General features: G+C 47.9%; 115 protein-coding genes and 1 riboswitch (1 of these 116 only partly in view). Of the genes, 74 read left to right on the forward strand and 41 right to left on the reverse strand.

Annotated features, from left to right (window positions below):
- Positions 1–301 carry the beginning of a DNA mismatch repair protein MutS gene (mutS, locus tag ACJJIZ_RS09110; protein ID WP_444915927.1) on the reverse strand. The gene continues 2,351 nt to the left of window position 1, outside the view, so 301 of the gene's 2,652 nt are visible here — the first part of the coding sequence; the start codon lies at positions 299–301; its stop codon lies beyond the left edge, outside the window.
- A 1,037-nt stretch (positions 302–1,338) separates the two neighbouring features.
- Between mutS and ACJJIZ_RS09115 the strand changes: the two genes are divergently transcribed.
- From ACJJIZ_RS09115 to ACJJIZ_RS09250, 28 genes are all read left to right on the forward strand, one after another.
- Entirely contained in the window at positions 1,339–1,602 is a 264-nt protein-coding gene (locus ACJJIZ_RS09115) for a hypothetical protein (protein WP_444915418.1), read from the forward strand.
- A 142-nt stretch (positions 1,603–1,744) separates the two neighbouring features.
- Complete coding sequence (locus ACJJIZ_RS09120) at positions 1,745–2,260, forward strand: hypothetical protein (RefSeq protein WP_444915928.1); 516 nt, start codon at positions 1,745–1,747, stop codon at positions 2,258–2,260.
- Between the two features lie 611 nt (positions 2,261–2,871).
- The gene (gene ltrA / locus ACJJIZ_RS09125) at positions 2,872–4,164 is read left to right on the forward strand and encodes a group II intron reverse transcriptase/maturase (RefSeq protein ID WP_444916197.1); all 1,293 of its coding nucleotides are present in this window, start codon (positions 2,872–2,874) and stop codon (positions 4,162–4,164) included.
- A gap of 37 nt (positions 4,165–4,201) precedes the next feature.
- Entirely contained in the window at positions 4,202–4,606 is a 405-nt protein-coding gene (locus ACJJIZ_RS09130) for an SMI1/KNR4 family protein (protein WP_444915929.1), read from the forward strand.
- A gap of 101 nt (positions 4,607–4,707) precedes the next feature.
- Entirely contained in the window at positions 4,708–5,007 is a 300-nt protein-coding gene (locus ACJJIZ_RS09135; RefSeq protein ID WP_444915930.1) for a hypothetical protein, read from the forward strand.
- A gap of 186 nt (positions 5,008–5,193) precedes the next feature.
- Complete coding sequence (locus ACJJIZ_RS09140; protein WP_444915931.1) at positions 5,194–5,376, forward strand: hypothetical protein; 183 nt, start codon at positions 5,194–5,196, stop codon at positions 5,374–5,376.
- A 154-nt stretch (positions 5,377–5,530) separates the two neighbouring features.
- Complete coding sequence (locus ACJJIZ_RS09145) at positions 5,531–7,087, forward strand: IS1182 family transposase (protein WP_444915932.1); 1,557 nt, start codon at positions 5,531–5,533, stop codon at positions 7,085–7,087.
- 159 nt (positions 7,088–7,246) lie between these two features.
- Entirely contained in the window at positions 7,247–7,531 is a 285-nt protein-coding gene (locus ACJJIZ_RS09150) for a hypothetical protein (RefSeq protein WP_444915933.1), read from the forward strand.
- A gap of 99 nt (positions 7,532–7,630) precedes the next feature.
- The gene (locus tag ACJJIZ_RS09155; RefSeq protein WP_444915934.1) at positions 7,631–8,113 is read left to right on the forward strand and encodes a lysozyme inhibitor LprI family protein; all 483 of its coding nucleotides are present in this window, start codon (positions 7,631–7,633) and stop codon (positions 8,111–8,113) included.
- Positions 8,114–8,217: 104 nt separating this feature from the next.
- Positions 8,218–8,967, forward strand: coding sequence for a hypothetical protein (locus ACJJIZ_RS09160; RefSeq protein WP_444915935.1), 750 nt, complete (start codon positions 8,218–8,220; stop codon positions 8,965–8,967).
- Between the two features lie 132 nt (positions 8,968–9,099).
- Positions 9,100–9,462, forward strand: coding sequence for a hypothetical protein (locus tag ACJJIZ_RS09165; protein ID WP_444913291.1), 363 nt, complete (start codon positions 9,100–9,102; stop codon positions 9,460–9,462).
- A gap of 104 nt (positions 9,463–9,566) precedes the next feature.
- A complete protein-coding gene (locus ACJJIZ_RS09170; RefSeq protein ID WP_444915936.1) occupies positions 9,567–10,151 on the forward strand; it encodes a hypothetical protein in 585 nt (194 codons plus the stop codon).
- 662 nt (positions 10,152–10,813) lie between these two features.
- Positions 10,814–12,103, forward strand: coding sequence for a group II intron reverse transcriptase/maturase (ltrA, locus tag ACJJIZ_RS09175; protein ID WP_444914012.1), 1,290 nt, complete (start codon positions 10,814–10,816; stop codon positions 12,101–12,103).
- Between the two features lie 136 nt (positions 12,104–12,239).
- Positions 12,240–12,461 carry a hypothetical protein gene (locus tag ACJJIZ_RS09180; protein ID WP_444915937.1) on the forward strand — a complete coding sequence of 74 codons (222 nt, stop codon included), beginning with the start codon at positions 12,240–12,242 and terminating at the stop codon, positions 12,459–12,461.
- 204 nt (positions 12,462–12,665) lie between these two features.
- Complete coding sequence (locus ACJJIZ_RS09185; protein WP_444915938.1) at positions 12,666–14,222, forward strand: IS1182 family transposase; 1,557 nt, start codon at positions 12,666–12,668, stop codon at positions 14,220–14,222.
- A gap of 168 nt (positions 14,223–14,390) precedes the next feature.
- On the forward strand, positions 14,391–14,918 hold the full coding sequence (locus ACJJIZ_RS09190; protein ID WP_444915939.1) for a hypothetical protein: 528 nt from the start codon (positions 14,391–14,393) through the stop codon (positions 14,916–14,918).
- 112 nt (positions 14,919–15,030) lie between these two features.
- Positions 15,031–15,387 carry a hypothetical protein gene (locus ACJJIZ_RS09195; protein WP_444915940.1) on the forward strand — a complete coding sequence of 119 codons (357 nt, stop codon included), beginning with the start codon at positions 15,031–15,033 and terminating at the stop codon, positions 15,385–15,387.
- 69 nt (positions 15,388–15,456) lie between these two features.
- Positions 15,457–15,939: a hypothetical protein gene (locus ACJJIZ_RS09200; protein ID WP_444915941.1), complete on the forward strand. Its 483-nt coding sequence runs from the start codon at positions 15,457–15,459 to the stop codon at positions 15,937–15,939.
- 237 nt (positions 15,940–16,176) lie between these two features.
- Positions 16,177–16,488 carry a DUF8479 domain-containing protein gene (locus ACJJIZ_RS09205; protein WP_444915942.1) on the forward strand — a complete coding sequence of 104 codons (312 nt, stop codon included), beginning with the start codon at positions 16,177–16,179 and terminating at the stop codon, positions 16,486–16,488.
- 97 nt (positions 16,489–16,585) lie between these two features.
- Positions 16,586–16,972, forward strand: coding sequence for an Imm50 family immunity protein (locus tag ACJJIZ_RS09210; RefSeq protein ID WP_444915943.1), 387 nt, complete (start codon positions 16,586–16,588; stop codon positions 16,970–16,972).
- A 106-nt stretch (positions 16,973–17,078) separates the two neighbouring features.
- Positions 17,079–17,345: a hypothetical protein gene (locus tag ACJJIZ_RS09215; RefSeq protein WP_444915944.1), complete on the forward strand. Its 267-nt coding sequence runs from the start codon at positions 17,079–17,081 to the stop codon at positions 17,343–17,345.
- Between the two features lie 99 nt (positions 17,346–17,444).
- Positions 17,445–17,837 (forward strand): hypothetical protein, encoded by a 393-nt coding sequence (locus ACJJIZ_RS09220; protein WP_444915945.1) that lies wholly within the window; start codon positions 17,445–17,447, stop codon positions 17,835–17,837.
- Between the two features lie 95 nt (positions 17,838–17,932).
- The gene (locus ACJJIZ_RS09225; protein WP_444915946.1) at positions 17,933–18,355 is read left to right on the forward strand and encodes a hypothetical protein; all 423 of its coding nucleotides are present in this window, start codon (positions 17,933–17,935) and stop codon (positions 18,353–18,355) included.
- A gap of 264 nt (positions 18,356–18,619) precedes the next feature.
- Positions 18,620–18,970, forward strand: coding sequence for a hypothetical protein (locus tag ACJJIZ_RS09230; RefSeq protein WP_444915947.1), 351 nt, complete (start codon positions 18,620–18,622; stop codon positions 18,968–18,970).
- A gap of 525 nt (positions 18,971–19,495) precedes the next feature.
- The gene (locus tag ACJJIZ_RS09235) at positions 19,496–19,834 is read left to right on the forward strand and encodes an energy transducer TonB (protein WP_444915948.1); all 339 of its coding nucleotides are present in this window, start codon (positions 19,496–19,498) and stop codon (positions 19,832–19,834) included.
- A 252-nt stretch (positions 19,835–20,086) separates the two neighbouring features.
- A complete protein-coding gene (locus tag ACJJIZ_RS09240; RefSeq protein ID WP_444915949.1) occupies positions 20,087–20,251 on the forward strand; it encodes a hypothetical protein in 165 nt (54 codons plus the stop codon).
- Positions 20,252–20,271: 20 nt separating this feature from the next.
- Positions 20,272–20,787, forward strand: a complete 516-nt coding sequence (locus ACJJIZ_RS09245; RefSeq protein ID WP_444916198.1) for a ClbS/DfsB family four-helix bundle protein — start codon at positions 20,272–20,274, stop codon at positions 20,785–20,787.
- A gap of 1,500 nt (positions 20,788–22,287) precedes the next feature.
- Positions 22,288–22,782 (forward strand): DoxX family protein, encoded by a 495-nt coding sequence (locus tag ACJJIZ_RS09250; protein WP_444915950.1) that lies wholly within the window; start codon positions 22,288–22,290, stop codon positions 22,780–22,782.
- Between the two features lie 995 nt (positions 22,783–23,777).
- Here the strand turns inward: ACJJIZ_RS09250 and ACJJIZ_RS09255 are convergent.
- A complete protein-coding gene (locus ACJJIZ_RS09255; protein ID WP_444913485.1) occupies positions 23,778–24,719 on the reverse strand; it encodes an IS1595 family transposase in 942 nt (313 codons plus the stop codon).
- A gap of 85 nt (positions 24,720–24,804) precedes the next feature.
- On the opposite strand from ACJJIZ_RS09255, the gene ACJJIZ_RS09260 reads away from it, so the two are divergent.
- Positions 24,805–25,149: a hypothetical protein gene (locus ACJJIZ_RS09260; protein WP_444915951.1), complete on the forward strand. Its 345-nt coding sequence runs from the start codon at positions 24,805–24,807 to the stop codon at positions 25,147–25,149.
- 390 nt (positions 25,150–25,539) lie between these two features.
- Here ACJJIZ_RS09260 and ACJJIZ_RS09265 read toward each other — a convergent pair whose 3' ends face one another.
- Both ACJJIZ_RS09265 and ACJJIZ_RS09270 read right to left on the reverse strand, forming a co-directional pair.
- Complete coding sequence (locus ACJJIZ_RS09265) at positions 25,540–26,475, reverse strand: TauD/TfdA family dioxygenase (RefSeq protein ID WP_444915952.1); 936 nt, start codon at positions 26,473–26,475, stop codon at positions 25,540–25,542.
- On the reverse strand, positions 26,468–27,238 hold the full coding sequence (locus ACJJIZ_RS09270; protein WP_444915953.1) for a class I SAM-dependent methyltransferase: 771 nt from the start codon (positions 27,236–27,238) through the stop codon (positions 26,468–26,470). Before ACJJIZ_RS09270 ends, ACJJIZ_RS09265 begins: the two co-directional genes overlap by 8 nt.
- A 671-nt stretch (positions 27,239–27,909) precedes the next feature.
- On the opposite strand from ACJJIZ_RS09270, the gene pcaB reads away from it, so the two are divergent.
- Both pcaB and ACJJIZ_RS09280 read left to right on the forward strand, forming a co-directional pair.
- Positions 27,910–29,259, forward strand: coding sequence for a 3-carboxy-cis,cis-muconate cycloisomerase (pcaB, locus tag ACJJIZ_RS09275; protein WP_444915954.1), 1,350 nt, complete (start codon positions 27,910–27,912; stop codon positions 29,257–29,259).
- A 322-nt stretch (positions 29,260–29,581) separates the two neighbouring features.
- Positions 29,582–30,322, forward strand: a complete 741-nt coding sequence (locus ACJJIZ_RS09280; protein WP_444915955.1) for a carbon-nitrogen hydrolase family protein — start codon at positions 29,582–29,584, stop codon at positions 30,320–30,322.
- A gap of 39 nt (positions 30,323–30,361) precedes the next feature.
- Here ACJJIZ_RS09280 and ACJJIZ_RS09285 read toward each other — a convergent pair whose 3' ends face one another.
- From ACJJIZ_RS09285 to ACJJIZ_RS09295, 3 genes are all read right to left on the reverse strand, one after another.
- On the reverse strand, positions 30,362–31,414 hold the full coding sequence (locus tag ACJJIZ_RS09285; protein WP_444912509.1) for an NAD(P)H-dependent flavin oxidoreductase: 1,053 nt from the start codon (positions 31,412–31,414) through the stop codon (positions 30,362–30,364).
- Positions 31,415–31,543: 129 nt separating this feature from the next.
- The gene (locus ACJJIZ_RS09290; protein ID WP_444905933.1) at positions 31,544–32,281 is read right to left on the reverse strand and encodes a TIGR04219 family outer membrane beta-barrel protein; all 738 of its coding nucleotides are present in this window, start codon (positions 32,279–32,281) and stop codon (positions 31,544–31,546) included.
- Between the two features lie 161 nt (positions 32,282–32,442).
- Positions 32,443–33,315 (reverse strand): LysR family transcriptional regulator, encoded by an 873-nt coding sequence (locus ACJJIZ_RS09295; protein WP_282931865.1) that lies wholly within the window; start codon positions 33,313–33,315, stop codon positions 32,443–32,445.
- Between the two features lie 197 nt (positions 33,316–33,512).
- On the opposite strand from ACJJIZ_RS09295, the gene leuC reads away from it, so the two are divergent.
- From leuC to ACJJIZ_RS09400, 21 genes are all read left to right on the forward strand, one after another.
- Positions 33,513–34,961 (forward strand): 3-isopropylmalate dehydratase large subunit, encoded by a 1,449-nt coding sequence (gene leuC / locus ACJJIZ_RS09300; RefSeq protein WP_444915956.1) that lies wholly within the window; start codon positions 33,513–33,515, stop codon positions 34,959–34,961.
- Positions 34,961–35,608: a 3-isopropylmalate dehydratase small subunit gene (gene leuD / locus ACJJIZ_RS09305; protein ID WP_108732431.1), complete on the forward strand. Its 648-nt coding sequence runs from the start codon at positions 34,961–34,963 to the stop codon at positions 35,606–35,608. The genes leuC and leuD overlap by 1 nt, the downstream gene beginning before the upstream one ends.
- Before the next feature lie 30 nt (positions 35,609–35,638).
- A complete protein-coding gene (gene leuB / locus ACJJIZ_RS09310; protein WP_369974284.1) occupies positions 35,639–36,697 on the forward strand; it encodes a 3-isopropylmalate dehydrogenase in 1,059 nt (352 codons plus the stop codon).
- A gap of 84 nt (positions 36,698–36,781) precedes the next feature.
- Positions 36,782–37,897, forward strand: coding sequence for an aspartate-semialdehyde dehydrogenase (gene asd, locus ACJJIZ_RS09315; RefSeq protein ID WP_444915957.1), 1,116 nt, complete (start codon positions 36,782–36,784; stop codon positions 37,895–37,897).
- Between the two features lie 190 nt (positions 37,898–38,087).
- Complete coding sequence (locus tag ACJJIZ_RS09320) at positions 38,088–39,083, forward strand: Asd/ArgC dimerization domain-containing protein (protein ID WP_444915958.1); 996 nt, start codon at positions 38,088–38,090, stop codon at positions 39,081–39,083.
- Between the two features lie 197 nt (positions 39,084–39,280).
- Positions 39,281–42,664 carry a motility hub landmark protein FimV gene (locus tag ACJJIZ_RS09325; protein ID WP_444915959.1) on the forward strand — a complete coding sequence of 1,128 codons (3,384 nt, stop codon included), beginning with the start codon at positions 39,281–39,283 and terminating at the stop codon, positions 42,662–42,664.
- Between the two features lie 132 nt (positions 42,665–42,796).
- Positions 42,797–43,690, forward strand: coding sequence for a tRNA pseudouridine(38-40) synthase TruA (truA, locus tag ACJJIZ_RS09330; RefSeq protein ID WP_444915960.1), 894 nt, complete (start codon positions 42,797–42,799; stop codon positions 43,688–43,690).
- 125 nt (positions 43,691–43,815) lie between these two features.
- Positions 43,816–44,424 carry a phosphoribosylanthranilate isomerase gene (locus tag ACJJIZ_RS09335; RefSeq protein ID WP_108732437.1) on the forward strand — a complete coding sequence of 203 codons (609 nt, stop codon included), beginning with the start codon at positions 43,816–43,818 and terminating at the stop codon, positions 44,422–44,424.
- Between the two features lie 576 nt (positions 44,425–45,000).
- A complete protein-coding gene (trpB, locus tag ACJJIZ_RS09340; protein WP_444915961.1) occupies positions 45,001–46,224 on the forward strand; it encodes a tryptophan synthase subunit beta in 1,224 nt (407 codons plus the stop codon).
- 92 nt (positions 46,225–46,316) lie between these two features.
- Positions 46,317–47,126: a tryptophan synthase subunit alpha gene (trpA, locus tag ACJJIZ_RS09345; RefSeq protein ID WP_413664953.1), complete on the forward strand. Its 810-nt coding sequence runs from the start codon at positions 46,317–46,319 to the stop codon at positions 47,124–47,126.
- 160 nt (positions 47,127–47,286) lie between these two features.
- Complete coding sequence (gene accD, locus ACJJIZ_RS09350; protein ID WP_282931874.1) at positions 47,287–48,141, forward strand: acetyl-CoA carboxylase, carboxyltransferase subunit beta; 855 nt, start codon at positions 47,287–47,289, stop codon at positions 48,139–48,141.
- A gap of 77 nt (positions 48,142–48,218) precedes the next feature.
- On the forward strand, positions 48,219–49,493 hold the full coding sequence (folC, locus tag ACJJIZ_RS09355) for a bifunctional tetrahydrofolate synthase/dihydrofolate synthase (RefSeq protein WP_444915962.1): 1,275 nt from the start codon (positions 48,219–48,221) through the stop codon (positions 49,491–49,493).
- Complete coding sequence (locus tag ACJJIZ_RS09360) at positions 49,474–50,118, forward strand: SPOR domain-containing protein (protein ID WP_444915963.1); 645 nt, start codon at positions 49,474–49,476, stop codon at positions 50,116–50,118. The genes folC and ACJJIZ_RS09360 overlap by 20 nt, the downstream gene beginning before the upstream one ends.
- Before the next feature lie 241 nt (positions 50,119–50,359).
- The gene (locus ACJJIZ_RS09365; protein WP_282931877.1) at positions 50,360–50,854 is read left to right on the forward strand and encodes a CvpA family protein; all 495 of its coding nucleotides are present in this window, start codon (positions 50,360–50,362) and stop codon (positions 50,852–50,854) included.
- Between the two features lie 45 nt (positions 50,855–50,899).
- Positions 50,900–52,387 carry an amidophosphoribosyltransferase gene (gene purF / locus ACJJIZ_RS09370; protein ID WP_282931878.1) on the forward strand — a complete coding sequence of 496 codons (1,488 nt, stop codon included), beginning with the start codon at positions 50,900–50,902 and terminating at the stop codon, positions 52,385–52,387.
- Between the two features lie 182 nt (positions 52,388–52,569).
- Positions 52,570–53,751 (forward strand): O-succinylhomoserine sulfhydrylase, encoded by a 1,182-nt coding sequence (locus ACJJIZ_RS09375; RefSeq protein ID WP_282931879.1) that lies wholly within the window; start codon positions 52,570–52,572, stop codon positions 53,749–53,751.
- Between the two features lie 138 nt (positions 53,752–53,889).
- Positions 53,890–54,801 carry an AAA family ATPase gene (locus tag ACJJIZ_RS09380; protein ID WP_413664957.1) on the forward strand — a complete coding sequence of 304 codons (912 nt, stop codon included), beginning with the start codon at positions 53,890–53,892 and terminating at the stop codon, positions 54,799–54,801.
- A gap of 4 nt (positions 54,802–54,805) precedes the next feature.
- The gene (locus ACJJIZ_RS09385) at positions 54,806–55,816 is read left to right on the forward strand and encodes a DUF58 domain-containing protein (RefSeq protein WP_444915964.1); all 1,011 of its coding nucleotides are present in this window, start codon (positions 54,806–54,808) and stop codon (positions 55,814–55,816) included.
- A complete protein-coding gene (locus ACJJIZ_RS09390) occupies positions 55,816–57,846 on the forward strand; it encodes a transglutaminase TgpA family protein (RefSeq protein ID WP_444916199.1) in 2,031 nt (676 codons plus the stop codon). The genes ACJJIZ_RS09385 and ACJJIZ_RS09390 overlap by 1 nt, the downstream gene beginning before the upstream one ends.
- 24 nt (positions 57,847–57,870) lie before the next feature.
- Positions 57,871–59,091, forward strand: coding sequence for an MFS transporter (locus ACJJIZ_RS09395; RefSeq protein WP_444915965.1), 1,221 nt, complete (start codon positions 57,871–57,873; stop codon positions 59,089–59,091).
- A 339-nt stretch (positions 59,092–59,430) separates the two neighbouring features.
- Entirely contained in the window at positions 59,431–59,724 is a 294-nt protein-coding gene (locus ACJJIZ_RS09400) for a DUF3175 domain-containing protein (RefSeq protein ID WP_444915966.1), read from the forward strand.
- Between the two features lie 30 nt (positions 59,725–59,754).
- Here the strand turns inward: ACJJIZ_RS09400 and sppA are convergent, their stop codons facing one another.
- The 4 genes from sppA to arsC all read right to left on the reverse strand — a co-directional run bounded on the left by sppA (position 59,755) and on the right by arsC (position 63,029).
- On the reverse strand, positions 59,755–61,620 hold the full coding sequence (sppA, locus tag ACJJIZ_RS09405) for a signal peptide peptidase SppA (RefSeq protein ID WP_444915967.1): 1,866 nt from the start codon (positions 61,618–61,620) through the stop codon (positions 59,755–59,757).
- Positions 61,621–61,706: 86 nt separating this feature from the next.
- Positions 61,707–62,054, reverse strand: a complete 348-nt coding sequence (locus tag ACJJIZ_RS09410) for a DUF2069 domain-containing protein (RefSeq protein WP_444898065.1) — start codon at positions 62,052–62,054, stop codon at positions 61,707–61,709.
- Between the two features lie 10 nt (positions 62,055–62,064).
- On the reverse strand, positions 62,065–62,685 hold the full coding sequence (gene wrbA / locus ACJJIZ_RS09415; RefSeq protein ID WP_444915968.1) for an NAD(P)H:quinone oxidoreductase: 621 nt from the start codon (positions 62,683–62,685) through the stop codon (positions 62,065–62,067).
- Entirely contained in the window at positions 62,685–63,029 is a 345-nt protein-coding gene (gene arsC, locus ACJJIZ_RS09420) for an arsenate reductase (glutaredoxin) (RefSeq protein ID WP_444905922.1), read from the reverse strand. The genes wrbA and arsC overlap by 1 nt, the downstream gene beginning before the upstream one ends.
- 172 nt (positions 63,030–63,201) lie before the next feature.
- On the opposite strand from arsC, the gene ACJJIZ_RS09425 reads away from it, so the two are divergent.
- The 12 genes from ACJJIZ_RS09425 (at position 63,202) to ACJJIZ_RS09480 (ending at position 72,424) form a co-directional block, all read left to right on the forward strand.
- Positions 63,202–64,605, forward strand: coding sequence for a YihY family inner membrane protein (locus tag ACJJIZ_RS09425; RefSeq protein ID WP_444915969.1), 1,404 nt, complete (start codon positions 63,202–63,204; stop codon positions 64,603–64,605).
- The gene (locus ACJJIZ_RS09430; RefSeq protein ID WP_413664965.1) at positions 64,544–64,984 is read left to right on the forward strand and encodes a TlpA family protein disulfide reductase; all 441 of its coding nucleotides are present in this window, start codon (positions 64,544–64,546) and stop codon (positions 64,982–64,984) included. The genes ACJJIZ_RS09425 and ACJJIZ_RS09430 overlap by 62 nt, the downstream gene beginning before the upstream one ends.
- Positions 64,985–65,146: 162 nt before the next feature.
- Positions 65,147–66,511 (forward strand): L-cystine transporter, encoded by a 1,365-nt coding sequence (locus ACJJIZ_RS09435; RefSeq protein WP_444915970.1) that lies wholly within the window; start codon positions 65,147–65,149, stop codon positions 66,509–66,511.
- A gap of 149 nt (positions 66,512–66,660) precedes the next feature.
- On the forward strand, positions 66,661–67,074 hold the full coding sequence (locus tag ACJJIZ_RS09440) for a hypothetical protein (RefSeq protein ID WP_444915971.1): 414 nt from the start codon (positions 66,661–66,663) through the stop codon (positions 67,072–67,074).
- A 362-nt stretch (positions 67,075–67,436) separates the two neighbouring features.
- Positions 67,437–67,961, forward strand: coding sequence for an RNA polymerase sigma factor (locus ACJJIZ_RS09445; RefSeq protein WP_444912518.1), 525 nt, complete (start codon positions 67,437–67,439; stop codon positions 67,959–67,961).
- On the forward strand, positions 67,958–68,344 hold the full coding sequence (locus tag ACJJIZ_RS09450) for a hypothetical protein (RefSeq protein ID WP_444915972.1): 387 nt from the start codon (positions 67,958–67,960) through the stop codon (positions 68,342–68,344). Before ACJJIZ_RS09445 ends, ACJJIZ_RS09450 begins: the two co-directional genes overlap by 4 nt.
- Positions 68,328–68,567, forward strand: coding sequence for a hypothetical protein (locus tag ACJJIZ_RS09455; protein ID WP_444898060.1), 240 nt, complete (start codon positions 68,328–68,330; stop codon positions 68,565–68,567). Before ACJJIZ_RS09450 ends, ACJJIZ_RS09455 begins: the two co-directional genes overlap by 17 nt.
- Positions 68,560–69,261, forward strand: a complete 702-nt coding sequence (locus ACJJIZ_RS09460) for a DUF3106 domain-containing protein (protein ID WP_444915973.1) — start codon at positions 68,560–68,562, stop codon at positions 69,259–69,261. Before ACJJIZ_RS09455 ends, ACJJIZ_RS09460 begins: the two co-directional genes overlap by 8 nt.
- A gap of 143 nt (positions 69,262–69,404) precedes the next feature.
- Positions 69,405–69,968, forward strand: coding sequence for a glycine zipper 2TM domain-containing protein (locus ACJJIZ_RS09465; protein WP_413664972.1), 564 nt, complete (start codon positions 69,405–69,407; stop codon positions 69,966–69,968).
- Between the two features lie 65 nt (positions 69,969–70,033).
- Complete coding sequence (locus tag ACJJIZ_RS09470) at positions 70,034–70,351, forward strand: PepSY domain-containing protein (protein ID WP_282931896.1); 318 nt, start codon at positions 70,034–70,036, stop codon at positions 70,349–70,351.
- A gap of 34 nt (positions 70,352–70,385) precedes the next feature.
- Complete coding sequence (locus tag ACJJIZ_RS09475; protein WP_282931897.1) at positions 70,386–71,060, forward strand: response regulator transcription factor; 675 nt, start codon at positions 70,386–70,388, stop codon at positions 71,058–71,060.
- Entirely contained in the window at positions 71,057–72,424 is a 1,368-nt protein-coding gene (locus tag ACJJIZ_RS09480; RefSeq protein ID WP_444915974.1) for an ATP-binding protein, read from the forward strand. The genes ACJJIZ_RS09475 and ACJJIZ_RS09480 overlap by 4 nt, the downstream gene beginning before the upstream one ends.
- A gap of 28 nt (positions 72,425–72,452) precedes the next feature.
- On the opposite strand, the gene ACJJIZ_RS09485 is transcribed toward ACJJIZ_RS09480, so the two are convergent.
- From ACJJIZ_RS09485 to ACJJIZ_RS09505, 5 genes are all read right to left on the reverse strand, one after another.
- Positions 72,453–74,255 (reverse strand): acyl-CoA dehydrogenase, encoded by a 1,803-nt coding sequence (locus ACJJIZ_RS09485; protein WP_444915975.1) that lies wholly within the window; start codon positions 74,253–74,255, stop codon positions 72,453–72,455.
- 170 nt (positions 74,256–74,425) lie between these two features.
- Entirely contained in the window at positions 74,426–75,499 is a 1,074-nt protein-coding gene (locus ACJJIZ_RS09490) for an MJ1255/VC2487 family glycosyltransferase (RefSeq protein WP_444915976.1), read from the reverse strand.
- On the reverse strand, positions 75,496–76,002 hold the full coding sequence (locus ACJJIZ_RS09495; protein ID WP_444898054.1) for a phosphatase PAP2 family protein: 507 nt from the start codon (positions 76,000–76,002) through the stop codon (positions 75,496–75,498). The genes ACJJIZ_RS09490 and ACJJIZ_RS09495 overlap by 4 nt, the downstream gene beginning before the upstream one ends.
- Positions 76,003–76,387: 385 nt before the next feature.
- The gene (locus ACJJIZ_RS09500) at positions 76,388–76,573 is read right to left on the reverse strand and encodes a DUF1653 domain-containing protein (protein WP_444916200.1); all 186 of its coding nucleotides are present in this window, start codon (positions 76,571–76,573) and stop codon (positions 76,388–76,390) included.
- A gap of 42 nt (positions 76,574–76,615) precedes the next feature.
- Positions 76,616–76,936, reverse strand: coding sequence for a DUF3301 domain-containing protein (locus ACJJIZ_RS09505; RefSeq protein WP_444915977.1), 321 nt, complete (start codon positions 76,934–76,936; stop codon positions 76,616–76,618).
- A gap of 55 nt (positions 76,937–76,991) precedes the next feature.
- On the opposite strand from ACJJIZ_RS09505, the gene ACJJIZ_RS09510 reads away from it, so the two are divergent.
- The 3 genes from ACJJIZ_RS09510 to tmpT all read left to right on the forward strand — a co-directional run bounded on the left by ACJJIZ_RS09510 (position 76,992) and on the right by tmpT (position 79,436).
- Positions 76,992–77,687, forward strand: coding sequence for an SDR family oxidoreductase (locus ACJJIZ_RS09510; RefSeq protein WP_444915978.1), 696 nt, complete (start codon positions 76,992–76,994; stop codon positions 77,685–77,687).
- A 360-nt stretch (positions 77,688–78,047) separates the two neighbouring features.
- Positions 78,048–78,557: a DUF1097 family protein gene (locus ACJJIZ_RS09515; RefSeq protein ID WP_444915979.1), complete on the forward strand. Its 510-nt coding sequence runs from the start codon at positions 78,048–78,050 to the stop codon at positions 78,555–78,557.
- Positions 78,558–78,797: 240 nt separating this feature from the next.
- Positions 78,798–79,436: a thiopurine S-methyltransferase gene (gene tmpT / locus ACJJIZ_RS09520; RefSeq protein WP_444915980.1), complete on the forward strand. Its 639-nt coding sequence runs from the start codon at positions 78,798–78,800 to the stop codon at positions 79,434–79,436.
- 19 nt (positions 79,437–79,455) lie between these two features.
- On the opposite strand, the gene ACJJIZ_RS09525 is transcribed toward tmpT, so the two are convergent.
- The 3 genes from ACJJIZ_RS09525 to ACJJIZ_RS09535 all read right to left on the reverse strand — a co-directional run bounded on the left by ACJJIZ_RS09525 (position 79,456) and on the right by ACJJIZ_RS09535 (position 81,731).
- Complete coding sequence (locus ACJJIZ_RS09525) at positions 79,456–79,788, reverse strand: GIY-YIG nuclease family protein (RefSeq protein ID WP_444912527.1); 333 nt, start codon at positions 79,786–79,788, stop codon at positions 79,456–79,458.
- Positions 79,763–80,854: a PA0069 family radical SAM protein gene (locus ACJJIZ_RS09530; protein ID WP_444915981.1), complete on the reverse strand. Its 1,092-nt coding sequence runs from the start codon at positions 80,852–80,854 to the stop codon at positions 79,763–79,765. Before ACJJIZ_RS09530 ends, ACJJIZ_RS09525 begins: the two co-directional genes overlap by 26 nt.
- A 421-nt stretch (positions 80,855–81,275) precedes the next feature.
- Positions 81,276–81,731: a Cif family virulence factor gene (locus ACJJIZ_RS09535; protein WP_444905907.1), complete on the reverse strand. Its 456-nt coding sequence runs from the start codon at positions 81,729–81,731 to the stop codon at positions 81,276–81,278.
- 345 nt (positions 81,732–82,076) lie between these two features.
- Between ACJJIZ_RS09535 and ACJJIZ_RS09540 the strand changes: the two genes are divergently transcribed.
- The 3 genes from ACJJIZ_RS09540 to ACJJIZ_RS09550 all read left to right on the forward strand — a co-directional run bounded on the left by ACJJIZ_RS09540 (position 82,077) and on the right by ACJJIZ_RS09550 (position 86,082).
- A complete protein-coding gene (locus ACJJIZ_RS09540) occupies positions 82,077–83,333 on the forward strand; it encodes a hypothetical protein (RefSeq protein WP_444915982.1) in 1,257 nt (418 codons plus the stop codon).
- Between the two features lie 479 nt (positions 83,334–83,812).
- Complete coding sequence (locus ACJJIZ_RS09545; protein ID WP_444915983.1) at positions 83,813–84,787, forward strand: hypothetical protein; 975 nt, start codon at positions 83,813–83,815, stop codon at positions 84,785–84,787.
- Between the two features lie 50 nt (positions 84,788–84,837).
- Positions 84,838–86,082 carry a cation:proton antiporter gene (locus ACJJIZ_RS09550; protein WP_444905904.1) on the forward strand — a complete coding sequence of 415 codons (1,245 nt, stop codon included), beginning with the start codon at positions 84,838–84,840 and terminating at the stop codon, positions 86,080–86,082.
- 14 nt (positions 86,083–86,096) lie between these two features.
- Here the strand turns inward: ACJJIZ_RS09550 and ACJJIZ_RS09555 are convergent, their stop codons facing one another.
- The 7 genes from ACJJIZ_RS09555 to ACJJIZ_RS09585 all read right to left on the reverse strand — a co-directional run bounded on the left by ACJJIZ_RS09555 (position 86,097) and on the right by ACJJIZ_RS09585 (position 90,911).
- On the reverse strand, positions 86,097–86,726 hold the full coding sequence (locus tag ACJJIZ_RS09555; RefSeq protein WP_444915984.1) for a LysE family translocator: 630 nt from the start codon (positions 86,724–86,726) through the stop codon (positions 86,097–86,099).
- Positions 86,727–86,817: 91 nt separating this feature from the next.
- Positions 86,818–87,675 (reverse strand): AraC family ligand binding domain-containing protein, encoded by an 858-nt coding sequence (locus ACJJIZ_RS09560; protein WP_444915985.1) that lies wholly within the window; start codon positions 87,673–87,675, stop codon positions 86,818–86,820.
- A 144-nt stretch (positions 87,676–87,819) separates the two neighbouring features.
- Complete coding sequence (locus tag ACJJIZ_RS09565) at positions 87,820–88,047, reverse strand: hypothetical protein (protein ID WP_444915986.1); 228 nt, start codon at positions 88,045–88,047, stop codon at positions 87,820–87,822.
- Between the two features lie 555 nt (positions 88,048–88,602).
- Positions 88,603–88,914, reverse strand: a complete 312-nt coding sequence (locus tag ACJJIZ_RS09570; RefSeq protein WP_444915987.1) for a hypothetical protein — start codon at positions 88,912–88,914, stop codon at positions 88,603–88,605.
- Between the two features lie 93 nt (positions 88,915–89,007).
- Positions 89,008–89,607, reverse strand: a complete 600-nt coding sequence (locus ACJJIZ_RS09575; protein WP_444915988.1) for a thiamine biosynthesis protein ThiC — start codon at positions 89,605–89,607, stop codon at positions 89,008–89,010.
- Between the two features lie 172 nt (positions 89,608–89,779).
- Positions 89,780–90,277 (reverse strand): hypothetical protein, encoded by a 498-nt coding sequence (locus ACJJIZ_RS09580; RefSeq protein ID WP_444912530.1) that lies wholly within the window; start codon positions 90,275–90,277, stop codon positions 89,780–89,782.
- A 247-nt stretch (positions 90,278–90,524) separates the two neighbouring features.
- A complete protein-coding gene (locus tag ACJJIZ_RS09585) occupies positions 90,525–90,911 on the reverse strand; it encodes a tautomerase family protein (RefSeq protein ID WP_444912531.1) in 387 nt (128 codons plus the stop codon).
- A gap of 777 nt (positions 90,912–91,688) precedes the next feature.
- On the opposite strand from ACJJIZ_RS09585, the gene ACJJIZ_RS09590 reads away from it, so the two are divergent.
- Positions 91,689–91,979 carry a hypothetical protein gene (locus ACJJIZ_RS09590; protein ID WP_282932898.1) on the forward strand — a complete coding sequence of 97 codons (291 nt, stop codon included), beginning with the start codon at positions 91,689–91,691 and terminating at the stop codon, positions 91,977–91,979.
- A gap of 751 nt (positions 91,980–92,730) precedes the next feature.
- On the opposite strand, the gene ACJJIZ_RS09595 is transcribed toward ACJJIZ_RS09590, so the two are convergent.
- From ACJJIZ_RS09595 to ACJJIZ_RS09660, 14 genes are all read right to left on the reverse strand, one after another.
- On the reverse strand, positions 92,731–93,717 hold the full coding sequence (locus ACJJIZ_RS09595) for a transposase (protein ID WP_444915989.1): 987 nt from the start codon (positions 93,715–93,717) through the stop codon (positions 92,731–92,733).
- A gap of 871 nt (positions 93,718–94,588) precedes the next feature.
- Positions 94,589–95,302 (reverse strand): hypothetical protein, encoded by a 714-nt coding sequence (locus ACJJIZ_RS09600; RefSeq protein ID WP_444915990.1) that lies wholly within the window; start codon positions 95,300–95,302, stop codon positions 94,589–94,591.
- Positions 95,299–96,060 carry a S49 family peptidase gene (locus tag ACJJIZ_RS09605; RefSeq protein ID WP_444915991.1) on the reverse strand — a complete coding sequence of 254 codons (762 nt, stop codon included), beginning with the start codon at positions 96,058–96,060 and terminating at the stop codon, positions 95,299–95,301. Before ACJJIZ_RS09605 ends, ACJJIZ_RS09600 begins: the two co-directional genes overlap by 4 nt.
- 9 nt (positions 96,061–96,069) lie before the next feature.
- Positions 96,070–96,876: a CPBP family intramembrane glutamic endopeptidase gene (locus ACJJIZ_RS09610; protein WP_444915992.1), complete on the reverse strand. Its 807-nt coding sequence runs from the start codon at positions 96,874–96,876 to the stop codon at positions 96,070–96,072.
- Between the two features lie 21 nt (positions 96,877–96,897).
- Positions 96,898–98,691, reverse strand: a complete 1,794-nt coding sequence (locus ACJJIZ_RS09615) for an ABC transporter ATP-binding protein (protein ID WP_444915993.1) — start codon at positions 98,689–98,691, stop codon at positions 96,898–96,900.
- The gene (locus tag ACJJIZ_RS09620; RefSeq protein ID WP_444915994.1) at positions 98,691–99,662 is read right to left on the reverse strand and encodes an LpxL/LpxP family acyltransferase; all 972 of its coding nucleotides are present in this window, start codon (positions 99,660–99,662) and stop codon (positions 98,691–98,693) included. Before ACJJIZ_RS09620 ends, ACJJIZ_RS09615 begins: the two co-directional genes overlap by 1 nt.
- A gap of 89 nt (positions 99,663–99,751) precedes the next feature.
- Positions 99,752–99,994, reverse strand: a complete 243-nt coding sequence (locus tag ACJJIZ_RS09625) for a hypothetical protein (protein WP_444915995.1) — start codon at positions 99,992–99,994, stop codon at positions 99,752–99,754.
- A gap of 1,351 nt (positions 99,995–101,345) precedes the next feature.
- On the reverse strand, positions 101,346–102,380 hold the full coding sequence (locus tag ACJJIZ_RS09630; protein WP_444913809.1) for an IS481 family transposase: 1,035 nt from the start codon (positions 102,378–102,380) through the stop codon (positions 101,346–101,348).
- A gap of 184 nt (positions 102,381–102,564) precedes the next feature.
- Positions 102,565–103,703 (reverse strand): IS3 family transposase gene (locus ACJJIZ_RS09635; protein WP_444915996.1). Its coding sequence is split into 2 segments (ribosomal slippage): positions 102,565–103,439 and positions 103,439–103,703, totalling 1,140 coding nucleotides; the frame shifts between segments, so codons are not numbered across the junction.
- 278 nt (positions 103,704–103,981) lie between these two features.
- Positions 103,982–105,007, reverse strand: a complete 1,026-nt coding sequence (tdh, locus tag ACJJIZ_RS09640; protein ID WP_444915997.1) for an L-threonine 3-dehydrogenase, zinc-binding type — start codon at positions 105,005–105,007, stop codon at positions 103,982–103,984.
- 85 nt (positions 105,008–105,092) lie between these two features.
- Complete coding sequence (locus tag ACJJIZ_RS09645; RefSeq protein ID WP_444915998.1) at positions 105,093–106,292, reverse strand: glycine C-acetyltransferase; 1,200 nt, start codon at positions 106,290–106,292, stop codon at positions 105,093–105,095.
- A 78-nt stretch (positions 106,293–106,370) separates the two neighbouring features.
- Complete coding sequence (locus ACJJIZ_RS09650; RefSeq protein WP_108732493.1) at positions 106,371–106,586, reverse strand: hypothetical protein; 216 nt, start codon at positions 106,584–106,586, stop codon at positions 106,371–106,373.
- Positions 106,587–106,644: 58 nt separating this feature from the next.
- Positions 106,645–106,771, reverse strand: a riboswitch (SAM-I-IV-variant riboswitch).
- Positions 106,772–106,836: 65 nt separating this feature from the next.
- A complete protein-coding gene (locus ACJJIZ_RS09655) occupies positions 106,837–108,270 on the reverse strand; it encodes an aldehyde dehydrogenase family protein (protein ID WP_444915999.1) in 1,434 nt (477 codons plus the stop codon).
- Between the two features lie 28 nt (positions 108,271–108,298).
- Positions 108,299–109,903, reverse strand: coding sequence for a 5-guanidino-2-oxopentanoate decarboxylase (locus ACJJIZ_RS09660; protein WP_444916000.1), 1,605 nt, complete (start codon positions 109,901–109,903; stop codon positions 108,299–108,301).
- A 267-nt stretch (positions 109,904–110,170) separates the two neighbouring features.
- On the opposite strand from ACJJIZ_RS09660, the gene pdxH reads away from it, so the two are divergent.
- From pdxH to ACJJIZ_RS09675, 3 genes are all read left to right on the forward strand, one after another.
- Positions 110,171–110,809, forward strand: a complete 639-nt coding sequence (gene pdxH / locus ACJJIZ_RS09665) for a pyridoxamine 5'-phosphate oxidase (RefSeq protein ID WP_444896569.1) — start codon at positions 110,171–110,173, stop codon at positions 110,807–110,809.
- 236 nt (positions 110,810–111,045) lie between these two features.
- Entirely contained in the window at positions 111,046–112,737 is a 1,692-nt protein-coding gene (locus ACJJIZ_RS09670) for an Hsp70 family protein (protein ID WP_444916001.1), read from the forward strand.
- Positions 112,737–114,068, forward strand: a complete 1,332-nt coding sequence (locus tag ACJJIZ_RS09675) for an RDD family protein (RefSeq protein WP_444916201.1) — start codon at positions 112,737–112,739, stop codon at positions 114,066–114,068. Before ACJJIZ_RS09670 ends, ACJJIZ_RS09675 begins: the two co-directional genes overlap by 1 nt.
- 144 nt (positions 114,069–114,212) lie before the next feature.
- On the opposite strand, the gene ACJJIZ_RS09680 is transcribed toward ACJJIZ_RS09675, so the two are convergent.
- The gene (locus tag ACJJIZ_RS09680) at positions 114,213–115,112 is read right to left on the reverse strand and encodes an alpha/beta hydrolase (RefSeq protein ID WP_444916002.1); all 900 of its coding nucleotides are present in this window, start codon (positions 115,110–115,112) and stop codon (positions 114,213–114,215) included.
- Positions 115,113–115,343 lie beyond the last annotated feature (231 nt).

The raw sequence follows: 115,343 nt of genomic DNA on the forward strand, positions 1-115,343 counted from the left end.
TTTGTTCACAGATGGCAACGGAAACACCAGCTTTAATCAGTCGCGCCAAGTAGCCCTCAGCTGCATGGTATGGAATACCGGCCATGGGTATAGGCTCACCCCCGGACTTACCACGGGCAGTAAGGGTGACATCCAACAGCTCAGCCGCCTTCTTGGCATCATCAAAGAACAGTTCGTAAAAGTCCCCCATGCGGTAGAACACCAACTCTTGGGGATGCTGGGCCTTGATGCGCATGTATTGCTGCATCATAGGGGTGTGTTCGGGTTTCGCGGCCTTGGTCTTGTTTGCGGTTTTTGGCATTTTTTCTAAGAAAATCAGTAAGTTACAAAAGTGTTCGCAAACCCCAAGAGCCCCGCAGGAGTGGCGGCCGGCTCAGATTGGGGTAGGGGGCAGGTTTCCTCGGGGGCTTAATAAGCAGAAGCGTTCGATCAAATAATGAACGGCAAGCCCAAACCTGATGTTCTTGAAGCATGCAATCGGGATAGATCTGAACAGAAAGGTCCAGGCTAAAGTTCGAAGGGCTTCTTTATAGGGGGCGCAGAATAGCAGAGTGGGGGGCAAACCACTATGGATGGCTTATCAACTGCAAGTGAAATGGCCAGCAGCGACCCTGTGATTTTATGAGAGCCTTGTAGGGAAGCGGGACGTTTTCGTCTTTGAGGTAGGGATCGTCACTTTTCTTTGCTCTAATGAATCTGCTGCTGATCTCAACAAAAAAGATTCCTGACTCAGTAAGGTCGAGTACTAAGCAAGCCAATTCTTTACGCGGTAGCGCATCCCTCCAGCTGGGACATATGTGCATAGTAGGCTGATGAAATACAGTACTGATAACTAAGTCCTGCTTCGTATATCAGAATTCAAAAGACGCTGCTCCTATTTCTGGGGAAAATTCTATAACTTGTTGATTTTTAAAGGATGTGAAAAATGATATAAAGCAGGGGGAGCGCGGAATTATAAAGACGCTGCTTTATATCTACTTGTTTCGTTTCGTGCCACTCAATGTATTTTTTTGATTTTATTGGGTTTTTAAGCGGGCTTTGATTGAGGGCAGTAGAATTATAGAGAAGGGTGATATATAGAAGCTGCTTTTGAATTAACTGTTAAGGTATAGGATGGATATCGTGCATTTACTCAAAGATTACAAGGAGACCATGATCGCGTGTGCAATCCTCCTAATAATTGGGTTGCCTCGGCACGGAGCAGTCGTCTTAGTAATTGCCTTCTTTTTCATTATTCCCTTAGCTTTACAAAATATATTTTACATCTATAAAGATCCGAAGAGCATAAAGCTTCGATGTGCGAGAATGTCTATATGGTTCGCATCGGTGTTTCTTATATTGGCCCACCATGTTTACCTACATAATGATGCGAGAGCCATAGCTGATCGAGCAAAGAATGAAGTTGTTCAATTCTACAACCAGAATGATAAATATCCAGATAGCCTTTCAGTTACAACGTTAGAGATTGATAGCCACAAGAAAATTGGTCTTTACTATTCAATAAATGAAGGAAAACCAATGTTATTTTATCGTGTAACATGGATTCCTTTTGAAACGTATCAATTAGATTTCAAAGCGTTACAATGGATTCAACACGGTTAAAATATCAGGCAAGCCTTAACAAGCGGCTGCAATCTGACCTCCGGCTACTGTCACCTTTTTTGCAAAGAACCGCAAAAAAGGCGCCAGTAGCCTCCGGCAGTTGAGCCGGGCGTTATGTCTCTTTGAGATTGAGAATTAAAGAATGGAAAAAACTGGTAACAGAGAGCATCACTATTGCATGACTAGAATAATACTTCCGAAAGTAATATTTAGTGATGCAGTTGAAAATTTTGTAGCGGCTATCCATCGAGATGGTCGAGATGTGATTTCTAATATTTGGGATAGTTTTGCAGATAAGCTCCCTGAAAATGAAATTATATCCAGTGAAGAAATCGATGTTTTCGTTGATGACCTTGAAAAAGGAGTGGTGCTCACAACAATCAAGCTACCTACGCCTATTCAGAGAAACGAAACATACTACATAGGTCTAGTAAAACCAAAGGGTAGTGAGATTTATAGATGTTTCAGTTTGGAGTATTCCGTTAATCCAATGAATGGTGAGGTGGGCACAATGCTTACAGAGAGATCGCAAGATAGCCGAGCAAATCATGGGCCTGGCCCAGCTCCAAACAAGGAGTTATTTGTCAAAGCAGTTTCTAATTTAGTGGTAAGTAGAAAGTCTCCGGTAAGCTTTATCAAAGACTTGTTTAAGACATAACAAGGCGATGAATTTCGTTCCGGCCCTACGGGCCTCCACCGGACTGGCCACGCTTCGCGCGCCCAGCCGATTATCGCGGCGTGTGTGCCAGGCATGGCATTTAACTAGAGAGGTGAAAGTCCTCTTACCAGGTATTCGTGGAGCCGAAGGTTAGCGAAAGGGCAAGGTTAATATCGCGAGGTATTGGCTGGAGGAAGCCCAACGCAAATTCACGGGGTGATGAACAAGAACTGGATATGAGGTGTGACGTAGGCGGAGCCAGTGGGCACGTGACCATAAAGCTCTCCATCCACAATTGGCCTTCGTTTTATAAATCCAGCATCTACGTGAAGAAAGTTAAATGTCTTACCCTGGGAGGTCTATGGGTTGTTAATGGAGTAACTGAAAACTGAGAGATTGGTTTTGACCGATCCATAGAAGTCAGCAGAAGGCATAGTAGGTAGATTTCGTGCTACTGAAGGCCTGAACAATTCTGGACAGTATTATTAATGCAGAGCTTGATGACTGCATCTGACAAGTAACTTAGTTGCCAGAAAAAAAAACATTTTTTTTCTGGGTGAACATCAAACTGGAAACTTAATCATACATTGTCCAATTTCCCATCTCTTTTAATGCAGCGAATTCTAGATAGGAATAATCTGTTTCGAGCATTACAACAAGTTTCTCGTAACCAGGGTGCGCCAGGTCTCGATGGTATGACGGTAAAACAACTGCCGGAACATCTTAAGCAGACTTGGATTGCTACCCGACAAAAGGTGCTTAGTAGTAGTTATCGTCCTCAACCGGTGAAACGCGTCTTTATACCAAAAGGCAATGGAGGCCTGCGTCCATTGGGTATACCAACGGTGCAAGATAGATTGATCCAGCAAGCTATCGCACAGATACTCAGTGAGCAATGGGAACCAAAGTTTCATGCTCTTAGTTTTGGTTTTAGACCAAATCGATCAGCGCACCAGGCGATTAGACAGGTCCAAAACTTTGTCCGGCAAGGAAAGCGCTGGACGATCGATATGGACTTGAAATCCTTCTTTGATGAAGTGAATCATGACAGGCTCATGCTAACATTGAAGCAAAGTGGAATACCGGCTGATGTGCTGGGGTTGATAAACCGATACCTAAAAGCGCCAACGGTAGTCGACGGCAAGGTAATAGCTACAACAAAAGGCGTCCCGCAAGGTGGGCCGTTATCTCCGCTTCTAGCGAATATTGTGCTTAATGAACTGGACTGGGAGCTGCACAAGCGGCAACTCAGTTTTGTACGATATGCCGATGATTTTCAAATACTGGTGGGAAGTCGCCGGTCTGCAGAGCGGATAAAAGTAAGCCTTACGCACTTCATCAAATGTAAGCTGAAGCTCACAGTAAATACTGAGAAGAGTGCAGAGGATCACTTCTGGAAGCGGAGCTTTCTAGGATTTAGATTGCTGAAGAAGGATGCCCGGATAAAGGTATCAGAATCATCGATTAATAAATTGAAGGCAAAGATCAGAATGGTCACCCGCCGAACACGAGGCCGCAAGTTTACTCAGATCATAGAAGAGTTAAAGAAGTCCCTGCTTGGTTGGAAAGCGTACTTTGACATCAGTGAAGTACTGAGCCCTCTGAAAGATCTGGACAAGTGGATAAGGCGGAAGTTGCGATGTTATTTATGGAAGCAATGGGGACGTAATGGTTACCGCAGATTAAGAAGGCTGGGCGTTGATCGTTTTTTAGCGCGGAACACGGCCAAATCAGCACATGGACCATGGAGGCTAAGCAAAAGTCCTGCCCTTTACAGAGCATTGCCAAATAGATACTTTAGGAACTTGGGGCTGCCGGAATTGGCAGATAGGAAGGGGAATAGAATTGAACCGCCATGGTACGTGACCCGTATGCCTGGTGGTGTGGGAGGAGGGGCATCGTGAGGTGCCTCCCTATCCCGATTAAGCATCAGATGAAGCTATGAGCATCGAAAAGGAAGCGAAAGAGTTCAAAGTAAAAACAGGGATAGAACTCCCTGTATCTTTAATTGAACTCTACAAAGAAAAAGGAAATGGCGGCTTTGGCCCGGATTATGGCATGCTCGGAATTGTTACCGGTCACAAAACCGACTTAGATGACTCGATCTTAAGTCTATATCAGAGTTTTCGTTCTGATGACCCAGATGATTCAAACTGGGTTTGGCCAACGGAACTAATCCCATTTATCCATGTTGGGTGTGCAATCCACTATTGTATCGACTCTGCGAGCAGAACTAATAGAGTCATTGAATTCGATCCAACAGACTATGATCCAGGGGTAGGTCCCAAAGACCATTTCAAAGAGGTTTGTCCCTCGTTTAAGGAATGGGTAGCAAGCAATGTGTAAATGCTATACAAGTCAATCAACTTCGCGCCTACGGCGCCGGACAGCTAAAAGCGTGGCTTCGCCACAACGCTGCCGGTTATTGAGGCGTTATGTTTCGAATCATGGTTAAAGAAGATCTTAAGATCGCATTATTTGAAGCCGCTAGTTACTTTCGGTCTCGTGGTATCCGCGAATGGGAACTTGAAGCCCTAGGAGCGGTAAATAAAATAGAGAGAAATGACTTTAGCTTTTTAGAAGATCTTTGGATTAAATATGCACCAACTTGTGATATTGACGATTTGCTGGTCACAGAATATGCAACCGAAGATGAAGATAAGGTAAATAAGCTAAACACCCAGTTAGCAGAGATCGCAAATAAAGTGTTTGCGTTACTAGAAAGAGTAAAGTGTGAAAAAACATAACAAACAGCAGCACGATCGCCCGCAAACTGCGCGGGCTGGACGGCCTACGCATCACTTCGGCCGCCCGTGTGCAGGGCGTTAAATACCATGAGAAATCCATATGTTAATCCAATACCTATGAATCCGATCACTCCAGAAGAGTGTAAGATTGTTGAGGTTATGCGAGAGCAAACTCTAGATACTGTTATGAGTATCTGGACTAAAGAGAGTTACCCGTTCGATGAAGAGGATGAAAAATTTGAGTGCACAGCAGACTTTGTGGTGCACACGAGTGAACTCATAAATGGCCTGTACGTCGGTACAAAAATATACATTGTGTGGTATACCTCCAAAAAAGTTAAAATAGAGCTTTATGGCAGCAGCATTTAACCATTACAAGCAGGCTGCTACGGGCCTTTGGCCCTTCGCGGGACGGCCTACGCTATACTCCGGCCGCCCCTGTTGTAGTCGTTCAGGCTGTAGAAAAACTCTTAAAAGGTAGCTTTTTTGTTAGAATGGAGGTCTTGATGTCGAGATCATCCACATGCCCAATTTCAAACGTTACGATTACAACCAAGATGCAATGGTCGTCATCAATTTCGAAGAACAACTACAACCTGAAACCTTTGAGTTTACACTTCATCATTTGATTGATGACCATATCGACCTCTCTGTCTTCCATAAAAAATATCAAAATGATAGCGGCGGGCGAACCGCTTATGATCCAGCTATCCTCCTGAAAATCATATTGTTTGCTTACTCAAAAGGCATTACCTCAAGCCGTGAAATTCAATGGCAATGTGAGAACAATATCCTATTCAAAGCACTGTCATGCGATACCGTTCCGCATTTTACTAGTATTGCAAGTTTCGTAAGCAGTTATCCTGATGCGATTGAGTCGGTGTTTGAGCAAGTGTTACTGGTCTGCGATCAGCAGGGGCTGCTTGGCAACGAACTTTTCGCAATAGATGGGTGCAAGATGCCATCCAATGCCAGCAAAGAACATTCGGGGACTTTTAAAGAGCTAGAACAGAAACAGGAAAAAATTCGCAAGAAGATCAAACATTGTCTCAAAGAGCACAAGAGGCTGGATGGCAGGAAACCTAAAGAAAAAGAGCGAAAGCAAGCGGTCGCTAAAGCGGCGGATACTCTTCAGAAACACTTTGATAAAATTGATCAGTTCTTAAAGAATCACTCCCCCAGGATGGGACAAGGTAAAAACCCTAAAGAAGTAAAAAGTAATATCACAGACAATGAGTCAGCCAAGATGACTACCAGCAAGGGAACCATCCAGGGCTATAACGGCGTTGCCGCAGTTGATAGGAAGCATCAAATAGTTATTGAAGCACAGGCCTTTGGTGAGGGGCAAGAACATCATACATTGAAGCCTATTCTCGATGGCATCAGTTGCCATTATCAGCAGTTAGGAATAGATGAAGACATCTTGGCCAAACAGGTCATCATTACTGCTGATACTGGGTTCTCCAACGACGCTAACTACAGCTACCTGCGAGAGAGCGGCATCAATGCCTACATACCTGACAATAAATTCCGTTCACGTGATAAAGCTTTTGCTAAGCAAAAAGCCAAGTATGGCAAGCGTAAACAAAAAGGTAGGGCTAATGTCCAGCAGACTTTCCCTGCTAGTGAATTTACATTCAATAAGAAAAAGAAAACTTGTATCTGTCCGGCAGGAAAATCTATGCTTTTATTAAAGGAAGAGCATGTTAGTGAAGGTAAGAAAAAGCTATTGTTCGAAGGGCGCCTCACTGACTGCAGGAAATGCAGCCTTAAAAATCAGTGTATGCGAAACCCGGATTCTGCCAGCTCTCGAAAAGGACACGGAAGGCAAGTATCCCTAACTTGGACAAACGGACGGACAGCCACTGACTGGATGAAAAAGCGGGTTGATAGTATCGAAGGCAAGACCATTTATGGACATCGAATGTCTGTTGTCGAGCCAGTGTTCGGGAACATTGGTACCAACAAGCGATTGAATCGCTTCTCGCTACGTGGGAAAAGTAAGGTTCAGGGGCAATGGCAGATGTTCTGCTTGGTACATAACATTGAAAAGTTGATGAGATATGGCAGTATTCACTGACTGAGTGATGAATTAAGGGCGTCAAGACGCCTAAATTTAATACAGTGAAAGAAATTTGGTGGAATAGCTAAATTTAGCCCGTAATTTTAATTAGAGGAGCCTGAGGAGTGACAGCTTTTTCTGAAACTGTTTTTCTACAGCCTCGTTAAGCACTCGAAAATGGCAAGGATAAAATCAGAATCCGAGAAGGCAGCAGGAAAGTTAATCTCTGCCATTCAAAAGGAGTGGGGCGTTGAGATTGGTGAGCCTTGCTCTGGCGCAAGCGAAGATGTTATGGACCTAGCGCACAACCTCTTGCAAGCAAGAACATCTAAAGGAATGGAAAAAATACTAAACAGGTTATCTCTTCAAGAGTATCTTGGATTCGAATGGGTTGAAAAACATCCAGGTGTAGTTCCTGCAATAGAGAAACTAAGACAGGCAATGGCACAAGAAAATGCTTAACAAAGGCAGGCAAATTCGGCCACGAAAAGCGTGGCCTGGACTCGCTGCACTGCGTTTCGCTCGCCTTTGCTGCCAGCGTTAAGGCATAGGGAGAGAGAATTGAGATTTATAATAGCCATACTACTATCTTTACCAACAATTGCGTATTGCCAACAAATAGGTGATGAATGTGAGGGGCACCAGATTGAAGGCAATTTAGTATGTATCGATGGTGTTCTTAAAAATCCGTGTGACTATGCAACAAGACATGAAACTTCGATGTGTCTGAAAATAAAAAGAGATGAAGCTGAGAAACAGCTTCAAGAAGCATATGAAGCGGCTTTATCTTTGATTGAAGATGATGATGGAAAACATAAACCAAAGAGCAGCTTTGTCGAAGCCCAAATAAAGTGGGAAGAGTTTAGAGAAGCCATGTGTAACTATGAAGATAATTCACAGCATCTAAGGTTTGGCCAGGGTATAGGGATGAACTGTATCATATCAATGGCTAATTTTCGTACTGATGCGCTTAAAAAACATGCAATATATCTAAAATCATTACAGTGTGGCTCACCAGAATGTCACAAATTTCATAACTGGTAAGTAGCCTTAACAAGCAGCAGCACGGTCGCCCGCAAAAAACGCGGGCTGGACGGCCTACGCTGCGCTTCGGCCGCCCGTGTGCTGGGCGTTAGCTAAGAGAAAACATGAGAAAATCATCAATTTACAGTTACTACGCATTTGGTTTCAATTACTGCGTGATTAAAGAGGATGGCCTACTTGGTTCTGAGCGGAATGAAGCTGTAAAAGATATTGTGGATTTTCTCAAAAAGCTTCATGAGCTGGAGTTGAGTGTTACCTATCGTGTCGCAACAGGTTTGTTTAATATAGCTAAGGATCTGAAAAATTCGGATGAGGCCGTAGTTTCTAAAGCAACTTCAGATAAAATTCTTTCAGAACTACAAAAAATTGATCCGGCCTTGGATGCTGAGCTCCAACTTAGAGAGGCATATGTCCTCACGGATAAGCGATACTCAATTGATAAATTAGTTAACTATCCAGAGAAACTTTTGGCGAGTGAGGTTTACAATTCACTGAAGAATAATGCAAAAAAAGATTTTTCTATGGCGTGTACGCTTATTGCTCTAAATCAACCGACGGGCGCCGCCTTTCATCTTATGAGAACACTCGAAGAGCAGGTTAAACTCTTATACTGTAGTTATAAGAAAACTAAACGCCTTAAGATACTAATGTGGGGGCCAATGGTGTCTCAACTCAGAAGCAAGAGAAATCCTAAACCATCAGAAAAATTGTTGTCACACCTGGATAGCATGCGAATTCACTTTAGGAATCCTACTCAACATCCTGATGCATTCTATAATATAGATGAATCGGAAGACCTATTAAATCAAACGATCTCTGCAATCAATATGATATTCTCAGAGCTCCCCAAATAGCTAACAAGCAGCGGCAGAGCGACAGCCAACGCTACGCACCTTTTGTGTTACTCGCTGGCGCTCAAACATTAACACAAAATGCGCTCCACGTTGGCTGCGCCTGCGCTGGGCGTTAGCCGTAAGAAGTAGCTCATGGATAAATACGAGATTAAAGAATTAATAGGCGATTACTTAGAAGGAATTGTATCCCTGGATAGTCTAGACGGGTTGATTCAAACGGTATTACTTGGTCCCGTTGAAACTAGTCAAGGACTACAACGCTATTACATTGATATAGATACTTTACTGCTTGATAATATCGATACTTCAGAGGCAATTTGGAGTCTTGGGGAAGATGAAACCTATAAAGGCAAAGAATCAGAAATTGTCTTTTTCGAAGAGTTAAACCATCTTCGGGGAGTAAGGAAAAGAATATTGTCTCAAGAGGATGGTATTGCTAAATGGCAGCGTATCGAGTTAAAAGTATTAAATAGAATCGATGAATTACATGGCTAACAAGTCACTCCAGCTGACGTTTTTTCCGTCGCTCCTTTTTGTGCTTATAGCACAAACGGACTCCTTCAAAAACGCAGCTGAGTGAAGCGTTATGTGACAAGAGGATGAGAGTCATAGATTTAAGAAAAAGTATCGAGAAGCGCCTAGCTCAAATTTTGGAGACTCAAAACTCCATTAGGGCTGCGCACCCATTAATTGCAGATTTGCTATCTCAGATAATCGACAAGGTTCCCATTTCCTCTGAAATTTCTGTTAGAGTCATTGATATTAATGAAATTAGATATTCTGTGTTCTATCAGTGCGGTCCAAATATTTCTGAAACAGCAATTGTAGTATCACAAGCTAGCTCGACATTTTATTTATGGCGAGATGAGGGTTGGGTTCTCGATGATGATTACTATGAGCCGGAAGAAATATCTAAAGTAATTTGTACTTTACCAATATTGTGCGCTGAACCGAAGAATGTTAAGCAATTGGTCGAAGCTATCGAAAGTGGAGTATGGGCATTTAAACCGGAGTATTTCCCGAAATTTGGTGGTGTTCCTCCTGAAGACCTAGAAGAAGTACTGTCCTGGGATTCTGAAAAAGTATTAGTAGGTACTAAGCATTCAAATATGGAAATTCTAAGTAGAGAGTCCTGGCAGGAACTTAGTTCAAGAGAAAACGGTTGGTTCAAAAAGACGGAGTAAGAGCACATAACAAGAAATTGCAGTCGGACCCGATACTCCGCGCTTTTAATTATGCTTTCATTACATTGCAGCATAATTAAAAGCACTCCGCATCGGGCCACTGAATTGGGCGTTAGTGCGTCAAGCTAAGCTTGATGCTTCTTGCAGGGTGGAAGTCCCTGTCGGGTAAGGCCTAACCAGCCACCCGTATCGAGTGTTGCGCGTAGGGCGGAGCAGAAGGAAAAAAAATATACTCATTTTTTTCTCACTGTGAACAAACTATGTGAAGCGTACACAGAGAATTCTATAGGCCATAGGGGTTATCGTGATCCTGAAGTGCTGGTATCGCTCCGATAATAAAGTGAGCTCCGATCGACGAGATGTGTAACGCCATCGAAGTCCAGGCAAAGCAACCGCATTGGTGAGGTTGTGGCGGATCGGCGGGGTTATCAAGCCATGGCATGTAGAAAGAGAGGTATTGAGAACTTGAGAGATCCGAGCAGGTTCCTGAAGGAGCAGGTAGGGAAGTTAAGCCTAATGGTGAAACCAACGAAGACCACTCGGAAGTCGGATCAGCTCATAGTAGTCCGAGAGCGGGAAAGCCGCTTACATGGCGAAGGGGCTGACAGTAATATCGGTGTGCAACAGAAACATAGTCCGGACAAAGTAGGGCTGGATACACTATGACAACCGCCTTGCACGCCATCGCATTTAAAGCACAGAGCCACCCCACGCACAGGTTTCAGAATTTATACGGACTGCTAAATTCCAACCTGCTGTATCAAAGCTGGGGCCAGCTCAACAAGCAGGCCCGCTGCGGTATTGATGGAGTAACAACCGAAGTTTACCGGCAAGGTCTGCCGCAAAATATCCAATGCCTACATCAACGGCTGTGTGACAAACGCTACCGTACCCAGGCGATTAAGCGGGTATTGATTCCCAAAGGCAACGGCAAGCAGCGCCCACTGGGGCTGCCTACGGTGGAAGACAAACTGGTGCAGCAGAGCGTAGCGCAGCTACTGCAAAGTATCTGGGAGCAGGATTTTCTGCCCTTTAGCTACGGCTACCGCCCCAGGAAAAGCGCCCACCAAGCCGTACATAGCCTTGGCTTAAACCTGCAATTCAAAGGCTACGGCTACATCGTTGAAGCCGATATTAAAGGCTTCTTTGATCAGCTGGATCACGACTGGTTACTGCGCATGCTAGCCCTTCGTATCGACGACAAAGCCCTGCTGACACTGATTAAACAGTGGCTTAAGGTGCGCGTGCAAACTCCAGATGGTAAGTTCAGTAAAGCGGCAGCAGGCACCCCGCAAGGTGGCGTGATCAGTCCGGTACTGGCGAACATCTATCTGCACTACGTCCTGGATTTGTGGTTCGAGAAGAAGGTTAAGCCGCGTATGCGTGGCAGAGCCATGCTAATCCGGTACGCCGATGATTATGTAGCGGCTTTCCAATTGAAAACGGATGCAGAGCGCTTTTACCGGGTACTACCGCAACGGCTGAACAAGTTTGGCCTGCAGTTAGCCCCCGAGAAAACGCACCTGAAGCGCTTTAGCCGCTTCCATCCGGGCCGAAAACGGCAGTTCCAGTTTCTGGGTTTTGAGTTCTACTGGAGCTTGGACGTCAACAAACGTCCCAGGCTCAGGCGCCGGACTGCCGCAAAGAAACAGAAGGGCACAATGGAAGCGCTCTACCACTGGATCAAAGCCAAGCGCAGTGAGCGTCTGAGAGAATGGCTGCCCACACTGAAGCGCAAGCTACAAGGCTTCCAGAACTACTTCGGTCTGCCAGACAACAGTCGAAGCTTGTCCCGTTTGTACAGCTATGTTCTACACAGCATACACAAATGGCTCAATCGACGGAGTCAGCGCAAGAGTTATAACTGGAATAGTCTAAAGGAAATGCTGGGATATTTTGGGCTAAAGCCACCGCGAGTATACAAACGCAGTATACTTGTGGACTGGTATTAGGGTTCGTGCTTTACACGAGCGAATATATTACTGAAGAGCCGGATGCGGTAGTTCCGCACGTCCGGATCTGCGTGGGGGCAGTTAGGGTAACCGGCTGTCCTACCACTACTGTGCACCTAGCGAATGACTATCTCCCATGAATTTGAAGAAGATAAAAAAGATGTTTGGTGAGTCTCAACACCCTAAAGGCCAGTGCTGCTTTTGTGGGGAGGTCATTGATAATAAATCACTTGTGGTAATGAACTTGGATCTAGGTGATCAGCAATTTCAGTCGCTTTATTCTCATGGACTTTGCCTAAAAGAAAAACTTCACTCATCAGTGCCGTTTTTGGCTCCCGAAGAAGTAGAGGGTGAATAAATGGGCAGGTCCACTAAACATAACAATCAGCGGCAGAGCGACAGCCAACGCTACGCACCTTTTGTGTTACTCGCTGTCGCTCAAACATTAACACAAAAGGCGCTCCGCGCTGGCTGCGCCTGCGCTGGGCGTTCAGGCTGTAGAAAAACTCTCAAAAGGTAGCTTTTTTGTTAAAATGGAGGTCTTGATGTCGAGATTATCCATATGCCCAACTTCAAACGTTACGATTACAACCAAGATGCAATGGTCGTCATCAATTTTGAAGAACAACTACAACCTGAAACCTTTGAGTCTACACTTCATCATCTGATTGATGACTATATCGACCTCTCTGTCTTCCATAAAAAATATCAAAATGATTGCGGCGGGCGAACCGCTCATGATCCGGCTATCCTGCTGAAAATCATATTGTTTGCTTACTCAAAAGGCATTACCTCAAGCCGTGAAATTCAATGGCAATGTGAGAACAATATCCTCTTCAAAGCACTGTCATGCGATACCGTTCCACATTTTACTAGTATTGCGAGTTTCGTAAGCAGTTATCCTGATGCGATTGAGTCGGTGTTTGAGCAAGTGTTACTAGTCTGCGATCAGCAGGGGCTGCTTGGCAACGAGCTTTTCGCAATAGATGGATGCAAGATGCCATCCAATGCCAGTAAAGAACATTCGGGAACTTTTAAAGAGCTAGAACAGAAGCAGGAAAAAATTCGCAAGAAGATCAAACATTGCCTCAAAGAGCACAAGAGGCTTGATGGCAGGAAGCCTAAAGAAAAAGAGCGAAAACAAGCGGTAGCTAAAGCGGCTGATACTCTTCAGAAACACTTTGATAAAATTGATCAGTTCTTAAAGAATCACTCCCCCAGGATGGGACAAGGTAAAAACCCTAAAGAAGTAAAAAGTAATATCACAGACAATGAGTCAGCCAAGATGACTACCAGCAAGGGAACCATCCAGGGCTATAACGGCGTTGCCGCAGTTGATAGGAAGCATCAGATAGTTGTTGAAGCACAGGCCTTTGGTGAGGGGCAAGAACATCATACATTGAAGCCTATTCTCGATGGCATCAGTTGCCATTATCAGCATATAGGAATAGATAAAGACATCTTGGCCAAACAGGTCATCATTACTGCTGATACTGGGTTCTCCAACGACGCTAACTACAGCTACCTGCGAGAGATCGGCATCAATGCCTACATACCTGACAATAAATTCCGTTCACGTGATAAAGCTTTTGCTAAGCAAAAAGCCAAGTATGGCAAGCGTAAACAAAAAGGTAGGGCTAATGTCCAGCAGACTTTCCCTGCTAGTGAATTTACATTCAATAAGAAAAAGAAAACCTGTATCTGTCCGGCAGGAAAATCTATGCTTTTATTAAAGGAAGAGTATGTTAGTGAAGGTAAGAAAAAGCTATTGTTCGAAGGGCGCCTCACTGACTGCAGGGGATGCAGCCTTAAAAACCAGTGTATGAGAAACCCGGATTCTGCCAGCTCTCGAAAAGGACACGGAAGGCAAGTATCCCTAACTTGGACAAACGGACGGACAGCCACTGACTGGATGAAAAAGCGGGTTGATAGTATCGAAGGCAAGACCATTTATGGACATCGAATGTCTGTTGTCGAGCCAGTGTTCGGGAACATTGGTACCAACAAACGATTGAATCGCTTCTCGCTACGAGGAAAAAGTAAGGTTCAGGGACAATGGCAGATGTTTTGCTTGGTGCATAACATAGAAAAGTTGATGAGATATGGCAGTATCCACTGATTGAGTATAAATTAGGGGCATCAAGGCGCCTAAATTTAATACAATGAAAGAAATTTAGTGGTATCGCTAAATTTAGACCGAAATTTTAATTGAAGGATTCTGAGGAATGACAGCTTTTTCCAAAACTGTTTTTCTACAGCCTCGTTAACTGTATAAGGCCAATCATGGATGTTTGACTCAATTCGGAAAAAGATTAATCAGAAAAATGAAGACAATAGCCCTCAGAATGTGTCTTTAGATTTTAAGCTTATGTTTGTCTATCACATTGCGATGATGGTGCTATTCGCAACACGCGTAGTTGATGATTCATCGGCTCAAGCATCCTTTGCGCTAGTTTTGGGTTTAGTTTTGGTGCTAATTTCAACGATCCACAAATTTCGAGCACAATGGAAATGGCCAGGTCTTGGCATATTTGGAGTTCCTTCGGCATTGATGGGAGTTATATTTGTGTATGCATTTCTTGCTTTTGCTGCTTATTCAATAAACCCAGAAGCCGAGGTCCCAAGTCTTCATGAGGTCAACTACTTCGATCTCATTTCTGAATCGTGGGTTATTATTAAACAAGTAGCTTCATTACCAGCACTTACGCCATGGTTTCTTGCTGGTGCGGGCATTGGAGTATTTAACTTATTATCGAGCTTAAAGCTGGTCGCTACCAAAAAGTCGGAGTTTGAGGCTCAATGTACAAACAGTTAACAAGTACCTCCACCGGACTCCGCAAAATGTGTTGCGGTTTTTGCAAAGGACCGCAAAAACACACGCCAATTTTGCTACTCCGGTGAGGTGGGCGTTAAGCATCAAGACACATATGCCTAAAAAAATTCAGCCCTTTTTTATCGTTTTGGCCATTATCAGCGGCGGCTATGCAGCAACATCTGCTGTTTTGGGTGTGGTGATTGCATATCAAAGAGCTGGACTATCCGAGACTATCAATGTTTTAGATGATCCGGAAAAATTCTGGGGTGTAGTACTAATGTATGCGGCAATAGCCTTTGTCTCTGCCATCCTTGGAGTGAAATCCTATTTCCATCCAAGAATACAGGAGTTTCTCAACTTTGGAATGAAGACGAAGCTTTCTCGGGTGCAAGTCATATTCATCTTATCCTTCGCGTTCGCTGTGTTTATGAGTATTACTTTGATGTCCGGTGTCCTAGCAAATGCTTAACAAACGCAAGCAGGATACTCCGCTCCGCGGGACGTCCAACGTTGGCGGCGTTATGCAATTGGACAGAGCATGAAGCAGGTCACTGAAAGCGAATGGGTTCGAGGTCATTACGACCATAGTTTAGTTTTGCCCTTTAGCTGGGAACAGCTTGAAAGAATGCTTGGTTTTATATTTCAAGATTGTGAAGAAGATGGATTAGGGCCAACGAAAATAGCAGGCGCGAAACTTGGATCTGGTAAGCAAATTAGCTTTGAGCATGTATTACTTGAAAATAAAGACAAAACTATTGTTTATTCGCTATTCAATCCCGAGCCTGATTATGAAGCGCTGTCAGAAATGCTCTATGAATTGAAAGTGAGTTCTGAAACAATTATTTGGGAATCTCCATTTATTCGGCATAAGCAATACAAACTGTGTCGTATCGATGACAATGATAACCAATTTTTGGTTGGTACTTATCGCTGGGAATCTGATGCAAAACTAAAAATGGATGCTTTGACTAAGCACCCTCACAAACAACACTACTGGATAGAATTGGTTCAAAGTGCATAACAAGTTGATGCTGTTTATTCCAGCCCTACAGGCCTCCACCGGACAGTCCACACTTTGCGCAACCTGCCGCAGATCAAGGTGTTAACCATAGAAGTGAGTGAATTAAAATAAAATGGAAATAAGATAAGCAAAAAGAATATAATCCTAGTAACCGCAGCTACCGCAATAGGTTCTGTCTTAGGGAGTTTTGCCGCCAAAGCTCTATTTAAAGAAAATGTAGATCAGAATGATCGCCTAATGAATGTAGCCGAAGAGGCAAATAAGCTGTTGCCGACGATCATAGATTCAGAAACGCGCCTAGACAGCAATGTCGGCTTAAATAACACATTCACATATATTTATACGCTTACCAATTACTCGTTTGATGAAATTGATGCATCTATTCTAGAACAGAATCTGTCTCCAAAAGTACTTAATAATTACTGCTCATCTTCAGATATGAAGCAATTTGTAGATCACGGAGTTACCGTAAATTTCAGATACCTTGGAAAATCCGGCAAGCAAATCCTCAACCTTTCTCATCAACCTTCAGATTGTAAAAATGGTTAACAAAGCCAGGCACGGGCCCTCGGCACTCCGCAGGACAACCTACGCGTTGCTTCGGCTGCCCTTGCTAGCGGCATTATGCAATCCATAGAGTGACCATATGTGGTTAGACTATCTTAATTCAAGAGAGGCACTAGACAGGATCTTTCAAGACCAGGTATTCGGAGAAGTTGTAGAGCTTATACGGATGTCATTTGAAGATCGAGATGTTAAAATCGAGTTTGATCTTCGTGAATGGCCAGGGAACGCTCCAATAAAGTGGAGCGATCAGAAATTTAATACAGTTCAAGTAACAATTGTTCTGGGGGCCTGTACAGAGGTTCACATGAAAGATTGGGGGTCAGAGAATATCGGTGAATTTAGGGTAGAAAAAATTAAGGATAGTGATCTATATTCGTTCAAGTTTGTATCTGCCTCGGGTGCATATTTTAGCTGCGTTTGCGATGTTTTGTTCTTTACAAAGGTTTCGGCGTATCAAAATGCATAACAAGCAGCAGCACGAATGCCCGGCAAAAGGCGCCGGGCAGGACGGCCTACATTACGCTTCGCTTTATTTCGGTCGGCCGTGTGCTGGGCATTAAGTGTCAATTCATATGGAATACTTGAATAAGGATGATATTTTCGAACTAATAGATTCCTTGAGTAGTGATGTTGTTAGCTTTGATAGAGTGCGTCCACATAATAAAGGTGAAATTAGAAAATCAGCCTCAATGGATAGAAGAGAGCTGAAAGAGTTTATCGCTGGGGCTATTGAAGAGGAGCATCAACCTGGTGGTGATATTGAAATATTTATTCCATTAATCAATAAAATTTTAGTTGGGCAATATGACGGAGTTTATTGGCTTGAGAGCAACACTTAACAAGTTGCTGAAGTGCACTCCAGCCGCAAAAGGCGCGGCTCACGCGGGACAGCCAAATCTTTGGTTTGCCTGTCCCTTAGCAAAGCGTTAAATTTCACCATGAACGAACCACGAATAAAAACGGCAAATAAAAGTAATGGGTCCATATTCCTGGCGGTAGCAATTGTTGGCGCTTTGCATTTTTTCTTGTTGGGTCAACTTTATACACATGTAGGCCCACAAGAAGCAGGAAAATTTATTGGAGGGGTGGTACTTCTGTTAATATCTTTCTTCTCAATACTGGTCGCAATCAACAATTTCAGATTTAAAGTATTTAAGTGTCCAAATTGCCGATTGCGTATAGGGAAGATAGAGCCACATGAAAAAGTCCCTGGAGATCCGATTTACCAGTATTGTTATTGTTGTAATACTTTGTGGCTGGTAGGTAAGGTTCCTGGGCGCATGCTGGCCGCCGGTGCAGATGCCTCCGATTCAGGCGCCGGCGGAGAATAAATTTAACAGTGCGCTGCAGGCCGACGTCTAACTTTATGCGCGGTCGCTACGCTCCCATTTTTGCACATAAAGCGCCCAAAGTTAGCCTCTAAGCCATGAATAAATTCTTAGTAGTCTTAGCTCTATTGATATGCTCGCCAAGTGGGCTGGCAAGCTGCTGGATTGAATATACGAAGAAAACATTATCTGAAAGAATAGAAGAGTCGAATTTTACCTTTCGTGGAGAAGTTCAATATCGAAAGGCTATCGTATCGCAAGAAAAGGGGCATGAAGAAAGAATAGAGTCTATTGAAGTTCTATTTGATAAGGTCGAAGATCTTAATGGAAATAGAATTGAAAAAATCTATCTAAAGCTTGATGCAGCCTGTACGTGCAAATACGACTTTCAAGTCGGAGTAAGATATGTGGTTATCGGAGATAAGTCAGGCGCTCGGATTTCGGTTCAGAATTGTAATAATATCCTTACGGAGCAAATCTATGAGTTGCATCAGAAGTTCGAGCTTGGTGGCAAAGGCTAACAAGTAGGTGATGTTCGTTCCAGCCACTGCGTGGCTTCCATATGCCGCTTATGACTATGCCCATTCATATAATAAGAACACGAAGATCAAGCCAGTGAAGATCGAGTTCTCTGAGCCTTACTACAAAATAGAGGGAAGTTTTGCTGTAGTAGTTTACGGCAACTATATCGATAAGCTGTTTCTTTAGAAGAAAAATGGTATTTTAAAAGCTCGTGGGGACTTTCAGTAAAAAAGCTAACAAGCAATGGCAGCATTTTCTAGACTATGAAAGATAAACGAGCCATATTTGCGACAGTTGAACTCTGGTATTGCGAACACAAAGGCATTCTGTTCGCAATCTTGGTTACGCTAGGAATTGGAGTGCTCTTCCTATATGTCGGTTTTCCTAAAAGCACTGAGCTTGTTTCAGGTGTCGCGCATGCTCAGGTTTATGATGGCAGTCAAACTGGAAATGAGCCTAAGCTCTTGGTCAAATTAGCTAACGGCAACTTGGCTCATGTGGGGGTAAGCTCTCCTGGCCAAGTAAAAATAGGCTCAGAGCTGTGCCTATATAAAAAGACAAGTCATGCAGGTACAGTACATTTTTCAATTAAGGCAGTAGGTAAATGCACATAATAAAATTAAACATGTGACGTTTGCTACGCGGCCGCACATACTAAAGGCGTTAAGGTTCTCCATGAATAAGCTCATCACTCTATTGTTACTAAGTACAATACTTGCTTAGCTTAGGTCTAGTAGACACCTGGGAGGATAGGAGTGGGGGTATATTTGGTGGTGAGTCAGGCTGGGACGAGTGTGAGTTTAGATATGACAACATTTTTAAGTGTACAAACTATCCAAAACTAGGCTGTTTGGTTTTACCTTTTGAAGGAGCTTGGGAGTTAATAGGTAACACTCTCATTCTTCGCTTGGATGGTTCTTATATAGTAAAGGCTCATATTGCCGAGATTGATAAGGATTTCTTTAGAGGGCTGGTAGAAAATGGCAATAAATTTACGTTTAGCAGGCAAAAGCCTTAACAAGGCAATGTAGCTGACGTTTTATTTTGTGCGTTTTTTATACCGTTGCTGCGCTCCAATATGTATGTTAAATGTTCACTAAGCAAGCCGCCGCTGATCTTAACGTTGTGAGAATAAGAACATGAAGAGCATTCCAATAATATTCACTCTCACTATTTCTCTCATGTCCGGAATTGCGTCGGCAACAATAATTTATGTAAAGCCAAATTATCCTTTAGAGGCACTTAAAAATTGCATAGAGGGTTGGGTCGAGTTCGAAGTGACGGTAATGCCTGGTGGTTTTTTTGAAAATGTTAAAATCATAGATTCTTATCCTGAAGGTGTATTTGATGAGGCAGCTAGAAAAGCTCTTATGAAATACAAGTTAGTGCCTAAGGAATTAATAGGCGTAACTGCCCCGGTTCATGGCGTGAAGCGCAAAATAAGCTACAATCTGGACGGCGAGTGTATACATAAATAACAATCACTGGCAGCCGTGTCTACGGCCCTATGGGTCTCCGTAGGTGTTAAGTGGTACAAGGAGAGCAAATGAAATCATTCATAATTAATTTTTTCGGCCTAGTCGGATCTTGGTATATGATCGATCTTACTTCCGAAAATTTGCTTAACTCAGTTTTTACCCCGTTAGTATTCACTGGCTTCCTAGTTTCCAGTGTGCTGTGGTTTATTGTAAAGTTTGGAATAACTCAGGGCTCTAGCTCTGGCGCTTACCTTGGCAGTGGATATTCAGGAAATTTTGGTGGTGGAGATGGAGGCGATGGTGATGGTGGGTGTTAAATCACTGAACAAGCACATATTATTTGCCGCTATCGCGGTCGAATGGCTTACGCCACGCTTCCCCCGCTGCAAGTGCGAATGTTATGTAAATACTTTGTAATCGAGTAACCATTGATAGCTATGTCTTCAATTTCGAAAAATAAAGAAGAATTAATCTCCTCAATTGAAAATTCTTATGAAAATTTATTTACTGATTATATGGGGGTCCCCAAGGAGCTTTCGAGAGAGATTGGTGTTGAAGGTAATATAAAAAATACAGAAATAAGCGTTTCTGATACTATTTCATACCTGATCGGTTGGGGAAGTCTTGTCCTAAAATGGCATGAGCTTAGGGTAAATAATCTCGAAGTAGATTTTCCAGAAAAAGGTTACAGCTGGAATGAGCTTGGGAAGCTAGCGCAGCACTTTCATGCATCCTATAAGGATTGGTCTTATAAACAGTTGCTGACAGAATTCCAGTTTACAATACAAAAAATACTGAAGCTTGTAGACTCATTGAGCAATGATGAACTTTATGGGCACAGTTGGTATAAAAGTTACACCCTTGGGAGGATGATCCAGTTTAATACCTCATCTCCAATGAAAAATATCCGCACAAAGGTGCGCAGGTTTAAGAGGCAGAATAATATCAAGTAAATTCATACAACCTGTAAACCCAGATGACGCCTAAGAACTACCTAATTTAAGTGTTTTGTTCGAGGTGAAGAGTGAATAGTGAAACAAAAAACGTACTGCTAAGTGCATATACAGCTATAGGGCTTCCTATATCAGGTATTTTGCTTTTTTTTGCATATATTCTTACAGACAAGACAGTGCCTAGCGTTCAAGATTATGTAATTGCTACGATATGTGTATTTATTAGCTTAAGTAGTATTTATCTATATAAGAAATTGAGCGCTAGAGAATCTGACCCACCGTTAACTATTCGTACTGCGATTAATAGTGTTTTGTATATTGTAGCAGTAATAGTAATTACAAGTATCATATGGTAATCCTCCTACACAACAAGGGGTTCCAGTCGACACCCAAAGCTACGCACTTTTGAGTGTAAGGTTGCTGCGCTCCCCTTAATACACAAGTGGCGCTTCGCTCCTGGCGCGCCTGAATCCGACATTATGAGCTAAACGAGCTATATTTAAGCATGTTATAAAATTTTTATTTTTAGCGCTTTGTGGCGAAGCTATGGCCCGCCTAAAAATACTGAAGTAACACAAGCAAATGCTGACTTGCTGTCTATTAAGTTGGAAAAAATAGATTCTGGAAGTGTTGATACTTTTCTATATCAGCTTGAGTTTGCTAACAAACTCGAAAGTTGCTTGGCGGGACGGGTTCAAACCTTCCTATTGATTGATAAAAAGGAAATTTCAAGCTCTTCTATGGATTATAAAGTCGGCAGTGAGCAATCCAGTGTTTTACTTCATATGGCCGCATCGGGTTATGATATGGCGATAACTATCCAGTATTGCTGCTCAGAGGGAGTATCCCTCAGCTGTAAACAGTCACTCTCAATCAGTTCGGTCATTGGGATTACGTCGTAGTGAGAGGCTCTCATAGCAAGTGACTATGGTTGCTCGTCAATTTTTTAATCCATACTTTCATCCCAGTAGGTGTTATTTTTCATGTTCGTATTTAGGAGGTAGTCTGCTTTCTCCGTGCACAAACAAACTCTAATTCGAGCCTTTCTGTAGACTCTGCTAATATTCTTTGAGATTGAGAGGCATCCTTAATGACTTAATGAAATTTATATTGGTGACACTAAAGAATTGGCCTGTAGATCTCACATGAATATCGAGTTATTTATTGCCGGTATCAATTCCGATATTGATTAGTTGAGGTTCCATGCGATAAGCTATCTCTACCTTGCTATTCGGGCTTGAGATACACATAACTATCTGAGTTGTGCCTTGCGAATATCTGTCACGTTCGTACTCTTTAATGGTCTATATAAACTAATCGGTTTAGCAATGAACTGTGACTAACAAGGTCTTCGGTGGCCACCGAAGATGGCTCCCAATTTACCCGTTAGCGAAAAGTACTTTCAATATCAGAATCGGGCAAGAACAGCCACACAAGGCGCTGTCACCGGCTCCAGCGTGAATGCGTCTCCGTGGGTGAGCTTAGCGTTATGAGGAAACTATGGTAACTCCAATAATTATTCTTTTACTGTTGTCTAGTCCCTTAGGTGTCTCTTTTATTTGTTCAAAGTATAGCGGCATGCCTCTGAATGTTAAAAAGTACGCCTATTGGGGATTGGGAATAACCTTCATATTCTTCTGCGTTGGGCACTTTGTTAAAACGGAGGGCATGGTGGAAATGTTACCGTCTTGGGTTCCTTTTCGCCTAGCGATAATCTATCTCACTGGATTGATTGAGCTATTGATAGGTATTGCTCTTTTTGTGCCAAGATATCAGCTCCATGCTGCATGGCTTGCTATTGTAGTTTTCATTATTTTCTTTCCTGCAAATATTTATGCGGCATTAAACGGTATTGGTCTTGGCGGGCATCAATGGGGGTCTGTTTATTTGTTATTACGTGCGCCACTGCAAATCATACTAATTGCATGGGCATATTTTCTGTGTGCGAAAGGTCATAACAATTTAAAGCTGTCGACCACTAATGCGGTCGGCTGATTGAGGTGTTGTGTGTAAGGCCTGCCCATGCTTAACAAGCGCCCCGTATCGTTCGGTTTTTGAGCGGGCTTTGACTGGAGGTGGTAGAATAGTATAGGGAGGAGGTATATAGGCACTTCTTTCGAGTTGAGTGTTAAATCACTTTGGGGGGCAGAATCGTGAATTATAGAAAAATACTTAGAGAAAAAGGGTATGGCTTCCATTAGCAATTTATAGCTACTGGAGGTTAGTATGAGCTATTCCGACTACTTTCGTTATCCTCATACAAAAAATGAAATGAAGCAATTTTATGCTTCTAGTATAAATGAAGTTGGTGTTTCTATTAAAATTAGAGGGCGTCGACATCCTAAGTGTTTGCCCAATTCTTGGGATGATTATTATCGCAGTAATATGCGGCTCAGGAATTGGAAGGCTTATCGAAAGCAGCAATGGAAGTAGATGGTGCCAAGCTTTAGTAAATCAAATCAAACAGACGCGCTAAAGCACACATGTGTTTGAATTGTTATATTTTTAAAAAGGTCGGATGAAATATAGCACATTATTTGCGGTAGGTTTTTTTGTTGGGTGTGTAGTTCCGATTTCTTGGTGGGTTGTGATTTTTACTCAACTGAGTGGTTTGATAAAATCAATCATATTTGTTGTCGCTGCTTTGATAATGATAACTTCGATGTTTATTTCAAGTAAGGAAATAGACGAACCGTTTCGGTTTAGTAAAATTTACAAAAGCAGATGGAAGCCCAAGCTTAAACGTTTTCAACATTTTGGTGTTTTATCACTAGGAATCAATACTCCTATATTCATGTGGGTTGTTTTTTCAATTGTTTGGAGTAAAGCATAACAAATTGCTGAATCCTATGTTCTGCTCGCTTTGTGCTGTAGACCAAAGCAGCTTTATCCCGGTGATGGCCTGAGTAAAGCGTTGCGCTTATGAGTGGGTCTATGCTACAACTCAGATATGTGTAATCGAGAGGAATAAAAGATGACCTAATTACCACCTATGCTAAGCTAATTTTCAGTAACCTTTCTGGCATCGGTGGTGTCCGAAGTGAGACAAAGGCAAGTCGGGGAATAAGTGCTGACAAATCAAATCTCCGATTAAATCGATATTGGAACTCAGCCAAATACCGCTGTGCATACTTCGGCCTAATTGCATGGTAGGTGCTACGTAGAGCACTCTTTAAATTACCGAGAACCGTATTCACCCAATAAAATTCAGGCTCCTCAACGGAACTCCGACCGCCACCACAAACGATCTTGTCATGTGCACATCCGGCAGCTGTAACGGCATTGAAGCACGCAAGACCATCAGAGATCACTGTACTGCCGTTGCAGAGGTGGTTTTTGCTCCAGGCAGAAATTTCACTGCTCCTGAATCCCTTGACAATAGAGAGCTTGATACGTGTTGGCCGTCCTTCCTTGGTGGTTTCGACCGCAGCCACAAAAGGCGTTTTGCCCTTAGCCCCACGCCCGGGTTTGCATCCTGTACGCTCTCCCCCGAGATAGGCATCATCCAGCTCAATGAAACCAGATAGCTTGTATTGGAGGTCTCGCTCCATCATCACCTGCATTAGTTTGTGCTTCATTCGCCAAGTTGCGTTGTATGAGATACCCAAATGACGTGATAACTCCATACAAGAGATGCCTTTCTTATCCTGGGTGATGAGAAAAATCCCAAGGAACCAAGTAGTTAGGGGCAACTTGGTGGAATCGAAGATCGTACGGGAAGTGATCGATGTCTGGCGCCGACATCGATTACATTGTTTGAGCTTTCGGTGAGATAGATGACAATACTTGTCATAACCACAGTGAGGACAAGAAAATCCGTTTGGCCAACGCCATTGGCAGAGAGCCTCGAAACACTGCTCTTCGGTACCATATTCTTTGAGGAACTGGGTCAAACTAATACCTTTCTGGAACTGCACCTTATTACGAGCCATGATCTATTCCCTTATGAATCAGCCGATTAACTGTATTTAAATACAGTTAACCGTGACTTAGCAAGGGTGGTAATTAGGAAAGATGATGAGTTCTTTGGAAATAGCAGAGTATTATTTCAAACTCTCAAACGAAAGTAACTTTGATGAAATCACAAAACTATTTTGTGAAAGCTCCACATTCAGGTCAGGAAAAGGAGATCTATTCTTAGGTGTGAATGACATCATGTCTATGCAGAAACTTCATCATGGTATGTTTTCAAAGCTTGAGTGGGAAGTATGCAGTGTTACAGAAACCAAACCCGGGATAGTTCATTTCAACTTTAACTTTACAGGTGAAACACATGCTGGAGAGAAAGTAGAGTATTCCGGTTTGGAAGATGTGGTTGTATATGGAGGTAAAATTCAGCACGTTCAAATACAGCGCCTGTAATACCTTATAATCCCATGCCATGCAACCTATCTTTTTGCTGCATACATGGGTCAAAATCAGGCAAGTGAAACCATGTAAGTTAAAGCATGAAGCTTTGAAAAGCTGGCCTCGTTTTGCCCTCAAAAAAGTATCCAACTTCATAAGTTCGGTGTTTGAGGTGTTAATAAAAAGACTAGCCTGCCTTTAGTAGGTATCCGGTATCGTTAGGTTTAATTGGGGGTTAATAGAAATTTCTGCGGGGAAGTCTTTCACCCGTTAAAGCTGGAGAAGTGTTTAAAGTACTTCTCCAGTTTTTCTTAGGCTGCCAATCAGCATTTCGCAAATTATTAGCTCACAAAGTGATGGTGTTCTGCTAAAGAGTATATGGTTTATGGGTTGATTAGATGGAGCCTAATCAATCCATACCCTGGTATAAACCCGCTTCTGATCCGGAGTATCAATAAATCCATCCCGATCATGTAGGACTTTGGTGTTGTCAACGAAGACCATATCTCCAGAGTTCATGTAGAAGCTTAATGTATTCTCCGCACTGTTTAATTCCTTATCTAGTATATCCAGAGCCTTAAGTACTTCTTTTGATAAAGGCTGGTTCACGCGCCGATGGCCTTTCTCAATCCAGTACCGCATATAACGAATACTGAGCTTTTCGTTTGAATATTCGAAAATAGGGAAACAGTTCTCAAGTATGCTTTTTATGTTTTTGTCACTGCCTGGAGTAACTAAATCTCTAATATAGTTGTTGTACAGGATCTCTAGTTTTTGTGGGGCAGTTTTTCGCAAGTTCTCATGAACTTGAGCCGCAGAAACGATTTTCGATTTTCCACCTTCAACTGCCGGAGTAAGGCAGCATAATCCAAGTATCTTTGGTTGTACGGTACGTTGTGAGCTATCAGTATGGACGCCAGTGGGTGCATTTGTCTGAGACACAGGAATAGCTTCGCTAGTATAGTCTCTCCCTGTGTCGAGAATCCCATAAAGCCGTCCATAAGTATCTATAGTATTGCCCATTGCCAGGCTAAGCTTTAGAAATAGTAGGTTAAGCGTTGGCTTGCTTAATGATTCCTCGCCCTGTATCCATGCGACACCACTACCATGCTCTATTTCATGTTTTATCTGGTTCGCAAGTTGGTCGAACTCAGGGGTGGCAACTGATTCTTGGGTCAGATTTTCAATCGGGTTGTTTTGTTGTTTGGCCCAGCTCTCCAAAGCCTCGACCTCAGATTTCCAGTTTGAAGGCCACAGAAATTTCCAGTTGGAAGTTGCGGTCATATCATTAGCAGTCCAGGCTTGAGCTTGAACTACTTCACTTGGGGCTAAGTTAGTCATTTACTTGCACCTTAAATAATACGTGTAGTGGATAGCCGGCTAGTGGTGAGAAAAAATCTGGATCTAGCTCAAGGTGCTCTTGAGTTACTGAGAGTTCTTGAGCGGTTGGCAGGGATTTAAAACCAGCTTGTGCCAGAGCTTCAAAATAGTGTGAAAAATTTTTATGCACGCATCGTACTGAAACTGGCTTGCCGTCTCTGCGCCATATTTTTCCTTCAAATGTTTGATCTATGCCATCTAAATAAGTCAAGTTGCCGTGTTGAAAGTAGAATGGAGGAACTTCTTCCCTCATGAACGGAAGGCAAGGGTGAGGCACTGTAAAAATAAAGGTGCCCCCTTTATTTAATAGACTCTTGACCTTACTTATGACCTTTGTCATTTCTTCTATGGTTAGATAGTTGAAAAGAAATACAGCAATAGCATGGTCAAACTTATCTCTAGGAAATTCTGTAAATGTAACGGCATTTCCAACTGCATATTCTGCTTTCGTCAAATTTCCAGCAGAAGCCGTTTCCTTTGCCTGGAAAATCATCTCTGAGGAAGAGTCAACACCAAAGATTGAACCTGCTCCTTTATCAAGTAGCATCCTGGATACATAGCCTTCACCGCAGCCCATATCCAATATGTTTTTCCCGGAGATATCTCCGATTGCTTCCAAAACTTTGGGGCGGGCGGTGAAATCACTGAGTAGGATTTTCTCAGAGCGGCTCCAGCTGTGAGCTTGTTTGTTATAGATGGTTTCAGTTGATAGTGGTAAGTTCATCCCGAACTGCTCCTTCAATTTTAGGGATAAAGTATGCTATGCAGTGGTGTGTGTATTGGTGTTTACTACATGGCGGGTGAAATTTTAGGTATTTGCGGCTTTAATTATTTAAGTTTAATTGCTCTTTTGATAAGGCTAGCATTTTAAATATATAAAATTAGTCGTTACCAGGAAGTCCATTTGGTGGTTTTTTGTATTCTGCAGCTTATTTTGCGTGGGCATGCTGGCAGTTTTTTATTGTTTGGTTTTGTTGCTTAGTTGAGTATGCAAAGCTGGACGAGGAGCGTCAAGGTCTTTTCTTTGAGATGGAATATTCATAATTCACATTTTATTTATATTTTTCATGCCGGCTCAGGTTAGCAGTACTTTTGTTTTTAGAGTTGACATATGTCAAATAAAACTTATTTTTTGGGTTGAATTTAATGGATTAAATTCGCTTTGGGATGCTGTTTAGATATGGGGTAATGTAATCAGGAGTATGTTTTAGCTTGTTGTATTCAATTCTCTTAGGTTGGATTGATGTGCTTGATTAGCGGCGCCTCTAGTTCCCCATATTCTTGGCGCCTCGATTCTTAGGTTAATTTTTTAGAATATCTCTTCCTTAGCTAATCTGATGTTGTTGTGGTTTTGATCCTGTTGGCGTCTAGGCATCTTGTTAAGCGTGATTTGATATGAGAGCAACCGCGATTGATTCTGTCGTTTTTTGCGATATTTTTAGTACTTCAGCAATGCGGAAGATTTTCTCGGATGAACAGCGTGTTCAGCGCTATCTCGATGTTGAAGCGGCGCTGGCTAAAGTACAGGCCCGGTTAAAAATAATCCCTGCAGAGGCTGCAGAGGACATTACTCAACACTGTGACGCCAAGCAGATAGATTTTGTAAAGCTCAAGGAGCAAACGGAGCTGATTGGTTATCCGGTGCTGGGTGTTGTAGAGCAGCTAGTGTCACTGTGTAGTAGAGATTTAGGTCAGTGGTGTCATTGGGGGGCTACTACTCAAGATATTACGGATACGGCAACCGTCTTACAGATTAGGGCGGCGATTGAAATTGTTGAGGCGGAGGTCAATGCAATCGCAGATGCTTTAGCAAGCCTGGCCAAGCGTTTCAGGGATACGCCTATGGTTGGGCGCAGCAATCTTCAACAGGCGGTACCTATAACATTCGGTTACAAGGCGGCTGTTTGGTTGGCTGGTATTCATCGCCATCAAGCGCGCTTAAAAGAGATAAAGTCTCGGGCGTTTGTAGGGGAATTTGGTGGTGCGGCGGGTAATCTTTCTTCCCTGGGGCATCAGGGGCTAGAAGTTCAAAGAGGAATTATGCAGGAACTCGATCTCGGAGTCCCTTGTATTGCCTGGCATACGATGAGAGATCGCGTTACCGAAGTGGCTTGTCTATTGGGGCTGATTACTGGCACCTTGGGAAAAATAGCCCTCGATATAAAACTAATGGCACAGACAGAAGTCGGGGAGGTGGCGGAGCCTCTTATATCTGGCCGGGGAGCGTCTAGTACAATGCCCCAAAAACACAATCCTCTATCAGCAGTTCTTATCAGCGGTACTGTCCCAGTGGTTAGACAGCAGGTTGCCTCTTTGCTGGAAGCGATGGTTGAAGACCATGAGCGGGCTACGGGCCCGTGGGAAATAGAGTGGATTGTTCTGCCGGAAATATTCTGTCTTACCGCATCGGTATTATCCCAGGCACGTTTTGCGCTAGAAGGACTTCAGGTATTTCCAGAAAAAATGATGCGAAATTTGGAAATGACTGGCGGTTTAGTGCTCTCTGAGGCTGTAATGATGGGACTGGGACCTAAACTGGGGCGTGAGAATGCCCACGATTTGGTTTACCAGATTTGCTGCCAGGCAATGGAGACGGGTCGTCCTTTTTCTGACTTGTTAAAGGAAGATAAGAAGGTGTCAGGGGCTCTCTCTGATGCGGAGTTAGATCAGCTTCTTGACCCTCATAACTATCTTGGATCATGCGGGGAGATGGTTGATGCAACGCTTGCTGGAAATGAGCGCTGACTCAGTAACCTGCCGTTTCCCAATTGTCAGTGCTAGCTGCCGTGGATTGATTCTTGTGTCCGCTGCTCTAAATGCAAACTCTCTAAGATTAGAGTCTAAATATTTATCTTGGCTGGTTGTTATTTTTTCAGTCAACTATTTTATTTTTAAATAGATACCTGAAGAAAATGTAAGTTATTTATTTAAAGATAGGGATTCTATAGCTGGAAGAAACTTAAAAATTAACACAATCAAGAATCGATGCTTATTACTTGTGGTGCAACATATACAATGATTTAGTCGATTCATGTTGTATTTAAATGGTGATCTGAAGGGTGGGGTGATGGGCAAGTTTAAATTAGCATTGGCACAGTTGCCGTCAGTGAAAGGAAATATTGAACGCAATATTGAGTCACATATCCATGCTGTAAAAGTCGCAGTAAGGAAAAAGGCCTCTATTGTGGTGTTTCCCGAACTTTCATTAACTGGATATGAGCCGGATCTGGCTGAACAATTAGCGCTTAAGATCGACGATCCACAGTTAAGCCCTCTAGCTGACTTGGCAGCTGACTGTGGTGTTTGGCTAGTTGTGGGTGTGCCTATTCGTCAGAAGAATGGTATTGCGATCGGTTCGCTCGTATTTTCTCCTCAGGGTGAGATTTCTGTTTATTTGAAAATACATTTGCACCCAGGAGAAGAAAAATGGTTCGTTCCCGGATCTGAATATCTATCACTGAACATCGAAGGTGAGACCGTAGCTCTGGCTATTTGTGCAGATGTGTGTAACCCAGGTCATGTTGCCACCTATGAAAAGCAGGGGGCTTCAGTTTATGTGGCAGGGGTATTGATTACTCCGATGGGATACCCGGAGGATAGTCAACAGTTGGCAAATTATGCTTTAGAGCACAACTTATTGGTGGCTATTGCGAACTTTAATCAGCCGACGGGTGGTTATTCCACAGCCGGCTGTAGTGCAGCTTGGGGCCCCGAAGGTGAGATTGTCAGTGCGAGTGATACAGCCAGCCAACTAGTTTGCGTTGAGCGCGATGATGAAGGGTGGTGTTCGGAGATTGTATCTCTTTAATTGTGCAGCTCTATAAATGGTAGTTGCCAATAGCTCCCTTCATTTACTCGCTTCCAGCTCTGCTACTAAAGCTGTCACCAATCCGGCTGCGGGCAGGGCTCGTGCGAGAGGGGCTCCTTGTCCGGCCCATTGAACGGCATATTCGTCATTGCCCGCTTTTGTAGCTGCCTGAGCCAGGGCTTTGCCCGCGGAGTAAGCGATCGGGTAATCCGGCAGAGGAGGAGCGCCCTTACTTAGCGCTTTATAGAATTGGTTGCTGATACCGCGAGCGGGGCGCCCGGAAATATTGGCGGTGATCTCTGTGTGCTGTGCGCGCTCACTTTGTAAGGCGCTGCGGTAGCTGTCGGAGGCCGCAGATTCCGGACAGAGGACAAATGCGGTTCCCATTTGCACGGCACTAGCCCCGAGAGATAGTGCAGCGCGAATGCCAGCGCCATCCATAATGCCACCCGCAGCAACGATTGGTAGGCTGCTGTGGCAACACAGCAATCGGACCAGCGCCAGAGTTCCAATTTCCTGGTCGCCCTCTGGGTGGAAGACCCCCCTATGCCCACCAGCTTCAATACCTTGGGCAATTAAAACATCGATACCAGCATCCTCAGCAAGTTTGGCTTCTTGAGGGGAAGTTGCTGTGGCCATCAAGATAATCCCTGCACCTTTTAGTGCGGCGATAAACTCTTCTGACGGTAGGCCAAAGTGGAAGCTGACAACCGGTGGCTTTTGCTCGAGCAAAACTTCCAGCATGGCCTTATTGCCGATAAATGTTGAGTAGGGTTCATTGATCAGCTTGGGAACCGGTGCATCGAAGGCGGCAAAATGTGGGGCGAGATGGGAAAGCCAGGCTTGCTCCCGTTGGGGATCTTTTGTTGGGGGCTGGTGGCAAAAGAGGTTTACATTGAAGGGGTGCTCGGTCTGGTCGTGAGTACAACGAATTTCATCTGCGGCTTTTTCTACTGAGCAGGCGCCGAGTCCAAGTGAGCCGAGTCCTCCTGCATTGGATACAGCGGCGGCGAGAGCGGGTGTGGATACCCCGGCCATGGGTGCTGCAAAAATGGGATGGGAAATTCCGAGTTTTTCGAGTAATGGATTCATGGCCCTGCCTGTGAGTTGCGCTCCCTTCTGGGCCACCTTAGTGCAGATTGTGCGAGGTAGCTATACCTCGCAGGCGTTACTGCTGCAAAAGTTTTTGGGGAGCGCGAACAGCAATCCTAGGTGGATTGCTTACAGGTGCAGGTTGAAACCGATGTATGGGCCTTTGATTTCAATATCGCTCTGCAAGTCGTCGAGCTCTTCCAGGTCGAGAGTCATTACGCGGTAACCAGCTTCGATAGCAAAGTCGACAGCTGGTACAAAATCCCAGCGCACTTTAGCTGTCAGGTCGGTATGGGTATCGCCACGGTAGGCCGTTGCATTGCCTTGGGCAATTACAGACCAGCCGGTAAATGGAAGATCAAAGCGCGCCATGCCGTAGGCCATTGGCAGGTAGCCCGTGAGGTCGACAGTCTCTGCCTGGGTATCGCTCACTGCAGTAAATTCACCGTCATACATACGCGCAGTCAAACCGACATCCAGGTTTACCCAGTTATCCAAGATTTCGTAGTAAAGGGTGGCGTCGGTATGGGTGAGGTTCAGATCTGTGCGGATTTCTGAATTGGCAGTGAAGGTTTCATCATCAAAAGTAACGGAGGTGGCCAGGATGTCGTCACCGTCGGAATCGATATTGCTGTGGGCCAGAAGCACATTGGGCACCAGAGGAATGGGGTGTTCCAGGGCAACCTGCAGGAAGGTAATGTTATCTTCCGAGAGGGACAGGTTATCCAGCTTGTATTCGTCGGTACCGATATTACCGCTATAGCCTGGCAGCCATGCGCCGGCAGTAGCATCAAGGCCGAGGATAGTATCTGCGCTTGCGGTGCCGCAGGCGAGGAGGGTACTCAAGGCAAGTGCGGATTTCTTCATTGACTTCACTCCGTGATGAATTTGTCGCGGAGTTTACAGATAAATTTTTCCTGTGCCGTGGCTAAGTTGCACATTTTTACAAATCATTAATGTTTTGCACTGGTAAAAATGGTGCGTTTGGGTATTGCCTGTTAGTAAATTGGTCGCTTTTTCCTGCCTCACTAAATAGCTGCTTCGAACAACATCTGTTGTAGCGCGCTGGCGGGATTACTCAGAGTTCGGCCCCGGTGACTGATCACGCCAAGATTTCGCAGTACTTGCAGCTTTTTGACTGGCAGCACTGCCAAGCTGCTGTCCACCAATGTGTGGGGCAGAACACTCCAGCCGAGACCGACACAGGCCATCATCTTAATGGTTTCCAGATAGTTGGTTGCCAGCTTCGCGGTGAGTTTTAACCCCTGGGCATCAAACTCCCTTTTGATCAGGCGCCCGGTATAGGTATTCATATCCGGCAGTATGGCGGGATAGTTGGCTAGGTCGGTGAGTTCCAGTTCCGGCAGCTTTGCCAGGGGGTGATCCGGGGCGGCCACCACAACACAGGGGTCGGGCCAGATCACTTCGGCATTCAGGTGCGGATACTCCTTAAGTGCCAGGGTGACCACGGCCAATTCATATTTGGCGGCCATCAGGGCTTCGTAAGCTTGTTCCGAGTCGACAAAATCGATGTCCAAGGCAACCTGTGGGTAGCGGAAACTGAACTCTTTCAGCACCGGGGGTAGGTGATGCAGACCTACGTGGTGGCTGGTGGCGATACGCAAGCTGCCGCTGACCGAGTTGCTCAAAGCGCGCAATTCCCGCTCGGTGTCGCTGATTTCATTAAGTATATGGCGGGCGCGGGGCAGCAGGGCGCGGCCGGCATCGGTAAGCTGCAATCGCCGTCCAATACGATCGAACAGCGGGGAGCCCAGTTGCTGCTCCAGGGCCGCCAGGCGCTTACTCATCGCGGGTTGGGTCAGGTGCAGCAGCTCGGCGCCTTCAGATACCGAACCCTGTTCCGCGATTGCCAGAAATGCCCGCAGCCACTGTAGTTCCAAGCTGTTTCCCCTGAGCTGGTTTGTCAATAAAGGCTCCAGTTGAGCCGCTGTATAAATGGCAGGGACGCCAGAAGATGGATCTTACCTCAGTTTGGCTTTCGAATTCCATTCAGGAATACTTTAGATAATAAATATAAATTGGTGTTATTTGGTGGGTCTGGGTAGACTCAGGCTCTTAACTACTGAGAGGAATGGCTGTGGCAGGGCAAACACTCTACGACAAACTCTGGCAGGACCACCTGATCAAGAACTGTGATGATGGTTCCTCACTTATCTATATCGACCGCCACCTGATTCACGAGGTGACCTCCCCCCAGGCGTTTGAAGGCCTGCGTCTGGCGGGTCGCAAACCTTGGCGCAAGGATTCGCTAGTCGCCACTCCCGACCACAATGTGCCTTCCGAGGCGGCCGAGCGCGCCGCTGGCGTCAGTGGTATTCGCGATGATATCTCCCGAATCCAGGTGCAGACCCTGGATGAGAACTGTCGTGACTTTGATGTAGTCCAGTTCGGCATCAATGAGCCGGGACAGGGTATTGTGCATGTGATCGGCCCGGAAACAGGTGCGACACTGCCGGGTATGACGGTGGTTTGTGGCGACTCACATACCTCCACCCACGGGGCGCTCGGCGCCTTGGCCCACGGTATTGGCACTTCTGAGGTGGAGCATGTGATGGCTACCCAGTGCCTTACCCAGAAGAAAATGAAGAATATGCTGGTTCGCGTCGACGGCCAGCTGCGCCCAGGTGTCACTGCAAAAGATGTGGTGCTGGCGATCATTGGCAAAATTGGCACTGCTGGCGGTACCGGTTACGCGATTGAATTCGGTGGCGAAGTGATGCGCAACATGTCCATGGAAGGCCGTATGACCGTGTGCAATATGGCCATTGAAGGCGGTGCTCGCGCGGGGATGGTGGCGGTAGACCAGATCACTCTCGATTACGTGAAAGGCAAGCCCTACGCGCCGAAAGACGAAATGTGGGATCGGGCAGTTGAGGCCTGGAGCCACTTGCACTCCGATGACGATGCGGTATTCGACGAAGTCGTGGTATTGATCGGTGAGGATATTGAGCCGCAGGTCAGCTGGGGCACTTCCCCTGAGATGGTGGCGCCGATCAGCGCCCAGGTGCCAACCCCCAGTGACGAGAGCGATGCCACCAAGCGCACCGGTATGGAGCGAGCGCTGGAATATATGGGGCTGAATGCCGGGCAGAATATCAGCGATATCAAACTGGATCGCGTTTTTATCGGCTCCTGCACAAACTCCCGGATTGAAGATCTTCGCGCGGCAGCAGAAGTTGCCAAGGGTCGTTACAAGGCGGATAGCGTCAAGCAGGTGCTGATTGTTCCGGGCTCCCAGGCCGTAAAAGCCCAGGCTGAGCGCGAGGGGTTGCACGAGATTTTTGTTGAAGCCGGTTTTGAGTGGCGCGAACCGTCCTGTTCCATGTGTCTGGCGATGAATGCGGACAAGCTGGGGGCGGGAGAGCACTGTGCTTCCACCTCCAACCGCAACTTTGAGGGGCGCCAGGGTTACGGTGGCCGCACGCATCTGGTGAGTCCCAGTATGGCGGCAGCGGCTGCAATTGCCGGCCACTTTGTCGATGTGCGAGAGGTGGCACCGGTACAGCTGGAAGAGGAGATGGTCTGATGAAAGCGTTTACCCAGCACGAAGGTCTCGTGGTACCGATGGATCGGGCCAATGTGGATACCGACCTGATCATCCCCAAGCAGTTTTTGAAATCCATTAAGCGCTCTGGCTTTGGCCCGAACCTGTTTGATGAGTTGCGCTATCTGGATGAGGGGGTTCCCGGGCAGGACTGTTCCGGCCGTCCGCTCAACCCGGACTTTCCCCTTAATTTCCCCCGCTACCAGGGTGGTTCAGTGCTGATTGCACGGGAGAATTTTGGCTGCGGTTCCAGCCGTGAGCACGCGCCCTGGGCACTGGAAGATCACGGCTTCCGCGCAATTATCGCGCCCAGCTTTGCCGATATCTTTTTCAATAACTGTTTTAAAAATGGTCTTTTGCCAATTGTCCTGGCGGAAGATGTCGTGCACCAGTTGTTTGAGGAAACACACGGGCAGGAGGGTTATGCGCTCACCATCGACCTGGAACAGCAGCATGTGCGCAAGCCCTGTGGCGAGCTGATTCCATTTGAAGTGGATGCCTTCTACAAGCACTGTTTGCTAAATGGTCTCGATCATATCGGTCTGACCCTGGAGCACGCCGACGATATTCGCGCTTATGAGCAGGCGCGCCGAGAGAAAGCCCCCTGGCTTTTTGATGCGGTTCAGTAATTAAAGGAAATTCCTGTGACGAAAAAAGTAATGATTCTGCCGGGTGACGGCATTGGTCCGGAAATTGTTGAACAAGCCATGGCGGTGCTGGAAGTTGCATCGGGAAAATTCAATCTGGGGCTCAGTTTTGAGCAGGGCCTGATTGGTGGCTCGTCTATCGATGCCCACGGTGAGCCTCTGACCGACGAAACTCTGAAGGCGGCGGGTGACTGCGATGCGGTGCTGCTCGGTGCGGTAGGTGGCCCCCAGTGGGATACCCTGGAGCGGGAAATTCGCCCGGAAAAAGGCCTGTTAAAAATTCGCAGTGGCCTGGGCCTCTACGCGAATCTGCGCCCGGCGATTCTCTACCCACAACTGGCCGATGCCTCTTCGTTAAAGCCTGAAGTGGTCGCCGGCTTGGATATTCTGATTGTGCGCGAATTGACCGGCGGCATTTACTTTGGTGAGCCGCGCGGTATCAAGACATTGGAAAATGGTGAGCGCCAAGGCTTTAACACCTACGTGTACAGCGAATCAGAAATTGAACGCATTGCCCGCTCTGCCTTTGAGGCGGCACAAAAACGCAATGGCAAACTCTGTTCTGTAGACAAAGCCAATGTACTAGAAGTGACCGTGCTCTGGCGCGAGGTGTTGGATCGTCTGGCTCCGGAATACCCCGATGTAGAGCTGTCCCATATGTACGTGGACAACGCGGCGATGCAATTGGTGCGGGCGCCCAAGCAGTTTGATGTGATGGTAACCGGCAATATGTTTGGCGATATCCTCTCCGATGCTGCCGCCATGCTTACCGGTTCCATTGGTATGCTGCCCTCCGCCTCCTTGAACGAAAGCGGTTTTGGTCTTTACGAGCCCTGCCATGGCTCTGCTCCGGATATTGCTGGACAGGGTATCGCCAACCCGCTGGCGACTATTTTGTCTGCAGCCATGATGTTGCGTTATTCCCTCGATATGAATGAGGCTGCAGATGCGATTGAAGCAGCAGTGAGCAAGGTGTTGGAGCAGGGTTTGCGCACTGCCGATATTTATACCGACGGCTGCCAGAAAGTCTCTACCGCAGAGATGGGCGCTGCCGTTGTAGCCGCACTTTAAGTTTCGATTCCACAAGTTTCGATTCCACTATCGCGCCGCTTTCCCGGCGGCGCACTTTGACCACCTCACATACAGGACACCGCAATGCAAAAAATAGGTTTTATCGGCTGGCGCGGCATGGTCGGCTCGGTATTACTGGAGCGCATGCGAGCAGAGGATGACTTTGCCCATATCGCCGAACCGGTTTTTTTCTCAACTTCCAACGCCGGAGGCACGGCGCCGGACATCGGCAGGCCCCTGCCGCCACTGGGCGATGCTTACGATATTGATGCACTGATCCAGCTGGATGCGATTGTCAGCTGTCAGGGTGGCGATTACACCAAGGAAGTTTTTACCCGCTTGCGAGAGGCCGGTTGGCAGGGTTACTGGATTGATGCGGCTTCCAGCCTGCGAATGCAGGACGATGCTGTGATCGTGCTGGACCCGGTTAATCGCGATGTGATTGATCGCGCGATTGATGCCGGACAGAAAAACTTTATCGGCGGCAACTGCACAGTGAGCCTGATGTTGATGGCTCTGGGTGGACTGTTTAAGGCGGGCATGGTCGAGTGGGTTACCGCCATGACTTACCAGGCGGCCAGCGGTGCCGGTGCGCGCAATATGCGCGAGTTGATTGCGCAGATGGGTGCGCTGCGCGATGGTGTGGCAACAGAGCTGGCCGACCCCGCCAGTGCCATTCTGGAGATTGATCGCAAAGTAGCAGCAGATATGCGTTCAGCAGAATTCCCCACCGCAGAATTTGGCGCGCCACTGGCAGGCAGTTTGTTGCCCTGGATCGATACCCAGTTGGAGAATGGCCAGAGCCGCGAAGAGTGGAAGGCGCAAGTTGAAGCAAACAAGATTTTACAGACCGAAACCCCGATTCCTGTGGACGGCACTTGTGTACGTATCGGTGCCATGCGCTGCCACAGCCAGGCTTTCACCATAAAATTGAAAAAAGATTTGCCACTTGCCGACATTGAACAATTGTTAAATGGTGCCAACGACTGGGTAAATGTGGTGCCCAATGAGCGTGAGGCTACGGTGCAGAACCTGACGCCAACAGCAGTTACCGGAAAGTTGGATATTCCTGTTGGTCGACTGCGTAAATTGAGCGTTGGTCCAGAGTACTTAAACGCCTTTACTGTAGGGGATCAGCTGCTTTGGGGCGCCGCAGAACCCCTGCGCAGAATCCTGCTGATTTTACTCGGCAAACTGTAACTGGTACGAACCTGAGTAAGTCCTCTACTAAGAGTGGAAATAGGCCACTTTAGTGGAGGACTTTTTGCCAAGCTGTGAACTTCTTCGCGTAAAAAACGGCTACTGTTTGTCATAGCGCCTTTTTCGAATTTTCCCCACGGGTATAATCGCCCCTCATTTTTCCCTTTCCAATTCAATGAAGTGATTTGCCATGTCCGAAGCCACCCGCGAACTGGTCATTGTCGGTGTTGATAACGCCGCCTTTGGTCCCCTGCTGGAAGTACTCGAAGAGCGTGAAGTAATTTCCGCCGAGCAGCTGAGTTTGCTGGAGACTGACGAACGGGAAGTAGACCCCCAGGTATTTGCCAATCGCAATATTCCGGTGGAGTCCCTGGAGAAATTTACATTTAACGATAAGCAGGTCGTGATTCTGCTGAGCGCCGGCGAAGCCGTTGAAGCTGCCATGGCTGCCGCAGAACAAAATGGCGCCTGGATTGTAGACGTGGCCAACAACACCCGTGGCGATGAAAGTGTTGCCCTGGTACACCCAATGTTTAACAGCGGTGAACTCGCTTCTGCCGAGCGCCGCGTTGTTGCGCTGCCAAGTGCCGGCGCCTCCATTGTGGCGGAAGCCCTGGCGCCCCTGAAAGATAAACTGCAAGCGGTAGAGGTACAGCTCAATCAGCCGGTGTCTGCTCTGGGCAAGGCCGCAATTGATGCAATGGCGGCACAAACCGCGCGGATGTTTAGTGGCCAGGACGCAGAAATTGATCCTGAGATTGGCCACCGATTGGCGTTTAACCAGCTCAGTGCTTGCGAGGCTCTGCTCGCCAGTGGCCACACCCTCAGTGAGCTGACTTTGGTTCACGACCTGCGCCGCTTATTTGGAGACGCGGTAGCAGTCGATGCCAGCATCAATACGGTCTCTGTTTTCCACGGTCAGCTAGCTAATTTGGGCGTCGCTTTATCTGAAGATGTCGATCTGGAAAAAGTGCGTGCGCTGCTGGCAAATGGCGCTGGCCTCAAAATGGCGGAGCAGCCCTCGGCAGAAAGTGCGGTGGGCAGTGACGTGACAATCATCGGCCGCTTGCGCCAAAGTCTACTCAACAAGCGACAGTTAAATCTTTGTGCGGTGTCTGACAACCTGCGTAAAGATGTAGCAATAAACTGTGCACAAATTGCCCACTTGTTGCTAAAAAACTACTGATATTTAATACTTAGCGGCCATAGTGAAGGTGTAATCTTAACTTTGGCCTGGCTGAGGCTGGCGAAAAATTCGCCATAGTTGGCGGCTGCCTAAACGGCGGCTAATTAGTTGAACGATTACCGTTCAGTAATGGGGATATTCTGAAGGCGCGCTTTTCGGAAACCCTGGGAAGGTTCTAACAATAAAGGGAATCGGATATGCGTGTGCGTAAGTTGGCACTTGCAGTTGGTCTAGTCGGTGCACTGGGAAGCAACGCGGCTCTGGCGCTTGGACTAGGTGAGATCAAGCTCAACTCGACCCTTAACCAGCCTCTCGATGCGGAAATCGGACTGCTGCAGACTCGCGGTTTGGAAGATACCGAAATTAGGGTTCGCCTCGCAGGTCCTGAAGAATTCGAACGCGCTGGTGTCGAGCGCTCTTACCTCCTTACTTCTTTAAGTTTTGAAGTGGACTACTCCGGTGGCAAGCCGGTTATCCGCATTTCCAGTCGCGACGCCATTCGCGAACCTTTTTTGAATTTCCTGGTTGAGACTCGCTGGCCCAGTGGCCGTCTACTGCGCGAATATACGCTGCTGATGGACCTGCCGGCGTTTTCCCCAACGGCTGCGCAACAACCCGTGCGCGCAGCTGAGCGTGAGCGGCAGCAAGTGCGTCGCACTACCCCAGTTCAGCAGCCCCAGCCTCGCACAACACCGGCCCCGGCTGCTCGTCAGGCACCGGCCGAACCAGCCCCAACTGAAAGGGCTGCCCCAGAAACTCGCGAGCCCGCTCGTCCGCAGCCACGTTATACGACTACAGACACCAACGAAAGCAATAGCCAGGTATATGGCCCGGTAAGCTCCTCCGATACATTGTGGGAAATCGCGCTGCAAAATCGCGCCAGTCGCGAGTTCTCTGTTCAGCAGACCATGCTGGCGATTCAAAGGCTGAATCCAGAAGCCTTTATTAATGACAATATCAACCTGTTGAAGAAAGGTGCCGTACTGCGCCTGCCTAACTCCGAGGATTTGCGCACTCTGACTATGACGGAGGCGATTTCTGAGGTGGCTCAACAGAATGACTCCTGGCGCCAGCGCTCCGAAGTGGAAGTGGCTACTGGCGCACCGCTGGATGCCCGTGCGGTTGAGGAGGAGTCCTATGTCAGCGAAACGGTTGAAGGGCGCGTTAGCCTGGCTGCACCGGGGGACAATGAGTCCGTTACTTCCGGTTCTGGAGTCGGTACTGATGACAGTGAGGCGCTGGAAGGCGATCTCACAGTAGCTGAGGAAGAGCTGGATAAGTCCAAGCTCGAAAACATTGAATTGCGTGAACGTATCGCCGAGCTCGACGAGCAGATCGATACCATGGATACGCTGATTGATGTTTCCAATGAGGAACTGGCTGCGGTGCAGGCCGCCGCGGAGCAGTCAGACGTGTTGCTCGACCCCACTGAGGCGGATGACGTTGAAGTAGAGTCTTTAGATGACAGTCTGACTGTTGAAGACAGCGAAGAGTTTGATGTTGCTGCTGATACGGAAGAAGAAACTGTTGAAGCCGAACCAGCTCCAGCAGAGGCGCGTAACCGTGTAGTTGAAGTTCAAACCAAGCCCAAGCCAACCTTTATGGAGCAGCTGGCCGATAACGGAATGCTGATTGGCTTGGGTGGTGCGGGTCTGCTGGCCGCTATATTTGGCCTGTTCACCTGGCGTCGCCGCAAGGCTGAACAAGAGGCGCAGCAGGAACTTGAACAGCAGATGGCTATGGAACAAGAGCCGCTGGATATTCCTGAGGATATTGCCGAACCCGATGAAACTCTCGCTGCAGTTGAGAGCATGGAGGCAGACGATACCTTCGATCTGGGCGATCTCGGCGATGTAGGCACTGATGACCCAATTTCTGAAGCGGAGATTCACCTGTCCCTGGGGCAGTATGAGGAAGCGGAAAGCAAGCTGCTGCTGGGCCTGGAAAAGGACCCGCAGGTAGTCGATGCGCGCCTGATGTTGATGGAGGTTTACGCCCACAACCAGGACGTTGAAAAGTTTGACGATCACTACCGCCAGCTGCTTAGCATCAGCGACGGTCCTGCTGCCGATCGCGCCGCCCGCCTGCGTGAATCCATTGCTGGTGCGCCGGATTTTGAAGCCCCAGCTATGGGGCTTTCCAATGAGTCCTTCGAAGCGGCGCAGCTCGACGATATCGGCGCGGCCCTGGACGATGACTTCACCAGCGCCGAGCCGGGACTGGTTGGTAGCGGTGACGCGCTGGAGCCGGATACCTCTCTCCTCGATGACCTGACTATGGATCTGTCATTGGATCAGGAAAGCTCTGATTCTGAGCAGGAGCTGTCCCTGGATCTGGAGTTGGATAGCAGCTTTGAAGAGCCGTTGCAGGCGAGCGCAGATCAAAGCGAGTCGCTGGATACCGAGTTCAATCTGGATGATTTGGACCTGGACAGTGCTCTAGACGGAGACAGCCAAGAAGTTACTGCTGAGGTATCGGAACCAGAAGTTGAAAGCGATTTAAATCTTGATGAACTTGATTTGGGTGAGTTGGACCTGGGTGATCTGGGCTCAAGTAATCAAGAGCCCGCTTTGATTGAAGACGATTTGGGGCTTGAGCTTTCTGATAACACAGAAGAGAGTGTCGATGCTCCAATAGAATTCGATACCTCTGATTTGGATCTGGATTCCCTCGACTTGGAGCCGGCGGCAGAAGAAAACTCTGAGGCCTCAGTTGAGGCCCAGCTGGAAGAAAAGGCAACTACCAGCGGTGGTTCCGTTCCGGGTTTGGATTTTGAGCTGGATCTTTCCATGATGGAGGAAGAGATTCAGCCCCAGAAAGAAGAAGAGATTTCGGTTGAGCTGGATACGGCCTTTGAATTGGATGATGCTCTGGAGCTGGATTCCGTTGACAGCGGTTTGAGCGAGGAGATCTCCCTGGCAGAAGGAGTCTCCTCTGCCCAGGAGTCTGCAGAAGAGTTATCCATGGATGACTTCTCTGATGGCGATCTGGAGATGATCGGCGGCGACTTGGATTCCGACCTGGATCTTGACGGTATCGACCTGGATGATATTGCTGCGGATCTCAACGCAACTGAGCAGCCCTCGGCAGAGGTAGCCGCGGCCAGCAGTGAGCCGGCAGCAGATTTATCCCTCGATGCTGACTTGGATACTCTCGATGCTGCAGGTATGGAGCTGGCCGGGGCTAGCGACCTGGACTTCAATGCGGATGCAATCGAAGAGGAGTTTTCCCTGGAGGATGAGCTGGCTCTCATCGATGAATCCACTGAGGGTGATTTGACTCTTGAGCCAGAACCCCTGGTTGAAGCTAAGCCTGAAGCGACAGAGCAGGTTGAGGCGATTGTCGAAAAGCCGTCAGATTCTGACTTTGGTGACCTCGACTTCAACCTGGAAAGCGACCTCAATTCAGAGTTGAGTTTGCTGGAAGGCGGCGATGAGATGGCGACCAAGTTGGAGTTGGCTCAAGCTTATATGGATATGGGTGACGAAGAGGGCGCTAAGGATATCCTCAAAGAGGTAGCCCAGGATGGTGGCGGTGAGCACAAAGACCGCGCCGAGGAAATGCTGGAGCGGATGGTGTAAGCTAGCAGCGTATTCCGTTTTTGAAAAAAACCTCGCACTGGTTGCGAGGTTTTTTTATGTTTACCGGGAAGTTCCCGGCAGTGATTTTTACCCGGCGCAGTCGCAGCGGGGAGAGCAAGTGGTTTTGGTGATATGAGTCAGGTGACGCAGAGGGAATATATTTACAAGCCCAATGGGGAGGTCCCTGAAGGTGAGGGGCTGCCCGAAGGGCTGCGCCGCATAGCCCTGGGCGTTGAATACTGCGGAGCCAAACTGCACGGTTTCCAGAAGCAGAAGTCTGCATCGGAGACTGTCCAGGCTTATCTGGAGCGGGCTTTATCCACTATTGCAGCGGAGGATGTGACCTTGGTTTGTGCCGGGCGTACTGATGCGGGCGTTCATGCTACCAATCAGGTCATTCACTTTGATACCCGAGCGCAGCGCCCGGACCGCGCCTGGGTGCAGGGAGTTAATACCAAGTTGCCGGATTCAGTGCGGGTGCGCTGGGCTCGGGAAATGCCGGCGCAGTTCCATGCACGTTTTTCCGCTCACGCACGCAGTTATCGCTACCTGATCCACAGCGCACCGACCCGCTCGGCCCACAGCGCCGCTGAGGTAACCTGGACCCAGCACTCACTGGACTTGGAGGCGATGAGTGAGGGAGCCAGCTACTTGATTGGCCGCCACGACTTCACCAGCTACCGTGCCTCTCAGTGCCAGGCCAAGAGCCCGGTGCGCGAAATTACCCGCCTGGATATTGCTCCAGTGGGTCAGCTGGTTGCCTTGGAAATTAGTGCTAACGCATTCCTTCACCATATGGTGCGCAATATCACCGGGGTTTTGATGGCTGTGGGGCGAGGTGAGCGTCCACCAATTTGGGTAAAAGAGGTGCTGGATCAGCGGGACCGCTCCGCCGGAGGCGTGACTGCACCGCCGTTTGGCTTGTATCTCGTTGATGTGCGCTATCCGGATCATTTCCAGCTTCCCCAATGTGAGCCTGGGCCACTGCTGGTGCCACAGCCTTTGGGTGCTTTGCTTTCCAGTTAGACTGCTGAATTTTTCGAGGCTAAAGCAAATCTGGGAGAGGGCGTGCATTTCGCGCCTTCTGACTATCTGCTAGTATCCGTCGTTCCCTCTTTTGATCGGCCAGCCGGCTGAGTCCAGGTTACACGATGCAAGTAAAAATATGCGGCATCACTTGTATAGAAGATGCCCTGATGGCTGTAGATGCAGGTGCCGACGCGTTGGGCCTGGTATTTTATAAGCCGAGCCCGCGCTATATCGATCTTGATATGGCAGCTAAAGTTGCAGCGGCAGTTCCCCCATTTGTCACCCTGACGGGGTTATTTGTCGATGCGGCACAGAGTGAGGTGGACGCTGTACTGGAATCGGTGCCGCTTAACCTGTTGCAATTCCACGGCGATGAAAGTGCCCGTTTCTGCGAACAATTCCGGCGTCCCTATATCAAAGCGTTGCGGATGAAAGATGACCTCGATGTCAAAGCCGCAATGACTGAGCACCCCAAAGCCCGGGGTTTTCTATTGGATGCCTACAGGCCTGGTGTCCCTGGTGGTACCGGAGAGACCTTTGATTGGGACAGGGTTCCTCAAGATAGCAGTCGCCCGATCGTTCTTGCCGGTGGCTTGAATCCCGCGAATGTAACTGCAGCAGTAGAAGCTGCGCGCCCACAGGGGGTGGATGTGAGCGGAGGTGTAGAGCGTCAGCCGGGACGCAAGGATCGAGAAAAAGTTTTTGCGTTTGTCAGCGCGGCGAAGAGATAGATTTAGAGGCGGTACCGGAAGTGCCGCCCGCCGGCTTGGCCGGCGCGAGCCAGTAAATACCAGTAGATCGACGCATCTGCGCCAGTATTTTCTGGCGACGTTTGAATAGTTCAGGAAGAACTACGGCTAATAGTATTGAAGCGGCACAGGGAAGTGTCGCCCGCCGGCTTGGCCGGCGCGAGTCAGCAAATACCAGCAGATCGACGCATCTGCGCCAGTATTTTCTGGCGACGTTTGAATAGTTCAGGAAGAGCTAGGGCTAATAGTATTGAAGCGGCACAGGGAAGTGCCGCCCGCCGGCTTGGCCGGCGCGAGCCAGCAAATACCAGCAGATCGACGCATCTGCGCCAGTATTTTCTGGCGACGTTTGAATAGTTCAGGAAGAACTACGGCTAATAGTATTGAAGCGGCACAGGGAAGTGCCGCCCGCCGGCTTGGCCGGCGCGAGCCAGCAAATACCAGCAGATCGACGCATCTGCGCCAGTGTTTTCTGGCGACGTTTGAATAGTTCAGGAAGAACTATTCAAACAGTAGGTAAACAGAAAGAAAGTTTTAACCCCACGTGACCCACGGAGTATGAGTGTGAGTAAGCCAGGTGCTATCGATTTTTCCACCTTCCCGGATGCGAGCGGACATTTTGGTCCCTACGGCGGTCGCTTTGTATCGGAGACGCTGATCAGCGCATTGGATGAGCTTCAGGCAATGTACAGCCGCCTGAAAGATGATCCGGATTTTGTCGCTGCCTTTGATCACGATCTGGCGCACTACGTAGGCCGGCCATCGCCGCTGTATCTTGCTGAGCGACTGACTGAGCAGGCGGGCGGTGCGCGAATCTGGCTTAAGAGGGAAGACCTGAACCATACCGGTGCGCACAAGGTAAATAACACGGTGGGCCAGGCACTGCTGGCGAAACACAGCGGTAAAACCCGTGTTATTGCCGAAACCGGCGCTGGTCAACACGGTGTGGCTACGGCAACCGTGGCGGCGCGTCTCGGTTTGCAGTGTACGGTTTATATGGGTGCGGAAGACGTTAAGCGCCAGTCTCCCAACGTATACCGTATGAAACTGCTGGGGGCAGAAGTGGTGCCGGTGGAATCCGGTTCCAAGACCCTAAAGGACGCCATGAATGAAGCCATGCGCGATTGGGTAACCAATGTCGATAATACTTTCTACATTATCGGCACTGTGGCTGGTCCTCACCCTTATCCGCAATTGGTGCGCGACTTCAACTCTATTATCGGCCGTGAAGCCCGTCGCCAGAGTCTGGAGCGCTTTGGCCTGTTGCCCGATGCGCTGGTGGCCTGCGTCGGTGGTGGTTCCAATGCGATCGGCCTGTTCCACCCGTTCCTGAATGACGCTGAAGTGAAAATGTTTGGTGTCGAAGCCGGCGGTGAAGGCCTGGCTTCCGGTAAGCATGCTGCACCACTGAATGATGGTATTCCCGGTGTTCTGCACGGTAACCGCACCTACCTGATGGAAGATGATGACGGCCAGATTATCGAGACTCACTCGGTTTCTGCGGGGCTCGACTACCCGGGTGTTGGCCCTGAGCACTCTTGGCTGAAAGATATCGGCCGGGTGGAATATGTCACGGCCGATGATGATGAAGCCCTGGATGCCTTCCGCCGTCTCACTCGCACTGAGGGTATTTTGCCGGCATTGGAATCCAGCCATGCAGTCGCGTACGCGCTCAAGTTGGCGGCTTCCATGAGCCCTGAGCAGAATGTCCTGGTGAATCTCTCCGGCCGAGGCGATAAGGATATTTTCACCGTTGCCGCTATCGACGGTATCGAGGTGTAGCAATATCACCGCCCGCCTCTGAGGCGGGCAAAATGGGTGAGGATCAAATAATTGAGCTGGCTTTTTGCCAGGAGTAGCTCAGGGAATAAACTGTGACAGAACAAAATAGAATTGATCGCCGCTTTGCCAAGTTGCGCGATGAGGGCCGCAAGGCGCTGGTAACTTATATTGTCGCCGGCGATGGCGGCTTGGAAAATACTGTGCCGTTGATGCATCAGTTGGTGGCCAGCGGGGCCGATGTTATTGAACTGGGGGTGCCATTTTCCGACCCCATGGCAGAGGGCCCGGTAATTCAGAAAGGGCATGAGCGCGCACTGGCCAATGGGGCTTCGCTGCGCAAATGTTTGGCATTGGTGAAAGAATTTCGTCAGTCGGATAGTGACACCCCGGTAATCCTGATGGGCTATGCCAATCCGATTCAGCGTATGGGTGAACTGGAGTTTGCTGAAGCGGCGTCCACTGCGGGTGTCGATGGTGCCCTGACCGTAGATCTGCCAGCTGAAGAGTCCGGTTCCCTGAATGCCTTTTTGGCGGAGCGCAACCTGCGCAATATCTTCCTGCTGACGCCTACCACCACTGAAGAGCGTATTCGTGAAATTACCGATGTTGCCAGTGGCTTTGTTTACTATGTATCCCTGAAAGGGGTTACCGGAGCAGGCCACCTGGATTTGGATTCAGTGCGTGACAATCTGGACCATATTCGCCAGTTTACCGATCTGCCCTTGTGTGTTGGCTTCGGTATTAAAGATGGTACCTCGGCCCGCCAGGTCAGTGCCCATGGCGACGGTGCTGTAGTCGGTAGCGTGCTGGTGTCGGCAGTAGATGCGGCGGCAGACCTGGAAGCCGCTAAAACGGCGGTTGGAGCTATTGTCAGCGAGATGCGCGAAGCCCTGGATCGCTAAAAGCAGCTATAGGTCTAAGCACAAAGCTGGCCAGAAAGCCAAAAATAGCGGCTGATCTGGCCGGGTTTGTTGTTCAGCTTAGTGTTTTAATTCCTAGCCTGAAACCCACTGGTCGGTAAAATGTGCCGGCCCAAAGAAAGCCTCCGGATTTGGAAACGAGATGAGCTGGTTAGAAAAAATTGTCCCTGCGGTAATTCGCACAGAGCGTCGCACCGGCAGCAGCAAGGTCCCCGAGGGGGTTTGGAAGAAGTGCGTCAAATGCGATGCGATGCTTTACCGCCCGGAGCTGGAACGCAATCTGGATGTGTGCCCCAAGTGCGATCACCACTTTAGAATCGGCGCCCGTCGCCGCCTGGATATATTCCTCGACGAGGAAGGTCGTGAAGAGCTGGCCACCGATGTGCAGCCGGTTGATCGCCTGAAGTTTAAAGACGTTAAAAAATATAAAGACCGCTTGGTACAGGCACAAAAGTCCACTGGTGAGAAGGATGCCCTGATCGCCATGCAGGGCAGCCTGAATGGTGCCCCCCTGGTAGCGGTAGCATTTGAGTTCGCTTTCCACGGTGGCTCCATGGGCTATGTGGTCGGCGAGCGCTTTACCCGTGCCGCTCAGCGTGCCTTGGAGCAGCGTATCCCGCTGGTTTGTTTCTCTGCTACCGGTGGTGCCCGTATGCAGGAGGCCCTGATCTCCCTGATGCAGATGGCCAAAACCTCGGCGGTGCTGGAAAAAATGAAGATGGCCGGCGTGCCATATATCTCCATTATGACCGACCCGGTTTACGGTGGTGTTTCCGCATCCCTGGCCCTGCTGGGTGATATCAACGCGGCGGAGCCCGGAGCGCGCGCTGGTTTTGCCGGCCCGAATATTATCGAGCAGACCATTCGCCAGAAATTGCCGAAAGGTTTCCAGCGCAGTGAGTTCCTGCTGGAGCACGGCGCAATTGATATGATTATTCCTCGCAAGGAAATGCGCTCTACAGTGTCCCGCATATTGGGTAAACTGACCGGCAACTGATTTCCATTCCCTTGGGGTAATGCTGTGATCAGCTTAATTTCCGCTGATTGCAGCCCCCATCATCGATGTTTTCAACTATGCCTTCACTGCAAGATTGGCTCTCCCGCCTGGAGCAGCTGCACCCTTCCGAAATTGAATTAGGTCTTGAGCGCGTCGCGTCTGTGGCCGATGCACTGGGTATCCAGAAACCGGCACCGACAGTGATTACTGTGGCGGGCACCAATGGTAAGGGTTCCTGCGTGGCGACTATGGAGGCGCTGCTGTGTAAGGGGGGGCGCTCCGTAGGCGCTTACAGTTCCCCACACCTTCTGCGCTTTAACGAGAGGGTGCGTATCGGGGGTGAAGAGGTTGCCGATAAAGATCTCGTGCTGGCGTTTGAGGCTATCGAGGTTGCTCGCGGTGAGACCAGCCTGACCTATTTTGAATACACCACCCTGGCGGCGCTCTGGTTATTTCAAAGGGCAGGCGTCGAGTTTGCACTTCTGGAAGTTGGCCTGGGTGGGCGCCTGGATGCAGTCAACCTGGTGGATGCGGATCTCGCTATTATCACCAGTGTTGCCATTGATCACGAGGACTGGCTTGGCAGTGACCGGGAAATAATCGGCCGTGAAAAAGCCGGTATCCTGCGTGCTGGGGCGCCTTTTGTCTGTGCTGATAGCAATCCCACCCAATCTGTGCTGTCTGCGTCAGAAAAATTGTCCAGTTCCAGTTACTTTATAGGTCAGGATTTCTCTCTCAATTTGGGAGAGGGTAAAAAAGAACTTTACCGTTTTGGTGAGTTGGAACTTGCGATCCCCCCGATCAACTTGCCGCGCCCGAGTATCGCTGCTGGGATTACCGCGCTGGCTCTGCTCAATGTATTGCCCCGGGGTGAGATCGAATCTGCACTGGCTGAAATTGCCCTGCCCGGGCGCTGTCAGCAGGTTCAATGGCAGGGGCGCAACCTGCTGTTGGATGTGGGGCACAATCCGGCAGCGGCCGAACACTTGGCTAAATGGCTTGCAGATCACCCTGTAGATGGTGAGACCCATGCGCTGGTAGCGGCCATGGCCGATAAGGATTTGGCGGGACTCTTCGCGCCTTTGCGGGATGTGGTGGATGCCTGGCACCCCGCAGAGTTACCGGGTAATAGCCGCGCTGCGAGCGGAGAGACCTTGCTGGAAGGTCTGGCCGCAGCAGGTGTTGAGGCAACGAACGCCGATAGCCGCTGTCCAAGCGTCGCCGATGGTTTACAACAGCTGCTGCCGACCATTGGTCCACAAGACAGGTTGCTTGTATTTGGTTCCTTCTTTACTGTGGCTGAGGTTCTGCAGCAGATGCGAGACGAAGGTAATGGAGAATTGCGAGGGTAAACCCTCCCGCCGAGGGCGATTGAACGACGGATTTAAGCAGCGCATTGTCGGTGCGCTGGTTTTGGCTGCGCTTGCCGTTATTTTCTTGCCCAGCCTGTTGGACCGGGAGGCCGCAGGCAATATCAGTGAAACCAGCCAGATTCCGGCGGAGCCGGATATACGCCCTATTGAAATTGCCGAGCCGCAACCGGTAGCGGATGCTGTGCCTGCACCGGCGCCGGGTGAGGCTTTCCAGCCGGACCTGCCAGAGAATTTCTCCAACCCGAAGGCTCCAGTAGCTGATGAGGGAGAGGAACGGTCAGAGATCGCCAAGAGTGGTGAGCCGGAGGAAAAACTGGCTGCGCCGAAGAAGGGAGCCTCGCCGCTTGTGGATGCCTATGGCCTGCCTGTGGCCTGGGTGGTTCAAGTGGCTTCCTACCGGGATGAGTCCAATGCGGACAAGCTGCGTTTGCGCCTGATGAACGAGGGCTACAGTGCCTATACTCGGGCAGTGGATACAGACAAGGGTCGCCTGGTGAGGGTCTTTGTTGGGCCAAAGGTCAACAAGGCCGATGCCCATCAGCTGAAAAAAGAACTGGATACCCTTCTGAAAGCCCAGACCCTCGTGCTTCAGTTCAAGGCCTGATCTGGCCTTTGACTTCAGGTTGCCACCATTTCAGCCCGAGGCGGACGGTGGCAACTCGCTGGCAGACTTCCACTTTGCACTTTTATTCGCAATTAACCGATTGCCACTGCGCCAAACGTCCAGGGAAAGCGGTACTACAAGTAATAAATTCCAATCGGTTGGCCTACGGCTTCACGCGCTTAGTCCCTTCAGTTAGAATGCGCGCTCTTCGCGGCAGCAGCCGCCACGCAGGTAGGATTGAATGAATTGGGCTGACTGGATCATTCTGGCTATTGTGGGTATCTCCACGCTTATCGGCCTTAGTCGAGGTTTCATCAAGGAAACCTTGTCTCTGCTTACCTGGATTGCCGCTTTTATCGTCGCCATGATGTTTCGCGACCAGCTGGCGCCAATGCTATCCAACCTCGTCGACACCCCCTCTCTCCAAATGATTGCAGCTTTTGGCATCCTGTTTATCGGCACCTTACTCGCTGGCGCCGGTCTCAACATGGTGCTTTCTGCCTTTGTTGAGGCAACTGGGCTATCCGGTACAGATAGAGTGCTGGGAATGGCGTTTGGCTTGGTGCGTGGAGCCATTGTCGTGATGGCGCTGTTGATCCTGGCCCCGGCATTGGTGCCGGTGGAACAGGACAGCTGGTGGAGTCAGTCTGTTCTGATTCCCCATTTCCTCGAGTTTGAGGATAGTGCGCGGGAGCTGGCGGGCTCCGTTAAGGAATTCTTCGTAAAGTTGTTTTAAATAGAGCGCCAAAAGCGCTCTTCTCGAGTCAATAGGGTCAAATATATGTGTGGTATCGTCGGTATCGTCGGTAAGAGTGACGTCAATCTGCAGCTCTATGATGGGCTCACTCTGCTACAGCACAGGGGACAGGATGCCGCCGGTATCGTTACCTGTGACGATGATCGCCTGAACCAGCAGAAAGCCAATGGTCTGGTTCGCGACGTATTCCGCGCGCGCCACATGGAGCGTCTGAAAGGCAATTTTGGTATTGGTCACGTCCGCTACCCCACTGCCGGTAGCTCCGGCCCGGCGCTGGCTCAGCCGTTCTACGTGAACTCTCCCTACGGCATAGCCATGGCTCACAACGGCAACCTCACCAATGTGCACGAGGTGGTCGATGAGATCTTCCAGCAGGATCTGCGCCATATCAATACAGATTCTGACTCGGAAGTGTTGCTAAATGTGTTCGCTCACGAGCTGCACAAGTTGCACAAGCTGCAGCCGAAAGCCGAAGATATCTTCAGTGCGATGCGCTCTGTACACAAGCGCGTGCGCGGCGCCTACGCTTGCGTTGCCCTGATTGTCGGTTACGGTATTGTTGCTTTCCGCGATCCCAACGGAATTCGCCCACTGGTTTACGGCAAGCGTGAAACCGAGAAGGGCACCGAATATATGGTGGCTTCCGAGTCCGTGGCTCTGGACGTACTGGGTTACACCCTGGTGCGCGATGTCGCTCCTGGCGAAGCGCTCTATATCGAGCTGGATGGCACTGTGCACTCCGAGCAGTGTTCAGATAACCCGTCTTTGACTCCCTGTATTTTTGAGCATGTGTACTTTGCCCGTCCTGACTCCATTATGGATGGCGTATCGGTACACAAGGCGCGTTTGCGTCAGGGGGAGCATCTGGCGGACAAAATTCTCAGCATGCGCCCGGATCACGATATCGACGTGGTTATCCCGATCCCGGATTCTGCCCGCACGGCAGGTCAGACGGTAGCCCACCGCTTGGGGGTGAAATTCCGTGAAGGTATGGTGAAGAACCGCTATATCGGCCGGACCTTCATCATGCCCGGTCAAAAGCAGCGCAAGAAGTCGGTTCGACAGAAGCTCAATGCCATCGAACTGGAATTCCGTGGCAAAAATGTGTTGCTGGTAGATGACTCCATTGTGCGCGGTACTACCTGTAAGCAGATTATCCAGATGGCCCGCGATGCCGGTGCTGCCAAAGTGTACTTCGCCAGTGCTGCCCCTGCGGTAAAATACCCGAATGTCTACGGTATCGATATGCCCTCCGCCACTGAGCTTGTGGCTCACGGTCGCACCACCGAGGAAATCTGTGAGGAGATTGGCGCAGACTGGTTGATCTACCAGGAGCTGGAAGATCTGGTAGTCAGCTCCAGTGGTGGCAAGCAAAAAATTGATCGCTTTGATTGCTCTGTATTCGATGGCAATTACATCACCGGTGATGTGGACGAGGAATACTTGAACGATCTGCACGCTCAGCGCAATGATACGGCCAAGCGTAAAAAGGCCGACGCCAACGCTTTGTAATTCGCCCTTGGGGGAATATCTAAATATCCTTCACCTGATTGGCGGGCGGCAAAAAACCGTTTTTGTAGCCTGCCAATAGTAAAAAAGCGTAAGCGTCCTTTTCTCGCGGCAGAAGAGGGCGCCAGTTAAGATCGTTTCGGTTAAGATGACTGCTTCCAAAAATACTGACCAGGAAGCGGTATATGTTTGAAGACGACGGTTACGCTCTGGAAACCCTGGCGGTGCGCGCCGGCCAAGTTCGCTCACCGGAAGGGGAGCACTCCGAGGCACTTTACCTCACCTCCAGTTATGTTTTCCCCTCCGCTGCGGAGGCTGCTGCGCGCTTTTCTGGTGAAAGCTCCGGCAACGTCTACTCCCGCTATACCAATCCCACCGTGCGTACTTTTGAAGAGCGCATCGCTGCTCTCGAAGGCGGTGAGGCTGCAGTAGCCACCGCTAGCGGCATGGCAGCCATTCTCAGTATTTGTATGGCGTTACTGAAAAGTGGCGATCACGTTATCTGTTCCCGCAGTGTCTTCGGCACCACCACGGCTTTATTTGGCCGCTATATGGAAAAGTTCGGCGTGCGGGTGAGCTATGTCGATTTGACCGATATGGATGCCTGGAAGCAGGCCGTAGATGGTTCCACCAAGCTGCTGTTTATGGAGACGCCTTCCAACCCTCTGTGTGAAGTGGCCGATATCCGCGCGTTGGCACAGGTCGCCCACAGCGCTGGCGCCATGCTGGTGGTCGACAACTGTTTTTGTACCCCGGCACTGCAGCGACCTCTATCCATGGGTGCCGATATTGTGGTGCACTCCGCAACCAAATTCCTCGACGGCCAGGGCCGGGCCCTGGGCGGTGTTGCTGTTGGTCGCAAGGAAGTAATGGATGAGTTGGTGGTTTTCCTGCGCACTGCAGGACCGAGTATGAGCCCGTTTAATGCCTGGGTATTCCTCAAAGGCCTGGAAACTTTAAAGCTGCGTATGCAGGCGCATTGCACCAATGCACTCGACTTGGCTTGGTGGCTCGATGAGCAGGAGATGGTTGAGAAGGTGAATTACACCGGCTTGCCTAAACACCCCCAACACCGCCTAGCGCGGGAACAGCAAGACGCTTTTGGCGCAGTGCTGAGTTTTACTGTGCGCGGTGGTCGCGAAGCTGCCTGGAAAGTGATCGACAATTGTAAAATCCTCTCCTGCACCGCCAACTTGGGGGATGCAAAAACCACTATTGTGCACCCTGCCACGACAACCCATGGCCGCCTTAGTGATGAAGATAAGGCTCGCGCCGGAATTACCGAAAATTTGATTCGTGTTTCGGTAGGGCTGGAAAATGTTGAGGACCTCAAGCGCGACCTGATGCGTGGATTATCCCAGTTATAAGCGCGCCCAGCTACCTATGATTATTAGCGGACAGTGAAATACTGTTCGCTGCTTCCGGTAGCGTTTGCATTTTGTTGCGCCCCTGCCGGTGTGTAGAAATAGCCCCCTTGAGAAAAATTGAGCAGTAATGGATTTGCCGTGCAAAAAATAGTTTCCGCCATAGTGTCTGATATCGGCAGTGTTTTATTGGGTAAAGAGCGCCAGGTGAAGTTGGCGTTGGCCTGTTTGTTATCAAAAGGCCACCTGTTGATCGAAGACCTACCGGGCATGGGTAAGACCACCCTGGCCCATGCACTCGCACAGGTGCTGGGGCTAACGTATAAGCGGGTGCAGTTCACCAGTGATATGTTGCCGGCGGATATTCTCGGTGTTTCGATATTTGATCGGGAGTCCAGCCAATTTCACTTTCACGAGGGACCTGTGTTTAGCCAGGTGTTATTGGCGGATGAGATTAATCGCTCATCGCCAAAAACCCAGAGTGCGCTGTTAGAAGCCATGGAAGAGCGCCAGGTGAGTGTCGATGGCGAGACCCGCACACTGCCCCAGCCATTTTTTGTGATTGCCACGCAAAACCCGATGCAACAATCGGGCACCTTTGCATTGCCGGAATCCCAGTTGGATCGCTTTCTAATGCGTATTAGTCTCGGCTATCCCACCCGGGAGGCGGAACGAGCTTTGTATTTGGGGGCCGATCCGAGGCAGCAGCTGGCAAAGTTAAAGCCCAGAATCGATATCGCCACACTCGGAAAAATGCAAAACCTGGTTACGCAGGTGAAAACTTCTGACAGTCTGTTGGATTACCTTGAGCGACTGGTTTTGCAAACCCGCCAGAGCCCGGATTGCGCAGTGGGTTTATCACCCCGAGGCGCTTTGGCCCTTTTGCGCGCAGCCAAAGCCTGGGCGTTGATTCACAATCGTGGCCATGTTTTGCCTGAGGATATCCAGGCTGTGTTGCCGGCGGTGGCAGGACATCGATTACAGAGCGATGGCAGCAACGGCGAGCAGTTGGTTGAGCGTCTGATGCGCCAAGTGGATGTGATTGCGGCCTGAGTCGATGAGTGTAAGTCACCCCCAACGTCGGAACCCTTCCCACAATCCGATACACCTGCTGGTGGAATATTGGCGCAACCTTATGCAGCGCTGGCTTAGTCGCCGGGCACCGCGGGCCCGAGCGATTACCTTGAACCACAGCCGATTATTTATCCTGCCCACGCGCGCAGGCTTAGGTTTCCTAATAGTGGTGGCATTATTGTGGTTGCTGGGCACCAATTATGAAAACAATCTGGTTTTCGCTCTGACATTTTTGTTGGTCAGCATTTTAGCGGTGCTACCACTACACACCTTTGCCAATTTAAGTGGCGTGCACTTGCGCCTTGTGGATACCCGAGCAGCTTTTGCTGGTGATTTTGCCGAGGCGGAAATTAATGTCAGTTGTGAGGGCAAGCGGGATCGGGAATGGCTCGAGCTGAGTTGGCCACCGGAGCAGGGCAGTCGCGTGGATTTGTGCGAGCAGAAAAGTGCGGATATTTGTATCTCTATGCCGGTAGTAAAACGTGGGCGAGTGCAGGCACCTCGGTTGAGGGTTGAAAGTCGTTTCCCTCTCGGGTTATTTCGCTGCTGGAGCCGCATTGACCTGGATGTTGAATTTTTGGTTTACCCCCGTCCAATTTCTGCGGGCCCTTTACCGCTAGGAGAGACTGTTGCCGAGGGGGAGTTTGGTGAGGTGAAGCGGGGGGGGGATGATTTTGCAGCGCTAAAACCCTATCAAGCGGGTGACTCGTTACGCCATGTAGCTTGGAAGCAATACGCGGCCGGACGCGATCTTTACAGCAAGGACTATGAGCGCAAAACTGACACGCGCTTGTGGCTAGACTGGGGTTTACTCGATGGTAGGGATATAGAGATGCGCCTGAGCAATCTCTGTGACTGGACCCTACAAGCGGAAAAGCAAGGCATTGCATACGGTTTGTGCCTGCCTGGTATTTCAATAGAGCCTTCGCTCGGTCCTGAGCATCAGCAGCAGGTCTTGCAGGCATTGGCCCTGTACCCAGGGCGAGGCCAGTGATGATTGCGAATAAGGATTTATTGCCCAGGGAAAGTTTGCTGTGGATTTTTGCTGCCCAGTTTGTCGCCCTATTGCCGCAATTCACAATGTTGCCACTGTGGGTGGCTTTTGCCTGGGCCTTTGCGGTTTATTGGCGCCTGGAAGTTTTTCGCGGGCGCAGGGATTTACCCGGCCGCGCTCTTAAACTGACAGTGATTCTATTGACGGTGGCGGGACTGGCTCTGTCCTATCGGCGCTTGTTTGCTTTGGAGCCGATGATTGCACTCTTGGCGCTGTCATTCACCCTGAAAAATCTCGAACTGGTCAGCCGCAGGGATGCCTTTGTCAGTCTGCTGCTGGCCTACTTCGTAGCCGCCACTCTGTTTGTGCAAGAGCAGACCATTCCCTATGCACTTTACGGTTTACTGAGTGTGTTGGTAATTACTGCAGCCCTGGCGGCGCAGCTGGGACACTTTAGTGCGCGCCCGCGCCGGGCTCTGGGGTTATCCCTGCGGTTGGTGGCACAGGCCACGCCGTTAATGGTGTTGTTGTTTTTGGTTATGCCTAGGCTGGGGCCCCTTTGGTCTGTGCCGCAGAATACCTCCGCTGGGCGTACCGGTGTCAGTGATTCGATGGCCCCGGGAGACTTTACTGAGCTTTCCAAATCCAGCAAGCCGACCTTGCGTATCTCCTTTGATGGACCAGTGCCCCCGCCAGAGCAGCGCTACTGGAGGGGCTTGGTGTACTCGGAATTTGATGGGCGTACCTGGCGCCAGGGCTATGGTGTTGACCCTCGAAATGGCGGGCGAGTGTATTGGAGAAGTGGTGAGCAGGTGCTTCCGCAAGTGGGTCCCCGTTATCGCTACCAGGTTATCCAGGAAGCGAGCCGCAGCCCTTGGCTATTCGCTATGGCAAAACCGGCTTCAGAGAGCGCGGGTGTGGGAGAGACAACGGATGATCGCCTGGTAAAACGGACCCCGGTTTTCAACCGCTTTTCTTACCAGGTAAGTTCCTGGCCGAGAGAAACCCTGTCACTCAGTGCTACTCTCAGCAATGCGGAGCGGCGCAGGAATTTGCAACTTCCCAGTTACGGCAATAGCCGTACTCGTCAGTGGATGGCTTCCCTACGGGACCAGGGGCTCAGTGCTGAGGCGGTTTCCTCCCAGCTGCTGTCGCACTTCCACAGTGCTTTCACTTATACCCTGAAGCCTCCAGCACTGGGCGGCGATACTATTGATGAGTTTCTTTTCGATAGCCAGCAGGGCTTCTGCGAGCACTTTGCCGGTAGTTATGTGTTTGCCATGCGTGCAGCGGGGATACCGGCGCGAGTAGTGGCTGGTTACCAGGGCGGTGAGTGGGTCAGTGGAGAAGAGTACTTATTGGTGCGCGAGTACGACGCCCATGCCTGGGCTGAAATTTGGCTCGACGGTCAAGGCTGGCAACGTGTAGACCCCACAGCGGCAGTAGCTCCGGAGCGGGTGCGCGACGGTCTGGAGAGTGCGGCGGGTGAAGAGTTTATGCAGGACTCCCTATTTCCTTTACACCGTATCGGCATTCTTAGCCAGTTGCGCTTACAGTGGGATATGATCAACTACCGTTGGTATCAAACCGTAGTGAGCTTCGATGCCGATCGACAGCAGAATTTGTTACAGCGGCTATTTGGTGATCTGTCTCCAATGCGTATCGCCCTATTACTGGGGGCGCCGATTCTTGTGCTTTTGTTGGGTATCAGTTTATGGGCGGCCCGCTCCGCAGGAGGATCCAAGTTGGCGCCTGCAGAGAAGCTCTACCAGCGCTTTTGCCGGCGCATGGCCCGCAATGGGGTCCAGCGGCATTCCGGTGAGACTGCAGGATCCTATGCCCGCCGGATTGCCGAGGAAAAACCGGAGATGTCTGGTTATGCCGCAGCAGTGACAGAGGCTTTTGAGTCTGCCGCCTATGGTGGTGACGGCTCTGGGCTGAGAACACTTCGGAAGCTATCAAGCTGGTATTTCTGGTTGCGGCACTCGGAAAATATGACGCCGCACAAGCGTGAGTTGGCAGGTTATTAATCATTGAGTTATTTCGTATCTAGAATGCCAACCCAATTGCAAAGGTTTCTGTTGGGCTATAGCGGCACCTCCCTGGCAACCGGGTTGCAGGTGATATTGCTGCCCTGGATTGCGCTGACGATCGTGGATCTTCCGGCCCTGCAATTGGGGTGGATTCAGGCATCAGTATTGCTGCCAAACCTGGTATTCCTGTTGTTTGGCGGTGCTTTGGCAGATAGGCGAGACCCGGCTCTGGTGTCGGCTCTGGCCTGTTTGGGCCTGGCGCTTTGTCATACCGCATTGTTGTTGTATTTCACCTTCCATGTCCTGAATTTATCCACCTTGATGGTTTACGGAATTTGCCTGGGGGTGTGCAGCGCTTTTTTACAGCCGGCACGGGATAACCTGGTGCAGCGCAGTGCCCGCAACCGCAAGGGGCAGGCCACTGAGCAAGGCGTGCAAAAAACCGTAACCTGGATGATGTTGGCGCAGTACGGCGGCCAGGCAGTGGGAATGTTGCTAGCGAGTCGATTTGACCAGTGGGGCTTGCAGCACTTGCTGGGTGTACAGATTGCCGTTGTGCTAGTGGCTTCATTATTGCTTTTCTCCTTGTGTCAGCCTCAAGAGCGTCAGAAGGCACCAGAGAAGCGACCCCACACCCTGATTCTGGATGGTCTCAGTCAGGCATGGAAACACCCGGTATTGCGGGAGCTGACAGCATTGATGGCATTCAATGGCTTTGTGCATATTGGGGTTTTCCTGGTGGTCTTACCGCTGCTGGCGGAGGACTACGGCCGCGGTGCCGGTTACTACGCGACCCTGCAGCTGGCATTTATAGCGGGCACGGTGATCGCGACGGTGACCATGTTGAGACGGGGCCAGGGACAGGAGCCTGGGCGGGGAATTTTGATGTGCTTGCTTTACAGCGCTGCACTCTTGATTGCTATCAGCCTGGGGCCCACCAAGTTTGGGCTGATCCTGCTGTGCCTGTGCTGGGGGGCGGTTGCGGCAGCCTCCGCAGGGTTGGGGCGAGGAATTGTACAGTTGCTGGCGCCGGCAGAATATCGCAGTCGCATTATCTCTATTTACCAGTTTGCCCTGTTTGGTTCTGCGGCTCTGGGTGCCCTGGCAGCGGGTGTTTTGAGCGAGGTTGCAGCGCCTCTGACGACACTATTGTGGGCGGGAATCCTGAGTTTATTGGCGTTCGCACTGGTTGCCCTGAGTGGGGCTTTACGGCAGGTTAAAATTTCCGATAGCGAGGTTTAGGGAGCCTCTGAATAGCTCCGTGATACCTCTGGCATGCAGAGCGGTTCACAATCAAGGCGCGGCTTTGCAGGAATGTCTAGACCTTTCAAGAAGTCGCAACGCGGAGTGTGAATCGCTCTGCAAGCCCCGAAGGGCGGGCCTTGAAGGCCACAGCTGCTGCGTTGCAGCTCTTGCAAAGGGCTACGGCCATTCGCGGCGAGCTGCGCCTAACATCTGCAGCCTTCAAGGCCCGCAGAGGCATTACGGAGTTATTCAGGCGCTCCTTAGGGATCCCGTAACGACCAAATCCGGATGAGCCACCATATATTTAACAGGGAACTGCGGATATGGAGGTGGGGTTTGGTATCAGTAAAAAGTGCCAAATGGTCACAGAGAGTCACGGCAAACAGCCATGCGCTGGACCTTGAAGCCGGTGTATTTAGCCTGGATGATCCAAAAGCGATAGCCAAATCCCTGAAGAGTGCAGCTGAGGCCAGTCAGCAGCGCAAATCAGAGCCTTTCCGTTCAGCCATGTCTATGCTCACTTTTTATATCAATCGGGCGGGTCATCATTTGCCTGCGCGCAGGCGCAGAATCCTGGAGGCCGCGAAAAATGAATTGCGTGAGCTTTATGGGCGTCCGCGCCGGCATTGAGCCGGCGCAGGGTAGAGGCGATGAAGTCTTTTAGGGGGCTAGGCAGGGCAGGCAGCGCACGTAGAGTCCGCGCGGGTCGCGGAAGCTCTGCAGTTCGCCGATTGGTGCCAAAACCGGTTGTAAGCTGTTTAACCAGGCGCCGAGTGGCAGGTTTGCCTCAAGGCTGGCGGCGATACGTGCATCCACATTATCGCTCAGGGCACGCAGGAATCTTTCGCCGGGAGTCAGCTCGCGCTGGATCTCTATTACATCGTATGCTTCGATCTCAGCAAGCTGTGCGGCGTCGGCAATGGCGTCGTTGAGATTGCCCAGATCGTCTACCAGCCCCAGGTTTTTAGCCGCGCGCCCGGTCCAGACCTGGCCCTGGGCAATTTTGTGCACTTCCTTGGGAGTGCTGCCACGGGACTCGGCCACAATTCTCAGGAACCTGGCGTAGGTATTATCCACTCCCTGTTGCAGGATACTGGCGGCTGCCTCGGGTAGGGCACGATCCAACCGCATGCTGCCGGCCAGGTCTGAAGTGCCCACACCATCGGTATAAATACCCAGTGCCTCAAGGGAATCCTCAAAGGTCGGGAAGGCACCAAATACGCCAATGGAGCCTGTCAGGGTTGCGGGAGAGGCCCAGATTCGATCGCCGCCGGTAGCAATCCAGTAGCCACCAGATGCGGCCAGACTGCCCATGGAGATAACGACAGGGATATCGGCTTCGCGGGTAGCGAGTAACTCCTGTCGAATTGCTTCTGACGCGAAGGCGGAGCCGCCGCCACTGTCAATGCGCAGAACCAGTGCATCAACTTCTTTTTTGCGCGCCTGTGCGATTAGTTCTCCCAGGCTTTCGCTGCCGATCCTGCCGGCGGGAGCGCGGCCATCGACAATAGAACCGCTTGCCGTGATTAAGGCAATCTTATTGGGTTCTTTCTTGGCGGCGACTTCGCTGAGCTTTTGGCTGCGTAAATAGGTGAGGGCATCGATGGCCTTATAACTGCGTTCATCGTTCTCATCTTCACCAATGGTTTTGCGTAGCTCTTGAACAGCCAAGTTGCGGTTGGCGAGTTGGTCGACCAGTTTATTGGCCAGAGCAGTACGTGCCCAGTCGCCCTCATGCTGCTGCAGTTTCTGGGGTAGCTCGTCGATAAATAGATCGATGCTTTCAGTTGGCAGGTTGCGAAGGCCGGTCACCTGTTCGGTGTATTCACTCCAGAGTTCATGCAGCCAGCGCTGGTTATTCTCGCGGGAAGCCGGAGACATGTCGTCGCGAGTATAGGGTTCGATAAAATCCTTGTAGTCGCCAACGCGGAACACATGGAAATTAACTTTGAGCTTTTCAAGGGCACTTTTATAGTAATTCCGATAGACGCCAAAGCCGGTGAGCATCACGGAACCCATTGGATTCAGGTACACCTTGTCGGCGTGGCTGGCGAGGAAATATTGCGCCTGGGTGTAGTTATCACCCACCGCATAAATGGGCTTGTCGGCTGCCTTGAAGCGCTGCAGGGCTGCGCCAATCTCGTCGAGCTTGCTGAGACTGCCGCCGACCATATTGTCGAGCTCCAGCACCAGTGCGGAAATGCGTTTGTCCTGTGCGGCTTTGTCGATAGAGTCGACAAGATCCTTAACCCTGATTTCCGCTGGCCCCTGGGAGCCACCGAAGAAAATCGGTAATCCGCTGGGCTGGCTGAGCTCATCTACCAGAAATCCACTCGGAGCCACGCGCAGGGCTGCACCTTGTGGGACTACCAGCTGTTCGTCTTTGCCAAAAATTGCGATACCCAGGAATACCAGTATTAACAGGAACACCAGGTTGGTAAACACTCGCCTCAGCCAGGTAATTGAGCCGCCAATGGCACCAAAAAAGCTGCGGAACAGTCCTTTCTCATTGGATGAATCAGTCAAACCTCAAAACTCCTTAGTGCGCTGAGGGGCAAGCGTTGTCTATTTATCAGTTACAAAATCATTAGCAATGTGAGTAGTGCCGGTGGCTATTGCATGCGATGCCAGCGGCTGCTCATCATTGATGAAAAGAATAGGATAAGGCTAAGGACTACCAGTACGCCATCCTGCCAGCCGCGTGTAGGCATCGTTACACCGACAATACTGGCAGTGATATACAGCAAAAGAATAAAACAGAGCCACAGATAGCTGCGATAGTGCTGCTTTAGTAACCCAGGTAGTACCAACAGCAGTGGTATGGTCTGCAAGCACCACAGGAACAATGAGCCGCCTTCGAGGAATAGATTCCAGACGACAAACAGCACTAGCATGCCGATATAACAAATCCAGTTAATTCGCAGCGCTATCTTGAGCTTGCGCTGTACAGAATCGTTCACACTTTATCCTCTAGTTGTCGCCGTTATGTGCATTATCCAGCGTCTGTGCCAGGCTGCCGATTCGCTTGCCCAGTGCCCGGCACAGGGTTACTTCGTCATCGGAAAGCGATGTGGCGTGTTCACCGGACCAGTGTGAGGCACCATAGGGTGTGCCGCCAGTGCGGGTGCGCATTAAGGCGGCTTCGGAGTATGGGATGCCGGCGATTAACATGCCGTGGTGCAGCAGGGGCAGCATCATGGATACCAGCGTAGTTTCCTGACCACCGTGAAGACTGCCAGTGGCGGTAAATACCGCAGCCGGCTTACCGGTAAGGCTGCCATCGAGCCAAATATCACTGGTTTGGTCAAGGAAATAGCGCAGCGGAGAGGCCATGTTGCCAAAGCGGGTGGGGCTGCCCATCAGTAAACCGGAGCAATTGCGCAGGTCCTCGATTGTACAGTAGGGGGCACCTTCGGTGGGTACCGGCGGCTCGCTGGCTTCAGTGTCTGGGGATACGCCGGGTACGGTGCGCAGGCGAGCGGTGATCCCGCTGGCCTCTACGCCGCGAGCCAGCTCGGTGGCCATGCGCGCCGTAGCACCGGTGCGGCTGTAGTAGAGGATGAGGACATAGCCTTCGTTGTCCCGATCCATCAGATCAGCCCCAGTACATTTTCAGGGGGCCGTCCTATCACTGCTTTGTCGCCTTTTATAACGATCGGGCGTTGGATCAAAATAGGGTTTTGAGCCATTGCGTCAATTAACTGGGATTCGGCCAGATCTTTGTCTTTCAGGTTTAACTGCTTGTAGGGTTCTTCACCAGTGCGCAACAACTGTCGTGCATCAATATCCAGTTTGTGCAGCAACTGCTGAATATCCTCGGCAGAAGGTGGGGTTTGTAGATAGAGAACCACCACCGGTTCAATACCGTTATCCTGCAATAACTGTAGGGTTTGGCGGGATTTTGAGCAGCGGGGGTTGTGGTAAATCGTCCACATTGTGGCGGCATCCTGTTACTGTTTGGCGTATTCTAACCGAAGAATGTTGCGGAGTTCTAAGGCGCTTCTGAATAATTCCCCCAACGTCCTGCGGGGTTTTCGGGAGCTCCTTGGCTATTTGGGGCAGTAATACTGCGGCCTGGGCGAGATGTCCAGGCATAGAGAGATCACAATGAGAAGCACCGTAAAGGATTGGGGAAACCACTGGCTGCGCTTTGCGACGTCACTGTGGAAACTGTTTGATGAAAAGGATTGTCGGCAACGCGCGGCTGCTCTCACTTACCTGACACTGTTTGGCATAGTTCCCCTAGTGACAGTCAGCTACGCCATGTTGTCACTGTTTCCCGACTTTGCCGGCTTGCAGAGTAGGTTACAGGATCAACTGTTCACCCACTTTTTGCCTCAGAGTGGGCGCGAGATCCAAAAATATATCAGCAGTTTTTCCGAACAGGCACAGCGTTTGACTGGCGTTGGTATCGCGATGCTGATTATTACTGCGGGTTTGACCCTTCGTGGTATCGAGGGGACCTTTAACTCTATCTGGGACGTCCAAAAAGGCCGCAGCGGCGTTTCGAGTTTTCTTTTGTACTGGGCGATATTGAGTCTCGGTCCAATCCTATTAGGGGCGGGACTGGCGACAAGTACTTTTGTCTTTTCTCAAAAATTTTTCTTGGGTGGAGCTGATTCCTTTGAAGTAACTTCGTTGTTATTCAGGATTCTGCCGTTTGTTTTCAGCTCCATAGTTTTTACCCTATTGTTCATAGCTGTGCCCAATTGCTATGTCCCGTTGCGCCACGGAATAGAGGGGGGGATCATAATCTCGATTGTTTTCGAGGTTATGAAGTACTTATTCGGCTTGTTGGTAGCGCGGAGTTCGGTCCAGGCAATCTACGGAGCATTCGCTGTTGTTCCCCTGTTCCTGCTTTGGATTTATCTGATGTGGATACTGGTATTGGCCGGCTGTGTGTTGGTGCGCACACTATCGGTTTATCAAGCTGCGACCCAGGAGCGGGAGCATTCTGACCTGGTTGCCCTCCTTATTGTTCTCTGGCAGATGTATAAGAAATGCGCGAAGGGGAGGCCTCTGAAGGAGCGAGATATTTCCCGTATGGGAATCAAGTTTGTTCAGTGGCGAAGGTTGCGGAATATCCTTCAGGCTAATCGTATGGTGACCCAGACTGATCGCAATGATTATGTTTTGCTAAGGGATCTGAATACGGTGTCCCTGGTTGAATTGGCAGGCTGGCTGAGTTCGGATTGGATGCCCAGTGGAATTCCTGCGAGTCTGGATGGATTGCCCTGGTATGGAGAGGTAGAGCAACGCTTTGCCAATGCCAGAGAGTCAACCCGAGAGCAATTAGGTATTACTGTTGGGGAGTTGTTCCTGGAGGCCGAGCAGAAGGAAGCTGAAGATAAGCCCCTTGAGCTGGGCCACGATGGCGGGACTGATGATAAGCAAACAAACTCTGAAACCGGGGGAGAAAGTGGGCCTGATGAAAATAGTCAAAGTGAAGATGACAAGAGCAGCAGCGGTCACCTTTCTTTTGTTGGTATGCGGAATAAGCGCCTGCGCTAAAGACGATAAATCGCTTCTAGCCATTGATGGGGAAGAGTTGGATGTATCAGGTAAGGTTTTGCTGGTTAACTATTGGGCAGAGTGGTGTAAGCCCTGTCGAGAGGAGATCCCGGTCCTTAACCAACTGGCCGACGGTAACAACAATGTCGTTGTTGTTGGGGTGAACTTCGACAATTTACCGATTGCGGAAATACAAAAACAGGCGGATAAGTTGGGTATTACTTTTCCCGTTCTAGTGGCAGAACCGCAAGGGCGCTGGGGGCAGGAGAAGCCGGAGGTGCTGCCTTCTACGTTCATTATTGGTACCGATGGTCGCTGGCATAAAACATTGGTTGGCCCGCAGGATAGAGACGACTTCATTTCGGCTCTCAATCTATAGCGAGTACTAATGGAGTGCTGGTAAAAGCCGGCGGGGTAACAGTGGATTATTAGAAGCTCCCAAACTTTATAAAACTATAACTAACACATCTATAGGCTTGTGGCGGTTCGCTGATAGCATGCCGCCACTTTCCCCTTTTGTTCCGGGTGGGACCCAGACCTTATGCATATCAGTTCATTTGCTTTCCTGCTTCTATTTATTGTTTTTATATACGGACTTTTTCGCTGGCAGCGAGGCCGTGACTCCCTCGCACCAGCAGTGCTGGCTGGCCTGATTCTTGGGGTTATCTTTGGAGGCACCCTGCAACTGTCTCGCGGATGGGGGGCTGCACCCGCAGAGGTGATACCTTGGGTAGAGATGATAGGGGACAGTTACGTAAATCTATTGTATTTACTCGTGATGCCCCTGGTGCTGACTTCCATATTAGTTGCGGTAGTTAAAGTCAGCCATACCCAGGCGCTGGGCAAAATCAGTATTTCAGTCCTGGGGGTGCTATTGGGAACAACGGCGGTGGCCGCTCTAGTTGGCGTGGCTATGGCCGAGCTATTTGGTTTGTCGGCTGCGGGATTGGTTGAGGGTTCCAGGGAAGCTGCGCGAGTGGAAGTGCTGAATGAGCGTATTGGCAAGGTCACAGACCTTTCCATTCCTGAGATTATTACCTCTTTTGTGCCGCGCAATATTTTTCTGGACCTGACCGGGGCTCGCTCTACTTCTGTTATAGCGGTGGTTATATTCGCGGTGCTTTTAGGATTGGCAGCCTTGGCGGTTCGCCGTGAATTTCCCGAAGAGGGCGCAGCGATTGAGCGCTTCGTTCATGTGGCTCAAGTCTGGGTTATGAAGCTGGTGCGACTAGTGATGGCTTTTACCCCTTACGGCGTGATGGCTTTGGTTACCGGCCTGATCGCTAAATCCAGTATGGGGGATATTCTTAACTTATTGAGTTTTGTGCTGGCCTCATTTACGGCTATTGGTTTGATGTTCCTGGTGCACGGTCTGCTGCTACTTATTAATGGTATCAATCCGCTGCACTATTTCACCAAGGTATGGCCGGTGCTGGTTTTTGCCTTTAGCTCCCGCTCCAGTGCTGCAACTATTCCCCTGAATGTCGAGACTCAGGTGGACCAGCTGCGAACGTCTCCAGCAATTGCCAATTTCTCTGCATCTTTCGGTGCGACTATTGGGCAGAACGGCTGCGCCGGTATTTATCCGGCTATGCTGGCAGTGATGGTGGCAGTGCCGATGGGGATCAATGTATGGGACCCAGTATGGATTGCTACTTTAGTGGCGGTTGTAATGATCAGTTCTTTCGGTATAGCGGGCGTTGGTGGCGGGGCGACCTTTGCAGCCTTGGTGGTACTGCCGGCAATGGGGTTGCCAGTTACTATCGCGGCTCTGCTGATTTCTGTTGAACCTCTGATTGATATGGCGCGAACCGCGCTGAATGTTAACGGCGCTATGACCGCTGGCACCCTGACACAACGCTGGCTCGGCGATGAAGTGCCCGGCCCGGAAGTTGTAGAGGGTTGAACAGAGAATGGTACTTTGTGCACCGATTATTTTTGTCTTCTGATTTCGCTGATTTTTCATAGGAGTCCTGTCAACCAGCTCCAGTGCCTGACGTTATAGTCAGTGCTGTTAATGCATTGAGTTTTTTGTTCACGGAACTGGAGCAACTTATGAATAAACTGATAGGACTGTCAGTACTGGCGCTTAGCCTTGGTTTTCCCCTCTCGCTGCAAGCTGAAAGCAGTGAGGATAATGGACATGATCGCGGCGACCGTATTGAAAATCGTCTCGATCGAAAGGGGGATCGCATTGAAGAGCGCCTTGATGATAAAGGTGATCGTATTAATGAGCGCCTGGACCAGCGGTCTGAGCAGGCTGCCGCTAATGGGAGAGATAAATTAGCGGCACATTTAGATAAAAAAGGTGATCGTATCGATAGGCGCCTGGATAACAAAGGTGAGAAAATAAACGAGCGCCTCGATAAAAAAGGCGAGCGAATAGATAATAGATACGATCGGAAGAACGAACGCGGCGAGCGGACAAAAAAGCACCATCGTAGATCCCGTGACAACAATAACGATTAGTGATTGTTGGTTGTAGCAGGCATTATCTAGTGGGTTGCGGCAAACTAAGGAGCCTCTGAATAATTCCGTGATATTTCTATAGTCTTGGAAGACTGCAGTCGCTAAGCGCAGCCTGCTGATAAAGGGCTTAGTCCTTTGCAAGAGCTATGCAGTAGCTGGGGCCTTCTAAGTCTGTCCTACGGGGATTTCAGAGTGGTTCATACTCTGTGCTGTGACTTCTCAAAAGGTTTAAACACTCCTGTGAAGCCGCGCCTAGACTGTGAGCTGCCCTGACAGCCAAAGAAATATCACGGAATTATTTAGAGGCTCCGCAATAGCCGTAGAAGGATTGCATCCTCGTCAAGGGACCTCAATCGGCTTTTATGGATCAGTTTCTCGCTTCAGTAGAAAAGCGGGCATTCACTATGGCGAAATATGCTGTAGGGGACCGTGATGATGCGCTGGATATCGTTCAGGACTCTATGCTTGCACTCGTCAAAAGCTATAGCTGCCGAGACCGTGCGGAGTGGCGCCCATTATTTTTTACCATTCTTAATAACCGCATAACCGATTGGCATCGTCGCAAGAAAAACTTGTCCCGTTGGCAGCTGTTGAAAGATAAACTTCCTATTAATAGCGAAGGCGATGAATGGGATCTGAGTGAATTTCCCGACCCCAACGGCCGCAGCCCGGATAGTGTCCTAATCGGTGAACGTACGATTGATGCCATTGACCGCGCCATTGAAAAGTTACCTCTGCGTCAACAGCAGGCTTTTTTGTTGCGCTGCGTTGAAGGCTTTAATGTCAGTGAGACAGCAGGGGCTATGGCTTGTAGCGAGGGAAGTGTGAAGACTCACCTCTCTCGAGCATTGCGCAGCCTGCGGGTTCATTTGGAGGCGATGGAATGAGTAATTTAGAAAACAATTCATCGACTAACGAGAAGCGTATACTCGGAGCGGCCAGTGCCGCTGTTATACGTAGAGAGAGATCGCTCGATACGGAAACCCTGGCTGAGTTGCGGCGAATCCGCTCCGCAGCGCAAGATCAAAATAATAAAAAACGGTACTTTTCACTCAAGACCTTGTATCCATACCTTCCAGTTACAGCGGCTTCTGCCGCAGTGCTATTTCTTGCTCTATGGTGGCCCAGTTCTGTTATCAATAATGAAAGTCGTACAGAGCTGCTAGTGAGTGGTGATTGGCTGCTGGATGAAGATATGGATATCGAGATGATTGAGGATATGGAGTTTTATCAGTGGTTGGCGGAGGAGTTGGATGGGCACTCTTCGTAGTGTTTTATTCATCATATCTATGTGTGCGCTCGTATTTCCAGGTACTACCGAGGCGGAGGAAGCTGAGCCTCTGCCGGAGGAATTCCTGTTATTCCTGGAAGAGTGGGTCGATGAACAAGGTGATGTCGTTATCCCTGAAGATCCCGAGTTGGTTCAAGGTCCCGGGCAAACCCAAGAAGGCACCAAAAGCAAAGATATATGGCTGGGGGACAGTCATGATTAAAACCCTGGTCGCAACTTGTTTGATGGCAGCCTCTCTGCTTTGGGCTGGTATGGCGTGGTCGGTGGATTGGAAAAGCCTAAGTGATAGTGATCGCAAGCTGTTACAGAGCATGGAAGAGCGCTGGCCCAACATGTCTGATAGCCAGCAGGAGAGGTTGTTGCGGGGTGCGCGCCGATGGAACTCAATGAGCCCTGAGCAGCGCGACAATGCTCGGCAGCGCTATGAAAAATGGCAGTCTCTGCCCCAGGAACGCCGTAATCAGCTGCGGGAATCTTATCGACAGTACCGTGCCCTGCCGGAAGGCAGGCGTGAGAGTATCCGTGAGGCTCGTGAGAGATATCGGCAGATGTCCCCCGAACAGAGAGAGCAAGTGCGCGAGCGCTGGCGGGAAGCTAGGGGCGATAGGAGTGAACCGCAAAGGCCCAGAGGTGATAGGGCTCGGGGAGAGCGAGCGCAAGGGGATAGACTCAGGGAAGATGGGCCTAGGAGGGATAGGTCCGATGAGAGTAGACCTAGGGGAAACCGGCACAGAGAAGACCGACCAAGGGGCGACCGGGCGAGAGGAGATAAGCCCAGAAGGGAGCACGAAAGGGGGAGAAGGCACCAGGATTCTCAGCCTAGGCGTGATCGAGAGGCCAGTGACCGACGAGAGGGTGATGAGGAGACTGATAGTTCATCTGGGGCTCCTGAATAGTGCCCTGCCATTCAAATTCCAATCCTGAGAGGCTGGCTTATCGTTTTACCTCGCTGCTACGCTGGTACGACAGTGTAATTCAGCGTCTATTCAGATCATCTTAAGTAATCTGGCTCCCGTTGATGACTAGCGGGAGATATATCGTGCAACTATACAAACAGCTAATCGCGGGTGCGGCAGTTGCGGCACTGGTGGGTCTAAGTTCTACTGCCAGCGCGGGCCCCCGAGGCTATGCTGCGGGTGGCTATGATTATGCGCGAGTTACCGAGGTTACTCCCGTCTACACCGATGTTCAGGTTGTTACACCGACGACTCAGTGTCGCGATGAACAGGTTGCCTATCGCGAGCCGACTTCCCCGGCAGGTACTGTAGTGGGGGGACTTATAGGTGCTGCAATCGGCAATAACTTAGGCGATCACGGCCACCGCGGACGCTACGGTTATCATCGCAGTCACAATCGTGGCGGCGCCACAATCGCAGGGGCTTTGGTGGGCGCCCTGGTAGGTAACCAGATCAGCCGTGCCAATGCTCCAGTCCACTATGCAACAGAGTCCCGTTGCCATGTTGTAGATGAATACTCTACAAGAAGGGAATTAGTCGGATACGATGTCCGCTATCGGTATAATGGGCAAGTTTACTTGACTCGCACTGACCATCATCCGGGCGATAGAATCCGGGTCCATGTCGACGTCTCACCGGCTCTTTGAGCCCGGTTGAGGGCGGCAGGGAGTTTATAAAGGGTGGAAAATTGGATATCCACAGGAGCCGCACCGTGAAACTGAATCGTACCTTACTTGGCTTTATTGCTTTTACCGCTGTGTTTTTGCCGGCGCTCTGCAGTGCCACGGTACACAGCTACCCCGCTTATGAGCGGGAGAGTTTCCAGCCCCACTTTCTTCGTGTTCAAGGGGGAGAAATCTCAAGGGATCGGGCTGCTTCAATCGTAAAACAACGCTTTGGTGGAAAAATTCTCGCCATTTCTGAGACCAAAAAACAGGGGCGAGCCGTGTATCGGGTGAAGGGACTGTCGGCCAAAAGCCAGGTTTATGTGGTGTTTGTCGATAAACAGAGCGGCCGTATATCCCGATAGCAGAATAATTGCGAGCCGCAATAAGGTAATTACTATGCGCGCACTATTAGTTGAAGATGAAGCATTACTGCGGCAGCAGCTGGCAGAGTCCCTGCGCACGGCCGGGTATACTGTTGACGAAGCCCCTGATGGAGAAGAGGCACTTTATCTGGGGAGGGAATATCCCTACGACGTTGCAGTAATGGACCTGGGTTTACCCAAAATTGATGGTATCCAGGTTATTGAAACACTGCGCCGTGAAGAGAAGCATTTTCCTATCCTGATTTTAACGGCTCGGGGACACTGGCAGGAAAGGGTCTCCGGCCTGGAAGCTGGCGGGGACGATTACCTGGTAAAACCCTTCCATACTGAAGAACTGCTCGCACGGTTGAATGCCCTGGTTCGCCGTTCCGCAGGTTTCTCATCGCCGACGATTAAAGCCGGACCTATCGTTCTGGATACCAGTGCGCAACGGGTTAGTGTGGATGAAGTTGAATTGGACCTGACTTCATTTGAGTACAAGGTACTTGAATACCTGATGCTTCATCCGGATGAGGTAGTGTCAAAAACCACCCTGACAGAACATATCTATGAACAGGACTGTGACCGGGACAGTAATGTGATAGAGGTGTTTATTGGACGCCTGCGGAAAAAAATTGATGCGGCAGCCAAGCTTAAGCCTATCGAGACTCTGCGCGGGCGCGGCTATCGCTTTGTGATTCCGCAGTGAGATCCATCAATTTCCCCCTGCTTTCCTATATTCTGGGTTCCTTAAAGGGGCGTCTGGCCCTGGTTACCAGTCTTGTGCTGGTCGGCTTTATTCTTCTTATCTCTGGAGTCCTCGAGCACGCCTACCGCACGTCCCTGAATGAAGCCAAGCAGCGGGAGCTGCAGGTCTACATTTACACCCTGCTGGCGGTTGCTGAGCCGGAAGGCAAAACCCTGATTCTGCCCCCGAGTTTGCCCGAACAACGCTTCAACCAGCCTGATTCCGGTTTGGTGGGCGCTGTTATTGATCGGGAGGGTGAGATTATCTGGCGTTCGGAGTCAGCCCTGGCAATGCCGCAGCTGGAGTTCTATCCGCTTTCCCAGGGGCAGGAGTCCTATTCGCAGGTATCGGTTCCGGGAGAAGAGGGAAGTTATAGCAGTTTCCGCCAAGGGGTTGCCTGGGGGCTGGAAGATGAAAATTTGTTTACCTTTGCAGTGCTCGAGGATGCGGCCCCGCTACAGGCTCAAGTGGGGCAGTTTCGCTCAACCATGTGGCACTGGTTGGGGTTGGGAGCATTGTTATTAATCCTTGCACAGTGGTTGGTTCTGCGCTGGGGGTTTGCCCCGCTGACAGCCCTGGCTAATGCGCTTCAGGAAATGCAGCGTGGGGGTGCTGATCGATTGGAGGGTAATTTTCCGCGGGAGCTGCGCCCACTGACAGATAACTTAAATCTGTTGATTGAAAATGAGCGCCGCCAGAGAGAAAAAACCCGGCACACATTAGCTGACCTGGCCCACAGCCTGAAGACGCCATTAGCGGTATTGAAAGGTCTCAAATTTTCTGGAGATTCAACAACCGCCGGCAAGACGCTAACGGATCAGGTGCAGCGGATGGACAGTATTATCAGTTATCAACTGCAGCGGGCAGTAACCAGTTCGCCGAAATCCATTATACGGGGGACACCGGTCGCGCCACTGCTCCATAAAATACTGGATGCGCTTGAAAAGGTGTATCGCAGTAAGCCGTGTGATGTCGAAAGTTCCTGTGCTGAAAACACCCTGTTTTATGGTGACGAAGGTGACCTGATGGAAGTCCTGGGTAACTTGCTGGATAACGCTTATAAATATGGTGACGGGAAATTATCGGTTGCCGTTGAGAATATGGAAGATACTCGCAAACTGTCTATTCGGGTTAAAGACAATGGTCCAGGGCTGGACAGTGAGAAATGGCAAGCGGTTACCCAGCGGGGCGTTCGTGCCGATGAACAGCAACCTGGGCAGGGTATTGGACTTGCCGTGGTAGTGGATATTGTTGAGAGCTATGAAGGGCAAATAAATGCAGTCCCTCTTCCTCAGGGAGGTACGGAAATTACGGTGCAGCTGTAATTTCCGTTTTGCTCGACAAGTCGTTTAACTAGAACCAATTTTCCTGCATGTCGAAAGGAACGCTATTGCCTGATTTCAGCAGTGCGATAGCTGTCTCTGTTTTTGGTAGCTCCCATTCAAAATAGTATTTCGCAGTGTGTAATTTACCCTGGTAAAAATCCTGAGCTTCACTGTTAGGATTCTTTTCCAGTGCTTTTTCTGCGATAACTGCCTGCTGTAGCCACAACCAGGCGACTACGGTACAGCCAAATAAATCCAAGTATAGGGTGGCATTACCCAGGCCGCGATCCACATCTTTCTGAAGCTGGGAGAATAATGCAAAACTTGTCTCATCCAACTTTTCCAGGGCTTCTTCCAGCATTTTGGCCATAGATTCGAGCTTAGGTTTATCCCTGGCCTGCATAATCGTATTGCGGATCTCTGCCTGTAACAGTTGGTAGCCAGCAAGATTTTTTGACGGTACTTTCCGGGCCAGTAAATCCAGGGCATGGATGCCTTCTGTACCTTCGTGAATTGCGTTAAGGCGATTGTCTCGATACAACTGCTCTACCGGGTATTCACGAATATAACCCGCTCCCCCCAAAACCTGAATCGCCAACTCATTAGCTTTTAGGCAGTACTTGGAAGGCCAGGATTTTACTACGGGAGTTAGCAGATCGAGCAGTGTTGCAGCATTGTTGCGCTGTTCTTCTGTAGGGGCTGTATGCTCATCCTCGTAAAGTGAGGTGGCATAAACACTCAAGCTTAAGCCACCTTCAGCATAGGCTTTTTGCATCAGTAGCATACGGCGAACATCGGCATGCTGGACGATAGGGACCTGTTTGGATTCAGGATCTCGGTTAGAGGGCATACGCCCCTGCGGGCGGCCCTTGGCGTACTCAAGAGAGTAAGTGTACCCCTGGTATCCAAGTACAGAAGCGCCAGCTCCCACACTGATACGGGCTTCATTCATCATTTGGAACATATACTTCAGGCCCTGGTGGGGCTCACCGATCAGGTAGCCTATAGCGCCACCGTCTTCACCAAAACTCAATACCGTTGATGTGGTATTGCGGTAGCCCATTTTATGTAGCAGGCCTGCGAGTTTTACATCATTGCGTTTTGCCAGTTTCCCTTGCTCGTCCAGAAGGAATTTGGGAACCAGAAAAAGTGATATTCCCTTCACGCCTGCGGGTGCGCCTTTAATTTTTGCCAGAACCAGGTGAACGATATTCTCAGTGAGGTTTTGATCGCCACCAGAAATATACATTTTCTGCCCATGAATGCGGTAGCTGCCGTCTTCTTCTGGTACGGCGCTAGTGCGAATGTCTGACAGCGCGGAGCCCTGATCCGGTTCAGTTAGTGCCATAGTCCCGGCAAAACGCCCGTCCAACATTTGTGGAAGGAATTTCTTTTTAAGCGACTCACTGGCGAAAGTGCGCACCAGATTGGCCGCGCCAATGGTCAAGAACGGGTAGCTAGCACTGGCAACGTTTGCTGCAGCCATATAAGCGAGAGCTGTGCGCAGAATAACTTCTGGCAATTGCAGCCCACCTTCCTCAGCATCACAGTGAGCGGCAAGAAATCCTGCAGAGGCAAAAGCATCCCAGGACTGTTTGGTTTCTTCGATAACGCTGACGTTTTCACCATCAAAGCTCGGTTCAATCGCATCGCCTTTGGCGTTGTGATTAGCGAAAAATTTTTCTGCAATGGTGTGTGCAGTATTCAGTGTTGCATCAAAAATTTCACGGGAATGCTCACTGTATCGAGGGCGATTGATTAGGGCCTCGGTATCTAAAAATTCGTAAAGCAAAAAATCGATTTCACGCTCGTTGAGCAGCTGATGGGCCATGTTTACCTCTTACATTATTCTTTTTGGGTAATCCGTTTAATTTCCAGGTAGTTTTCCATTGAATATTTTTATGCTGGAACACTACGATTCAAGTGTATATGTAAACGTGGAGAGGGTGCACTGGGCAATGACTGATTCTATGAATAGACTTGGCGATTATTAGAGTGCTTTTACTCGGATATTCTTTGAAATACTGGTGCTGCGTCTGCAACGGGCTTTGGTACCACCTTGCGCCACAGTTGGGAGGATAGTTCAGCTGGACTTTGTCGGCACCCGGAAGCAATCCAGTTGCCCAGTGATTGAGCCACATCAGGCCAAACTATCCGAAGTGGAGGGGGGCAGTTGGTTAGCCACTTGTCGATCGTATGGGCATTTATCTGTTTTACGATTGTGGCCAGTTTGAGCTGATCGAGCGCTTTGGCATTGGCTTCCTGCTCAAATTGATTGGCGAGAGGCCTACTGAGAATGGGTTTTCCCAGAGCCAGGGTTTCAGCCAATAATTCAAATCCGCTATTACAGATTACTGCTTTAGAGGTTGCCAGATCCTTCTGAAAGCCATTAATTGAGGGGGCCTTAACTTGAATATTACTAGAGGTAGGTAAATTGTGGGGTATACCGTAGACGATAAACCGATAGGGCAGCCTGGAAAGTTCGTCCAGCATCGGAATAGGCTGTTCGAAAGGCAAGTAAACTAGAATATGTTCACCCAATTCTTGGGAGAGTTCAGGTTTCTGAGGGACGATTGGCGGTAGTATTGGGTTGCCGAAGTGGTGCCAATGTAAACCGATACTTTCTTGTGTTGGGGCAAATGATTTTAGTACTGTGCGGGATGCCCACTTATTGCGAGGTGCAGGGATCGGGAATTCAAAGGCGTATTGATGGCCGATACCGATGCTGCGTTTTTTCTTAAATTTCGCTGCCCAGGCCGTAACAGGTTCATAGTCACTGATAATTAAATCAAAATTATTAACCGGCAGTGTTCTTATATCCTTGATGAATCTTACTGCATTGATGTTTCGCAGTGTTGCGAAACTATTCAAGCGGCCATGACTGTGGATAAAAGTCATTCCCTCCCGCCACCAATAGTCTCCAAAAGAAGACATCTCAAATAAGCTTTCTCTTGGGCGGCCTGAAAATAACCACTGGACCTCGAGATTTGGATACTTTTCGAATTGCTTAGCCAGCGCACGGGAGCGACTGATGTGCCCATTACCCGTGGATTGAACGCCGTAAAGTATCTTCATATAAAGGCAGCACTCACAATTAAACTGACACTGGTCCCCAAAATAGCGCCGGCACAAATATCAGACGGGAAATGAACTCCCAGGCCAACCCTGGCGGCTCCGACCCCGGTGGCCCAGATATAACCGAAGCTCCACATGGGGCTCACCTGTATAGACATCGCGGTTATAAATAGGAAGGCGCATGAGGTGTGGCCCGACGGTAAGCTGAAACGATCGTGCGCCACAATTACGGGACGCATGCCCGGGATTGCTTGGGGCGGGCGAAGTCGTCGTGTCGTGTTTTTTATCCCCCAGTACAATCCGCGCTCCAAGGCAACTGCGGTACATGCCAAGTACAGCAGTTGAATGGCTGAATTGAGCCATACATAGGTGAATAAAAGTGCCCCGGCAGCCCACCCATCCCCAGATTTAGATAGCCACAGATAGCGTCGGCGAGAGCTGGGGCGTGATGCCCGCTCAACCATATACAGCACTATGGACACATCAAAACTCTTTAGATTCATCGGTAAGCCTCGCATGCCGACAAGTTACAAATCGATTATTGCACGGACTTGACCGATTTATGTCGCAATAATGAAATCTTGACCAGGCGGGAAGAATAGAATGAAAGAGCTTATTTAAAAGGCTGAAAGATCCAACGAATAGTTGGCGCAAGATTATTCCAAATCAAAATTATAAGTAATTCGATTAATAAACGCTGGGGGTTTTCGGGGTCAGTTGTAAGCTGATAGTACACCTGAGTACCAGCAAGTTAGACAAAAGATTGAGTTGGATTGGGTGCAGATATAACTGAAGAAAGTTGCTTATCTTATTGGAAAAAATAATAGACAGATAAAGTGACTTTGGAGGAAGCATGGCCCCTCCAAAATTAATGATATTTCAGGCAGGTCAGGCAGCTATGTCAAATGCCTGGACTAATTCAAAGCGTGGAGATTTAACGCCGTTTTTAGAAACTGTTTCATTAAATGTTCTTTGGGGTCTCACCCAGACGCCATAGCCTCCATAAAGGGCTCGGTACACAACCATAACTTCTTCGGATTCACTATGTTTTGCGGTATGTAAAACCTCGTACAGATTTCCTTTGTAGTGACGATATAGGCCGCTTTATGGGTACCTCTAACTTACGTGGTGGGGGGCAAGCTGTAACTGTTGGATGCGATTCCCGTGAAGTACAGCAGTGCCTGAATAGCGATGTTCGCCTGTAGAAGTAAACTCAAACTTGTAACTGCGGTGAAGGCTGAAAAACCCCCTCTTATCCTTTTTGATTCGAGTACGAACCAAAAGCACGGTGTCGTCTAACAGTTGGACACCGAGCTGTCGGCAGTGATCAGAAGCGGCTCGCCGGACGTGCTCTTTAGCGGCCATACTGGCCCAGATATACCAAAGAACCACAAAGAACAGGGAAAGCCACAGTATGTCGCTGAGAGTGTAATACATTGCTATACAGTTGCTATGATCGCTTTCCCGCAAGAATACCATTTAAGGAGCGCCAATGTCCGGCACGATTTTAATTACTGGCTGCAATCGCGGAATTGGGCTTGAGTTGTGTGCCCAGTTTGCCGAAATTGGCTGGAAGGTCCTGGCTTGTTGCCGGGAACCGAAGAAAGCCGCTGAGCTCGCGGTGTTGCAAGAACGCTACCCCTCGATACAGTTGATTCGCCTGGATGTGACCGACTACGAACAGATGATCTCTCTAGGTAAGGCCTTTCAAGGAGAGCCGATAGACATATTGCTCAACAATGCAGGTTACTACGGGCCGAAGGGCGTGGGATTTGGCGCTGTTGACCGCGCAGAGTGGCGTCGAGTTTTAGAGTCCAACACTATCGCCCCCTATATGATGGCAGAAACTTTTTGTGACAATGTTGCGGCCAGCGAGCACAAGCTAATCGCGGTGATGAGCAGCAAGGTTGGGAGTATCGCTGATAATCGCTCTGGCGGGGGATATATCTACCGAACTTCAAAGACAGCCGTAAACCAGGTCGTCAAAAGCTTATCTATCGATTTAGAGCCGAGAGGAATCACGGTTCTCGCTTTGCATCCGGGGTGGGTAAAAACGGCTATGGGCGGCCCCGGAGCACTGATTTCTGCTGAGGAAAGTGTCGGCGGACTAAAAAAGCTGCTTTTATCAGCAACGCCAGCAAAAACGGGTCGATTTTATAACTATAACGGGACAGAAATTCCCTGGTAACGCTTGTAATGGGCTGTGACAAAACTCCTTTGAGAATCTAATAGAATGCAGCTCCCACACTCTGCCGGCCTGAATACGCGGTCGCTTGAGTAGCCTTGATCAGTCGAATTTATGCATTTCATTTTTTTTGCATATGGCCGGCGGGTGAGTCTGTTTTGTCTGCTTCGTGCTACTGCCTGCTGATTGCAAGATTGGGCAAGAATACGGAAGAAGTTTTCTATCCCCCAGAGTGGGAACTAACTGAAAATAGCTTCATATCAAGGAATGGTTCTGATATATCCTTTCAGAGTGTTGGCGGGTTTTACGTTTTAGGCAAGGAATCTTACCTCTTATCAAGGTGTCCTCGAAGGAGTGGAAATCATGAAGTGGCCCAGTGTTTTAAGCAAGCGTAAAAGCTTGTCCCCCAAGTTACTGAAGTCACCAATCCTTGCAATTCTCATTGTTGCGGCACTCGTCGGTTATCTGGGCGGAATGCCAATATGGGTAGCGGTGTTGGGTGTTATTGCCTATTACTCCAGGGGGCGTGATTGGCGGGCAGGTGCCTACAATCTCGCATGTGTGGTGACCGGGCTGGGGTTGGGGTTGGGCGCTCAAACAGCGGCACATAAATGGCAAATTGACCCAAGTATCCTGGTTGGGCCGATTGCACTTCTTTTCTCGATTATCAGTGTATGGGCAATGGGAATGGTGACCGGTATTCGGAATGTCACCAGCTATGCCATTGGTATTATTATTGCGTTTCTTGCGCAGTTGGACATTACCTTGGATGCCTATTTTCAACTGATTGCAACGGTATCTATCGGTGCAGTATTTGCCGGCCTGATTGATATTTTATGGCCGCGTCAGCAACGAGCAGTAAGGACTTGTTGAAAGATTAATCTGAGTGCTTGAGGGAAAGGGTTGTAAGGGGTTCAGTAAGATTGAATAGAGGTATAGTTCAATGGTAAAACGTATATTGCTATCTACAGCAATGGTATTTGTTACGGCTTTGGCGTTTACTGAACCCTATGGGTCTGAAAGTAGTATCGAAATGGAATACTACAGAACACTTCTTCATTGATGTAATTCGTTTCTTATCTATTTTTTTACCTTGGATTGTAGGAGCCAGTTGTGAAGGAAGAATTTTGGCACGATAAGTGGAAAAGAAATGATATTGGCTTTCACGAGGCGGCCGGCAATTCGTTGTTGACAGAGTTCTTTTCCAGTCTCTCTCTGTCTCCGGGTGATCGGATTTTCTTGCCGCTATGTGGCAAAACGAAAGATATTGCTTGGTTATTAGAACAGAATATCTCAGTCGTTGGCTGTGAACTCAATGAGGCGGCCGTGAAGCAGCTCTTCAGTGAAATGGCAGTAATCCCAAAGGTAAGCCAGGTTGGTAATCTGAAGTGCTACTCTGGTGCCAACATCGATATTTTTGTTGGCAATATATTCGATTTGGGTAGAGAGGAGTTGGGGCCGGTTGTAGCGATTTATGATCGGGCTGCACTGGTAGCCCTCCCCACAGATATTCGTGAGCAATATGTCAGACACTTAATGGCTATTACCCAGGTCGCACCTCAACTCCTCGTATCCTTCGAGTATGAACAAACTCAGATGCCTGGCCCACCTTTTTCTGTTGGGAGCCGTTTGATTTATGAATATTATGATGCCGATTATAGCCTACAAGTATTAGCGACAAGAGACGTTGTTGGTGGACTTAAAGGCAAGGTTCCTGCAAGAGAAGAGGCATGGTTGTTAACATCAAAGTGATAATGGCTTTCTCTGCAAGTTAAATTTCTGGCAGGGAATGAGAGCCAAGTATTAGTTTTTCCTTTTTTGATTTTGGCCACTTCTTAATGGCTATCTCCATTTTCAAGGCGGTTGATTTATCGGGTAGCCCCACAGAGAATACGAGCGTAAGGGGCCCCTTACCTCGTAGTGCTTTTGCCGCCTTTGGGCCATCACTACAGTGCTCAGCAAAACGCCTCTCCAAATCATTGGTTATACCGGTATAGAGTGTTCCTCTGGCCGTTCGAACAAGGTAGAGAAACCAATTCACCCTCAGCTCTTCCTTCTTTTTTATATAGCCCATAGATTCAAGAGAATAAATCCTGCTGCTCATTAGTGCGAGGCGGTGGCTTGAACTGGGAACAATCCAAGGTAAGGCGCCGATGATCCAAACCCAGCTTTTTCATAGCCACTTGAAAGCGTCTTTGGAGCAGTTGAGCAAATATGCCTGTGCCAGTTCGCCTTTGGGAAAATTCACTTTGATAGTCCTTACCTGCACGGCTTTGCTGCACCAGGCTCATGACATGCTTTGCTCTTTCTGGGTAGTGTACCTCTAACCATTCCCGAAATAGAGGGGCAACTTCATGGGGGAGGCGCAATAGGATATATGCGGCTCTTACAGCCCCTGATTCCCGTGCAGCTGCAAGAATCGACTCCAGCTCACAGTCATTGAGAGCGGGGATCATAGGCGCAGCGAGTACTGCGGTAGGAATGCCCGCTGTACTCAGCTGTTCAATTGTTCGCAGACGAGCAGCAGGGCCAGCGGTCCTTGGCTCAAGCTTGCGCTTAAGGGCATTATCTAGCGTGGTCACACTAATGGCGACTTGGGCCAAGTTATCTTGTGCCATTTCTGCCAGCAGTGGGAGGTCTCGCAAGATTAGCTGGCTTTTGGTGACAATGGTTACCGGCTGGCGAAACTCCTGCATAAGCTCCAACAAACCACGGGTTATCTCTTTCTCTCGTTCCAGAGGTTGATAGGGATCGGTATTGGCTCCCAGAGCGATGGGACTGCACTGGTAGCTCTTCTTTCGTAGCGCTTTCTCTAAAAGCTCAGCAGCATTTGGCTTGTAGAAAATCTTGGTCTCGAAATCGAGGCCTGGCGATAAATCCATATAGGCATGGGCTGGGCGGGCATAGCAATAGATACAACCATGCTCACATCCCCTGTAGGGGTTTATCGATTGGGAGAAAGGGATATCTGGTGATTGATTAGTTGAGATAATAGTTTTCGCCTTTTCCTCAATGGATGAGGTTATTAGTCTCACCGGCTGATCAGGCTCCATTTGCCAGCCATCAGTTTCACGGGAGCTGGATAGTTCAGCAAAGCGCCCAGGGAGGTTAGAAGCGGTTCCTCGGCCCTTGCATGGGGATGGCGCTTTAGTGGAAGGATGATCTGACATTTTTTTAGCGATAACTGTATTAATGTACAGTTTACGCCTTAATTTTGAAGGATTGCAAGCCTTAGCGGATTTACCTGGAGAGGAAAATAAGTCTGGATTTGGTTTCCCCAAGAGGCAATGCCTCTTAGGATCTAAGGAGCCTCTGAATAACTCCATGATACCTCTGGCGTGCAGAGCGGTTCACAATCAAGGCGCGGCTTCGCAGGAATGTCTAGACCTTTCAAGAAGTCGCAACGCGGAGTGTGAATCGCTCTGCAAGCCCCGAAGGGCGGGCCTTGAAGGCCACAGCTGCTGCGTTGCAGCTCTTGCCAAGGGCTACGGCCATTCGCGGCGAGCTGCGCCTAACATCTGCAGCCTTCAAGACCCGCAGAGGCATTATGGAGTTATTCAGAGGCTCCCTAATTGTACTCGTAAATACTGCTTAGGCAGTGACTGCGGGGTTGTATTTCGATTCCATTGTCAGCCCGGGTCTTTCGTCATCCCAAATCATATGCACTACCTTCCAGGATTCGCCATCGTTTAATAGTTGGATACTATTTATCCCTCTTTTTAGGAACTGGGTTTTCTCCTTATCGCTCCAGGCTTCATAAATACTGAAGACGTGAGCAATATTTCCAAATTGCTCGATAATGTTGTGTATTTCAGCTTCATAGAAAGGGCGATCTGCGATTAGATTTTCAAAATTTTCTGGATATTCTTGGACGCTGAGGATCGTAGACTGGGGCTTGCCATTGCTATCCACAAATGTGCGAATCATTTTCGCATCAGGGGAAAATAATGATGCCTGTCTTTCCCAGTCGCGTTGAAAACCTGAAGGGCCAGAGATTCCACTATATAATTCATCGATAACTTGTTGTATTTCCATATTATTTGTCATATTTCTATCCTTGTCTAATTTCAATTAAAAGCTTTGATTGTCTAGCCGGTGACCATGAGTTAATATTTAATTCTATTTTGTATATTGAAAATACCCATGCCGACTCGCTTGAATATTTAGTGCTGTCATTAGTGAGCAGATTCAAAGCTGTCATTATGATATCAACTGAAAGTGAGCTTATCTACAAAGCCGCTAGGTGTGCATAGCTACGAGATAGTGTGTCACTTCACTTTTTATGTCGTAATTGTTTGATTTATATGTGGTTTTATTATTTTCTATAATTGGTATGAATGCCTAATAGGTACGGTAGCTTCAACCATGAAATCGGAGATACCCTCTCGGGAGATGGGACGCCAAGAAGCTCTTCATGTAGAGCTGTCTAGGCAGTCAAAAGGGGGCTTGCAACTTATTTCTTTTATTCGAGTTTGTGAGCCTCTAGCAATTGATACGCTACGTTCTGGCCTTAAAATACTACACCAGTATCATCCCCTCTTGCGAGCCCGCGTCGAGAAAGATAATAAATATCGGTGGGTTTGTGATGTGAATTTTTCCGAAATACCTATAGATGTGTACCGGCTAGATAAGGAAATGGATTTTGAGGGAGAGTACTCAAACCAGGCCAAAAAATATATAGACAGTGATAGATATGCATATTGTCTAAGCATATTTTGCAATCATGAAGGTTTAGTGCAGTGGGTTATTGTCAATAATATTCATGCGATTATGGATGGTCGTTCTATTATGACTCTGTTCTTGCAGTTGGATCAGTTAGTACAAAAAAATAAACCCTTTAGAGACAATGAAACGCTACCTCTTGGGGAAAGCATCGCTAAAAATTTAGAAGTCGCTGGATATGTAGGTGAAAAACATATATTTCATGATGCGGATGATCAAAAATTAAACTGGCCTGTTGAGAAGGTTGCACCGGCAAGTAAACGGCAGGCTGGTGCAATAGCGAGACTATTGTGTCCTGAAGATCTCCATCAGCTAGCAAAAATAGGTAAAGACCGAGGAGTAAAGTTAACCGCAATTCTTTGTGCAATTGCTTCCATTGCTTCAGTAGTCCTACCAACCTATAAAAAGGGAGAGGAGATTATTTTAGCTTTAGATGGAAGAGGCTTATGTACCCCCCCGATCCCATTAGAGCATATTGGTTCGTTTTCGCAAACTACTCAGTTATCTATTCCTGAAGACCCTACATCGGTTGATATCATAGATTTTGCTGAAAATTTACAGTCCCAAATATACACGGTACTAACTAAACAACGTCCGATGGCAAAAAAAATTGTGTCTGCATACACTGTTGCTGAGGTGGAAGCTATGGCAAGAGAGACAATCTCTGGCTCAGAATCCTTCTTTGCCGGTATTTGCGTATCTAATGTAGGAAGTTTAAGTAAATTAGGTGGAAGGATGAAATTTTTTGATATTGAAAAAGGAATGGTGACCCAAACTAATGGGCTAAACCCATTGACGGTCATTTCATATACAACCAATAAGAATTCGGTTTTTGTATTTGGTTACTGTGAACCACTTTTGAGTCGAAATAGTGTTCTTCTGTATATAAAGCGGTATATGGATATTATTGGTGGTCTAATTCATTAGTTTTTATACAGGGTTTCTAGAATGCTTTCTTGTTTTTATGTGAGGATTTCAAGGGAAGATTGAATTATTCTTGTGTTGTGTTGGTTAAGATATCAATTTAAATACATAGATTGCTAGGCGCATTTGCTATTTCTTACTCGGTTGCGATGATTTTCTCCATAGTGGTGATGACGATTTGGTGGAAAGAAATTCTTGTAGAGGTTATTAATAATCGATATTCATACGAAGGTTAGTTGAATTCTATTTAAGTGAGGAATAATAAGATATCTATCCATTAGCAATGTTTTTTAATATTTTATCTGTATAGACGAAGGAATCAATCGATTGTTAACTAGATTGTGATTGTGCTGACTGTCTTAGTGATCTGCTCTCTGTATCAATAGCCAATATCAACAAACAGTTTCTAACTATTTTCCTATACTGAGGATAATGCTTCTTGTATTACATGTAATGTACCCATTAGCAAATGTGAGGCCTGCATGGAGAAAGAGCCACTCTCACGTGAGTTGGGGTCCCAAGAAGCTCTATTTATTGAATTGACTAATGAGTCTTACGATGGAACTCAGCTAATATCGTGTGTTCGCCTCCGCGATTCTGTTACTTTCGAGCAATTTTGCAGAGGTTTTACCTTTATCCATAGAAGACACCCAATGCTTCGGGCGAGGGCCAAGAAGGGCACCAAGGCTTCTTGCATTTGTGATGTTGAATTTGAAAAAGTACCTCTAATCATAAAGCATTTAAATAAATCATTAGAATATGAGATTGAATACCTTTGGCAGCAAAATCAATTTGTTGACATAGAAAATTGCGCCTATGGGATTACCTTGCAAGTTAACGTGAATGATGAAGTTGAGTGGATCATCATTGTTAGCAATCATACTGCATTGGATGGCCAGTCAAGATTGGTACTTTTTTGCGATCTAGACAGGTTTCAGGAGAGGGAGGGAGACGATATTGGCCAAGAACCTAAACTACTAAGAAAAAGTACGGGTGAGTATTTTAATTTGTCTGGATTCAAGGATGTCGATTTATTTAATGTGCGGAAATCCAATAACTGTAGTAAATGGAAAGTAAAGCAAGCGGTACCCATTATAGGAAGAAAAGGATACTCAACACTTAAATTGATATCCCCTGAAGCTGTTGCCGTTTTTGCTGCGCAATGTATACCTACATTCCCAGAAGTCACTGTATTCCCTGTTGGTATTTGTGTTTCTAATACCTGTAATATGCAGCGATTAACTAGTGGGCTTAAATACTTTGAAATTGAGTCAGGCATTGTCGTACAAGTCCACGTTACCCACCTGCTAATAGTTATTACGTATACCACCTGTAGAAATACCATTTTTGTATTTGGATATTGTGAGCCCTTAACTAGCCATGAGAGTGCACATTTGTATGTGGAGTTATACTTAAAACTTGTAAAGTCTCTACTTGTAGATGAGTGTGTTCAATGAGAGTGTGTCTGTATTCGAAGTGCGAATGCACTGGCAATGGGAGTTGACAGGTGAATGATATAGTCACTGTTGTAGGGCAGGGGTTATATCTCGCTGCCGCTGCAGTTATTGGACTGGGCATTGCAAGGATCTTACGTATTGATAATACACTTGGCTGCCTTGTCGCAGGAGTGCTGGCGGCTTTGCTACTTCCCATAATTGACTATGATACAGGTTTGCGTGCAACCAGTATCAGAGAGCTGGTATTCTTTGTTATTTTACCGGTATTAATTTTTGAGTCCGCCTGGCAGCTGGAACCCAAAGTCTTAAAGCGCTGGATTGGACCTGTACTGTTATTCTCTACACTCGGTTTGGTTATTTGTGCAGTTCTTATTGCAGCAATTACTTATTACGGCATTGGTCATCCGGAGGGTTTTCCTTGGGTAGCGGCCATGCTAACCGGGGCTATTTTAGCGGCTACTGACCCTGTTTCTGTAGTTAATAAGTTGCGTCAGGAAAAAACGGGAGAAGATCTCTTAACCTTGGTGGATGGAGAGAGCCTCTTCAATGATGCTGCAGCTGTAGTTCTCTATTCGTTAGTATTAGGGCTAGCTACCTATGGTATCGTTGAAAGCTCATCGATGGGGGCTGCAGCCCCTTCGTTGGACGCGACTTCAGTGACACTATATTTTTGCATGGTATTTTTCGGTGGTGTTGCGATTGGGCTTATTTTTGGCTTGATAACCACTCTTGTCATATTGTTTCTGCGATCTCCCAGTGCGGCTTTAATGACTTTAGTAATCGCTGCATTTGGTAGCTTCTATTTGGCGGAAAGTATTTTTCATGTGTCAGGTATCATTTCGGTAATGATATGTGCAATTGTTGCTCGAGCGTGCTTAAGCAAGCAAAATAGCACCTATTTAATTCATGCGGGTCCAACTTGGGAGTGGATGGGGCTGTTTTTTACCGGTATTATTTTTGTGATTATGGGATTGGTGATTACTTTTGAGATGTTTACCCACCAATGGCTGGCGATGGTTATTGCTACAGCAGCTGCTTTAGGAGCTAGAGCATTATCTGTATTCTTAGTGGCACCTCTGACTCGCTTTGTTGGCCCCCCGATACCGAAATCCTGGCGTCTATTAATGAGTTGGGGCGGGCTGCGAGGGGTTATTGCGGTCGCTCTGGTGCTTTCTCTTCCAGTTGAATTGCCCTATTGGTGGACAATTCAATCTATGGTATTTGGCGTGGTCCTTTTCTCCTTGTTGGTACAGGGGACTACCAGTGGCCGCTTGATTCATAAATTAAACCTTTGAGTTAAGGTTCCAAGTCATACAGCCTTTAGGCTAATAGCGGTTGGGTTATCAGCAATTAACCACACAGCGACAAGAAGCAGGCTGAGTGCAAAAAGCTTGTTTTGCAGATTTCTATTTTTATCGTTGATAAGTGCTTTCGATAAGGCCCGACCAAAAGCGATCCATGAGAAATGTGTCACAAAGTTGAGTATTGTGATCATAATAATCAAGGTGATAACACTGCTTTCATTGCTCTCCTCTTGCTTTGGTGCGAACACAGAGAACATAGTAATTACTATCATCCAAGCTTTAATATTCATACTTTGAATCAGCATTCCCTGCCAAATACTTACCGATTTGGTGGCAGTTTTTCCAGGCTCTTTATTAGGCTTTATAAAAACGTAAGCAAGGTAAATTAAGTAGATGGCACCAGTCCACTGTAAGAAGGTCATTACCATAGGGTAGTGAATTAGCCAGCTCATAAATCCGAAGCCAACTAATAAAGCCTTCATTAGAAATACAATGTCTATGCCCGCCAGTAAAGGTAAGGAACGACGAATACCCAAGCTGGCTCCGGCTGCTGCAAAGGTGATATTGGCAGGTCCCGGGCTAAAAATTAGTGGGAACATTACTGCCAGCCAGGCTAATAGAAATTCTAAGCTCATATATATTACTCATGTCGTAGAAGAGATATCGCTATGAGAAGAAGCTCACACCGTTTAACGGTGTGCTTTGTTTTCCCAGAGATAGGTGAGCTTAGAGAGAGTAGAAGGAAGGTTCTTGTACAAAATTGCGCTGTGCAGACTTCAAGTAGCGAGCAGGTGTGATACCGAATGCACGCTTGAAATTTCGACTCAAGTGGCTCTGATCAAAAAACCCACAGTCGATAGCCACCTCAGCCACCTGGGCTCCCGTACGAAATAATGCGCGGGCCCTTTGGGTTTTTAGGAGGATTAGGAATTGATGTGGAGGAACGCCAAACTGGGCATTAAAACTACGAATTAGCTGATATCGACTCATGCCAGTTAATTGGCACAACTCATCCAGTGTCACATTTCTTTGCCAGTTTTCCTGTAAATAAGCACGGGCGTTCAAGACTCCCTGTTTGTTAGACAATGCCTTCGGGTAGATCTTTTGGTCGCCGTGACGTGCAAAGAGCTGGCTAATCGCCAGCGTGAGTAGAGAGTCTGTTGAAAGGGATAAAGCGTTCATTTCAAGACTGCTATGTAGCTTGTAAAGGAGCTGAAAAAGCTCAGGATCATCTAATAGTGGCCCTTTCAAAAATGGTACTGGTGTTTGGTTGAATTGAGTGTGCTCTCTGAGGGTTTCCTCAATGAGCGCCGTGTCAAAGTAAAACATACGATAGTACCAACCGGAGTCACTTCCGGAAAAACCGGTATGAATCTCCCCTGGATTAAGCGCAGCAAGGGTTCCCTGAGGAATAGTCACTGTTTCACCGCGATAATCGAGCTTTTCTACGCCAGAAAGGAAGATTCCAATAGCGAGTTCATCATGCCAATGCTTGGCAAAGGAAAACTTATGGAAGTAGGCGTGAAAAAGCTCTATGCCGCAATGACTCGGACTTCGCCAAGCCTTAGAGAATTCCTTTCGCACTGATAACCCTCGTATGATAAATAACCATTACTTTACAGAAAGAAAGGGTGGTAAGGCAAAGTTACAGATGGGTGTGTAACAATTGAATAGTGGAGAGGTTCGAAGTGGTACTTTTGATGTCGAGTGCCTTTGTTTGGTAAGCATTTACCTTACGAAATATAAATTGCCCATTCTTACTTCATAGCTCACTGGTTTTATCCTACCCGTGTACCAGCCAGGATTTGAAACCATTGTTCCGTCCAAAGAAAACCAACCACCTTTACCCTCCTCAACGAAGGCATATTTCTTCCCATTTGAATAAACTCCTGATCTGTATCTGATCAATCTATAATACTCGGAGTCATCATATTTAACAGAAGCTTCCAGTACCACAGGATCACCTGTAGCAGAGGAAATATAAATAAAGACTGGCAATTCATCTCGCCCAAATAATTTTAGTTCATCTACTAATAAGTTATCTGTTGGGAAAGCTCGAAATTGATTTTTCCTAATGTAACTTACAGGTTTATTCTACCTAAATACAATTGACATATAGAAGGCTATGCCTGTTAGGAAAATAATTAAAGTAATTTTGGTTAGGGTTTTTCTTCGGATTTTATTCATGTCGTTTAACACAATAATTTTGAGCTCCGTGAAGAGGCAAATTTTTAATTTAAGCCTTCGAAGCCCAAGAATGGAGATCCAACCCTCATAGTAGGTGGCGTTGACTAGTCTTGTAAAGTGTAACGATGCTACTTGAGAATATCATTACGAGCATGTCCTTCTTTTTTGTAGATGGCTCCTTAGGAAAGCCTATGATCGGCTGGGAATGATTTTCTTATATATATTAACAGCCAAATACCTTGCCGAAATTTAATACTTTAGATAAGCGGCTTCTGAAAAGTAGGGTGAGTTGTTCTTTGCCGGGGGAGTGTAGTCGAATCTACGCTACCCTTTGCTATTTTTCTTTGCCAGGTACTCCTTAAAAGTCCAATACTGTACCCTCTGCTTTTCTCTCTCCAGCTCATCCATGTCATCGGGTCCAATCTCACTCGGAAACGGTTTTGAAAGCATCGAGCGTACTTGCACTAGCCTATCACTTACTCTTGCACTCTGAAAGTAATCAATAATTTCGTCCTTCCATGCCTCTTCACCAAAATCGTGGTGTACTTTATTCATTTGATCCAGTGAGACCACGAATTCATTGATATCTCTAAGAACCGACAGGATCTCTTCTTTGCTATATATTAGTTCATCCACTATAAAGGTCTCTTTCTATAAGTCTTAAATGGGCGGCCGAGCAATCTGTTGTGAAGTCACGCCCGACTTGATTATTAGATTGAATTTCGTGTATTAGTCCTCTCGGGTAATAGTCAAAAGACAAATCGCCAAGAGTAAGGTTGCAAGAGCACCCGATGCTCCAGCAACAGATGAGGGTAAATGCGAATCACGTCCAAACGTAATCGAAATAGCATTAGCAAACATTGCAATAACGCCAACTGAGGCAGTCAAACCTCCCAGCACTTTGGAGCTCCCATTCATTTTGGCAACTCCAAAAATAAGAGCAGCAAAGCCCAGCAAAAATTTTGCCGCGTAATAGATCATAAATGAAAAAGCCACAACGGCCCCCGCTGCAGCTCCAAGCGCCTCTAATTGGCTAGCGACCTCCCGAAATGGCATAAACATAGTGGCGCCAATGCTAACTTGCACCACATTGAATACAGAGCTGAATGCAATAGCGGACCACCCTACATGGTGGTTTTTAGTCTGCACCATGGCCGCTCCAGCAAAAGCTGAAAGAATGGTAAATAGCAAGCCCTCCAGCCCCCAGAAAAGTTTCCGTGAGGGGTTAATCTCTGCAACATACATCATGGTAAAGAGTGCCTGTGTAACTACTAGCGCCAACAGCAGAAAAGCTATGATTTGGATATTTCGCGCACTGGTGAACTTCATAGTTAGATGCCTCGAATTTTCTATATATGGATCTTGCTTCTAAAAATAGGGGTTGGCCTTATTTATTTTATATCGAAATATTGGGATATGCAGATTGCTCGAACCTAACTATATATTTATATCGGGTCATAGGAAAGCAAGCCGAAGGGCTGGAACGTACAGCAGCAACTTGTTAGGCCTCAGACAAGCTAGGATATCGCAATATCCCATAAGCATCTTTGCTCGCCTTTACAATTTCTTCGGCTCTTTGCTCTAGTGACCAGCCATTAATGCATTCACAGTACCATTCATCCTCTAGAGCAGTAAACTCTCCTAGAGAACCTGGGTAATCTAAATGAATAATAGCTTCGTAGATCTTTGCCACCCCCTTTTCTGGGGTCAATATACCTTCAATAATTTCTTTGGTTAGAACTTTGGCATAACCTTCGATAGCGGTAAGCGAGGTTGGGCGTGTTATGCGAAGTTCAGACAAAACTCGATTAAAGTAATCTTCCGCTTCAAACTCATTAACGGGTTTTAGAAGAGTTGCGAGGACCGCTAAATTTTCTGTCTCTATACCAGACTCAAGTAGGTACATAGCCCAAGCGATCTTATACTCGGAACCACCCGAAAACATGGCCGTTAGACCTAGAACTCGATATGTCTCCAATTTTTGATCATTGCTTAGCATGTCGAATCCTAAAGTTGCATAACGCCGCTAGCAAGGGCAGTCGAAGCAACGCGTAGGCTGTCCAGCCCAGCTCCAAAAGGTTTGGGCGAGCTTGACTAGCCTGGTTATGGCTGGCGCGCACTGAACGACCTACTTGCTCTTTGCCAGCCACCGTTTGGCTGGCCACTACCCAATGTTTACGAGGAAAGAATACCGCACTTTCCCCAACCAATTCCTATCTTACTGGCAGTCCCACACCATTGACTTGTTACACGTTGACTTTGTACTTGAGATCATTTGCCTCATCACCTGTAATACCCCTGAAACCCCATTGATAAGGCGCTTGTTCTTTAATGGTTATTTCAACGTCGGCTGGGGCTAACGAAAGCTGGCTTTCAAGCCCTTGAAAGAGAGGTTTGATAAGAGATCTTTGGGTTTCGGGTTTGCGGCCTGCCATCATGTTTATTTCTATGACGGTGTATGCGTCAGTTCTGCCACCGGGATAATAAAAGTCTTCTTTCTCCAATGGCACAAATCTGTGAGCACGTTTGTCTTCGGGCATTCCAAGAACGGACCGCATGCAGCCGTGAATGACATTGGATAATTTTGCCTTTATCGGGTTTAGATTCTCCTTGATTCCATATACTACGATCACATTTTCTCCTTCATAGAAGTGTAACGCCGTGATATGCGACGGGCGCTGCGAAGCGGCGACCGTCCGGTGGAGGCCCAAAGGGCCGGAACGAACATCATAACCTTATTATATGGTTTTATATTTCAGCCTTCATGAGCAAACAGCCTCCTTCATGAGGAATAAGCTCATGTGGTTCCAATTTAATATATTTCACCACGCTAAATCCTTGGTTTTTATAAAGGCCAATAGCTCGAATGTTGTCAGCGAACACAATGAGGCTAAGATTAAAGGACAGCCATAGATCGGAGGGTAAAAGTTGAGCGAGGGGCGAAATTCCTGGACACCCAAAGATTGAAAATTCTAGGACTCTAGGACTCTAGGACTCTAGGACTCTAGGACAGCCAAAGAAGGGAGGATGGAGCCAGTAACAAAACTGACTCCCTCTCTGGCGGCTCTTTCTCTTTGATTAAGAGGTAAAGAAGGCGAAATGCTGGGAATTGGTAGTTAGGTTTTGGGAATCGCTATTTTTGGATAAAAGAGCAGCTATCGAGCACTTGGAGTAGGGATAAATTAGAAGGGCGTAGCTGAGAGGAAGCGCCGGCAATCCAATATACCCGCAAGCCTTGTAGGTCTTAGGTTTGGCCCTGGAGTGGGTTTGTTAATAAATGCAATTGTGATAGATTTAAAAATAAATGAGTCGATGGCAGGGTTTGGTGACAAACTAGAGGTAAAGGCTGGGCTCATTAAGGCTTATGGGGCGGATTATATTTGTGAGTATGGCTGGCCGACGATTAATCAATGAAAGAAGTGTATTTCTTATTATTTTTTCTTGCGCTACCCATAATGTCCTTGGGTATGAATATTTTTACTGTAGGTTATTGGCTGCTTAGAAAAAGGTTTACAGATTCAAAAAAATTATCATTTTCGATGGTTGTGGGTGGAGTTTTAGGTTATATCATTGCCGCAATCTATTTTTTTTCTGCACGAGGTGGTGGTTTAGTTGAAACTCTAAATCTGTCCTCTATTGGGGTTTTGGTGGGGGCTGGTTATGTGAGCATGTTGTGTTCTTTGTGGTTGAGATATAAATAAATAGGCGGCAGGTAACAAAAAGGACAGCCATGGATTGGGCCATGGATTGGGCCATGGATTGGAGGGTAAAAGCTAGGTGAGAACTTCTGTGCCATAGGACAGGTAGATGGAGTGCCTACAACAAAGTGGGTGGCGAATTGGCGCTGATAACCTTTTTATTAGACCGTAGGTAAAAAGATGCGGGGGCAGGTAGGGATACCAGTACTCTGGGGATAACTAGGGTTTGAAATTATCTTGTTCAGCTGGGCGCGGGGCTAAGAAATTGTTGGCAGTCTCTCAACCCATGTATCCAGCGTTTATCGAGCTGAACGCAGGCTTTTCGTACAGCCTCTGCTGATCCCTCCAAGCTTTTAAATCGGCTTTCAAAGTTCCGGTTGAGGTAGAGCCAGTGTTTCAAAAATAAAAAGGACAGCCATGGTATTGGAGCCATGGTATTGGAGGGTAAAAGCTAGGTGAGAACTTCTGTGCCATAGGACAGATAGATAGAGTGCCTACAACAAAGTGGGCGGCGAATTGGCGCTGATAACGTTTTTAGATAAAAATAAAAAGGATAAAATAAAAAGGACAGCCATGGATTGGAGGGTAAAAGCTAGGTGAGAACTTCTGTGCCATAGGACAGGTAGATAGAGTGTCTACAACAAAGTGGGCGGCGAATTGGCGCTGATAACGTTTTTAGATCGTAGGTATAAAGGTGTGGGGCAGGTAGGGATACCAGTACTCTGGGGATAACTAGGGTTCGAAATTATCTTGTTCAGCTGGGCGCGGGGCTAAGAAATTGTTGGCAGTCTCGCAGCCCATGTATCCAGCGTTTATCGAGCTGAACGCAGGCTTTTCGTACAGCCTCTGCTGATCCCACCAAGCTTTTAAATCGGCTTTCAAAGTTCCGGTTGAGGTAGAGCCAGTGTTTTACTGAGATACCCAGCCGACCCAGGATCGGGGGTGTATTTTGAGAAATAGCGCCGCGCTTCCTCGGGTCTAAATGCCGACCACTCCAGTCCACTAATGCCAAATAGTGATCCAGCTGAAAGGGCAGTCCTTTCGGCATATTAAGGCGCTCGCCGCCTACAAACGGCAGTAGTTCCTTGGGCTGTTTACCTAAGACCGCAGCACGAATGCGCTGCTGAACGGAGGTGTGATTAGAGTCTTCTGGAGTGATTGCCATCTTGGCACGGATAGGATTGAGATCAACATAGGCCATGCAGGCAGCCAAGGCGCTTTCATCCAATAGTGCTTGAGACTTGAAGCGGCCCTCCCAAAAGTGACCAGTGCAGCGGTCTTCTGCATTTGCTTGGCGGGCGATTAATTCATTTAAGCAGCGCATAAACCAGCTGATATCCATTAATCGCTCCCGCCATAGCTCAATCAGCTCTTTAAGTTTGTGCTTTTCATTGAAGTCTAGTGAGGCGCCCTGAATAAAGCGCCGAGCCAAATTAGAAGTTTTAAATAGCTCCTGCCAGCGAAGAATAACCTCAGTGTCAGACCAAGCCCTAGCGGTCTTAGCATCGATATAGAGCACGATATGATAATGGTTGCTCATCACGGCATAGGCTGCAATATCAAGTGAAAAGACACTAGCCAGTTGTTGTATTCTGGCCTCAATCCACTGGCGTCGATGCTCATAATCTCTCCCAGAGTGAGCATCTTTCCCGCAAAGGAATGCTCTGCGCACACATCGGGAGACACAATGGTAGTAAGGGGTTGCATGGAGGGAGATTTGCGAGCGGCGAGGCTGGGTCATGGGTCTGGGATTTAACTGTTTTAATATACAGTGTTTCTATACTGCTGTTCGTATAGTGTCAATGGGTGTGGCGCCTTACTATCTTTCTTTGGTGGGTGTCCAGAATTGTTACATGGGATTGCGGTAATTGAAGGGGGGAAAGGGATAGCTGCGGTTATCTCCGCAGCTATTTGTGTTTATTATTAGTTCAGAATTATCTTTAGCTGAGTTTGGTATCTTTCTTATACCTAACAGTAGAGGGAGATCTAGTCGTTAGTGGTTTCAGCTCCCAGCCGGTGTTATTCACCAGCGAGGCCTAATATCCTGCGGCTGGGGATTGGCAGGGTATCGTTGTTGCCAGTGAGTGATTGTTTATCATTGCATAGGCTGCGATATAGAAAGCAAAGACTCCAGCCAGCATTTGCATTTTGGCTAAAATCCATTGGTATCGGTGCTCATAATCTTTTCCAGATTCAGCATTCCTACTACAGAGGAATGCTATACGCACACAGTGATAGTGTTGCATCGAGAGAGATCTGTATGCTACGAGGAGGAACCATGGTTTAAGAGGGAGGGTTTGCTTTAATATACAGTATTATCCACATGATATCTATATTGTGTCAATGTAGCTGACGTATTAACCTTCTCTATTGGCGGGTGGCCAAAACTGTTCGTTTGACGTTGGTTACCGTAAGGTTTAGGGCATTTTTAAACATTTTAGAGGAATAACCATCGGTGTTAAGCGTGGTGCTCTCCACTATCTGTGTCTGGACCTCCCCCCTCTTGCTACGTAATTTACCGCTTAAGAGAGTGTCCGTCGTCGATGGATAGGATTACGCCCTCAATTTTACAACTAAAAAATCCCCGAAGTATTATTATGAAATAGCTTTTACTATATTTTGTCTTTACCAGTTTCAAGAAGAATTTCTTGAATAATTTGTGAGCAAAGTATTGTTGTTGATTGTGTTTTTTTTATTAGCTCAATAGGAAATCTAAGCTCTCCGAGTAAGTTTGTTTGCCCAAGATTTATTGTACTTTTTTCCCCTAATAAGCTGCACATCTGTCTTGGACTGTTTGTTCTTAATAATACTATATTAACTTTAGGGGCAAATATGCGAGCCATCATCCCTATCGACCTAATGGTGTCATTATATTGACTGTATGCTTCTTGTATCACATCAGTATTTATATTCATGGTAGGAGGGTTTCGTATTGCTAACTCTATGCCAAGCTCAAATCCTCCTGTTGGACTTTGGCTGATATAAAGGTCTGGATTTTCAGTATACATCATTTTTGTTATGGGTAACTCAATAGCACCAAATTGATTAGGCTGGATAACATACTCTTTTCCGTTTGACTGGAACATGATTTTCAGATTTCTCGTGTTAAAATCAGTATTTTGGGGAGTCAACTTTATACGAAAAATCAAACTTGACCTAACGTTGGGGTTTACAGAAATCACTTTGTCAAGATGGAGAGGGTCTATAATTCTTCTATAAGATACGTTAATTCCTTCAGCAAATACTGATATGGCATGTAATGCAGTGTGTGTTAGTAGCACAATTGCAATTGTAATAAAGTATATTTTTCGGTCTTTATATTTCATCTAGAGAACAGTGATTGAAATCCTGCAAGCAGAAATTGCATACGGCTAAGGTTTGTATTATTTTCTTTCAAATCGAGAACAATTATTTGTGGTTTTCTTTCATTAATAATTTCTCCGCAATATTGTATTGCAGTAAATAATCCTCCATTGGTATCAATCAAGCCAACCTCACAGGCTTTTCTCCCTGAAAATATCTTTCCATCTTCTAAATATCGCAAGACACTTTCTTTAACATCTCTTTTCTCATCAATATGTGATAAAAATTGCATTAATGAATCCTTCGATAGGGTTTCGAGTAGAGCTTTCTGCTCTTGATTAAAGGAAGATACGTTAAACAATATATCTTTATTGGCCCCACTAGCGATTGACTCATATTTAATACCAATATTTTCGAATAGAGAAGAAAGAGAAAACTTTCTAACGATACACCCTATGTTTCCAAGCATTGAGGCCGGAGTTGCTATACATTGATCCGCAGAAATTGCCACATAGAATGCTGCTGAAAGGGCTGTATCAGTCACAAGTGAAATAATGGGAATATTTAATTCACTACGAAGCAATTCTAAACCTTCAACTATAGTTTGAGCTGCACCAAGTGAGCCTCCATTAGATGAAACTCGTAGTATGAGAGCGCTAACGCTTGACTTATGGCTTGGCAGGCTTCGCAGTTTCAATAAAAAATTTATGGCCACGGTTTCTGTAATATTTCCAGTTAATGAGAGCAGAGCTATAGAGGAGTTTTGTTTTTTTAGTATCATGAATATACCTTACACGTTTACAAAAATATTCAGCATTAATACACAACCAATAAAAATGTCCGTTATTATGTGTGTGAAGTAAGGGGTCAACAAGCCGGCAGAATAATTTCTCATCCAGCCTAGCAACAACCCATAAGAAAGTGTAAGAACTAGTCCGCTTGTTCCAGATGGAAATCCTGCTTCAAAATGTGCAATAGCAAAGGCTAAAGCTTGAATACAGTTGGCCAAAAACGGGTTTAGAGATAGTGATAAAAGGCCACCTTGTAGAAGACCACGATAAACTAGCTCCTCTAAAGCAGCATTAAAAATAGCAAATCCTAGAACCATTGGAAAAATCATCCAGGGATATGATTCTGGAATCACTTCTCGCTGTAAGTAAAGATCTGGTTTGAAAACTTCAACCCAAACAGTAAGTACGGATATTGATCCTAATGATATCAAAAAAATTAAGGCTAAATGGTTCTTTAACTCACCTAGAGGGAGAGTACAACATATACTGTTAGTGAAGTTTAGCATTAATAAAAGTGATGAAAATAATGGGATATATAAAATAAACGGCCAAAAATATAGATTTATAAAGAATAACTTAAAAAGAATTGCTGACAATCCAAGTGCGGATAAAGCGACACAAATGAATTTGTTACTTATTGATATTAACAATAAGGCCGTCTGAAAAATTGCGAATGCAAATAGGTAGGCTGGTTCACGAACCACCAAGGAGATTGAGAATAACAATATGGAAATAGTGGCTATAGCAATAGCTGAATATCTTGCACGTAACACTTTCACTAGATTATCATTTACGAAAGTATCCATGGCTCTGATATCCGTTAAACATTATATTACTTTAGTTGCTTCAATATTATTAATATCGTATTCAATTTGATCTTGAAAAATTGAATAGTAGGCGCCTTTTCTTGATGTCAGTTCATAATGAGTTCCACTTTCAATAAGGCAGCCTTTGTCGAGCACTAATATTTTATTCGCAGACTTAAGTGTTGACAGCCGGTGCGATACGATTACCATAACTCTAGGCTGCACCTTTTCTATTATACCTTCAATAACTTCTCTTTCTGTTTTTGAGTCTAGAGCGGCGGTAGCTTCATCAAATAGTAATATGGGTGAGTTGAGTGTTAGTGCACGAGCAATTGCAATACGCTGCCTTTGTCCAGTTGAAAGATTGTATCCTTGGTTATATAGTTGCGACCCATATCCATTCTCTAATTCCTCAATAAAATTATCTACTTGAGCTATTTTTGAAATAGCTTTAAGATAATTGTCTTTAGTGTTAATTCTTCCATAAAGAATATTCTCTTTTACTGTGCGTGAAAATATTATTGGATTAAAAGATAATAAACAGATATTTTGGGAAATATCTTCTTTTGATATTTTTGATATGTCTTGGCCGTTAACCTTAACTGATCCCCGTGTTGGTTTATATTTCCCAGTCAATAATTTAAGGAGAGTGCTCTTTCCAGAACCGCTACGCCCCACAATAGCTACTGTTTGATGCTGATAAATTGAAAAGTTTAATCCGCAGACCGTAGCTTCTGTCAAATCTTCCTTTTCAGGGTACTGAAAATATACATCATCAAATATTATACTAACAGGCTTCGATGTTAGCTTTTGAAAGCAGTCAGGTTCTTCTTTTATTTCGGTTTCACAAGTCAATTTTTCGATACGTTTTAGCGGGCCGTTTGCTATCGATAGCGATGTTGCCGAATCTATTAGTGATGAAAAAGAAAATACCATGACAAAAGTGTACCCCAAAAAAGCTATGAGCTCACTTACAATAATCTCCTCCTTTTCTACTAAAATTATCGAAGTCTTAACAATTATTGCTAAGCTAATGCAGAGTGCAATTACTATTGATCCACTCATTAATAAATGAAACTTTCGTCTCTTTTCCATTGAATTGCGGGCTAACTCCTGCTTATGATTAAACTTTGTCACCTCCAGCTCTTGCTGTTTAAACTGACATACAGTTTCCACCTCCTTCAAAACCTCTAAAGCTAGAGCGGTCATTGAGCTATATGCCTCTTGTACATTATTGCTTAATGCGCTTAATTTTTTTTCAGTTAAAACAAATATTAACCCAATGCATAGAAGTGATAAAAATACAGCGAATAATAGCTTGCTACTTATGAATGCCATTAATGTAAGGCTTCCTATAAATTGAAAGAAATTTGTAGCTAATAAAGAGAGAGCTTGGCTTAATGAGGATTGTAGTTGATGAGTGTCGTTAAATAAGCTACTTGTAACCTCATGAGGGCCGTCCTTAATGTCATAGTTGTTCTTCTGAAGCCATGTGCGGTATAGTTTTTCCCTTATTTCACTGACATATTCCTCAGTTAATCTGCTAATCAAGTAAAATCTACTTGATGAAGAGATGAACCATATACCTGCTGCCAATATTGCAATAAATACAAAAGATATTTTTCCTACATGAAAGACATTATTAGATTGGCCCTCCTGGATAGGAAATTCACCAATATGACTTAGAGATATGGGGATAAGAAGTAGGCATATTGATCCAATTAACGTGCTAATTATAATCGAGCAGAGAGATAATGGTTTTCTTAAGTAGAACTTTCCTGCAGAAATAAAGGCATTTTTTGAAGGTGATTTCATTAAGCTACTCTATTATCCATATCTACAGTATGAAGTTGATGCTGAATCTCTTCAGCCATTCTCCATTTCTCAAAAATTGCATACCAAGCTGAATATTGATGTGGGTACTTTTTAATTGCATTACCTATATGGCTATCGATTTTCTCAGCAGCGTCGATATAGTCTTTTTCTGAAGGACTGCCTCCTAGATTAATGGCTTTACCAAACGTAGTCGTGTAACTGTTATCATTTTCCCAAACATGAAAAGGAATAAGATCAGCATTACACCTTGCTGCTATCATTAATATACTTAATGGGAAGGCTGATTTTCTTCCTAGCAGTTCTGATATTAGAATGTTAGAGGTTTTTGTTGGCATGCTATCTATTCGCATAGCAATAATAGAGTTTTTTTTAAGAGCCCGAACAATCTGAAATGGTGCAGTTGGAGTGTCAGCCATGATCCCCTTTATGTAATTTCCTGATATTTTAGAGATTTTTTCATAGAATCCTACCTTCCTTAGCGGAGATAGTGCAGCAATTGGCTGAACTATTGATATTTGCCTGTCACCAATTTTAAGCCTTTCTGGAGCAAGAAGTCCGTGATAATGAAGAGAAAATGAAGTCAGTAGTAATATCACAGGTTTATTTTTTTCTAGGCTTCTATTTATATGTTCAGTTCCCTCATAGGTAATATGCTTGCTTGCCCATTCTCTTATTTTTTCATTTTTTTGCTGCAATATCCATGCAAGCTCAATTTGTGCTTTAGCCCCTGCAATTAAGCTACTCAAAAAAATTATAGATGACTCTTTTTTTCCTGCGCTGCAGGACTCTTTGATACATTTTATAGTTAAGGTATGCCCCCTATATGCAATCGCTCGCAAAAAGAAAAGGAAACCTATTGGCCCATATATCAGTCTCCAAAATAATCTAGGTGTTTTGGCTGTTATTCTGGCCCAGAATGGAGATAAAATATAGTAAGCTTCCTTTTCCATGGAAGTTCCCTCTATTAAAGGGCACCCAAATAAAACTGGGTGCCAAAGCTAAAGATCTTCTCTAATCTATTTTAAAGATATGAGCGTGTTTATTTTGGATCGTCGTGGATTTGACAATCACGGCAAGCACAAGTGGCACTAGACTGAATCGGAGTTAACGCCGACTTCGCTACAGAGATAGTTTTCCCGCCAGTAATGACACGAACTTTTTGTTTCTTTTGAGTGTTTGTTTTTTCAGAAAAAAATTTCATAGCAATTTCCTTTCTTGCTGAAGAGTTGATGAAGGCACATAGAAATACAGCCGTTACTTGCCTATTGGTAGTAAAGTCCATTTTACAAAATTCCCTTCCATAGGATTCTTTTTAGTGGCCTGAATGGATGCGGATATTTTAATCTCAGGCCTGATAACTTTTTATAACTCTACTATGTAAGTTTACTGTTCAGCAATACTTTAAAATCTATTAAAAACATTTTGGCGGAGCAATTATCATTTTATTTAAAAAAATTTGGTACGTACATCAGTACATAGCCTGTCCTTGTAAAGTCTTCTAGGCTTGCCGGTAATGAGGTTGTGTAGGTATGCGGCATATCCATTTCAACTGGTTTTCGCTATCCTGAGCCAAATTTCTGGTCGAAGTGTTTAGGGAGTATGATGCTCACAAACACCGATCAATAGCAACAACTCAATTTTTAAGGGAGGCTTTTTCGATCAACTTGATCTGTCATATCTACTGTTATTGTTCATAAGTAATTCTTTGGAAAGGTTTTTAGTTGAATTTCTGAACTACTGTTTTTATAGGCGGGTGTGTCTCAGCATCCCCATTCGCTCTCTCTCCGGCCTACTAATTCGCAAGCAGTTGTAAAATTTGAACGATGAAAATGTTGTACTTCTCTGAAAGTAACCTTCCCTCTACAAAGCCTTCTCTAGCTTAAATTATTCTCAGAACAAAACATCTGTACAAATTCATGACAGTATCATTGAAGAAAAGAGTGTAAATATTGATACCACGGTACAAGAAAAGTCTATCACCTACCCGGTGGATGGTGTGTAAACCAAAACAATTCTAGACATCCGCAAAAATCTTAATGACTGTCGTAGTGATTGACCGTAATAAAGTCTTTACCGGCGATGGTGATAGTGGTAGCGGTTGAGGACCCCTTAAATGTAGTTGTGTGCAGAATTGACATGGTAGCGGCTCTCCCGCGTGCACTGGCCCGAAACCTTCCCTCTTAGGTCGATGCTTAACTTTTAAATAAAGTAGGAGAAAATCCCGAAAATACTAAGTGATGAATACGCTGTTGAATACTCAACTGAGTTCAAAATTAAAGTAGTAGGTCTCACTAGTCAGCTAAAAGTAGATACAAATAGTATCCCAACATCACTGGCCTATGGCGTATAGGTGGCGACAGGAAAGTAGAGGGGGTAAGTTGGGTGATAAGCCTAGCCGTTGAATAAATATAACGCAACCAAAGAAATCTCAGTCTAAGACTGATGATAAAGAAATAAATCGATTAAGAAAGTAGGTTGAAATGTTATAGAAGGAGAATGATTTCCTAAAAAAGTGAGAGGTGTGATTGAGAGACTAGAGCTGAAAAACTCCTATTCATAACCCATAATCTGTAGTAGTTCAGACTTGATCTGACAGTTACCGGTTTTTCAGAAGGTACTCTGTCAGGTCAAATTCAGTTTACGAGTTTCTCCTTCCAGATACTTTTACCCTCTTCAAGGGTTACCATCGGTGTGCGACCACAACACTTTTTACCCTGATGAGTTCGATCATTATTGTAATATACGAGCCATTCGTCCAGATCCTTTTGTAGCTCTTCTATTGATCCATAGATCTTTCGTCGTAACGATGGCTGGTAGAACTCTTGTAATATAGTTTTATGGAAGCGCTCACAGATACCATTTGTTTGTGGGTGCCTGGCTTTTGTCTTGGTATGTTCTATCTCGTTGATATTCAAGTACAACTGATAATCATGCTGCTCCAGCTTGCCGCAATATTCAGTACCGCGGTCAGTCAAAATACGCAACACCGGCAGATCATGCATGGCGTAAAACGGTAATACACGATCATTCAGAAGATCTGCTGCTGTGATTGGCGTCTTAGTGGTGTACAACTTGCAATGGGCTACCTTTGCATAGGTGTCGACATAGGTTTGTTGGTAAACACGCCCAACCCCCTTAAATGTTCCTACATAGAAGGTGTCCTGAGAACCTAGATAGCCGGGGTGTTGAGTATCAATTTCCCCGCAGGCTTCATCATCATGTCGCTTTCTTTCCAAGGCCTGAACCTGCGACTCCGTGAGGATTAGCCCCTCCTTAGCCACCTTGGCTTCAAGTGCTTTTAATCGTAACTTGAAGTTAGCCAGGTCGTTCCGTAACCAGATACTCCGAACACCACTAGGGGACACGAATACGCCACGTTTACGTAGCTCATTGGAGACTCGAACCTGTCCATGGGCAGGCTCTTGGAGGGCATAAGTCAACACGGCCTCTTCAATTGCTGTGTCAACACGGTTCTTGTGGTTAGGCACCCGTCGACTCTTTTCAAGAAGGGCGTCCACACCGCCACTTGAAGCAGCTTCCTTGTACCGATAGAAAGTGTCTCTCGAAACACCAAGCATCTTGCAAGCTTTTGAGATGTTGCCAAGCTCTTCTGCAAGATTGAGCAATCCGGTCTTGTGTTTGATGATACGATCATTAGTATGGATCATGGGGTTTATCCTTGGTTTTGTTTTTAGGTTTAGGCACCTTCATCAAAACCGGTAAACCCCTCTTTTTCAAGAGGATGTGTCAGATTTGGTCTGAACTAATACACATAATCGGTGGGAATTTTGCGTTAGTTACTTGTTTTGATATTTGAATGTTTGTTGTGGTCAACTCCAACCGGACACTTCTTTAAGCACATTCCTCAAATTCGATAGGGGCTAGATCTCCCAGTGTTGTATGTATTCTGCGTGAGTTGTAATAAGCAATATAGGCTCTTACATCTGCTACCGCATCCTCCCTTGTCGGATAGAGGTTTCCCGTTAACCACTCCCGCTTCAGGCTGCTGAAGAAACGTTCAGTCGGTGCGTTGTCCCAACAATTTCCCTTACGGCTCATTGAACACACCATCCCCTGCTGACTCAATAACATTTGGTAGGTATGGCTGGCATACTGACTGCCACGATCAGAGTGATGCAGGAGACCTTTTGGGGGCGTACGCAAATTGACAGCCATCATCAACGCACGAGTTATCAGGGCCGTTTCCATCTTGCGATCTAGATGCCAACCAACAATCCGGCGCGAATAGAGATCAATCACTACCGCCAAGTACAGCCAGCCCTGCGAAGTCCAAATATATGTAATATCAGTCGTCCAAACTTGATTTTTAGCACTCGGTGAGAACTCCCTATTCAGAAGGTTCTCTGCGACAGGCAGGTGATGTTTACTGTCTGTCGTCAGTGTAAATCGCTTCTTGCGCTTTACTGCCAAGCCTAGCTTTTTCATGAGCTTGCGGACTCGATAGCGCCCGACTTCAAAGCCTTCTTTACGTAACAGCTTCATTAACCGACGACTTCCGAGACTCTGTCTAGATTCTGCAAATAGGGCCTTCAAACGATGGCATAGTTGCCATGTTTGAGCATCTATTGAGCTATTACCACGGCAACACCAATCGTAATAACTAGTCTTACTTACCTGCATTACCCGGCAGAGCACCCTAACAGGAAAGCTGCCTTGCTGTTTTTCAATAAAGCTGTACTTTATTTCATTTCTTTCGCAAAGAAGGCGCTGGCTTTTTTTAGGATTTCTTTCTCCATCCGCAACTGCTTATTTTCACGTCGTAATCGCTCTAATTCTGCGCGCTCGCCTACATCCAACCTCACACCGTCTTCTTCCTGCTTCAGTTCCTTTATCCAGCGTCGCAGGTTATTGGCTGTTGTTCCTACAGCCTCTGCTGCTTTAGGAATTGAATACCCTTGCTCAGAGACTAGCGCTACGGCGTCTTTCTTAAATTCCGGCTTGAAATGCCGACGTGTACCTTTTGTTGTCATACTTCACCTCGCTTGGTAGTTTTACCATCTTAGCGAAGTGTCCGGAAGGATTAGACCACTACAGTTGGGGCAATTGGGTAAATATTCATTTGAATGATAAAAAATAGAAATTTACCTGAAATAACCTAAGTTTTTTGAAATTTGTATATTGTCGGCCTGCCTTGAATTACATGCTGATCCCAGGCGCCAGAAACGGGGTGCACGAAGCTATTACTAGGAAGAAGTGTAATTTGAAAGTGAGTAGGAATGGCTGCAGGAAAACCTGCAGCCACTAAGACTTATTTCCAGTTAAGAATTACCTTACCGGATTCACCAGATCCCATGGTATCGAAGCCTTGTTGGAAGTCATCGATCGAAAACTGGTGAGTGATAATTGGGGTTAAATCCAGACCGGATTGAATCAGGCTGGCCATTTTGTACCAGGTCTCAAACATCTCACGGCCGTAAATACCTTTGATCATCAGGCCTTTAAAAATAACCTGCCCCCAGTCGATCGCCATTTCACCTGCGGGGATGCCGAGCATGGCAATTTTGCCCCCGTGATTCATTGCGGCGATCATATCGCGGAAGGCAACGGGTACGCCGGACATCTCCAGGCCAACATCAAAGCCTTCGCTCATTCCCAGCTCGTTCATCACATCGCTGAGGTTTTCCTTGGCAACGTTTACGGCGCGGGTAGCGCCCATCTTGCGTGCCAGGTCCAGGCGGTATTCATTGATATCGGTGATAACTACATGGCGTGCGCCAACATGTTTGGCGACTGCTGCAGCCATAATACCGATAGGGCCGGCGCCGGTAATCAGTACATCTTCGCCCACCAGGTCGAAAGACAGGGCCGTGTGTACCGCATTACCGAGGGGATCGAAAATAGAGGCGAGATCGTCAGAAATGTTATCCGGGATCTTGAAGGCATTGAGCGCGGGGATTACCAGATACTCGGCAAAAGCTCCGGGGCGGTCTACACCGACACCGTAAGTGTTGCGGCACAAGTGGCGGCGGCCGGCGCGACAGTTGCGGCAGTGGCCGCAAGTAATATGGCCTTCACCGGAAACACGGTCGCCCATCTGGAAACCTGCAACTTCCTGCCCCATACCGACAACTTCACCCACATATTCGTGGCCAACCACCATAGGGACAGGAATAGTCTTTTGAGACCATTCATCCCAGTTGTAGATATGCATGTCGGTACCGCAAATCGCGGTTTTGTGAATCTTGATCAGCAGGTCGTTGTGGCCCGGTGTGGGTATTTCCACATCGGTAAGCCAGATTCCCACTTCAGATTTCAGCTTGGATAGTGCTTTCATTGTTTTTAAAACTACAAATGGCAGGGCGCGGTGCCGCTCCGGTGAATTCCTTGTGAGAATTACCGTATCAGCACCGCTGTTTGGTTTAGATAATATTCAGTTCGTGGCCAACTTCAATGAAGGCATCGATACACTGGTCGAGCTGCTCGCGGGTGTGGGCGGCGGACATCTGGGTGCGGATGCGGGCCTGGCCCTTGGGCACTACCGGATAGAAGAAGCCCACTACGTAGATACCGCGCTCCAGCATCTTGTCAGCCATCTTCTGCGCCAGGGCAGCATCGCCAATCATCACCGGGATGATCGGGTGGTCGGCACCAGCCAGGGTAAAGCCGGCTTCGGACATACGCTTGCGGAAGTATGCGGAGTTGTCGCGCAGCTGTTCACGCAGCTCGCCGCCTTCAGTCAGCATATCCAACACTTTCAGGGAGGAGGTGACGATCGCCGGGGCTACAGAGTTGGAGAACAGATAGGGGCGCGAACGCTGGCGCAGCATGTCGATAATTTCCTTGCGGCCAGAAGTAAAGCCGCCGGAAGCGCCGCCCAGGGCCTTGCCCAGGGTGCCGGTAATAATATCGACGCGGTCAATCACATCGCAGTATTCATGGGTGCCGCGGCCGTGGTCTCCGAGGAAGCCCACTGCGTGGGAGTCGTCCACCATTACCAGGGCATTGTACTGGTCGGCCAGATCGCAAACGGCTTTGAGGTTGGCGATAACTCCGTCCATAGAGAAAACGCCATCGGTGGCGATCAGTTTGGTCTTGGCGCCAGCGGCGTCTGCGGCCTGTAGTTGCTTCTCCAGTTCCGCGATATCGTTGTTGGCGTAGCGGTAGCGCTTGGCTTTACACAGGCGCACGCCGTCGATGATAGAGGCGTGGTTGAGGGAGTCGGAGATGATGGCATCTTCCGGGCCCAGCAGCGTTTCAAACAGGCCGCCATTGGCGTCGAAGCAGGAGGTGTAAAGAATGGTGTCTTCGGTTTGCAGGAACTCAGACAGGCGCGATTCCAGCGCTTTGTGAATGTCCTGGGTGCCGCAGATGAAGCGCACCGATGCCATGCCGAAGCCGTACTGTTCGAGCCCCTCTTTGGCCGCTTCAATCAGGTCCGGGTGGTTAGCCAGGCCCAGGTAGTTGTTCGCACAAAAATTCAGTACCTGGGTGTCGTTGTTCACCTGGATCTCAGCGGCCTGCTGGGAGGTAATAATCCGCTCGCGTTTGTACAGGCCGTCTGCATCGATCTGTTTGAGTTCGCTGCGCAGGTGCTCAAAGAATTGTTCTGGCTTTGACATGGTATTGTTTTTAGCTCCTGTCGGGTGCTCTTGGCACAGGGTAACGGGCGCGAGCTCGCGGCGCCTGTTGGTTCTACTTTATCCCGCCAGTTCGCAGGCCTCATGGGCCGAAATAGGGTGCTCACTGGCGCGGCAACTGGTGGCAAATTTTAATGCCTCTTCGGCAGTGTCGAACAGTAGTTGCCACAACAACTGACGATCACCTCTTCTCACCGCGCGTACTGCCGTGTGGCTTCTTTGGCTGGCGATTTGAATTTCGATAATGTCTTTACTGGAAAACGGTGATTCGGACATGGTCCCTCCAATGGTAAAACTATGGAGGACTGACGTGGAAGCGGCGAAGTGATGTTCGCTAATCCGGTTGGTTTGCTCTGGTAGAGCCCCATCCTCCCTGCAGGCCTTGTGTGCCGCAGAGAGAGAACCACCTTGCCCCGGTCGGCAGGTTGGCGTTGGCGTCAGCCACTCTCGTGATGTGCGAGCAAAGATAACGGGGAGGGGATTAGCAGTCAACAGTACCGCCCCCATTAGAGGGCGGTGCAGAAGTTTATGCGGGAAGCTGCACGGATTTCAGTTCGATAAACTCACCGAGACCGGCCTCACCAAACTCGCGTCCGTTGCCGGAGCGCTTGTAACCGCCGAAGGGGGCGTCGTAGTTAAATTCACCGCCGTTAACAAAGCACAGGCCCGCTTCGATGCGGCGAACGATAGGCATGGCGCTTTCGGCGTCTTTAGCCCATACGCCACTGGACAGACCGTATTCGGTGTCATTGGCAATGGCGACGGCTTCATCCATATCCTTGTAGGGGATCAGGCAGGTCACCGGGCCAAAGATTTCTTCCCGGGCAATGGCCATATCGTTGTGAACGTCGGCAAATACCGTGGGTTTCACATAGAAGCCTTTATCCAGCTCGGTGGGTAGATCGAGGCCGCCAGTTACAAGGCGGGCACCTTCCTCGATCCCTTTCTTGATGTAGCCGCGCACGATTTCCAGTTGGCGAGCGGAAGATAGGGGGCCCATAAAGGCATTGGCATCGGTGCCCATGGCCACTTCTTCAGCCACCTGCTTGGCAACTTCCACTGCCTCTTCATAGTGCTCAGCGGGAACCAGCATACGGGTGAGTGCGGTGCAGGTTTGGCCACTGTTAATAAATACATCTTCGCAGCCCCAGCGAACCGCTGCTTTAAGATCCGCATCCGGGGTGATAATCAGAGGCGATTTGCCACCCAGCTCCTGGGTTACCCTTTTAACTGTGGGCGCTGCAGCCTTGGCAACTTCAACGCCTGCACGGGTGGATCCGGTAAAGGACACCATATCGATTCCCGGGTGCGATGACAGCTCTGCGCCGACGACCGAGCCAGCACCGGGGATCAGGTTAAATACGCCCGCAGGAACGCCGGCTGCTTCGATAATTTCCGCCATGACGAAATCCTGCAGCGGAGTGGTTTCCGAAGGCTTGGTAATCATGGTGCAGCCTGCTGCGAGGGCTGGCGCTACTTTGCCGACAAATTGGTGCAGAGGATAATTCCAGGGGGTAATAAAGCCACACACGCCAATCGGCTCCCGGATTAATACCGAGTGGGCCGCCTTTTCGGTCTCTTCCATTATGGAGGTGCGACCGGCGTAGTAACGCATGGCGTAGATAGGGCCATCCACATGCAACCAGCGGGTGATATGGGCGGGGCAACCCAGGGTTTGTGAGATCGCCTGGATCAAGTCTTCCTTGCGCTCTTCCATACCGTCAGCAATGGCATTTAGCAGGGCTGAGCGCTGATCTGCGCTGGTATGGCGCCACTTGCGAAAGGCGCTGCGGGCAGCGGCAACGGCAATATCCACATCCTCAGCAGAGCCTTCCACCACCTGGCAAATCATTTCTTCAGTGGCGGGGTTAATTACAGGATGGGAACTGGTGCCGAGGGGCTCGCGCCACTCACCATTGATAAACAGTTTGTCGGTATGCAGCTTGCTGAAATCTGTCATGTCACGCTTCCGTTTGCTTCGCGCCAGTTCAAGGGGCGGTGATTTCGATAATTGTTGGTGTTTTGCGTTGCAGGGCTTCTGCGACTGCCGTAGCTAATTGCTGTGGTTTGTCGATGCGACAACCTTCAGCGCCAAAAGATTTTGCCAGTGCGACAAAATCCGGAGTGCGAAGATTAACACCTTCTTGAGGTACTTCTGCGGCATCCATAAAGTCGCGAATCTCTCCATAGCCGCTGTTATTCCAAACCAGTATTGGCAGGGGCAGTTGCTGTTCTACTGCAACGGCCAGCTCACCGAGAGTAAACATCAGGCCGCCATCGCCGATCAAGGCAACTACGTCCCGCTCGCTGGATAACTTGGCCCCGATCGAGGCGGGCAGGGCAAAGCCCAGCGTGCCGTAACCGGTGGTGCAGGTAATATGGCTGCGAGGATGGTACAGCGGCAAGGCGTGGTTAGTGTTATAGGCCAGTTGTGTGGAGTCGGTAACCAGAATTCCCTCATCGGGCAGGGCTTCGCGCAGAGCTTCAACCCAAGGGAAGCGCTCCTCAGAACCTTCCCACCACTCTTTGCGGCAGTTACCGATTAATTGTGAAACTTCCTCTTCTACGCGCTGTTTTGAGCTCTCTTCGCACTGAACCAGGGCTTCGCTTAATTGCTGAAGGCTTTCTACTGCATCGGCACAGATGGCCAAGTCCGGCTGGGCATTGCATACCAGCTGAGCCGGATCAATGTCGATGCGGATCAGTTTGCCGGAGAAAGCGTAATCCTCTCTCACCAGGTTGCGATCGGTTTCCGAAAGCTCTGTGCCAACGGCCAAGACCACATCGGCAGTTTCCACTCGCTCACGCACGCAATCAAAACTGAGATTGGCTCCGCCACACAGAGGATGTCTTTCATCGACAGCGCCTTTGGCGGCCAGAGACAGGAAGACTGGAGCTGCAATTTTTTCTGATACCTGTGTTGCCGCCTCTCCAGCAGATTGCGCGCCACCGCCCAGCAGAATCACCGGGCGTTCGGCAGCTTGCAGCCACTGGGTAGCAGTTGCGATAGCTGTCGCGTTGGCTGCCGGTACCATGGCATTGGGTGCCGCGCGGTAATCGTCCAGCTTGCCGGACATAGGCGCGGGGAATAAATCGATAGGGATTTCGATATGGACAGGGCCGGGGCGGCTGGACTGCAATAGCTGGAATGCCCGTGCCATCACTTCCGGTAATTGTTCTGCCTGGGTCAGGGTGTGCTGCCAGATACAGAAGCCTCGACTGGCATCGCTTTGGCGGGGTAGCTCATGCAGGCGCCCACGGCCCATGCCAAGGTCTTCCCGGCGATTGACGGCGGAAATAACCAGCATGGGAATTGAGTCTGAGTAAGCTTGCGCCATCGCAGTGGCTGCGTTGGTCAGCCCCGGCCCAGTGATCAGGAAACAGACACCGGGCTTGCCGCTGGCGCGGGCATAACCGTCTGCCATAAAGGCGGCGCCCTGCTCATGCCTTGGCGTGATATGCATCAAGTCGCTACCGGGCAGGCCGCGATACAGTTCAATGGTATGTACGCCGGGAATCCCGAAAACTTTTTCTACCTGGTATTCGCGCAGCAGGCGCATCAGCACCTGGGCGCATGTGGGCGCAGAGGACATAAGCACCATTTTCCTTATTCGTGTAAAAATGCAGTGAGCCTAGCGGCCCACCAAAAGCCGTGCAAGCACCCGCAGAGTCTGCACCTTCACAGGCAATATCGCAGGAAAATTGAGATTCACCCGGCACTGCGGCAGGAAACTTTGTACGCTTGGGTTACTTTACCTGTCAGTAGATTTTGCGGAATTTGACGAGGTGGCTGCCGCACAATAGCCTTCCGGCACTTCGCTGAATAAACTTTGAGCTAGAACAACCGAGGAAGTATCACCATGGAAATCGATCAATGGCGTCGGGAATACCAAATGGGTGGTTTAAGGCGCTCTGAATTGAAGCCGACCCCCGTGGAGCAGTTTCGCAAGTGGCTTGCAGAAGCTGTTGAAGCAGAATTAGTTGATGCCAGCGCCATGTGTCTTGCCACCACTAACGCGGACGGGCACCCCTCGCAGCGGATTGTTTTGCTGAAAGGCTTCGATGAGAAGGGTTTCGTTTTCTATACCAATTTACAGAGTGACAAGGCCCGAGATATGGCCGTTAACCCTCAGGTGTCGCTGTTGTTTCCCTGGTGCCGTCTCGAGCGGCAGGTGATTGTTTATGGGAAGGTGGAGCCCGTTTCCCGCGAGCAGGCAGAGGCCTATTTCCAGTCGCGCCCCCTGGATAGCCAGTTGGCCGCATGGGCCTCGCACCAGAGCCGGCCGCTTTCGTCCAGGGAGGAACTCGAGCAACAGTTTGATAAAGAAAAGGCTCGCTTTGCCGGTAAAACAATTCCATTGCCAGAATTTTGGGGCGGCTACTGTGTGGTACCCAATGCTGTTGAGTTTTGGCAGGGGGGTGAAAATAGATTGCACGATCGTTTTATTTATCGCCGTGAAGAAAAGGAAAGCTGGAATATAGAGCGTCGCGCTCCCTAATTTTTATATTTATCTTTTCGTGGCCCAGCCCTTTGGGCCACAACTAACCGCTTAATCACGCCTCACTTTGTGAGTACCTATCCCCTGATATTGTTTTATAGCGGTGTCTTATCTGGCAATTTGTGGTCAAGGCCGCTTAGAATAATGCGCCATAAATATAGCTAAAACTAATGTCTTAAAAATTCTATAGATTCGATCGTTTTTGCAATTCGAATCCAAGGGTAGGTAGGGGAAATATGGCCATTATTGGTATCGACTTGGGAACCACTAATAGTGCTTGCGGGGTACTGACCGACGAGGGGGTAAAACTAATCCCCAACCGTTTGGGTGAAATTTTGACCCCGTCAGTTGTGGGGCTTGATGATTCTGGCACATTGCTAGTCGGCAAAACGGCTAAAGAACGTCTTATTAATCACAGTAGTACCACTGTAGCTGCGTTTAAGCGTTTAATGGGCACTGACCACAAAGTTTCCCTGGGGAAACAGAAATTTAGTGCAACAGAACTCTCCTCGTTAATTTTACGTGCGCTCAAAGAAGATGCTGAAACTTTTCTTGGTGAAGAGGTAACCGAGGCGGTAATCAGTGTCCCAGCTTATTTTAATGATAATCAGCGCCATGCCACCAAGTTGGCAGGAGAACTTGCGGGATTAAAAGTAGAGCGCCTTATTAACGAGCCAACTTCGGCTGCCATTGCTTATGGTTTACACGATAAGCGCGAAGGAAACTTCCTTATTTTAGATCTTGGGGGTGGCACCTTCGATGTTTCCATTCTGGAATTTTTCGATGGCATTATGGAAGTTCATGCCAGTGCCGGAGATAACTTCCTCGGTGGAGAAGATTTCGTTGAGGCAATGATCGATGATGTCCTGGCTGAGTTTGATATCAAGAAAGAAGCCTTAAGCCCTCGCGATTTGCAAAACTTATATATGCAAATGGAAAGCGCCAAACGTCGAGTTAGCCAGCAACCTGAGCAAAAACTTGAATTACAACTTGATGGGCGCTCCCTGCAATTCCAGGTGACTCCAGAGTGGTTTGAGAAACTCAGCACACCTCTGTTGTTAAGAGCGAAGCGGCCAATTGAGCGGGCAATGCGCGATGCTGATTTGCCCCCACAGAAAATTGATGAAGTGGTATTGGTTGGCGGTTCGACGCGCATGGCCCAGTTTCGTTCTATGGTTGGTCGAATGTTTGGCCGTCTGCCAGCCTGCCATTTGGACCCGGACACTGTCGTTGCGATGGGAGCAGCTATTCAGGCTGGCTTAAAAGAAAAGAACTCAGCACTGGATGATATTGTCCTGACTGATGTATGCCCTTACACCTTGGGAACTGGGGTTATCAATGAAGATAATCCGCAGCTCGGTGCCTACTTCATGCCTATTATCGAGCGCAACACGGTTGTACCAGTCAGTGTTGTAAGGAGAGTGTGGACTGCTCGGGATGATCAAACCCAACTTTGTGTAGACGTATACCAAGGAGAGAATCGTCTGGTATCTAAAAATGTGTACCTGGGTGAGATGACGGTTCCTGTGCCGAAAAAGCCTAAAGGGGAAGAGGCGGCAGATATTCGCTACACCTACGATATGAATGGACTTTTAGAAGTGGATGTGACTGTGGTCTCCACGGGTAAAACCTTCAACAAGTTAATTGAGTTTACGCCGGGAGCTCTCTCCGATGTACAAAAGGCTGAAGCCCTGCAAAAGCTGGCAAAACTGAAATTCCACCCCCGTGAAGATGAAAAAAACCAGGCAATCATTGCTCGTGGTGAGCGCTTGTATGAATCCAGTCTGGGCGAGCAGCGTGAGTATATTGCCAAATTACTGTCATCCTTTGATAGCGTCCTAGAAAGGCAAAACCCTACAGAAATTATTAAGGCTCGAACTGAGGTTAGTGAAATTCTGGATCGGTTGGATGGCGAGGATTGGATTTGATGAATCCCTGGGCCATTCTTGAAATTAACCCCATCACTGATGCTCGGGCGATTAAGCGCGCTTATGCAAAAAAACTAAAGCAAACCCGCCCTGATGAAAAGCCGGAAGAATTCCAGGCACTTCATACAGCTTATAAGCAAGCATTGAAACTGGCTGAGCAATTGCAAGAGGAGACTGCCGGGCATGCGGAAGCCTCCTTGGAAACTCCTTCACTAGGGCAGGCAGGAAGCACAAGCCATGAGAAGGTTAACAGTGAAAGGGTAGCTGTATTAGAAGGGGCGCAGGAAACAGAAGTGCGGCCTTCCACTGATGAAGTGTTAACTCCGCTCGCAGCTGAAGAACACCCAGCGAAGCAAGAGAGCGTTTCTGACCCCTTGGAACAGAGCGAAGGTGTATCCCCTGATACGCAGCCAAGTGAATCTCGGGAGCCGCAAGACCCGGATAGAGATTTGCGTATTGAAGAATTTCGGCGGGTGCTTAAGCAAGTTGATGAAATGCTTAATAATCACTTGGAAATGAGCCTGGAGAGGAGTTGGGACTTTCTCACCAAGAGTCCCTATATGCTGGATGAGGAGTATAATTGGAACTTAGGTCTTTCTGTATTTGAACGCTTTGCCCAATTTAATCAAAATGCTGTAGAGGGGGGTAAGTCCGCAAGGTTTCGCCCGCAAGTAACGCCGAACATCCTGCAGTACTGTGACGAGCTGTTCGATTGGCGAGGGAATGCGTCTTACCTCTACCAAGCGCTTGATGAAAAGTTGTGCAATAGCATATTTAATAGCTTGGAAACCCATGAGTCCCGTATTGATCCTTTGCAAGGGCTTCGTGGCGGGGGCAAGGTAAAGGCACAAAGTGAGGCTGAATTTGAAGAGCGCTATGAAAAGTACTTTTTTGGTGATGTTGTACCTAGAGGCGTTGCATTCTTTTTAGACTTGGTTATGACTTATATGGCCGTAGGCTCTCTTGCAACTGCGGCGATGATGAAAATCTTTGGATTGCCGGAAGCTGTAGCAGCCGCAAAAGTCATACCTTTTTGTTTTGGAGCCTACCTGTTATTTGCTTGGTTGTTTGAGTGTTCCAAACTTCAGGCAACACCTGGCAAGTATATAATGGGCTATCGAGTAACCAGTCAAAAATTTGGGCGGATTGGATACTTGCGAGGGCTTTGGAGAACTGTGAGCTTTGCTTTCACTAGTGCATTTGGGCTTTTTGCATGGATTATCAACTTCTTCCTGGTTAACAAATTATTGCATGATCGGTTAAGTCGCACTTATGTTATTAATATGCGTAAGACTCATGAAGAGCATTTACGCCGTTTGAGAAAAGCTTAGCTTTAGAGCGGGGATTGGTTCCCGCTCTTCCCTTATCTATAAGTACTTCTTAATGTAAGTTGACTTGTATGTTTAAGAGGCTGGTGCTTGAATATAGCTAGATTTCTCCGAAAACTCTTAGTTAAATGAATTTGAATTTTTTATTTAAAAGGAGTACTTTCGCGGAATAAGCTTTGCTTTAAAGGCTTTCTCTATCCCTCGATCATAGCCTGGATTAACAACACTACCGTGATTCTCGTTATCAAATACACGTTTTCTTAGGGTAAGGCTATTGTAGTTACGGGACTTCAATCTTTTTACTAGTTGAGAGAAGTCTTTTACTGCGCAAACTGAGTCGATTTCACTGCAAGTCTCCTCACCACCAATAAATAAATACACACTTTTTCCTAAATCGGCATTGCGTTCTGCATAGGCCAATTCACTATCTAAAATTTGCTTATCTGCCCACCAAATACTGGGGCTTCCAATGACATATCGGTCAAAGCTATTGGTGTGGTTAAAAAGTGCATGGAGAGCCAGAAGCCCACCCAGGGAATGGCCCACTAGGGTTTCGTCTTCTTCGTTACCTTTAAAATTATTATTGATAAAGGGTTTGAGTTCCTCTTCGATAAACTCAAGAAAGTGATCTGCGCCGCCACCTAGTTCAGCACCTTTGATCACACCAGGCACGGGGGTGAAATCCATTACTCGCTGGGCGAAATTCGGGCTGTCAAAAGCGTGGGAGATACCTACCAGAATTACAGGGGGCATTTTGACATTGCCAAACTCATCGGGAACCTGTTCCTGAAGAAGGTTAGGGGCTGTCATAGGGAAATGCAGAAACCCATCGGTCATATAAATGACTGGATAGCGATCGGTGTTTTCCGGGGTGTACGAGAGAGGCAGCATTATGTCGATAACGTACTCACGCTCTAGTAAATCAGAGTAAAAGTTGTAGGACAGTATCCCTGGGCGAGTGAAAGTTGTGGGTTCGGCACTGCCGGCCACTGCCAGCTGGCAACAGGCACTAAGAATACCTATCACTAATAATCTAATTATTTTCATTGCTATCCCTGAGGGGCGCTGAAACTTACCTGTTATCGCCCTGCTTACTAGAGGTATCTGTATGGAAGCCTAACAGATAGGTAAAGGGAGTCGCTAGCTGGGGAGGGGGTTACTGCCGCAGGAATCACTCTGCATCGCAAATTTTTGCTCAAGAAGTGGTCGTAATCACAGAAATAGGGATATTGCACGTGGAAACCACATCCACTGAGAAGAGGATTGGCAGGAAGGGAA

It is taken from the genome of Microbulbifer maximicatervae (SeqCode) (assembly GCF_052467225.1).

Bases quoted from the DNA above. Each gene is read 5' to 3' on its own strand.
- ACJJIZ_RS09120 (WP_444915928.1), top strand. From the start codon at position 1,745: ATGGAAAAAACTGGTAACAGAGAGCATCACTATTGCATGACTAGAATA.
- ltrA (WP_444916197.1), top strand. From the start codon at position 2,872: ATGCAGCGAATTCTAGATAGGAATAATCTGTTTCGAGCATTACAACAA.
- ACJJIZ_RS09130 (WP_444915929.1), top strand. From the start codon at position 4,202: ATGAGCATCGAAAAGGAAGCGAAAGAGTTCAAAGTAAAAACAGGGATA.
- ACJJIZ_RS09135 (WP_444915930.1), top strand. From the start codon at position 4,708: ATGGTTAAAGAAGATCTTAAGATCGCATTATTTGAAGCCGCTAGTTAC.
- ACJJIZ_RS09140 (WP_444915931.1), top strand. From the start codon at position 5,194: ATGAGTATCTGGACTAAAGAGAGTTACCCGTTCGATGAAGAGGATGAA.
- ACJJIZ_RS09145 (WP_444915932.1), top strand. From the start codon at position 5,531: ATGCCCAATTTCAAACGTTACGATTACAACCAAGATGCAATGGTCGTC.
- ACJJIZ_RS09150 (WP_444915933.1), top strand. From the start codon at position 7,247: ATGGCAAGGATAAAATCAGAATCCGAGAAGGCAGCAGGAAAGTTAATC.
- ACJJIZ_RS09160 (WP_444915935.1), top strand. From the start codon at position 8,218: ATGAGAAAATCATCAATTTACAGTTACTACGCATTTGGTTTCAATTAC.
- ACJJIZ_RS09165 (WP_444913291.1), top strand. From the start codon at position 9,100: ATGGATAAATACGAGATTAAAGAATTAATAGGCGATTACTTAGAAGGA.
- ACJJIZ_RS09170 (WP_444915936.1), top strand. From the start codon at position 9,567: ATGAGAGTCATAGATTTAAGAAAAAGTATCGAGAAGCGCCTAGCTCAA.
- ltrA (WP_444914012.1), top strand. From the start codon at position 10,814: ATGACAACCGCCTTGCACGCCATCGCATTTAAAGCACAGAGCCACCCC.
- ACJJIZ_RS09180 (WP_444915937.1), top strand. From the start codon at position 12,240: ATGAATTTGAAGAAGATAAAAAAGATGTTTGGTGAGTCTCAACACCCT.
- ACJJIZ_RS09185 (WP_444915938.1), top strand. From the start codon at position 12,666: ATGCCCAACTTCAAACGTTACGATTACAACCAAGATGCAATGGTCGTC.
- ACJJIZ_RS09190 (WP_444915939.1), top strand. From the start codon at position 14,391: ATGTTTGACTCAATTCGGAAAAAGATTAATCAGAAAAATGAAGACAAT.
- ACJJIZ_RS09195 (WP_444915940.1), top strand. From the start codon at position 15,031: ATGCCTAAAAAAATTCAGCCCTTTTTTATCGTTTTGGCCATTATCAGC.
- ACJJIZ_RS09200 (WP_444915941.1), top strand. From the start codon at position 15,457: ATGAAGCAGGTCACTGAAAGCGAATGGGTTCGAGGTCATTACGACCAT.
- ACJJIZ_RS09205 (WP_444915942.1), top strand. From the start codon at position 16,177: ATGAATGTAGCCGAAGAGGCAAATAAGCTGTTGCCGACGATCATAGAT.
- ACJJIZ_RS09210 (WP_444915943.1), top strand. From the start codon at position 16,586: ATGTGGTTAGACTATCTTAATTCAAGAGAGGCACTAGACAGGATCTTT.
- ACJJIZ_RS09215 (WP_444915944.1), top strand. From the start codon at position 17,079: ATGGAATACTTGAATAAGGATGATATTTTCGAACTAATAGATTCCTTG.
- ACJJIZ_RS09220 (WP_444915945.1), top strand. From the start codon at position 17,445: ATGAACGAACCACGAATAAAAACGGCAAATAAAAGTAATGGGTCCATA.
- ACJJIZ_RS09225 (WP_444915946.1), top strand. From the start codon at position 17,933: ATGAATAAATTCTTAGTAGTCTTAGCTCTATTGATATGCTCGCCAAGT.
- ACJJIZ_RS09230 (WP_444915947.1), top strand. From the start codon at position 18,620: ATGAAAGATAAACGAGCCATATTTGCGACAGTTGAACTCTGGTATTGC.
- ACJJIZ_RS09235 (WP_444915948.1), top strand. From the start codon at position 19,496: ATGAAGAGCATTCCAATAATATTCACTCTCACTATTTCTCTCATGTCC.
- ACJJIZ_RS09245 (WP_444916198.1), top strand. From the start codon at position 20,272: ATGTCTTCAATTTCGAAAAATAAAGAAGAATTAATCTCCTCAATTGAA.
- ACJJIZ_RS09250 (WP_444915950.1), top strand. From the start codon at position 22,288: ATGGTAACTCCAATAATTATTCTTTTACTGTTGTCTAGTCCCTTAGGT.
- ACJJIZ_RS09255 (WP_444913485.1), bottom strand. From the start codon at position 24,719: ATGGCTCGTAATAAGGTGCAGTTCCAGAAAGGTATTAGTTTGACCCAG.
- ACJJIZ_RS09260 (WP_444915951.1), top strand. From the start codon at position 24,805: ATGAGTTCTTTGGAAATAGCAGAGTATTATTTCAAACTCTCAAACGAA.
- ACJJIZ_RS09265 (WP_444915952.1), bottom strand. From the start codon at position 26,475: ATGACTAACTTAGCCCCAAGTGAAGTAGTTCAAGCTCAAGCCTGGACT.
- ACJJIZ_RS09270 (WP_444915953.1), bottom strand. From the start codon at position 27,238: ATGAACTTACCACTATCAACTGAAACCATCTATAACAAACAAGCTCAC.
- pcaB (WP_444915954.1), top strand. From the start codon at position 27,910: ATGAGAGCAACCGCGATTGATTCTGTCGTTTTTTGCGATATTTTTAGT.
- ACJJIZ_RS09280 (WP_444915955.1), top strand. From the start codon at position 29,582: ATGGGCAAGTTTAAATTAGCATTGGCACAGTTGCCGTCAGTGAAAGGA.
- ACJJIZ_RS09285 (WP_444912509.1), bottom strand. From the start codon at position 31,414: ATGAATCCATTACTCGAAAAACTCGGAATTTCCCATCCCATTTTTGCA.
- ACJJIZ_RS09290 (WP_444905933.1), bottom strand. From the start codon at position 32,281: ATGAAGAAATCCGCACTTGCCTTGAGTACCCTCCTCGCCTGCGGCACC.
- leuD (WP_108732431.1), top strand. From the start codon at position 34,961: ATGAAAGCGTTTACCCAGCACGAAGGTCTCGTGGTACCGATGGATCGG.
- leuB (WP_369974284.1), top strand. From the start codon at position 35,639: ATGATTCTGCCGGGTGACGGCATTGGTCCGGAAATTGTTGAACAAGCC.
- asd (WP_444915957.1), top strand. From the start codon at position 36,782: ATGCAAAAAATAGGTTTTATCGGCTGGCGCGGCATGGTCGGCTCGGTA.
- ACJJIZ_RS09320 (WP_444915958.1), top strand. From the start codon at position 38,088: ATGTCCGAAGCCACCCGCGAACTGGTCATTGTCGGTGTTGATAACGCC.
- ACJJIZ_RS09325 (WP_444915959.1), top strand. From the start codon at position 39,281: ATGCGTGTGCGTAAGTTGGCACTTGCAGTTGGTCTAGTCGGTGCACTG.
- truA (WP_444915960.1), top strand. From the start codon at position 42,797: ATGAGTCAGGTGACGCAGAGGGAATATATTTACAAGCCCAATGGGGAG.
- ACJJIZ_RS09335 (WP_108732437.1), top strand. From the start codon at position 43,816: ATGCAAGTAAAAATATGCGGCATCACTTGTATAGAAGATGCCCTGATG.
- trpB (WP_444915961.1), top strand. From the start codon at position 45,001: ATGAGTGTGAGTAAGCCAGGTGCTATCGATTTTTCCACCTTCCCGGAT.
- accD (WP_282931874.1), top strand. From the start codon at position 47,287: ATGAGCTGGTTAGAAAAAATTGTCCCTGCGGTAATTCGCACAGAGCGT.
- folC (WP_444915962.1), top strand. From the start codon at position 48,219: ATGCCTTCACTGCAAGATTGGCTCTCCCGCCTGGAGCAGCTGCACCCT.
- ACJJIZ_RS09360 (WP_444915963.1), top strand. From the start codon at position 49,474: ATGGAGAATTGCGAGGGTAAACCCTCCCGCCGAGGGCGATTGAACGAC.
- ACJJIZ_RS09365 (WP_282931877.1), top strand. From the start codon at position 50,360: ATGAATTGGGCTGACTGGATCATTCTGGCTATTGTGGGTATCTCCACG.
- purF (WP_282931878.1), top strand. From the start codon at position 50,900: ATGTGTGGTATCGTCGGTATCGTCGGTAAGAGTGACGTCAATCTGCAG.
- ACJJIZ_RS09375 (WP_282931879.1), top strand. From the start codon at position 52,570: ATGTTTGAAGACGACGGTTACGCTCTGGAAACCCTGGCGGTGCGCGCC.
- ACJJIZ_RS09385 (WP_444915964.1), top strand. From the start codon at position 54,806: ATGAGTGTAAGTCACCCCCAACGTCGGAACCCTTCCCACAATCCGATA.
- ACJJIZ_RS09390 (WP_444916199.1), top strand. From the start codon at position 55,816: ATGATTGCGAATAAGGATTTATTGCCCAGGGAAAGTTTGCTGTGGATT.
- ACJJIZ_RS09395 (WP_444915965.1), top strand. From the start codon at position 57,871: ATGCCAACCCAATTGCAAAGGTTTCTGTTGGGCTATAGCGGCACCTCC.
- wrbA (WP_444915968.1), bottom strand. From the start codon at position 62,685: ATGGATCGGGACAACGAAGGCTATGTCCTCATCCTCTACTACAGCCGC.
- arsC (WP_444905922.1), bottom strand. From the start codon at position 63,029: ATGTGGACGATTTACCACAACCCCCGCTGCTCAAAATCCCGCCAAACC.
- ACJJIZ_RS09425 (WP_444915969.1), top strand. From the start codon at position 63,202: ATGAGAAGCACCGTAAAGGATTGGGGAAACCACTGGCTGCGCTTTGCG.
- ACJJIZ_RS09430 (WP_413664965.1), top strand. From the start codon at position 64,544: ATGACAAGAGCAGCAGCGGTCACCTTTCTTTTGTTGGTATGCGGAATA.
- ACJJIZ_RS09435 (WP_444915970.1), top strand. From the start codon at position 65,147: ATGCATATCAGTTCATTTGCTTTCCTGCTTCTATTTATTGTTTTTATA.
- ACJJIZ_RS09440 (WP_444915971.1), top strand. From the start codon at position 66,661: ATGAATAAACTGATAGGACTGTCAGTACTGGCGCTTAGCCTTGGTTTT.
- ACJJIZ_RS09445 (WP_444912518.1), top strand. From the start codon at position 67,437: ATGGATCAGTTTCTCGCTTCAGTAGAAAAGCGGGCATTCACTATGGCG.
- ACJJIZ_RS09450 (WP_444915972.1), top strand. From the start codon at position 67,958: ATGAGTAATTTAGAAAACAATTCATCGACTAACGAGAAGCGTATACTC.
- ACJJIZ_RS09455 (WP_444898060.1), top strand. From the start codon at position 68,328: ATGGGCACTCTTCGTAGTGTTTTATTCATCATATCTATGTGTGCGCTC.
- ACJJIZ_RS09460 (WP_444915973.1), top strand. From the start codon at position 68,560: ATGATTAAAACCCTGGTCGCAACTTGTTTGATGGCAGCCTCTCTGCTT.
- ACJJIZ_RS09475 (WP_282931897.1), top strand. From the start codon at position 70,386: ATGCGCGCACTATTAGTTGAAGATGAAGCATTACTGCGGCAGCAGCTG.
- ACJJIZ_RS09485 (WP_444915975.1), bottom strand. From the start codon at position 74,255: ATGGCCCATCAGCTGCTCAACGAGCGTGAAATCGATTTTTTGCTTTAC.
- ACJJIZ_RS09490 (WP_444915976.1), bottom strand. From the start codon at position 75,499: ATGAAGATACTTTACGGCGTTCAATCCACGGGTAATGGGCACATCAGT.
- ACJJIZ_RS09495 (WP_444898054.1), bottom strand. From the start codon at position 76,002: ATGAATCTAAAGAGTTTTGATGTGTCCATAGTGCTGTATATGGTTGAG.
- ACJJIZ_RS09505 (WP_444915977.1), bottom strand. From the start codon at position 76,936: ATGTATTACACTCTCAGCGACATACTGTGGCTTTCCCTGTTCTTTGTG.
- ACJJIZ_RS09510 (WP_444915978.1), top strand. From the start codon at position 76,992: ATGTCCGGCACGATTTTAATTACTGGCTGCAATCGCGGAATTGGGCTT.
- ACJJIZ_RS09515 (WP_444915979.1), top strand. From the start codon at position 78,048: ATGAAGTGGCCCAGTGTTTTAAGCAAGCGTAAAAGCTTGTCCCCCAAG.
- ACJJIZ_RS09525 (WP_444912527.1), bottom strand. From the start codon at position 79,788: ATGAGCAGCAGGATTTATTCTCTTGAATCTATGGGCTATATAAAAAAG.
- ACJJIZ_RS09530 (WP_444915981.1), bottom strand. From the start codon at position 80,854: ATGTCAGATCATCCTTCCACTAAAGCGCCATCCCCATGCAAGGGCCGA.
- ACJJIZ_RS09535 (WP_444905907.1), bottom strand. From the start codon at position 81,731: ATGACAAATAATATGGAAATACAACAAGTTATCGATGAATTATATAGT.
- ACJJIZ_RS09540 (WP_444915982.1), top strand. From the start codon at position 82,077: ATGGGACGCCAAGAAGCTCTTCATGTAGAGCTGTCTAGGCAGTCAAAA.
- ACJJIZ_RS09545 (WP_444915983.1), top strand. From the start codon at position 83,813: ATGGAGAAAGAGCCACTCTCACGTGAGTTGGGGTCCCAAGAAGCTCTA.
- ACJJIZ_RS09555 (WP_444915984.1), bottom strand. From the start codon at position 86,726: ATGAGCTTAGAATTTCTATTAGCCTGGCTGGCAGTAATGTTCCCACTA.
- ACJJIZ_RS09575 (WP_444915988.1), bottom strand. From the start codon at position 89,607: ATGAAGTTCACCAGTGCGCGAAATATCCAAATCATAGCTTTTCTGCTG.
- ACJJIZ_RS09580 (WP_444912530.1), bottom strand. From the start codon at position 90,277: ATGCTAAGCAATGATCAAAAATTGGAGACATATCGAGTTCTAGGTCTA.
- ACJJIZ_RS09590 (WP_282932898.1), top strand. From the start codon at position 91,689: ATGAAAGAAGTGTATTTCTTATTATTTTTTCTTGCGCTACCCATAATG.
- ACJJIZ_RS09595 (WP_444915989.1), bottom strand. From the start codon at position 93,717: ATGACCCAGCCTCGCCGCTCGCAAATCTCCCTCCATGCAACCCCTTAC.
- ACJJIZ_RS09600 (WP_444915990.1), bottom strand. From the start codon at position 95,302: ATGAAATATAAAGACCGAAAAATATACTTTATTACAATTGCAATTGTG.
- ACJJIZ_RS09605 (WP_444915991.1), bottom strand. From the start codon at position 96,060: ATGATACTAAAAAAACAAAACTCCTCTATAGCTCTGCTCTCATTAACT.
- ACJJIZ_RS09610 (WP_444915992.1), bottom strand. From the start codon at position 96,876: ATGGATACTTTCGTAAATGATAATCTAGTGAAAGTGTTACGTGCAAGA.
- ACJJIZ_RS09615 (WP_444915993.1), bottom strand. From the start codon at position 98,691: ATGAAATCACCTTCAAAAAATGCCTTTATTTCTGCAGGAAAGTTCTAC.
- ACJJIZ_RS09620 (WP_444915994.1), bottom strand. From the start codon at position 99,662: ATGGAAAAGGAAGCTTACTATATTTTATCTCCATTCTGGGCCAGAATA.
- ACJJIZ_RS09625 (WP_444915995.1), bottom strand. From the start codon at position 99,994: ATGGACTTTACTACCAATAGGCAAGTAACGGCTGTATTTCTATGTGCC.
- ACJJIZ_RS09630 (WP_444913809.1), bottom strand. From the start codon at position 102,380: ATGATCCATACTAATGATCGTATCATCAAACACAAGACCGGATTGCTC.
- tdh (WP_444915997.1), bottom strand. From the start codon at position 105,007: ATGAAAGCACTATCCAAGCTGAAATCTGAAGTGGGAATCTGGCTTACC.
- ACJJIZ_RS09645 (WP_444915998.1), bottom strand. From the start codon at position 106,292: ATGTCAAAGCCAGAACAATTCTTTGAGCACCTGCGCAGCGAACTCAAA.
- ACJJIZ_RS09650 (WP_108732493.1), bottom strand. From the start codon at position 106,586: ATGTCCGAATCACCGTTTTCCAGTAAAGACATTATCGAAATTCAAATC.
- ACJJIZ_RS09655 (WP_444915999.1), bottom strand. From the start codon at position 108,270: ATGACAGATTTCAGCAAGCTGCATACCGACAAACTGTTTATCAATGGT.
- ACJJIZ_RS09660 (WP_444916000.1), bottom strand. From the start codon at position 109,903: ATGTCCTCTGCGCCCACATGCGCCCAGGTGCTGATGCGCCTGCTGCGC.
- pdxH (WP_444896569.1), top strand. From the start codon at position 110,171: ATGGAAATCGATCAATGGCGTCGGGAATACCAAATGGGTGGTTTAAGG.
- ACJJIZ_RS09670 (WP_444916001.1), top strand. From the start codon at position 111,046: ATGGCCATTATTGGTATCGACTTGGGAACCACTAATAGTGCTTGCGGG.
- ACJJIZ_RS09675 (WP_444916201.1), top strand. From the start codon at position 112,737: ATGAATCCCTGGGCCATTCTTGAAATTAACCCCATCACTGATGCTCGG.
- ACJJIZ_RS09680 (WP_444916002.1), bottom strand. From the start codon at position 115,112: ATGAAAATAATTAGATTATTAGTGATAGGTATTCTTAGTGCCTGTTGC.